This is a genomic window from Microcoleus sp. PH2017_34_RAT_O_A (genome assembly GCF_020737885.1).
Lineage (GTDB): Bacteria > Cyanobacteriota > Cyanobacteriia > Cyanobacteriales > Microcoleaceae > Microcoleus.
Window position 1 is genome coordinate 1 of sequence record NZ_JAEQDD010000031.1, and the last position, 115343, is coordinate 115343.

Sequence of the window (115343 nt, forward strand, 5' to 3'; positions counted from 1 at the left end):
TCGAAAATGTCGGGGTCGAAGTCATTGAATAAAACGGATGGAAATCCGGTCAACACGCGATCGTGCTCGACTTTGTATGTGTCGGGATTGGCGATCGGCGGACTGTTGGTAATATTAATTACAAATGTCTGGTTTGCCGAAGTATCGATGCCGCCGTTAGCTATACCGCCGTTGTCTCTGAGGTTGAGAGTGATATTAGCCTTGCCAGTTCCACTTGTGGCGGGGGTAAAAGTCAGTTGTCCGAAAAAGCCGATCGCCGGTGGTACGCTAAACAAACCGGGATTGTCATTTCCCACGACTTGAAAGTTGACGGTTTGTGTTGACTCGTTGACCGGCCCTGGAGAAATGGCTATGGCCCATCCAGGAAAGGTTTGCAGGCCAGCACTGTGATTGACAGTGCGATCGGGCCCTTTGACAAACGACGGTGCATCGTTGACAGGATTAACAGTAATTGTTGCAGTCTCGCTGGCCGTACTGAAAGCTGCTAAACCCCCAATACTGCTAGCAGTTGAAATATCAGCCGTCCCCCCATTCGTGAGGGTAGTACCGCTAGAGTTAGTCGTCGTTCCATCCCACGATTGATAGGTGATATTAGCACTACCGTTGTAGTCATTATTGGGAAGAAAGCGGATACTGGCATTGCCTGCTAGCAGTCTCGCTGCTGCTGTTGACGGTGTACCGAATGCCGTCCAAGTCGCACCGCTATCAATAGAATATTGCCAACTGCCGTTAGTATTGTCTGTCGCCGTCACAGCAATTCCTTGAGTGTCGGCGGTGTCGGGATCTGTAACTATTCCTGCAATTAAAACAGAAACTAAGGTGCCAGTGTTGCTGGCAGAAGGTACATCTTCGTTAATTGCTGTTAGTACCGGCGAACCGCTGTTGTTGAGTACGGGTGCGTTGTTGGCTGCAAACGCTGCGAATCTGGTGGGAAGGGCAAAATTGTTGTCGCTGACAAGAATTAGCGTTCGTTTCCCAGTTGCTGTTTGAGGAGGCCCAAATGTCATCCCTTCAAAATTGTCAACCAGTGCCGGAGTGCCTGTACTGAGGAAATAAGCAGAAGTGGCGATCGGAGTTTTCGATACTGGTGTAATGCTAGCAACACCAGAAGCAATCAAACCGGTATTGTTTTGAATATCTGTCGCACCGTTTAAAGAAATTTGATAAAGCTTCAAATCCCCTGACGGCGGTGTTGTCGATAAGTCGAGAAAACGTTCGAGAACCAGCAGTGTATTATCATCAACGGCCAGCATTTCTGAAATGCCGTTGCGCGGATCGGTATTGTAAAGAAATTCTCCGTTTGTGGTGTTTGTACCTAAGTTATATCTGACAATTCGCGATCGCGCGCCAGCCGTTATATCTGAAGCAGGGCCGTCTTGTTCGAGAGCATTTTCTGTTGCTGTAAATAGAAAACTTTGACTGGGAGTAATCGTCAGACTTTCAAAACCTTGATTGTTGCGGATGCCGCTGTTAGGATCTGCTGATACGTCGTATTTGGGAGAAGCAATAGGCAGCGCGAAATTTTGAACTCCTGTTGCAATGGCGAAACTATTAATAAAAGGCTGGGTATTTGTGGAGAAATTGCCTTCAGAAGAGACGAAGACATTGCCGCCGATGAAGCCAATGCCCTCTGTATCCGATGTATCTGCGGCAAAGGGAGGCGGATTGCCAATCTGTGTCACCCCTGTAAAATTCACTTGTCCTGGTACTGGTGTCAAGCTACCGGAACTCACAGTAGGTATAGTGAGGGTGTAAAAGCGAGATGGGCCGGGACTGCCACCAGGAATATTGCGGCCGTCGGAGATAGCGTAGTAAGTGTTGCTTCCCGCGTAGGTAAGGCCCGACAGTCCACCTACCTGAGTTGTTGGTGTTCCAAAAGTTGTATTTGCCGGAAATCCTGCTTGTCCCAAAAGTTGTAAGCCGAACACAAATTGGTAAGCGGCCATTGTGGCTGGGTCGATCGCCATTCCAGCAACAATCCTTCCCGTTGTATAATCTAGCAGCCAATCTCCGCCTAAAGCTGAATTGCCGATCGGCCCCCTGGAAGCAGCGATTTTTGCCTTTGTTAGCTGACTCAGTTGCTGCACGAAGTTAGCGCCCGCATCGCCCGCCGCTACCTCGCACCCGTACAGCAAAATCTCTGCACTCTCTGCCAGCGATCGCGCCCAACGCTGCAATTTTTCACCATAAAAGTTTAAATTTGTCAAGTTTAGATCGATCGCGCCTAGCTGCAAACTCGCCGATCGACCGTGGGAGATAATATGAATACTTTTAATATTGCTGCGACTCCCTAGCACTTCCGTAATTTGTGCTACTCCATCCCGCGCTGCATTAATGATAATTACTTCTATTCCGGCGGCGATACCGTTGCAAAGATTTTGGATATCGGGGAGGGCAGAGTCGAGAAAGGCGATCGAACTCATAACAGAATTGATAAAATTTGGCACAAAACACCTCTGGTTTGATGACCGTCGATAACTTAAATATATGCCAAATATACCAAACTCAGATATTAAATGTCATCCGTAAAATTTCGGGAATGTTGCTGCAACCAAGTCACCAAATCTGAAACACTTTCAAAATCAAACATCGCATCTCCTAAATCATCCAAATTCTCAAGATTCAACTCGCATATCTGTGTCTGAATGTCTGGAGAAATTTCACCAATTAGCCTCCTCATATTCCGGACTATTAATTCTGACTTGCCTCGTTCCATGCCTCGTTCCATGCCTCGTTCCATGCCTCGTTCTAGAGCTTGCTGAGCCGCTAGATCGATCGCCCCTTGTTGATCTTGAATCCAAAACTCTTGTTTTTGCAATTCATCTAAGTCTTTTTGACTCAGATTCGTGTCGTTAGCAATCTGAAAAGCTCTTTCAATTTCTGGCACCGTAACCATTGTATCGGGAACAGTTTCTAGGTTACTGGTATTTTTGACAAAATAAATCCACTTGTCCGTCAGCGTTGTCAACTGATCCAATTCCTTTTTGAATTTTGGCAGTTCGATAAACACCAACTCAATCTCGCTATCGGGATAATCGAATAATCTTTGTGTTTCTTTGAAAGCAAATCTCGAAATTACTTCCAATTGATTGGGAAACATTTCAAAGTCTGTGATATTCAAAGCAATTACTGGCCTGAGTCTGTAATAGCTATCGCTTAGATTTAATTGCATTCCATAAGTTTTAGCAGCATTATATAAAACTCGCTTACGATATTTTGCCACGTTCAAAACTTGGATTGTGACAATCACAGTTTTGCCATCATTAATTTTAGCTTTGACATCTAAATAAGTGTCTTTACTTCCAAAAATCTCAGCAGATAAATAAGGAGGGATGATTTCTAAATCTTCGATCGCAGATTCGCCTGCATAAAGCATAGCGTTCAAAAAACTCATCAAAATTTCTCGGCTTTCGTTAGAACAGAATATCTTCGTGAAGGCCAAATATAGTTTGGGATTGATAAAACCCATAGTTTTTAGCGATCGAGGTTTTGTCTATCATTATAAACTACCAGACTTAAGATTGACTGCCTAACAGTTCCTCTGCTACCAATCCTTTCTGAATAGCGAGCACTGCTGCTTGAGTGCGATCGCGCACTTCTAACTTTTGCAAAATCGCGTGGACGTGCACCCGCACAGTCCCCGGAGCGATGTACAATATTTGTGCAATCTCCTGATTGCTTTTCCCGCCCGCAACTAAGGCTAATATTTCCTGTTCCCTCGGAGTCAGCGGATTGTCTAAAACTTCCCATTTACTCGCGCTTTTGACAGGTTCGGGATTACTAAAAACCGCCCGAATTTCCGCAGTTGCGGCCTTGTCCCACCAAGAAGCGCCCGCCGCTACCGATCGAATTGCCAAAACCAAAGTTTCTGCCGCAATTCCCTTGAGACAATATCCTTGGGCTCCCGCAGCCATCAACCTTTCAATTAACGTTTTTTGGGCGTGAGATGTTAAAATTAAAACCGGAATTTCTGGATGTCTCTGTTTGATTTGGCGGCACGCTTCAATGCCACCAATTCCCGGCAAACCGACATCGAGAACCACCACATCCGGCAAGTGTTCCTGAGTCAATTCTACCGCCGTTTCTCCATCTTCCGCCTCGGCAATTATTTGCAAAGAACTTTCTTGCTGCAATCTGGTTTGCAGTCCCAACCGAAACAGTTCGTCGTCTTCAACTAAGAGAATTCGCAAGGGAGAATTAGGTTTCATTGGCAGAGATAGCTGGTAGTCGGAATCCAAACAAGGCACCTAAAGGCAATTTGTTTTCTGCCCAAATTATACCGCCGTGGGCGTCAATAATTTGGCGAGATAAGTATAACCCCAATCCCGATCCTTTGGCTTGCCGATCGCCATTTCCTTGATAAAAACGCTCAAACAACTGGGGCAGCTCATCGCTAGTAATTCCCAACCCGCTATCGATAACTTTCACCACCTGATCGGTTGCGTAAGATTCCATGACTATTTCTACTTTACCACCTCGGGGAGAATGGTTGATCGCGTTTGTTAGCAAATTAACAAAAACGCGCTGGAGTTGCACTTCATCGCCGTTTACCCACAAAGAACGGCGAAAGTCAGACTCTCCGTAACTTATACTAATATAAACTCGGCGCGCTGCCGATAAATGGATGAGTGTGGCAATTACTTCTTCTGCTAAAGCTGCTAAATTTACGGGCGCAAGTTGCAGTTTTAAACCTTCGGCATCGTTGCGGTAAACATCCAGCAGCGTTTCTACTAATTGTAGTGACATTTTTTGCGATCGCGCCATTGTTTCGAGAACTTTTTGCTGGCTGGTAGTCACTTCCCCAAAGTTTGCTCCCTGAAAAGCTTTGATTGTTTCAATTGCGCCCAGCATCGGCGTTTTCAAGTCGTGACTCAAAGTAGAGACAAAATCCTCTCGGATGCTGGCTAGCTGCTGCTGAGACTGCAACTGCGCTTTGGCGATCGCGATCGCTTCTTGATACTGCTGGGTGCGATCGCTCAAATATCCCGTGACTCCCAAGGCCATAACTGCGATCGCCCTATTTGCAACAGTCGCTAGGGCGATCGTTTCTCCATAGGGAACAAACAAGTTCAACAGCGTCAATGCTGCTGCTAACAGCGTAATTTGCAACTTTCCCAACCGACTCAACCGCGAATTTGCCAGTAAAATCGGCCCTGTATACAAATACCCAAACAGATATTCTGACGGCGTGGTAAATTCCAGTGCTATAACGATCGCGAATAAAATTGCGATCGACCACCTTCCGCGCAAATACTTTTCTTGAAACACCAAAATTTTGGGAATTTTCAATAAGCTGTCAAACATCTCTAATTAATCCATTTTAAGCTTGTAAAATATCAACCAATACAGTTAACTTAAAAACAATCTGATTCATGAAAAATGCCTGCATCGCCTATAAAATCGCGATAGTAAATTCGTCAAAAAGCGTTAAGTAAACCGTATTGAAATATCAACTACATTTTGGCGCAAAAAACAGCGTTTAGACAGCATTTATACCTGCAAGTATAGATTTAATACATTGGCTAAACATTCGCCTATCAGTAAAAGTATAGGTAAAAAAAGCATAATTTATAAACAGTAACTTATACCTTAAGACAGATTATCAACAACCCCAAACCTCAGTAAAGTAATCACTAAACGAGGAATTTTTAACACACTTATGTTACAAGGCTTAATTCAAATTGCATTAACCCTAATCATTTTAATCGCGATCGCGCCCGTGTTCGGCAACTACATGGCACGGGTGTACATGGGAGAACGAACCATTCTCGACCCCGCAATTAAACCACTAGAACAACTCATCTATAAAGCCAGCAATATTCGGTCTGTAGATTCCATGACAGGCTGGCAGTATGCCCGATCGCTATTATACAGCAATGCAGCAATGGGCATATTTGTATTCTTGATTTTCATGCTTCAGGGACTGCTGCCTTTAAATCCCACCAGCCTGAGTGCACCAACCTGGGATACCGCGCTGCATACAACTATTTCATTCCTCACAAATACCGACCAACAACATTACTCAGGCGAGACAACATTCAGTTATTTATCCCAGTTAACCCTGGGTTTTTTAATGTTCACCTCAGCAGCCACGGGTTTAGCAGTAGGAATTGCCTTTATTCGGGGACTGACAGGTCGCCCCCTCGGCAACTTTTATATCGATTTAATTCAATCTATCACCCGGATTCTGCTGCCACTTTCTTTGATAATTGGCTTGTGCTTACTAATTTCTGGAGTGCCGGAAACCCTAGCCGGCCCAGCAGTTGCGCGTACCTTAGAAGGCGGCACGCAAGTAATTGCTCGCGGCCCAGTAGCTCACTTTGAAAGTATCAAACAACTGGGAGAAAATGGCGGCGGATTTTTTGCCATTAACTCGGCTCACCCCTTTGAAAATCCTAACCCTTTTACCAACCTGCTGGAAACACTAGCAATGGTTTCTATACCAGCAGCACTCATTCACACCTACGGCAGATTTGCTAACAACAAAAAGCAGGGATGGCTGATTTTTGGGATGGTGTTTGCCATCTATGTAATTTTGATCGGCATTGCAGCAGTTGGCGAATATCAAGGCAATCCCCAAATTAATAGTTTGCTCGGTTCCGTGCAACCAAACTTAGAAGGGAAAGAAGTTAGATTCGGTTGGGCAGAAACTGTACTTTGGGCTGTCACTACGACTGGGACAATGTGCGGGGCTGTCAACGGAATGCACGATTCTTTAATGCCGCCAGGGGGTTTTGCTACTTTATTTAACTTGTTTCTCCAAATTGTTTGGGGCGGACAGGGAACGGGAACGGCTTACTTATTTATTTACTCCATTTTGAGCGTGTTTCTCACCGGATTGATGGTGGGGAGAACGCCGGAATTTTTGGGACGAAAAATTGAAAAGCGGGAAATTGTTTTAGCTAGCGTTGTTTTGTTGATTCACCCGATCGCAGTTTTAATCCCCGGCGCGATTACCCTCGCCTTTCCCGACAGCTTGAGCGGCATCAGCAACCCAGAATTTCACGGCATTTCGCAGGTGATGTACGAATACGCTTCAGCGGCGGCTAATAACGGTTCTGGCTTTGAAGGATTGGGCGATTCTCAACCCGCGCCGACAGGACTTTGGTGGAATTTAAGCACTTGTTTTAGCTTGCTGATGGGGCGCTACGTTCCAATTATTGCCTTGCTGCTGTTAGCTGACAGCATGACGAACAAACAACTGGTTCCTGAAACAACCGGAACACTGAGAACAGATTCGATTTTGTTCACCAGCGTCACCGCAGGAGTAATCATCATTTTGGGCGCGCTGACATTTTTCCCAGTGCTGGCTTTAGGGCCGATCGCAGAAGGATATGAAATCAGCAGCGGCAAGTTTGAAGCCGCACCCGTAACTGCACCCACAACACCTTTAGCAACACCAACTGCTCAACCTCAATAGCTAAAAACATCAACCTCACTATTCTCTTTCTCTGCGTTCTCTGCGTCCTCTGCGGTTCATTAAAATTCCAAATTATGGCTACTTCCAATACCCCTGATTCCCCAAAAAATCCCCGTTCCAGAGGCTCTCGCGAGTCTCGCAAACATACGCCAAAAGCAAATACTAAAGGCCTTTATCAAAGAGCTTTCAAAGAAGCTTTTATCAAACTAGATCCTCGGGTGATGCTGAAAAACCCGGTGATGTTTGTGGTATGGGTAGGCACAATTGTGACTGCATTATTAACGATCGACCCCACGCTGTTCGGCCCGGTTCCCGGCAAAAATCAGGTAGTTTTCAACGGTTTAGTCACGTTTATTTTGTTCTTCACCTTAGTATTTGCTAATTTTGCAGAAGCGGTAGCCGAAGGGCGCGGGAAAGCGCAAGCGGATGCACTGCGATCGACAAAAGCAGATACCACAGCCCGCAAACTCTTACCAGACGGTTCAATTCAAGAAGTTAGTTCGACATCTCTCAGACGCGGCGACCAAATTAAAGTGATCGCAGGCGATGTCATTCCTTCCGACGGCGAAGTGATCGCAGGTGTCGCATCCGTAGACGAATCGGCGATTACCGGGGAATCGGCGCCCGTGCTCAAGGAACCGGGTTCCGACATCGCCAGTTCCGTTACCGGCGGGACGCGCATCCTTTCGGACGAACTGACGCTGCGGGTGATGGCCGACCCCGGTAAAGGGTTTTTGGACAGGATGATCGCGTTGGTGGAGGGCGCTGAACGCTCGAAAACGCCGAACGAGATCGCGCTGACAGTGCTGCTGGCTGTGCTGACTTTGGTGTTTTTGATTGTGGTATCGACGATTCCGCCCGTGGGCAATTATGTCAAAACTCCTGTGGGTGTGGTGACGCTGATTTCGCTGTTGGTGGCGCTGATTCCGACAACGATCGGCGGTTTGTTAAGTGCGATCGGCATTGCGGGGATGGATCGCGTCGCTCAATTTAACGTGATAGCGACCTCTGGGCGGGCCGTGGAGGCTTGCGGCGACGTGAATACGCTGATTTTGGACAAAACGGGAACGATTACGCTGGGCAACCGTTTAGCCGAGGAGTTCATCCCGGTAAACGGTCATTCGCTGCAAGAAGTGGCGCAGGTAGCGCTGACTGCGAGCGTTTTTGACGATACTCCCGAGGGAAAGTCGATCGTCCGTTTGGCTCAGAATTTGGGCGCACAGGTGGAGTTCGATCGCACCAACTCCCAAGGATCTGAAGGCATTGATTTTTCCGCAAAAACGCGGATGTCTGGTACGGACTTACCCGACGGTACGGAAGTTCGCAAGGGTGCGGTGGATGCGGTTAAAGGTTTTGTGCGATCGCGCGGCGGCAATTTCGGCCCGGATCTCGATGAAGCTTACGAGCGAGTTTCGCGATTGGGAGGCACACCCTTAGGCGTTTGTCAAGGTAGCGACACCTACGGAATTATCTATTTGAAAGATGTGATTAAACCCGGGATTCGCGATCGGTTTGACCAACTGCGAAAAATGGGAATTCGCACCATCATGCTCACCGGAGATAACCGAATTACAGCATCAGTAATTGCCGACGAAGCCGGAGTAGACGACTTCATCGCCGAAGCAACTCCCGAAGACAAAATCGAAGTAATTCGCAAGCAACAAGCCGAAGGTAAATTAGTAGCAATGACGGGAGACGGAACCAACGACGCACCCGCCCTAGCCCAAGCAAACGTAGGTTTGGCGATGAATTCCGGAACCCAAGCGGCGAAGGAAGCTGCAAACATGGTGGACTTAGATTCTGACCCCACAAAACTGATTGACTTAGTGACAATTGGCAAACAATTGCTAATTACTCGCGGCGCGCTGACTACGTTTTCGCTAGCCAACGACATCGCCAAATACTTCGCAATTATTCCCGCAATGTTTGCTCCCGTCGGCGCTTTAAACATCATGGGTTTAGCCAGCGGTCAATCGGCGGTTTTGTCAGCATTAGTTTACAATGCTTTGATTATTCCCGCTTTGATTCCCCTGGCACTAACTGGTGTCAAATTTAGACCACTAAGTGCCAATCAACTGTTGCAGCGGAACATTTTAATCTACGGATTGGGCGGAGCAGTTGCGCCGTTTATCGCCATCAAAATTATTGATGTTTTCATTGCTGCGATCGGGTTAGCATAAAAAACTTCGACTACCGATTCGCAGGGCGGATGTAACGGATGACTCTTCCCGGCTCTGCCTGGGAACGCATATCCAGAGGCTATGCCTCGATTTTCCCACAAAAAATCTAAGAGAAAGACAGATATTTAGTTCCCAACAAAGGAGAATTCATGAAACGGAATGATTTGCTGAATGATGTTTTACCCAGAGACTTTCAAGAAACAATTGAGTTAGCGAAAATGCTGCGATCGCGCCACCCAATCCCGGTGCAGCTATTTCTGGTAATGTGCTTTAACTTGATAATTGCACCCGCGGTTTATGCGGCTGCGGATGAAGGTTTGACCAAAAAAGCGGCGTGGGGTTTAAGTCTTTTGGGTTTAGTAATTATTGGGCTAGCAGTTTATTTGTTTGTCGTGATTTTTCAGCCAGAAAGATTTTAGGCATTTCCATTGTCAACCTTAGAAACCGGGTTTTTTACCGAATCTGGCGGCTAAACCAAATATTTTCGCAAAAATCCGGTTTCGGGCATCCAGTTTTTCATGACATCCGTTACACAATCCGTTACACAATCCGTTGCCGAACTTCCTTCATTGAGGTCATGTATGAGAGAATTAATCAGAGCTATTCGCGTTACTTTAGTTTTGTGGGGAATCACAGCGATTATTTATCCCTTAATCCTGCTCGCAATCGGTCAACTTGCTTTCAATTCCCAAGCAAACGGCAGTTTAATTACCAACCAAGGAGTTGTAGTCGGCTCATCGTTAATCGGTCAGTCTTTCGGCTCGGATAAATATTTTTGGGGTCGCCCCAGTACCACAAATTACAGCAGCTTTGCGGCAATAGATTACGACCCCACAAAGGCAGAAAATTTAAGTCATAGAACTGGCGTTTCGGGAGCAAGCAACCTGGCTCCCAGCAACTCGGATCTGCTGAAGCGAGGTAATGAAAAAGATGGTTTTCAGGGGGTAGAAGTTGAGTTGGCTCGCCTCAATTTAGTTGGTATCAAACCGACTGCGGATTTAGTTTACACTTCCGGTTCTAGCCTCGACCCGCACATTAGCGTAGAATCAGCTCGATCGCAAATTGAACGGGTAGCAAAAGTGCGATCGGTCAATCTCAATCAAGTCGAAATGTTAGTAGCCAAAAATACAGATAGCAGATTTCTCGGTATTTTCGGCGAACCGGGAGTTAACGTCCTCAAACTAAATGTGGCTCTCGACGGTTTATAATACTCTGTGGTCAGTAGTCAGCAGTCAGTAGTGAATAGTCATTAGTCATTAGTCATTAGTCAGGTAGGGGCGGTGCCCCATGCCCGCCCTCTTAGTAGTCATTGGTAATCGGTAATTGACTGTCAACCGTCAACCGTCAACTGTCAACTATCAACTGCCAACTGCCAACTGCCAACTGTCAACTGTCAACTGTCAACTGCCAACTGCGATGATTCACTCTAGCGAACTCAGTAACAATTCCGACGCAATTTACGCCCAACCAAATCGCGGTTACGATCGCCCTCACCGCCGGGGAAAGCACAAAATCTTTATCGGAATGGCCCCCGGTGTCGGCAAAACTTTCCGAATGCTGGAAGAAGGGCACAGACTCAAATCTGAAGGCATTGATGTCGCCGTTGGACTGTTAGAAACTCACGGGCGGAAAGAGACAGCAGCTAAAGGCGAAGGACTAGAAATAGTCCCGCGAAAAGAAATGCTGCACGGCGAAAAAGCACTTACCGAAATGGATACTGAAGCCCTAATAGTACGCCGCCCTCAACTAGCATTAGTAGACGAACTGGCTCATACAAACGTTCCCGGTTCTCTGCGAGAAAAACGATATCAAGATGTCGAAGAAATTCTGAAAGCAGGGATAGATGTTTTCTCTACCCTCAACATTCAACACATAGAAAGTCTCAACGATTTAGTAGCGAGAATTACGGGAGTTGTAGTGCGAGAGCGAGTACCCGATCGCATTCTCGAAGAAGCTGACGAAATAGTCGTTATTGATGTCACGCCCGAAACCTTAGAAGAACGGTTGCGAGAAGGCAAAATCTACGCTCCTGAAAAAATAGAACAATCTTTAAAAAACTTTTTCCAGCGCCGTCATTTAATCGCATTGCGAGAACTGGCGCTGCGGGAGGTAGCAGATAGTGTTGAAGACGATGCAGCAACTTTAAAAGGTCAATCTTGCAACATTCACGAACGAGTTTTAGTATGCGTATCGACTTTTCCTAATTCCTTGCAACTGCTGCGGCGGGGTGCAAGGCTGGCGAACTACATGAATGCCCCATTTTATGCTTTGTTTGTGGATGCTCCCGATCGCTTCTTAACAAAATCCGAAAGCTTGCACGTTGAAACTTGCCAGAAGCTTTGCCAAGAATTTAACGGCCAATTTCTGCGGGTGGAAAGTCCGAATATCGCACAAGCAATTTCTGAGGTAGCTAAACAGTATCGGATTACTCAAATTGTGATCGGCGAAAGCCAGCAATCACGCTGGAAATTGCTGTTTCGGGGTTCTTTGACTCAACAGTTAGTGCGATCGCTCAAACACGTAGATTTGCACATCATCTCTACGGAAAAAAGTCGGTAGTTATTGGGCATGGGGCATGGGGCATAGGGCATAGGGCATAGGGCATAGGGCATTTGTCTTAGGTTTGGTGTTTGTTGTTGTTTCTAATAACTAATAACTCATAACTAATAACTCATAAATATAACTTTCGGAGGATAGCAGGCTCTAGCTTTCGGCGGATGTGCCAGAAGCTTTTATCTGTCAAGATTGCACTTGTTAAAGCTGATTAAAAGTGCGATCGCTATGGTAGATCATTACATTCTAAATTTGCTAGTGATTGGCATCCTCCTGCTCACCGTCACCTTGGGCTCCGGATGGATTTCGCGATTGCCGGTATCTTATGCCTTAATTTATCTAATTGTCGGTATCGGATTGGGGCCCTACGGCGTCAAGCTGGTTGAATTGCGCCCCGAAGCTCAATTTTTAGAAAGACTCACAGAATTTGTAGTTCTTGTTTCTCTGTTCAGTTGCGGCTTAAAAATGAATCGCCCGCTACAACTTTGGGCCTGGAATTCCACCGCGCGGCTGCTCGGTTTTTTAATGCCGATTTCGATTTTTGCTGTTGCTGCGATCGCTCATTGGTTTGTGAAATTAGATTGGGGCCCTGCCATTTTACTAGGAGCAATTCTGGCACCCACAGATCCAGTTTTAGCCTCAGAAGTTCAGATAGCTGATATAGAAGATCGCGATGAATTGCGTTTTGGCTTAACATCGGAAGGCGGTTTGAACGATGCTTTAGCTTTTCCCTTTGTTTATTTCGGCATTTATGCGCTAAAAGATAACAACTGGCCGAACTGGTTTTCGCAGTGGGTGGCAGTTGACTTGCTTTGGGCGGGTTCCGCAGGTATCGTGATGGGCATTTTAGTAGCCAAAGCCGTCACTTGGATCGATCGCCGATTGCAACGCTACAGGCCCGCCGACGAACTAATGGAAGATTTCATCGCTCTCAGCACAATTCTGCTCACATATTCCCTCACCGAAGTAGTCAACGGCTACGGATTCCTCGCAGTTTTTGTAGCAGGAATTGTAGTGCAGCGCAGTTACCGCGACCCCGAAAAACCGCTTTCCCAACTGCACTTTACTGAGCGCATAGAAAAGTTAATGGAAGTAGGAACAATTTTAATATTGGGTTCCATGTTGCGCCTAGAAGCTCTCGTTGCACATGGAAGCTACGCCCTTTTAATAGCTGGATTGTTAATCTTTTTGATTCGGCCTGTGGGAGCTTGGATTAGTACGATTGGCAGTCGCTTGCATCCCGCCAGTCGCTGGCTCTGCGGTTGGTTCGGCATTCGCGGCGTCGGTTCAATCTATTATCTTACCTATGCTTTCGGTCACGGTTTGAAAGGCGAAACTGCCGAGAAAATTGCCTGGATTACTTTTACTACGATCGTAATTTCTGTGATTGTGCACGGCATTAGCGCCACCCCGTTAATGAACTGGTACGAGCGGCGAATTAAACCTAAAGTACCGGATTTAATTTAATTCACAGGACTAACACACCAAGCAGATGAAACTGGTTCTTAGTGAGGACTTCAGTCCTCAAAAATCAGGACTAAAGTCCTCACTACGAACCAGTTTTATTAAAGGATACAGGAGATGATCGAAGTCCTAACCAACTAATTTTCTCTGTATTCTCGGAGCAACTAAGCGGAGCATCATTGCTGCAACTAGCAACACTGTCAAAGGTAAATATACGATCGCCGATTTAACAATCTTGATACCGAATTCAAAGGTAAAAGCCAGCCAGAAATAGTGCATTCCAGCATTGTGTAGAATCTTCCAGGCCCGTTGACCGATCCATGCTGCCGATCGCTCAAAAGATGTTACAGTCATTGCAAACAGGAACACGTAGCCCAAGATCCCCAGAGGGTCAAACCCGGGCGACGCGCCAGAAGTGGCCCACCACAAGCCAGTCCAGGCGATCGCGTGATACGTATGCGACACAGCCATCGATAGCCCCAAATAGCGGCGATTTTTTAACAGCCACTGTGTAAATATATTGGGCCACAGCCTGCGAAGTGACGAAGCCACAAAAGCACATAGAAATAAGATACACGAAGTACGAGCAGTTGCTCGAATCGCCAACCGCATCGCTGTCTCATCAACACCGTAAATCAGCCAAATCACAGCAAGCATAATCCCAATTGTCAGCGCCGACAAACCAACAATGCTCCATCCTTCCACAGCAAATTTACTACCTTTCATCCGTGATGAATCCTTACAATAAATTCTCATATCCTGTCCGATCGAACACCATGAAAAAATTGCTTCGTAGTGAGGACTTTAGTCCGCATCAAAGAGAGGGCTAAAGTCCTCACTACGAACCAAACCTTATGATTGCCAGTAATTAACAGGACACGAACTCAGTACATACTAAATTTAGCGATCGCCCGTGGCCGCTGTCTTGCCAAATCTTCCCAAAAATGTCCTAATCTTCCCAACCTTCAAAGCGCATCTCTATAAGCCTTTGGAGTAGTTTTAACCTGTTGGCGAAACACTCTGGTAAAATGACTTTGACTTTGAAATCCGACTTGGTGGCAGATTTCTACAAGTGTCAACTCCCGCAGCCGAAGCAACTGCTTTGCTCTCTCAATGCGGCATTTCATCACATACTGATGGGGTGTAAATCCTGTAGATTGCTTGAACAAACTTGCAAAATAATGCGGACTAATCTGCACAGCACTGCTCAGATTTTCCAAACTCAAATTACCATCCAAATTTTGCTCAATATAATTGAATACTTGCCTTAGTTGATACTTGCACAACCCGCCCGTATAGTTTTTAATTTCAGGAGTAAAAGAACAATAACGCCTCAGCAAATGCACAGCAAGCGCTGTTGCCATTGACTCTGCATACAGGCGACTGTCTGCGCCTCCGGCTGCTAATTCTTGCTTCAAAGCCAGCGCCATATGCTGAATTAACGGATCGCGTAGATGCAACTGCGGCACCAACTCAATTTTATCTGCATCCACAGAGTCAAAAGCAGCGCGCGCCAGCATTTCAGGGGCGAGAAACAGCTCAATTAATGGAACTTCGCGATCGACAAATGTTCTCGGAATAGTTTGAGTAGCAGGAATAATCGCAATATCGCCGCTGGCGTAATCTACCTCTTGCAAACTTCCATTCAACATAAAACTCGCCCGAAAATCATTTTCAGCGATGAGAATAAAGTGGTGTTCTAAATCAGTTTCCGGCATTTCGTCAGCAGGTTCTAGCTCATAAATCAGATTCAAACCATTCCATCCCAATTCAAAGCTAGAAAGGAGGTGCAAATGCGGTGCAGGTTCATTATCAGACACAGCGAGTCTCGACTTCGAGCGACAAAAACGGTTTGTAGTGAGGACTTTAGTCCGCAGATTTAGAGGACTAAAGTCCGAACAGTCGGGTGCATCTGGTTTTTGAAGAGGGCGAAGCATGACCGCATATAAGTTATTAGTTATAATCTCATATTGATTGCGGTCATGCTTCGCCCCTACACGCATATTTGCTTGCAGATGCACGCCTTACTATCGAACTAATATTATTGCGATGCGATTGGTTTCACCCCAATTAATAAAGCGAGTTCCCGCCACTTCCAATAACAGTCTACATCGTCAAAACCAATGTCTCTAAACCAGCGCAGTTGTGTTTCCACATCCAGCAATTTATTAGAAGGATCTTCACCCTCTTTGCTGATACCGAGTGCCTCTCGAAACTTCTCATGCAAAGCCTCTGTTGGGGACGCTACGTGCTCCAAATTGCAAAAAATGCCTCCGGGTTCCAAAAGCTCGAAAATCTCGGCGTAAAGCGAACGTTTGCGATCGTCCTCTACGTGATGGATGGCAAAACTAGAAACGATCGCATCAAACTTGCCCAAATCCGGCAGAGGTTCGTCAAAATTGTGCTCAATTACCGTGACAGTATTGTCATCAGCAAAGCGAATGCGGGCTTTTTCCAGCATAGTTGGCGAAAAGTCGATCGCCACAGATGCAACATTCGGGCGATCGCACTTCAGCAAACCCAACAACCGCCCATCACCCGTACCCACATCCAGAATCCGCTTGACATCTTTCGGCACTTCCTCCAACAAAACCGCTTCACCTTCCGTGCGGTGAGGAATACCATCAGCCTTCGCAAGATACCACAAAGCGTGTTCCGCCGAACTCCAAAGATTAACTTGACTCATAAACAGTTGACAGTTGACAGTTGACAGTTGACAGTTGACAGTTGACAGTTGACAGATGAGTGCGAGGTTTTTAAGACGGGGATTTAAACCTCTCCATAAAAACAATCCGCCCGCACCTGAAGGGGGCTAATAACCCTTGATATTTAGTAAATCTCGCCGTTTTTATGCGTAAAAATCCAACCATTATCGCCCGCTTTCGCGATTAAGTCATCATCGGGATAACTTGCTGAATCATCAGGAGTGCGATCGCCAATTTCCAGATAAACAACATCAGCATTCGAGCGATTCACCAAATGATGCCCGTCAGCATCTCCAGCCGGAAAACCTGCCGCCATACCCGATTTTAGCAATTGCTCACCCAAATTTGTAATCAGAGTAACTTCCCCTTCCAGAACATAGACTAACTCATCTTGACGAGAGTGCCAATGTCGAAGAGCAGAGCAACTTCCCGGCGCCAACCTCACCAAATTTACCCCAAAATTCTGCAAACCCGCAGCATCACCCAAGCGTTTTTTAACTCTTCCCGCAACAGCAGATTTAAATTGCTGAGGATAATTTGAGCCTGTACTTTCTGGGACATTATTAGGATGAATAATCATACAAAACTCCTTCTCTTCTTTCTCTTCCTTCGCGTTTTTCGCGCCTTCGCGGTTCATTTCTCTATTCCAAAGGTTTCAAAGTAGTAGGATTTTCACGAATCGGTTTAACAAAACGGCTGTTCGCCCGCACAAAACAATTACCCTTATCAGTGGAAATCGGCAACCAAGGCTTACCCTGAGAGTCAGCAATCATAATTTGATTAGCATTATTTCCAGTCACCGCTTGCAAGCGCTGTCCCCGCCGAAAAGTGGTCACCACAGGCCACTGCGAAACATTATGTTTATTTTTTTCAAATAACTCATCTGGTGCATCAAGAGCATCTACAGAAACAGATCTAAATCGCTGAGCCATCCGGCAATTTAACCCTTGAGAATCCGAGTCAACAACCACCCAATTCACCTGCCTGTTGCCCCGCTGTCTCGCCAGCAGCCCCGTATAATCTCCTTGCTGATTAGCAACAGGTAAAGCCAAGGCTAAATGAGCCCCCGCTCCTAAAATCCAAGTTACTGCCAGAGAGAAAATTCTGATTTCTGCTTTCATTGATACAAAAAATCCTTAAATTCAGATTAATTACAATCGTAGCAAGCTCTCCTGGCGATCGTCCAAGTGCTAATTGCTGAAACCCTTGCTTCCCTTGGACTTCTGTCAACCGTCAACTGACAACCGTCACAACCGTCAACTGTCAATTCATTAAGAATGTGTTATAAATATTGAGATTCATTAAGAAATATTGCTCAAATGCTCCTTTCCCCCTCTGGCGCCAGCAAACTCAAAGAATCCTTAAAAGAAAAAGTATTCTTCGGGAATGAGCCAACCCCGGAACTCATAGCCATCTTACTGATTTATTTCGTCCAAGGCATCCTCGGACTAGCCCGCTTAGCCGTCAGCTTCTTCCTCAAAGACGAACTCGGCATGACTCCCGCCGAAGTCTCAGCCATGCTGGGCGTCGTCGCCATACCTTGGATTATCAAACCCTTGTTCGGCTTCATGTCCGACGGGTTGCCCATATTCGGCTACCGCAGACGGCCTTATATCGTCCTCTCGGGGCTGTTGGGAACGGCAGCATGGGTGGGGATGGCCACAGTCGTACACACGCCCTTAGCGGCCACAGGGGCGATCGCCCTAAGTTCCGTTTCACTAGCCGTCAGCGACGTAATCGCCGACTCCCTAGTAGTAGAAAGAGCGAGAAAGGAAACAGTTAGCGACGCCGGTTCCCTGCAATCCTTGTCTTGGGGCGCATCAGCCATTGGCGGACTAATTACCGCTTACCTCAGCGGTTCCCTGCTGCAACACTTCAGCACCCACACCATCTTTTTAATCACTGCATCTTTCCCGCTAATCGTATCAACAACAGCCTGGTTAATTACCGAAGAAAAAGTCAACAAAAGAACCGACTTTGAAACAGTAAAAGACCAACTCAAACAACTGCGGCAAGCTGTTGCCGAAAAAACAATTTGGTTGCCCACCGCCTTTCTATTTCTGTGGCAATCCACACCAAGCTCGGACTCCGCCTTCTTCTTTTTTAGCACCAACGAATTAGGCTTTCAGCCAGAATTTCTCGGACGAGTGCGCCTCGTCACCAGCATAGCCGCCCTCGTTGGCATTTGGCTGTTTCAGCGCTACCTAAAAGCAATTCCATTTCGAGTCATTTTCGGCTGGTCAACAGTCATTGCAAGTGCCTTGGGCATGACTACATTATTATTAGTAACTCATGCCAACCGAGCATTAGGAATTGACGACCAATGGTTCAGCATCGGAGACAGCCTGATCCTGACAGTAATCGGACAAATTGCCTATATGCCCGTGCTGGTACTATCAGCGCGGTTGTGTCCTCCAGGCGTCGAAGCAACCTTATTTGCAGTGCTGATGTCTGTCACCAATTTAGCAGGAATTATTTCCTACGAAGGCGGTGCAATTTTGACACACTGGCTCGGAATTACCGATCGCAATTTCGACAACCTCTGGCTGCTAGTAGTCATCGCCAACCTCTCCACACTGCTACCCCTCCCCTTCTTAAACTGGCTCCCGGCAGAAAGCACAGAAAGCGGCGATCCAAACTACCAACAATCTCTCCCAGTATTAGAACCCGAACTGGGCTGTGCAAAACCGGGCGGACAGCATTTCATGCCCGAATACTTTCCCGACTTAGTACCGACATCAATTCCCGAAACCCGCACCGTAGAAAGCAAATGAAGGAAGAAAGAAGAAGGAAGAAGGAAGAAGGAAGAAGGAAGAAAATAGACTGCGAATATCTTGATAGTTTTCTTTCTGCTATTTTTCTCTCCTTTATTTCTTTCTTTCTCTCTGCGCTCTCTGCGCCCTCTGCGGTTAAATCAATAAAAGCTTATTCTACCAATGCAAAACTTACAAACTTCCCCAGCCAAAACAGTAGCCCCAAACTTATCATACGATCGCAAAGACTGGCAGCGTGGCTACGAATCCCAACCCAACGAAGCCGACTACTGGATTGACAACATCGAAGGCGAGATCCCAGAAGGCTTACAAGGCACATTCTTTCGTAACGGGCCCGGATTATTGGATGTCAACGGATCGCGCATCCACCACCCCTTTGACGGCGACGGCATGATTTGTGCGATCGCAATTTCCCAAAAACGCGCCCACTTCCGCAACCGATTCGTACACACAGAAGGCTACCTCGCCGAACAAAAAGCCGGAAAAATCCTGCACCGAGGCGTATTCGGCACACAGAAACCCGGAGGCTGGCTGGCCAACATCTTTGATGTCAAAATCAAAAACATCGCCAACACCAACATCATTTATTGGGGCGACAAACTGCTAGCACTCTGGGAAGCAGCACAGCCCTACAGACTCGACCCCCGCAGCCTAGAAACCCTCGGATTAGACACCCTAGACGGCATCTTACAACCCGGTGAAGCCTTCGCCGCCCACCCCAGAATTGAAAAAGGGAAAAATGGCAAAGGAGACAGATTAATCAACTTTTCCGTCAAGCCCGGTTTGTCAAGTACAATCACGATTTACGAACTCGACGAAACTGGCAAACTATTGCAGAAACACGCCCATGCAATCCCGGGTTTTGCCTTCCTACACGACATGGTAATTACCGAGAATTACTGCATATTCTTCCAAAATCCTGTCAGCTTCAATCCCCTACTTTTCCTGTTAGGATTTCGGAGTGCAGCGCAGTGCATTAAATTTTCGCCAAACAAGCCCACCCAGGCAATTTTAATTCCGCGCAACGGCACTGACGAGGTAAAAATATTAGAAACCGAACCTTGTTTTGTGTTCCACCACTGCAACGCCTGGGAAGAAAACGGCGAAGTTTTTGTAGATTCAGTTTGCTACGAATCATTTCCCACTGTCGAACATGACGGCGATTTTCTGGAGATTGATTTTGACACCATTCCAGCGGGCGAGTTGTGGCGGTTCAAGTTAAATCTGCAAGACAAAACCGTGCAGCATCAAGTTGTGGAAACTCGGTGTTGCGAGTTTCCGACTTTGCATCCGAATAATGTCGGACAACCTTACCGATATCTTTATATCGGCGCCGCTGACTCTGCCACTGGGAATGCTCCTTTGCAAGCTATTCTTAAAATAGATTTCCACACGGGTGAAAGGCAAGTTTGGAGTGTCGCGCCGCGCGGCTTTGCTGGTGAACCAGTTTTTGTTCCCCGTGATTCAGCCGTCTCGCCTGAGGCTGCAAGGGCTGAAGATGACGGTTGGCTGCTGGTTTTGATGTATGATGCGGCTAATCATCGATCGACCTTAGCGATTCTAGATGCCCGCGACATCACCAAAGGCCCCCTAGCGCGCCTGCATTTAAAACAGCACATTCCCTACGGTTTGCACGGCAGCTTTACACCAAACGTACTGCTTCCCGAGAACTAAGATAAAATAGGTTTGTAGTGAGGACTTTAGTCCGCATCCGTCAGAGGACTAAAGTCCTCACTACGAACCTTTTGTATTGCGGGGAATACTAACAACAAGTCAATACATAAAATATCCCTAATTAATGCAAACTGTCAACAAATCAAATATCAAAAAAATACTTATTTTAATTTGCAGCCTCGCCGTAAGTTTGGCAATTATCTTATCTATTTACTCTCACAATGCTAATGCCCAAGAGCCTTACAGCCCCTCTCCAGATACCGCTGTAGCCCCCAAAGGCTTGGTTGAGGTCAAAATGACCGTAATTGGCGTAGACCCGATTAAAAACGAATTAGAAACCCGCTTGCAGTTCGAGCTTAAAGGTATTTATAAAAAAGGGCCTACTTACCCGGCTCAAGATTTATTAATGACAGTTAACGGTGCCAATATCGAGGATTCGGAAATTAGCTTTAAAGAAGGCAAACCGATGATTGTCCCGGCATTAAAGTTTAACTTAGTCAAGGGAAAAATCAACAATTATCCGTTTGACACGCACATTGCTAAAGTAGCTATTTCAATTGACCCGCTGGCTTCAATTGGCAAACAGTTTGCTCCCTTCCAACTAAATCCTGTGCCGCTGGAATTTAAATTTAATGCCGATGTTCCCGGCTTCGATATCAGTTATAAGCCGATGGAAGAGAATTCATCTATATTTATTTATATCGATGTTTCAGCCACGCGATCGATTCCGGTAAAATTCTTTTCCTTGGTGATTATTGTGATCATGTGGGTGCTGTCAATCATGGCGCTGTTGCTAGCATTAAAGGTGATGAAATCTGGCAAGTTGCCGGAAGTCGGAATGTTGAGTTGGACAGGTGTGATGCTGTTTGCTTTTCCCGGCATTCGCAACTCTCAACCGGGAGTTCCGCCAGTGGGAACTGCTAGCGATTTCCTGTCATTTTTTTGGACGGAAATGATTGTTGTGGTAGCGTTGGTGATCATCGGTAGCTGTTGGTTGAAGCGCTATCATCCGCCGCTTGATGATTAATACCATTTATGAAAAATATGGCTGCGAAAAAAAATGACTTGTTTCCATGCACCCTAAGTATCAGGTGCGTCGCTGTGAGATTGTCGATTGGATTTAGGGATTTTTTATGGCGACGCACCCTACAAATACTAATGACTACGGCTTGTTTCCTCAACCCTCTTTGTCAGGTGCGTCGCTGTGAGATTGTCTGTCAAATTTAGAGATTGTTAAGGGCGACACACCCTACAGCTACTTCTTTCCTTCTTCCTTCTTCCTTCCTTCTTCCTTCTTTCTTCTTCCTTCTGCTCAATTTTTCACCTGCAAATTTTCAATATCCTTAGCGGGTACTCCCAAACCGCGCAATATAGTAAAAGCAATGATTCGATATCCCGACGGATTCGGGTGAACTCCATCGGCTGCTAACAAATTTAGAGTTTTTCCGGCGTGTTTTTGATAGGTGCCGATAACTTCCCGAAAAGGCGCATTCAAATCGATAAACAAGCACTGATTTTGCTTGGCAATTTCTCGCATCGCCACAACATATTCTTGCAACCTGCGATTTTCTGGGCCGTCGAGAATCTCGCGGATGGGAGTAGGAGAAAGCAGCACGACTCGAATTCCTGCGGCTTTTGCTGCCAGTACCATTTGAGTTATTTTGTCTATATATTCTGCCAGCGGTAATCCCGCAGCTAGGTTGCCTTGCGGATGAAATTGCAGGTTTTTGAAGTCGAAAAAAGCGTGCCAAACGTCGTTAACTCCGGCGTTGATCGTGACTAAATCTGGCTTTTTGTCGATCGCATCTTTCTGAAAACGCGCCTGCATATCACTCGCCTTGTTACCGGAGATTCCCGCGTTGACGATCTCGATTTTGCGATCGGGATACAGCGCATTTAGATAGCGTTGCAGCAGCCAAACGTAACCTCCTGGGTATTTCGCCGCTTCGGTGATGCTGTCGCCCACAGTCACAATTCTGCGCTTCCCGGCGAGCACGTTTTGGATTTCGGGCGGCGGCGATGCTTCGGATACAGGTTCTTTAAACACGGGAATTAAGGAGTGAGGAATGTTGAAGGCGATAACAGCAGCAATTACGGCGAGGACAAGTCTGATTAACACTTGCTTCAGCGGGGATTTGGGACGGGGCGATCGCACATTTGCAGACATTATGGAGTTTTTTACTAAAAGTCTAACTATTGAGGTCGGCAATAATCATATCGATTTTTGGATTTTTTGTCACTTATTGACTTGAGTCAGGACTTACTGACAAACACCTGTTTCTACGCAAATCCACAATCCACAATCCACAATCCACAATCTAAAATCGATAGATTTCGCCTGTCCAAGTTTTCTAGGTGAAATTACTTATGCTTTTGCGTTCGTTATCTCTATTTGTAATTAGAGTCACAAAAAACTGCGCCAAATCTCACATAATTGTTGCTACTTGCAGCACAACTATAGAAGGCAAGCGCGGTTTATAGTATATATCTGTTCGTAGATGTTCAAGAAACAAGTTTTCAGGGAAGGTTAAAGTAATGGTAGCAACTTCAGATTTTTTATATCCTAAAAATCGTTACTGCGGTGAAGTAAAGCCAGAGAATTTGGTGTTTAATGCGAATTTACAAGAGTTTTCCCAGCGTGTGGGTTACATCAGTGCTTTGGCATCTAACGGCAAGATGCCTGTGGAACAGGCGTTTATTCAAATCAAAACACTCTGGGAACAGGTGGAAAAGTCGAAAACGCAGTTGGGAATCGGTGAAAATCCATTTTCTGCTTGAATAATTAGGGCTTGGCTTTGGCTTTGATTTAGCTTGATTTAGACCGATCGACCGGCTCGACAGTTTAAGATAAAAAAGTAGCTAATGACGATCGCCCTTTTGACCCATGAGTTCCGACCTAGTTCCCCTCCAGCCCAAGGTATCACTCGGCCGCCGCGCCGGTGCTTTCTGCATCGACGTGAGTGCAGTTGGGTTGCCCAGCTTGCTTCTCGGCACTAATTCGATCGTTAAAGCCATCCTTTTTGTCCTGCTGTGGTTAATAATGCGCGTAGCCACCGTCAGGAAAAACCAAGGTCAAAGTCTCGGGCGCTGGCTATTGGGGATGAGAGTTGTTGATACAAAATACCAACGGACTCCCGGAGTGCAACAACTCTGCAAGCGTGAGGCTTTGCTGGGCATTTTCACGGCATCATACTTGGTAGGTCTGTCGGCAAGCGCACATTACAACGAATATATCGGGTATCGCTACGTTATGCTGCTAATGCCCTTGCAGTTTGACGCTATGTTGGCCACCATCTCTTTCAACAGCACACGGTTTCCCCAAGCCTGGCACGATCGACTCGGCCAGACGATTGTCGTCGGAACCCGCCGCGGCTACTGCCTTCACCTCAAAGTTAGAAAATTGCTTAAAAAGAGTGCAGATTAATGTCAGCAAATATTTAGATTTTTTTCTAATTAGTCTTAGTTCACATTTATTGGTAATTATGGCTAAAGGCGTCCGTATCATCAATACTATATAGTTTTTTGAGTGCTTAGCAAATACTCAAAAAGCGTGTCTCTGTACAACAGTAAAAGAAAAGTCTAATCATTTTTGATGAAAAGCAATTATATCCGTTTTTTACGATATTTTTTACTTGATGAAAAATTGCGAAAAACCAGATTTTTCAGAGAAACAAGAAGTTTGGCATTTTATCTATAGGCTGCGGACTCCGCACCTTGGACATCTAATTCGTGCCTCAAACCATTTTTTCCTAATTTCTGAGTAAAAGTGGGTTTTGACGTTGATTTAGACCGATCGACCGGCTCGACAGTTTAAGATAAAAAAGTAGCTAATGGCGATCGCCCTTTTGACCCATGAGTTCCGATCTAGTTCCCCTCTTGCCCAAAGTATCACTCGAACGCCGCGCCGGTGCCTTCTGCATCGACGCGATCGCCGTTTGGATACCCAGTTTGCTTCTCGGTACAAATCCGATCGTCCAAACCTTTCTTTTTGTCCTGCTGTGGTTGATAATGCGCGTAGCCATCGTCAGGAAAAACCAAGGTCAAAGTCTCGGGCGCTGGGCCCTGGACATGAAAATTTTCGATCCTAGATTCCAACGGACTCCCGGAGTGCAAGAATTGTGCAAGCGCGAGGCATTGCTGGGCTTTTGCGCCGCCCTAGCCTTCGCAGGTGTAGGTGGGCTCACCTCCACTAACGCGGGCGTCTTGCTGCTGATGCTGCCGCTGGCGATCGACTGTAGCGTTGCTTTCACCGACGCAGAAAGGTTTCCCCAAGCTTTTCACGATCGACTCGGTAGGACGATCGTCATCGGAACCAAGCGCGGCTACTCCCTCGACATCAAAGTCAGAAGATTGCTTGACCAAGTGCAGACAAATGTGAGACGATAATAAATTGTGTTTAAATTAGTCGAAATTTATTTAGAATTATGGCTAAAGGCGTCCGCATCATAATTACTCTAGAGTGTACTGAGTGCCGAACAAACGCGAGCAAACGCTCCAAAGGCGTGTCTCGGTACACCACGACCAAGAACCGTCGCAACACGACGGCACGGCTGGAACTCAAAAAGTTCTGCCCCCACTGCAACAAGCACACTACTCACAAAGAGATCAAGTAGGGAATGGGGCATGGGGCATGGGGAATGGGGCATGGGGCATGGGGAATGAGTAGTATTTAAGGATTAATGGCTAATAGTTTCTACTATCGCAGTCATTTAAGAATCTTTTAAGAATTACTGATTACCGATTGCCAATTACCAATGACCAATGACCGATTACCAATGACCAATGACCAATGACCAATGACAGATTACCAATTACCAAAGAACCATGACTTACTTTCGCCGGCGCGTTTCGCCAATCAAACCAGGAGACCCGATCGACTATAAAGATGTCGATTTGCTCAAAAAATACGTCACAGAACGCGGTAAAATCTTGCCCCGCCGGATTACCGGTTTGACGGCAAAACAACAGCGCGACCTGACCCGCAGCATCAAAAGAGCCAGAATTGTAGCTTTGATGCCCTTCGTAAACCAAGAAGGCTAATTGGATTTTGGATTTTGGATTTTAGATTTTGGACCAAAATAGGACTTACGCGAAAACAACGTCTTTTTGTCGCAAGCGATGGTAGCTAATAGCTGGCAATATTTGGTATTGAGTCGCTGGTGCGTAAGTCTTAATCAAAATCTCAAAAGTTAAAAATTAAAGCACAAAAAGCAGAACTTTTTAGATGTTAGTTTTGACGATTGATTTAAAAAATGTAAACATCCAAAATCTAAAATCGGAAGCAAAGAAACTCGATAAGTGGCAACTGTAAAAATCCAAAATCTCAAACATAAAGCGGGCAAGTGGAGAAGGGAACGTTAGTAGAATTTAGAGTGCACGGCGACCGCCGTCTGGCCGTTGCCGATCGCCCCGACGGCAAGAAAAACTGGGTAGTGGTAGACGAAAACGGTCAACCGCACAGCATACCGCCCAAACAAATCAGCTACGAAGCAGTCGGAGAAACTTACAAACCCTCCGACATTTCCAAATTTCTTAAAGAAGTAGAAGCTTTCTCAGATCCGTCAAGCCTAGAAGTAGCTTGGGAACTGCTAGTGGGCGACGGAGAAACCGCAGATCCCGAATCCTTGGCAATGCTGCTATTTTCCGATCGCACTCCGGCGCAATGTTATGCAGCTTACTGTTTGCTGTCAACAGACAAACTGTATTTCAAGCAAAAGGGCGATCGCTACGAGCCCCGACCAGTTGCCCAAGTAGCCGAAATCAAACACCAGCAAGAAGTAGAATCTCTGCGACACCAAGAATCTCAAGGATTTTGGGATCGAGTCAAACAGCGGCTGGCTGGGGAAAATAATGTAGATTGGGCAACTAGCGATCGAACTCGCCTCGATGCCCTAGAACGCTTTGCCACTCTCGGAGAAGAAGCAACGCACCGCACCCCTGCCCTAGAAACTTTAGCCAGCTTACAACGTCCCGAAAACCCTGAAGCAGCATTTCAACTCCTAGTCGATCTCGGCCTGTGGAGTACCCACGAAAACCTGTTTTTGCGGCGAAGCCAAATTCCCCTACAATTCTCCGCAAAGGTATTAGAAGTGGCCCAACGCTGCCTGGAAAATCCCCCAACCGACTCGGACACAAATCGTCTCGATTTAACTCACCTCAAGGTTTACACGATCGACGACGAAAGCACCACCGAAATCGACGACGGCCTCAGTTTAGAATTCCTCGAAAACGGTCAGCAGCGCCTGTGGATACACATAGCAGATCCGACCCGCTTGCTTTCCCCCGGAGACGAACTCGACCTCGAAGCCAGAAAGCGCACCACTACGGTTTATCTGCCCACCGGCATGATTCCCATGTTTCCCCCAGCTTTGGCAACTGGGCCAATGAGTTTAATTCAAGGTCAAGAGTGCAGCGCCCTCAGCTTTAGCGTCAGCTTAGACGAAACCGGCGCCGCCCAAGATTACAGCATTCACATCAGCAAGATAAAACCCACCTATCGCTTAACCTACGATGACGTAGACGAAATGCTGGAGTTGGGAATCGAAGCAGAACCGGAAATAAGCGCGATCGCCTCGGCGGCAAAACTGCGTCAAAAATGGCGCGAAGCCCAAGGCGCCATCAGCATTTTCATGCCCGAATCCGTCATCAAAGTCCACGGCGACGAAATCAAAATCCACGTCATCGACGACTCCACAGCCAGATTGCTAGTAGCAGAAATGATGATTTTAGCTGGCGAAGTCGCCGCCCGCTACGGTCAAACTCACAGCCTGCCCATACCCTACCGCTATCAGCCGCAGCCGGAACTCCCCCCAGAGGAAGAACTGCTGGCCGTGCCCGCTGGCCCAGCCCGCGCTTGCGCTGTACGTCGCTGTATGCCCCGCAGCGAAATGGGTCTGACCCCCGGACGCCACGCAGGTTTAGGTTTGGAATCCTACACTCAAGTTACTTCCCCCATCCGCCGCTATACCGACTTGCTGACTCACTTCCAAATTAAAGCCCACCTGCGGGACGAACCACTGCCTTTTTCGGCCCAAGAAATACAGGATATTGTGATGTGTCTCGGTACCGCAGTTAGAGAAGCCTCTACTGTGGAACGCCAAACAAACCGTTATTGGGGATTGGAATATTTGCGGCGCAATCCTGATGAGGTTTGGGAAGCTTTGATGCTGCGCTGGTTGAGGGAAGATAGCAATCTGGCTTTGATTTTGTTGGAAGAGTTGGGTTTGGAGTTGGCGATGCGATTTGGTCGATCGGTCGAAATTGGCGATCGGCTAGAAGTCAAAGTCACTCACTGCGATCCGCGATCGGACGTGATTAACTTCCAAGAAATGATTTTTGAAGCCGCACAATAGGATTTTAGATTTTAGATTTTAGATTTTAGATTTTGGATTGCCAAAATCTTACTGACAGGAATTGTGCGTTTGCGGCTATAAACCAATAAGCTTAAGTTAGCAATCTCATTGAAGTGGGTTTTGTTTCTCTAGGGGCGGTTGCAAGCGCCGTCTTATATCATGTCGAGTCGATTACCATCACAAAAACCGTTTGTTTGTAGTGCGGACTAAAGTCCGCTTTCAGGCTGCGGACTAAAGTCCGCACGCGCGATCGAATCTGATTGCGGTAAATCGATCGCACATGATTAACTAAGGAACTAAAATTTAATAACTTACACTCTTAAAAGTGGGATGGGCCAGAAGATCCCGTTCTTTCTGGACGGGCGGGACGCCCATCCCACAAGAACAATAAAAATTGTAAGTTAAGCTGTTGTGCATTTAAACTGTATGTCAAGAAATAATTCAAGTCTTGTGGGATGGGCTTCTAGCCCGTCCCGAATATGCAATTGAAATGCACGACAGAATCGCCAAATGCCCAATTCTATAAACCAAGTTCAGCCACCGCTGGAATTCATACCCCCAGCCTACAACCCCCTCATCGTCAATGGTTGTCAGCAAATACTCCCCTGGTGGCTGCGATTTAAGACAAATATCAGCCACATTCAAGCCGAAAACGTCGAAACCCTCGCCGAACTCTTCCACCAATTTCAAAATCAAAAAGTTCGCTTCTTACTCGCCTTCCGCCATCCCAACTCCGACGATCCCTACTGTTTGGGACAACTAATTTGGAAACTCGTTCCCCAGGCGGCGCGCGCCAAAGGCATTCCCCTGCAATTCCCGGTACATTCCCACTTTATCTACGATCGCGGAATTCCTCTGTGGGCCGGTTCTAGCGTCGGCTGGCTATATTCTCGCCTCGGCGGTACTCCGATTGTGCGCGGCAAGATCGATCGCGCTGGATTGCGATCGGCCCGCGATTTATTCGCCAACAGCCAATTTCCCATCGCCGCCGCCCCAGAAGGCGCCACCAACGGTCACAATGAAATAGTTAGCCCCCTGGAACCGGGAATCGCTCAAATGGGCTTCTGGTGCGTTGAAGACTTGCTAAAAGCCGGACGTACTGATGAAAAAGTGTTGATTGTGCCGATCGGCATTCAATACCGCTATGTCAATCCACCTTGGGAACCCTTAGAAAAACTTTTAACTCAATTAGAAATAGATTGCGGACTTCCAGCCTTAGAACCCACCGAGATTGCTAAATTAGAGGCAGAAAATCTCGCTCCCGCAGACCAGCATCACAAATTCCAATATCTGCGCCTGATTCGAGTTGGCAGCCATTTACTAACAGTAATGGAACAGTTTTACGCCCGTTTTTATCATCGAAATTTACAGTTAAAAACATCTTCTTTGACATCACTATCGCTGCCCGAAACAACGACAAACGATTCGGAAAATGAAGCGATGATTGCTCGACTGACAGCACTGTTAGACGTAGGCTTGCAAGTAGCAGAAGAATATTTTAACTTGAAGCCCAAAGGCAGTTTGATAGACCGCTGCCGCCGTCTGGAACAAGCAGGCTGGGACTATATTTATCGAGAAGATATCAAAGATATTGCAGGACTTTGTGCCTTAGAAAGAGGATTAGCCGATCGCCTCGCTGAAGAAGCAAGTCTGCGGATGTGGCACATGAGACTTGTCGAAAGTTTCGTCTCAGTCACGGGCAGATACGTCCAAGAAAAGCTCACAGCAGAACGTTTGGCAGAAACAACTTTACTGCTGTGGGACGTACTGACTCGCATCAAAGGCGGAAATCCTTTCGGCCGCCCTTCTTTGGGCAAACAGCAGGTGCAAATGACCGTGGGCGAACCGATATCAGTCGGCGATCGCTGGGAGGGATATCAAAGCAGCCGCAGGGTAGCAGTTGCCGAACTCACTCAAGACTTGCAATCCGCTTTAGAAGGAATGATTAAATCTTAATTAGTCCGAATCTGCAATTAGGAATAGGGAAGTAGGAAGAGAGACGCAGGAAGAGAGAAGCAAAAATAAGGATGATATAGCAACCGCCACATAGGTTAGGACATAAATCATGTCATGAATAGATCCTATAACCCTTTAGCATAAACGGTTTGATTCTCGTACTATGTAACTGTCAACTGTCAACTGTCAACTGTCAACTGTCAACTGCTATATATTGCCTTTGGGTTGCCACTCTATTTTTAATTCGTGCAGCAAACAACTTGTTATAAACTTGGGGAAGATGTATAATAAGTAACTAAGTATCAGTGCCGGTTAATCACTGATAATAAAGTTGTTTTCGTTCGGCGTTTTAAGATTTTGAGGGCTGCCGTCCTCAGTACAAACTTAATTAGAATTATTTAACCGGACTCGATCTAACAATAAGCGCTCGATAATGAACCAACAAAAATAACCGATGAATAACAAACCTATCGATTTATCTACTAACTCAATTAAAGTAAAACTGCTGAATCATTTAGCGCAAGAATTGCTCACCCCGCTCACTTCTGTCCTCGGCATGGCAAGCGTATTGAACCAAGAAATTTACGGCCCCTTAACGAGCAAGCAAAAAGAATATATCGACGTGATCCAAGACAGCAGCCGATCTTTGCGATCGCTAGTTGAAGAAATTTTGGAACTGGCAGATCTAGACGATACCGCTTTCACATTGAAGCGAACCGCAGTTGATATAGAAACTTTGTCTCAGCAAGTTGTGACAACCCTGTCGCCAGCAGCCTCTAGACGAGAGCAAGAAATTAACTTGTCAATGGGGCCCGGGCCGCGCATCTGGCTGGCCGATAAGGATAAAGTTCAGCAAATGCTGCACCACTTAATTTTTAGCATTATTCAATCGGCTGGGGCAGGCAGCGTGATTCGAGTCCACGTTTCTCGGAAACAAGACGGTATCAATATCGGAGTTTGGGTTTTTCATCCTTGGTTGGGTGAAAGTTTGCCCCATGCTAAACTCTACTCCGACTACTTGTTGAAGGTCGGAGCCGATCGCGGTGCGCGATCGAACTCCGAAACCGACTCCCTGGAATTTGAACCGCCACTTCCGTCACAGACACAGGCTTCGCAGCGATTAACGCTGGCGTTTTCTGAGTTGGCGGCTTTGGTGGCCGAGAATGCTGCGGATACGGCACCTGTGTTAGCTGGTTACGGCGCTAGGGAACGCTTGGGGCTGCTGCTTTGCTGCCAGTTGGTGGAAATTCAAGGCGGCAAACTCTCGATTCAAGGCACTCCAGAATCTGGATATCGCTACGCGCTCTGGCTCCCCTGTACCAATGCTACCGAGTTGTTGGAAAGATGAAGTCAGTTGACAGTTGACAGTTGACAGTTGACAGTTGTTATTGGTTACTTGTTATTGGTTACTTGTTACTTGTTATTAGTTATTTGTTGTTATTACAGCCAATAACGAACAACGAATAACGAATAACGAACAACGAATAACGAATAACGAATAACGAATAACGAATAACGAATTTAAAGAAATGAATTCAGTTTGGCAACAGTTAACTCTGGCAAATTTGTCGCTCTCTCAGTGGCAAAGTGGCAGTTATTTATTGAATTTGGCGATCGGCTCTTTGCGCGGTTGGCGGCAGAGTAGCTGGCTGATGCAGTGGGCCGAGCCCCTGGGTTTTGTTTTGCTCGCCTTGACGTTCGGTATGGGCCCATTTGTAAACAACGCCCTGGTGGGTGTGTTGATGGCTGCTGGCGCTGCGTTTTGGGTGCTGCTGACTGTTTCGGACGATCGCGCGATCGCCCTCACACCCATTCACTTGCTGGTACTTTTGTACTGGGGCATTGCTACCGTCGCCACAGCAATGTCGCCGGTGAAAGCCGCCGCTTTTACAGGCTGGACGAAGCTAACGCTGTATTTGCTATTTTTTGCACTGATGGCGCGGATATTGCGAGATTCCCGTTTGCGATCGTGGTTAATAGCCGTATATCTTAATGTTGCTTTAATTGTCAGTTTCTACGGCGTGCGGCAGTGGATTGATAAAGTGCCACCATTAGCTACTTGGAACGATCCGACTTCTACTCAAGCCGATGTCACCCGAGTTTACAGTTTTTTGGGCAATCCCAACTTGCTCGGTTCCTATTTGCTACCAGCCATTGCCTTGAGCGCCGCCGCACTTTTTGTGTGGCAAGGATGGGGAACCAAACTTTTAGCGTTGACGATGCTGGTGGTGAATTGCGCGTGTTTGCGCTACACCGACAGTCGCGGTGCTTGGATCGGTTTTGTGGCACTGCTAGTAGTGTTTTTAGTCCTGCTTTGGTACTGGTACAGCCCTTTGATGCCTAGGTTCTGGCGCACTTGGGCGCTACCGTTAGGGTTAGGAGGTTTGGCTGGAGCGTTAATTTTGGGAGTAGCTTTGGTGCCAGCGTTGCGCGATCGAGTTTCGAGTATGTTTGTCGGGCGCGGCGACAGCAGCAACAATTTTCGGATTAATGTTTGGATGGCGGTGATTGACATGATTCGCGATCGGCCAATCCTCGGCATTGGGCCCGGAAATACTGCTTTTAATAAAGTTTATCCGCTTTATATGAAGCCAAAATTCACTGCTTTGAGCGCTTATTCTGTGCTGCTAGAAATTGCCGTCGAAACTGGTTTTATCGGTTTAATGTGTTTCCTGTGGCTGATGACTGTTACCGTCAATCAAGGTTTGTTGCAGATCAAAAAATTGCGCGACGCACAATTTAACAGCTCTCATTTAGAGGAAGAATCCCCAAATCTCAAATCAAATCAGGGGTTTTGGTTGATTGGGGCGATCGCCACTTTAACTGGTATGATGGCTCACGGTTTTGTCGATACAGTTTGGTATCGGCCGGAAGTTAATATGCTTTGGTGGTTGATGGTGGCGATTATTGCTAGTTTTTATAGCAATTCTCAGCAGCAGCAAGATTCAGGTTTGACACAGGGCGAGTAGAATAGCGATCGGAAAAATCAGGTACCCCTGGGTAATCACCGAAAAGCTTGCGGTTCAAAAATCGAACTTATAAAAGTAATGGCGGGGTTTTATCCCCGCCCGGTAAGGATTCCAGTTCCCAAAAAGCAGACAGCTTTCCTAAAGCTGCAAGCGATGATTTGACACTCTCCGACCTGAAGGTGCGGAGATTCTTAAGAAGCTTTGACACTCTTAAATACGCTGTCAAGACACATCTAGACGTTCAAAACAACTACCTTTTGGTGTTGCAATTACGCTTACTTTTTTGATTTATGCTTTCGTTCGCACTTCTCAACACTAAGCCAGTTCGGTACGCTCCCCATCCTGCGCTGCTTGGCTGTGCCATAGTCTTTCTCAAACAAAGATGTTGAGGGTGTCTTACTGCCCGGAATTTCACCGTTCTAGGAATGGTTCTACGCGTAGTTGATACGCCTACTTGTTCCACATTGTTAAAAACTATAACACAGATTACTGGCAACCTAAAGGTTGCAACTGCGTTTCATCCCCGGCTTGAAAGACCGGGGTTCTCACGCGACGCGCTATAGCCTTTCTCAAATAAGTGAGGTATGCCCTATGCCCTATGCCCTATGCCCTATGCCCTATGCCCTATGCCCTATGCCCTATGCCCTATGAGCACCGCACTGTTACTGAAAAAGGCTATAGTCATCAGTCATTTCCAATTCTTTAATCTCAAATCGAAAAATCTCAAATCTCAAATCTCAAATCTCAAATGGTATAAGGTGCACAGCGTGCACCTACATAACTACTACTACATACTACATACCTGTTAGTTGTAAAGTGCTAGTGGCGAACTCTACAAAAATTATCGAAAATAACTCTTATTCTTCGCTATCCGAAGGCATTGCAAATCTCGGACACGCATAATATCCATCTCTATCTTTGCACCGCCGCCACGTCGTAGACTGATTCAATTGGAACAGCGTTGCGACTGATTCATTCACTGTGGGTGTAACAGTTGCAGGAGTTGGCATTGCTCTTGAGGCTTGACTTAGCTCCATTACCGTTATAATTGCCAGCATGGCTGATGAAAGCAAAACTGTGCGTTTCATTTATTTGTTTTTTCCTCTTTTAATCGTTGACGTGCCATTCCTATCCATATATCCTCATCGAATTCTTGGGAATCCGCATACTTTAGACAAGTTTTCCACTGCGGTAGCGCTTCCTTCGTCTTTTTCATCCCTTCTAGGACTTGCGCTTTTAAGCAGTAAGTTGCAGGTCTTTCACTATCAAGCTTAATCGCTGCATCCAGATGCTGCAATGCCTCTGAATATCTACCCTGTTTCAGCCGAGCCCATCCCAAATTTTTGAGTAAGGAATATTTTACTCGATCGTCCTCAGCTAATTTTAAACCTTGCCACAGCAAGTGAACGGCAGCAGCATAGTTTTTCTTGTCTACTATATATAATCGAGCTAAATTGCTGTAAGCAGCAGGGAGACCCAGTTTGGCAGCTTGCAGGTATTTTCCTCGGGCGCACTCTAAATCTTGCACCTCTTCGCACAGCCATCCCAAATTGTAAAGAGCTGTTCGGCTCTTGGGATCTACGGAGAGGGCTAATTCATAGGCTTTTTGAGTATCAGCCAATCTATTGGCTTTGTAGTTTTCAAAGCCCTTATTATTAAACAGTGAGGCGAGTTCCGGCAACCCAAATTGCCAGCCGCCAAAGCCTACTGCTAGCATCAGTAGGAATGCCGCCCACTTGGAGTGATGATGCTTTTTTGTTGGCTCTTTCATGACATTAAAAATGTTAGCTAACGGTGTCGTTTTTAGCATCTTTTAACTTGAGAGTTGGGATATTTTGTTGTCTAGATTTAATTGCCACCCTCATGGCATCATAATCTTAGGAAATGAAGGAAGGCTTGAACTCATTTCTCATTTATGGTTTGCAACTCCACAGCCGAATGCTTGCCTCATGCTGCGATTACCTAGATGTATTCGAGCATAGGTTAACCCTTCGTGGGACTCCACAAGCAATCCGGATATTTTCAGGAAGATTGAAGATTGAAGCGGGAAGAAGGACAGTTGACAGTTGACAGTTGACAGTTGACAGTTGGCAGTTGACAGAAGAGCCCGAAGAGGTTGACAGAAGCGGTTGAGAGGACTGATGACTGAATGACTGATGATATGGTGTTCGCTCGATTAAGGGCACGCGCGAACAGTTTGTAGTGCGTCCTGGTGTCCGCTCTGAAGCTGCGGACACCAGGACGCACTACAAACCATTTTTATTATGGTTATGGATCGGACATGATAGGCAGCATCTGAGTTTTGTATTTATAGTGCTGTCCCCGCTCGCGTACTATACAATACGCGAGCGGGGACGCTCGCACTCAAAAAAAAATGCTTTTTACAAAAATGAGATGCTCCCACATAATATAACTGATGACTGTTGACAGTTGACAGCTTGCCCCCTGCCCGAAGAGCACAGTCGTTGGGTTGATAGGTGACAGTTGACTGTTTACCGACTAATGACTGATGACTGATGACTAAAATTGCTTCATCGCTCGTTCCATATCCCGCTTGTCTTCGCGTTTCTTCAAATCTTCGCGCTTGTCGTGCAGTTTTTTCCCTTTTCCCAAACCGATATCAAGTTTTACCCAGCCACCTTTCAAATACATTTTTAACGGCACTAAAGTCAAACCTTTTTCTTCCACTTTGCCGATTAATTTGCGAATTTCCTGCTTGTGCATCAGCAATTTGCGAGTGCGGCGAGGCTCGTGATTAAAATAGTTGCTAGCACTTCTCCACGGTGAAATATGAACGTTAATCAGCCATATTTCGCCATTTTTAACCAAAGCATATCCGTCCCGCAAATTCGCTTTTCCTTCCCGAATCGATTTGACTTCGGTTCCCTTTAACTCGATGCCCACTTGATATGTATCTATAATTTCATACAAATGGCGCGCTTGTCGGTTGTCGCTAAGAATTTTGTATCCTGTACTTTTTTCGCTCATTTTTACCTCCGATTAAATTATTATAAGGCTAACATTTATGTATAGAAAATAGAAGCTTGACAAAACTTAATTTACGGGTCTAGGCATTACCAATTTTGCTGAGCTAAGATTTCATCAATGTGAATTTCAAGCGGTATCATGCAGCGCACCAATATTCCAGATTCGGGAATTTCAGATTCTGTTAGTCCCCCTCAGGCGGTTAATTTGGTTTGGCTGGCTCCTTTTTTGCTGGCGCTTGCTTGGTTTTGGGCCAATATCTCGGCTGTTAAGTGGCTGTTATCGTCGTTTGTTGAGATACCGGCACTGTACAAGATAGCAATTGGTTTTCTGATTGTAGCATTAGTAGTGCGATCGCCCCAACCGAGCGATCGCCCGCGCGCATTTTCCCGCAACTTCATTTTGAGGCGCAATCCGCTGCTGTTGATGTTGGGTGCAGGTGTTTTGGCGATCGCCACAGGGTGCATAATTAATATCCCACAAGTTAGCGTACTGCTATTTATCCTCGGAACTTACGGGCTGTGCGGCTTCTTTGCGGAACCGAATTTTTGGCAAAAAAACTTGCCAATTGCCGGCTTGCTGGCTTGTATTTTACCCTTCAGCAATCAGTTTAATAGCGGCCTCGGCTTGCCCGCGCGAGTGATGACTGCTCACGTAGTAGAACAGTTGCTCTCATTCCTGCACGTGGGAGCTATTTCTTCCTACGATATCCTGATTTTGGAAAACGGCATCGCTCACGTTGATATACCTTGCAGCGGCATTAAAACCCTATTAGTCGGGACGCTATTTTTGCTAGTGGCTACCTGGTTAGAAAGCCGAAAATTAAGTTTTCAATGGCTGGCAGTATGCGCTGCTAACTTGTTAATGTTGCTGTCTGCTAACGCTTTGCGGGTTGTCGCGCTAGTGCTGGTTGCCCAAGTTTGGCAACAGCCAACCTATGCAGAAATCCTCCACGTACCGCTGGGAATTGTAGGTTTAGTCTGCGGTTGTTTTGTAAGTTGGTTGATGCTGCAACAAGTTCCCAAATTTCAGCCAACAAAACAAATTGATTTCAACTCGCAACGAGATTCGGAAATACTGAAAAATCAGCCTCTGGCAAAAGCCGGACTAATTGTGACGGTGACTGTTTTAGCAGGAATTTCTCAATTGTATCATGTCGAAAGTACAAAAGTAGCGATCGCCCCTTTACAACTACCCCAACAAATTATATCCGAAGCAATCCCGCTGAATCCCAGCGAACAAAGATTCTTCGGCAATTACCCAGATACAAAAGCCGAAAAAAAGAGATTTGTCTCAGGTAACTTGCACGGTTCCCTCCTCGCAGTAGCCAGCACATCTTGGCAGACTTATCACGCACCAGAGTTGTGCTTTGTAACCAGTGGCATCTCCGTTAATCGAATAGAACAAAAACAGCTAACTCCTACCGTAACCGCTCGCTGGCTGTATCTCAAAGACAACCAACTATCCGCTGCATACTGGCTGCAATCTCAAGCGCAAACCACAGATAACTTCTTGTCGCGCATCGGCAGCGACATCACCCATCGCAATCAGACTTGGGTGCTAGTTTCCATTCTTTTTGACAGTTTCGTAAATCCTGAAAATTCCGAGGTACAAGAGTTTACTGCTAACGTACATAATGCTGTCAAACAAAGCTTAAAAGGAGCAAAAAATGAAAGCAAAGCAGGTATTTGATGCAATTTTTAGAATTGTTTTTTGGGTGTGGAACCTGACATTTTTGTCAACTGTTTATCTAGGAATTTTGCCATACCTAGCAATTCCGTTAATCCAAGCAACAATAGACGGAATTATTCCCCTTGAATTTTCCTTAACCCTAACAGCACTGATAGCAGTACCGACAGTGTTTACCATAGTAGGAGCAAGGCGCTTTCACAAGCAACCATTGCAGCTAATGCGCTTGTTTTACGGAGTAGAAGCGCCGTTGTTTTTGCTCTGCTTAATCAGGCTGTTTATGCTTCGAGAACTGAATCCAGCCAGCTCGCTAATTATCGCTACAATCGTTTTGTGCATTGCAGCATTTTTAGTAGAAATGCTGTACGGATATTTTGGGAAACAAGAAAATATTGAAGATATTTCAATATCTCAAGATGCTCGCAACAGAAAGTCCAGTTCTATTGGATTCATGGGAAACAAGCGAAGTGCGTGGATACAGTTAGCATTTCACAGCTTAATGCTGCTAGTTGGAACTTGGGCGGCAACCTTGCTGATGTTTTACGCTCTACCTGTCGCATTTACGCTGGTAGTTGGATTTTTAAGTTTTGCCTGGGTAGCACCACTGATTGATTCTCTAAAGTACACTTCATTATCCATAATTTGGTGGCTACCATTATCCTTGATTCTGTTTGGTCTTACCTCCAGCTTGTTCGTAGTAATGCCTTCGCTTTACGGCTTTCTATACATCCAATCTGGACGCAAAGTATTTCGCAGTTTTGCTTCCCAATACGGAAAGAATCAAGCAATCATGGGCAGCTTGGGAGTCATGGCTGCTTGGCTGGCAATTTTCGCAGCTTTGCTACAGCAGCCGCAAATTCAAGCCATGAAAATTCTGGCAACTCCCGCAGCAAATGACACTGCGCGTCAAACTTTATTAGCCAAGTCTGATATGATTCGATCGGGCTTAGTTAATGCTTATTTATCTCCGTACCGCTATCTCAGCACTGTGGGAGAAAACAACCACATTTATGAGATGTACAAAAATACGTTCAGTTTGCCTAACACAGCGGCTCGCAACGTGCAGAACAGCTACAATTTTTTAATGTCGCCGTTTTTGTATCAAGGCTCTGATTCCGATGTTAAAAAAGCCGAAAAACTCTACGCTGGATTCTTCGATACCGAAATTCAAAAAGGTGACACGGAAGCAGTAAAGCACGCAGTGCAGTCAACATCTAACCGCCAAGAAGCTAAGGCAGGTTTGCTGAATGTCAATGAGGAAAAAGTATGGTTGCAGTCGCAAGAAGTTACAATCACAGAAAAGGGCGATTGGGCTGATGTTCAACTCTACGAAGTTTACAAAAATCAAACGCCGAACTTGCAAGAAGTATTTTATTACTTTTCACTGCCGGAAAGCGCCGCAGTTACAGGAGTTTGGCTGGGCGATACTGGGGATTTGAAAAGGCGTTTTGCATTTAGTGTGTCGCCCAGAGGTGCTGCACAGCAAGTTTACAACCAGCAGGTGAGAGAAAATGTAGACCCGGCTTTGCTCGAACAAGTTGGCCCGAAACAATACCGCTTGCGAGCTTTTCCAATTCCGGCTAAACGAGAGTTTTCGCGCACGCAAACTGATGGGCCAACGGAAATGCACTTGTGGCTGACTTACAAAGTGATGCGACAACCACAGGGTTGGGCGATGCCTGTTTTAGCAGAAAAACGTAACATTTATTGGGATGGAAATACTCGCCGCACAATTGCCGGAAAACAGGTAAATTACAAAGGAAAAGAGGCAAAAGAAACTTGGTTGCCGAGTTTTGTGCTAGCAGTTTCCCGGCAGCAAGCAATACCGCGTCTGGCAAATTTTCCGGGAGAAAATACGATTTCTGCTAAGCCACTGGTTGATGCAAATTATTCGCTACCGCAGGGCAAAAAGTTTGCAGTTATTCTGGATACTTCCCGCAGTATGACGGGGAAAACAAAGGAGGTTAAGGAGACTTTTGAATGGTTGAAAGCGAATAGTTTAAAAGCAAATACGGTTGATTTGTATGTGGGGAGTGCTGCGGGGATGCCGCCGAAGTTGGTGGAAGATTTGGGGAGTTTTGATGTTGGAAAGTTGACGTTTTATGGTACGCTCCAACTTAAGGATATTCTGCAACAGTTTGCACAGTTACGCGCCGATCGCACTTATGATACTGTATTCTTGGTGAGCGATCGCCACAGCTATGAGTTATCCGACGATCGCAAAACCAGCGTTTCCATGCCCTCACCCCTATGGACTGTGCATTTGGGAGGCTTACCACCGGCTTACGATGATGGAACTTTAAAGCTGATTCAAGATAGCGGTGGCGGAGTTTCTACCGATATCAAAGAGGCGATGCAGCGAGTGGCGACGACAGCATCATCAGGGAAATCTGCAATTAGTGTTGTTGATGGCTATGTTTGGAGTTATGCCAAAACTCCCAAGTCGGCGGCGGTTGCGAAAATAACTGATGATGAAAATGAAGGTTTTAAACCGATAGCTGCGCGGCAGTTGATAACCGCCCTTAGCAAAGAGAAAACTTCCAATCAGTTGACTCAGTTGGATGCAATGCACTCGCTAGCTAAAACTTTTAAAGTCGTCACGCCTTATTCTTCGATGATTGTGCTAGTTAATGACGCGCAAAGGGCGCAGCTAAAGGCGGCGGAAGCTAAGAGCGATCGATTTGAAAGAAAGATAGAATCGGGTAAGGAGGAGTTGACGAAACCGAACAATCCTTTGAATGTTTCTGGGGTTCCGGAACCGGAAGAATGGCTGCTTTTGATCGTTGGGGCGATCGGGCTTTTGGGGGTTTTCCTCCGTCAGCGGCGCGCCAAAGTGATAGGTTGAAAAGTGCGGTGGTTTAAAGTTAATTAACTCCTTCCCAAGCGATGTGCTTGGGAAAGAGTCATATCATGTCCGCTCTATTACCATAACAAAAACAGTTTGTAGTGCGTCGGGAGTGTCCTCCGCATGAAAGCTGACTGAAGTCCGCACTACGAACCAATCTGATTGTGCTTAATTACTCGGACACCATATGAACCCCAGATGCCAGTTCAAAACTTTAATCCGCCACCACCAAGCACCAGTAAAGTCGATTAACGCTCGATCAAAATTGCTTTCGGTTTCTGAGAATCCAGGAGAGAAGTGGAAAGCAGAATTACCAGATCTCCTGTTTCATTTTGACCGTGATGCACCATACCCCCTGCCTCAACTAAAGAATCTCCCACCGTCAGACGAGTAGTTTGGCCCGCGTCTAGGGTTTCTTCTTTACCATTGGCGCGTTTAATTTTCGCGATTCCCTGGACAACAGTATAGGTGAGTGTCCCCAATTCAACTTTGAAAATTTGCATCCCTGGATGAACGTGAGGCAGCAGTTTTGCCATACCAGGAATGGTATAACGTACTAATTCTAAAATTCTACCTTCTGCCTCACTAGGATAACCACTCGCGAAGACTTCCCGTTTCACGGTTTGACTATAGGTATTGATAGGTGGTGGTGTTTGCTGACTTCTGACAATTGCAACTGTTCCCAAGCTAATCATCACCATCAAAAAAAAAACAGGCATAGTTTTTTCATGATTTTATTTGTTGGAATATCTGGTTTTCCGTCCCTAGTTGAGATTTTATCTTTGACGCTCCTTGCCGCGTGAAGGTACGAGGAGTATGAACACTATTGAGAATGTTTGTTGGGTTATAAAACAATACGGTTTACTTAACACTATTTATGCCCGGAGATCACCCTAAATCCCCCGCATCGTTGCGGGGACTTTAAGAGCTTCTTGTCCCCCCCGCATCTCCCGGGGGGTTAGGGGGGATCTGTCTTAAGTGAACCGTATTGGGTTATAAAATTACTGGTATCACGCTCGGAACCCTTCTATTAAATGCGTGGGACTTTGTAATTTACCAGGCAACTCAGATTCTTATGCTCTGCCTTGTTTGGCTCCCATGTCGGCAAAGCCTCCCGGCGCTAGCAGGTTTGTGTTGGAAACAGCACATAATAAGATTTTGACAAATTGTTGTTACGGTTATTAACGGTTATTAACTGTATAAAAAATATCTATCTTAAGGCATAGATTGCCAGACACGGTGCCGTGCCGTGTCCCTACAGGTAAAAACCTCTAATTTATTGTTATTATTTTTTTATTATTATGAGATTTTGTTTCAAATTGGTATGAATAAATGACTGATGAATCATGATTCATTGATGTCAACAAAAACGATTTCGCCCTCAATCTTTACGGGATAAGACTCTAGGGAATCACTCGGTGCATTCAAACATTTACCAGTATCTAACTTGAATTGAAATTTATGAAAGGGACAGGTAATAATGCCATTACTTACTTTCCCCATATCGATCGGATATTCTAAATGAGTGCAAGCATTGCGGTAACAAGTGACATTCGCACCTTGGCGATTCAAAATTAGTGAAATTCCTTCAACTTTTACCTTCAAAATATCCCGTTCGGGAATCTGATTTAGCGCTGTTACGTCTACCCACATAAAATATTTTTTCTGAGTTGTCTATACTTTTCTATTTCCATATATATCATACCCTACGGATGAATCTGACTCAAAATCACCCGCAACCGATCGTAATCATCCTTCAACAAAACACTTAAATTCCTGCCCGCTTCCACCAACCAAGATCGATCGCGCATTCGCAACTGATAAATCTCCCGAATCGTCGCAGCCGTCAGCGCATCCACAGGCGCATTCGTCACTCCCAGCAGCGTCCTCAAAAAATCCAACTGCACCGTAAAATCAATCACCTCATCCGGTTCGCAGCGATAAACCGCTTGGTGAATTTGCGGCGGGCGCGGCGGCAAATACTGATAAATTGTACCCCTCGATGGGCCGTGGCCGTTCAACCTTTCCGGTGGCTTCTCAAACCCCACAAGCGCCACTCGAAACTCGGTTTTCAGCATCGCAAAAATCTGCGGTTGTTCTTCCCGCAACTCTTCCAGCGATAAACCCAAAGCCCTAGCTCTGTGCACCGAGTCGATCGGGCTAGTGGTAGCATGGTAAACTACGCCGTAGATTTGATTTTTTGACTCTTCATCTTCCGCCTTCACCCAACTCCCAAAAGGCGGCATCACCGGAAAACTCAAGTCATCCGGTTCCAAGCATTGAGCCAAAAACTCTGTAGTTGCTGTCTCGATGACTTCAGCAATGCGATCGGGATGCCGCTCTTTTGTTCCAAATTGGGGTAAAGGTAAACGCATAATTTTAGTTATTTGTTATTTGTTATTGGTTGTTTGTTATTTGTTATTTGTTATTTGTTATTTGTTATTTGTTATTTGTTATTTGTTATTGGTTGTTTGTTATTTGTTATTTGTTTGTTTGTTATTGGTTGTTTGTTATTTGTTATTTGTTATTGGTTGTTTGTTGTTTGTTTGTTATTGGTTGTTTGTTGTTTGTTATTTGTTATTTGTTATTTGTTATTTTTGAATATCTCCCAATAATCAGTAACTACTGACTACTGGAGCATCTCATTTTTGTAAAAAGCATTTTTTCTTTGAGTGCTGTCGGGAGCTCGCCTATTCTACAATACGCGAGCTCCCGACAGCACTCTAAATGCAAAACTGAGATGATCCCACTGACTACTGCCAACTGCCAACTGCCAACTGACTACTGCCAACTGCCAACTGCCAACTGACTACTGCCAACTGCCAACTGCCAACTGCCAACTGCCAACTGCCAACTGCCAACTGACTATTTCGCGCGGCCAGCCGTAGCATCCACAATATCCAATTGCGATAAGCGGAACGTGATCAGCTTGTCCCAATTGCCACCTTCAAACAATACCGCGACTTTCCCGTCGGTAACTCGCTGCACAAGTCCTTGAAAGCCGTAGTAAATCTCGCCCTTATCTTTAACTCGAACTGCCGAACCTGGAAAAATCATAATTCTTTGAATGTTAAGTTTGCTCTTTATAGCTTACCGTTTCTCGTTTCTAGTTCCCAAGCAGAGCTCGGGAATTAGGCAAACCTTCGCCAACAGGAGACAAAGCTGGGAAACGAAAGTTTGTGAGACTTCTCCCAAAAACTGTTGTGGGGCAGGCCGGAGAGCCTGCCCTTGACGAACTTTTGGATGAGATGTCTATTAGGCTAGGGCTGCTACAGAAACTTTACCAGCAATGCGACCCGCGATCGCCCGCAACTCCCTCGCCGAAGCAGAACCCGGTTGTCCCACGACAATTGGCACACCGGAATCGCCACCTTCCCGCAGCGGAATTTCCAGCGGAATGCGGCCTAACAGCGGCACTCCCAACTCTGCCGCCGTCCTTTCGCCGCCGCCGGAACCGAAAATATCGTATTGCTTGTCAGGCATATCCGGCGGCACAAAATAACTCATATTTTCCACAATTCCCAACACCGACACTCCCAACTGTTGGAACATCTTCAACCCCTTGCGGGAGTCCAACAAAGCCACCGTCTGCGGCGTCGTCACAATCACCACACCAGCCATCGGCACCGCTTGGGCCATTGTCAACTGCGCGTCTCCAGTACCCGGAGGCATATCGACAATCAGATAATCTAAATCGCCCCAATTCACCTGGTAGAGGAACTGTCGGATGATTCCGTTCAACATCGGGCCGCGCCAAATTACAGGCTGGTCTTTCTCAATTAAAAACGCCATCGACACTAATTTGACGCCGTAGTTGAATGCGGGTTCGAGGCTTTCTCCGCTTTTTCCATCCCTAACCATTACTTTCGCGTCCCCCAAACCCAACATATTTGGGTCGTTGGGCCCATAGATATCGGCATCCAGCAAACCCACCTTTGCGCCGGTTTGCGCCAGGGCTACTGCCACATTCACCGCCACCGTGCTTTTGCCGACGCCCCCTTTGCCGCTGGAAATTGCGATAATATTTTTAACGCCTTCTATGCCTTGGCGATCGACCACTCCCTTCTGCTGGGGAGTCTCGGCTGTCACCTCCACAGCCACTTTTTCGACTCCTGGCAACTGTTTGACCGCTTTTTGGCAATCTTCGACAATAAATTCTCGCAGCGGGCAAGCAGGCGTTGTCAGCACTAAAGTAAAACTGACGACTCCGCCGTCAATTTTGATGTTACGAATCATGTTCAATTCCACCAAACTTTTTTGCAGTTCGGGGTCTTGCACAGGTCGCAGGATTTCTAAGACTGAACTAATATCGAGTGTACTGGGCATTGTGTTCTCCACCATAGCTCTGCAATTGTGTCAGTGAATGTTCGATCGCAAGTTTAAGTATATTTTTATTGCTATTTTTTAATGTAACTTCATAGCGATCATTTGCAGACCTGCGGTGGCATAATTACATGGCGACTGGATTTGGCAATCATCACCATCTAAGATTCAAATCTGACAACAGAAAATTTTATGACAGTTTCTACAACACTTAAAACCACGACTTCTCCGTTTTTGCCGCCCGCTGACTCTAGAGCTAGAGTCAGCCAATTTATGAAAAGCCTACAAGACGAAATTTGTCAAGCCCTCGAACAGGTCGATGGCGGCGGCAAATTTAAAGAGGACTCTTGGGAACGCTCCGAAGGCGGGGGCGGACGTTCTCGCGTTATGCGCGAAGGCAATGTGTTTGAACAAGGCGGAGTTAATTTTTCCCAAGTTTGGGGCGAAAGTTTGCCTGCTTTGATTCTGACCAAGCACCCAGAAGCTGCCGGTCACGATTTCTACGCCACTGGTACTTCGATGGTGCTGCACCCCCGCAATCCCTACTTGCCTACGGTTCACCTGAATTACCGTTATTTTGAAGCGGGCCCGATTTGGTGGTTTGGTGGTGGTGTCGATTTGACTCCTTATTACCTGTTGGATGAGGATGCAGCTCATTTTCACAAAACTCTGAAATCAGCTTGCGACAAACACCACTCGGACTATTACCAGACATTTAAACTCTGGTGCGACGAATATTTTTACCTGCCCCACCGCCAAGAAACTCGCGGTATCGGCGGCCTGTTTTTTGACTACCAAAACGCTCAAGGCCCGCTTTACCGCGACCAAAATGTCAAAGGGAAAGCTGCTGAGTACAGCAAAAATGTCGGAAACCCGGAGCCTAGAAGCTGGGAGTCGCTGTTCGCCTTCATACAGGACTGCGGCCGCGCATTTTTGCCGGCTTACACCCCAATTGTTGAAAAACATCGATCGAAAGCATACGGCGAGCGCGAGCGCGATTTCCAACTTTACCGCCGCGGCCGTTACGTTGAATTTAACTTAGTGTACGATCGGGGCACGACCTTTGGCTTACAGACCAACGGACGCACCGAATCGATTCTGATGTCCCTGCCACCTCTGGTACGCTGGGAGTATTGTTTCGAGCCAGAACCCAACTCTCCAGAAGCCGAACTCTACTCAAAGTTCTTAAAACCGCAAGATTGGGCGAATTGGATGCCTCAGCAGTCACCGACGTGAGTTAAACTACTGAGAAAGTCCTTAGCTAGCAATTAAGTAGACAGAATGGTAAACTTTTACACAAACACTCATAGTGTGCCATGTTCAAACCCTGCGCGATTTGCGAAAAAGCTTGGACTTTCAGTATCAAGTCACTACTTACTTATGCAAAAACCACGCAACTATAAGTAGAAGATTTAAATGTTGATCGGATGCCAAAAAATCACAAACTAGCGCAGGCAATAGCTGACTGTGGATTCTCTGAATTCAAGCGTCACCTAGAATATAAGGCGAAAAAGTTTGGTTGTGAAATAATCATTGCTGACCGCTGGTTTCCGCCCTTGCAAAACAATAGTCAAGCTGTGGGCATATCCAAGATATGCCACTGAAAGAAAGAACCTTCAACTGCGAAAGTTGTGGTAATTCGATGGACAGAGACTTGAAGGCAGCGATTAATTTATCACGCTTGGCTAAAGCGCGAAAGCTTACTGAGGGATAACCGCTCCCATGCTCCCTGTGAAGTAAGAAGCAAATGTCTAGACTTGTCTAGTATTTGTATAGCAGAAAGTAACCACCGCGATAAATAGTAATAAATTTGAGGGAAGGGTCAGTGATTCATATTGATCAAAAAACCCACACGCTATCTGACGGTACAACAGTTATCGTCTTAGCACCGACAGGACGGTTGGACATCACGACAGCTTGGCAATTCCGCCTCAAGTTGCAAGAGTGTATTTCCAAACTCAGCCGTCATGTCGTCGTGAATCTTGGTCAGGTAAACTTTATCGATAGTTCTGGCCTGACCTCGTTGGTAGCCGGTATGCGCGATGCGGATAAAGTTAAGGGCAGTTTCCGCATTTGCAATGTTCATCCAGAAGCCAAACTGGTGTTTGAAGTGACCATGATGGATTCTGTCTTTGAAATATTTGAAACAGAAGAAGAAGCTCTAGAGGGGGTGCCGCGCGCAAGTTAAGAAAACCGGGCGGTTGAAACCGCTTCTACACAAACTTGCACGTGCCTCCGCAGGTTGAAGAAGACCGGGCGATTGAAATCGCGTCTACACAAACTTGCACGTGTCTGGTGCAGGTTAAAGACCGGGCGGTGAAAATTACGCGATCTTCTTCTTTAGTCCGCGGAGGCGGACTTTGTTTCTGTAGACGCGGTTTCAACCGCCGTCCGATCCGATTCCAAGCGTATTGGCAAATATTTCAGAAGCAAAATCCTGACGCTTGACAAATCTAAAAGGGCCCATTAAAGCTCCCCAGATAGCCTTACCTGTCGTGGGGTTTATTCCTTTGTCGTAGCTGAGAAATTCCTCGTCTGCGGCTTCAAATCCCAAGTCTACTTGGTAAGTTTGCCCATCGTAGGTAAAGCAGCAACGAGTTCCCTCCGGCAGAGATGCCCGAAATCGATAGCGGTTTGAGCCTAAATTTTGCACCGCAACCGAGAGGGTGCAGCCGGGAAGAAGTTCGACTTGCTCGCCCTTGAGTTTTGCCAGTAAGTCGGGGTTGCGACCGGCTCCTTTGACGGCTGCGATATCCTTGAACATATAATACTGAGCTTCTATAAGTTCCGGCGCTGTCTTCACGTGCCTCAGTTGCACGATGCGGGGACGGTAGGGCTTGTCTAATTCTAGAATATTGGCTTGTTCGGCAAACAGGGCAATACTCGGTTCGTCCAAGAGAGGCACGGGCAGGGGTCTTTGCCAAAAACGCAGGTGGACGTACCACGCCGGATCTGCTAGCGCTTGTTCTCGGTTGTCAAATTCGCCCGCCATGTATTGGGCTAAAGCTCTTAATTCAGGAGAAATTGTCATGTTCGTTCGATTTTTGAGGATTGGGCTTGACAATAAAATTTGATTGTGGTAAGGGTTGCCCGAAGAGGGCCGGGCAAGTCAGAAGATGGGATTTATCAGCGATCCCAGAAGAGCTATGATTGTAAAGATACTTGGCTTTTGCCATCGTATTGCGACAGATTAATTGTTGCTGCCGATCGCCCGCAAAATCTTCTTGATAAAATTTTGCCTCGCAGTCTCGGCTGCACAGTTAAAAAAACTGGCAAATTTTGCCAGCCCGATCGCCAATTTACTCCCCCGACTTTACTCATGCCGCGCTGGTCCACTTGTGGCGGCACAATTATTTATCTATAAAACTCAGGTGAACAAGAACCGTACTGTTTCAGATACTAAGCGAAGTTTCTATACGATTCACACTCGACCGATTAACTCAATTTACCGTCGAGTGGTGGAAGAGTTGATGGTAGAAATGCACTTGCTTTCGGCGAATGTCGATTTTCAATACGACCCGATTTATGCTTTGGGCGTGGTGACAGCTTTCGATCGATTCATGCTCGGGTACGCCCCAGAAGCAGACAGACTTTCGATTTTTAACGCTTTGTGCAAAGCCCTAGAAGACGATCCCGATCGCTACAAGCAAGACGCTCACAGATTGGAAAGCTTGGCCGATCGCCTTGGAGGGTCTGAGTTGCTCTCGTGGCTCGATCGCTCCACCAGCTTTGAAGATACAGGAGATTTGCAAGCGTCCTTAGGGGCGATCGCCAGCAACGCTCAATTTAAGTACAGTCGCTTATTTGCGATCGGTTTGTTCTCGCTGTTAGAAAAAGCTGACCCCGAAATGGTAAAAAACCAAGAAACTCGCAACGAGGCGATCGGCAAAATCAGTGCAGCTTTGCATTTACCTGAAGACAAAGTTAGCAAAGATTTAGATTTGTACCGCAGCAATTTGGAAAAAATGGCCCAAGCGCGAATAGTGCTTCAAGATGTCATCCAAGCTGAACGGAAAAAACGTGAAAAACGAGAAACAAAAGTTACTGCCGGCCCCTCCGCAGACTCTTCTGAGAGCAATAATTAATTGTTTGAAGTCATTAGTCATTAGTCATTAGTCATTAGTCAGAAGGAAAAGGGAATTGTTTGTTTTAGGTGGCAAACAAACAATTCCTTTAATTTTTTTTTCAATTGTGACGGATGTCTTGTGACCAAAAAGAATTGGTTTAAAGCCGGAATCCCGATCGGGAGAAATTAAAATCAGACGATTCATTACTCCAATCCCACATCCCCCTTCCTTCTGCTGTCAACTGTCAACTGTCAACTGTCAACTGTCAACTGTCAACTGTTTCTGGCTCAAAAACTAAAAATCCCGCTTTTTGAATTGAGCGGGATCGACTTAACCAAAATAGAGCTGTTGGACGTGGTACTACGGCTGCGGCTCAAAATTAACGGCATTAGCTTGCAGCCAATTGCTGAGATTTGACAGAACTTCGGTTCCAGAAGACGGCTTACCCAAAGCTGTGGGGTTTACGGGTTCAGGTCTGACCAAGTTGCGGTCGATCGCTGCGTTGACTTCTTTGGAAATCAAATCGTGAAGCTGCTCTTTAGCCCTAGCCCTTTGAAAGTGAGCTCCCTCTTCCGTCGTAGCGTACAGAGGGGGCAGCCTATTTAAAGCATAAGCCGCAATATCTCCCACATCCAGACTCTGCTCGCTGCTCGCCGCCTCAATTTCTGCCACCCTGGCGATCGCCTCGCTAAGCACCAACTCTTCCATCACATTGATGAACTGTTTGCGCGGCAGAACCACCACTTCTCCGGTCAACAAAGCTCCCATCAGGCGATCGAGAGCCATGTACTCTTCGATCGACAATTCAGAAGCCGTATTGCAGATTCGTCCCACCTCAGCTTCCATAGACGGCGTTAAATAGCCGTCTTGCAAAGCCTGTTCAACAATTTTTTCAATACTCATATATGCTTCCCGCTCAACGGCATCATTAATACAGTTTTGTTTTGTAAAGACGCAATTGCTGGCGTCTTGAGATTCGAGTTTTGAGGCTTGAGTTGAGAATTTTTGTACAAATCATAACCCAATAGTGATAACCCAGAACAGTTGTCTACACACCCCAGCCACAAACTTACCCCATAATTGACTTTTAAATTCGTCAAAATCGGTAAAAAGTCCTACTCAACTCCCTGAAGCCGCCAAGGTACCGGATCGACAGACTGCCCGTGCACGTAAAGTCCCCAGTGCAGGTGAGGGCCTGTCGAAGCCCCCGTTGACCCCAAAGCACCAATTACTTGACCCGCTTTCACGAAATCGCCTTCCTTGACATCAATCCGGCTGAGGTGCATCAAAATACTTGCTACCCCTTGACCGTGGTCGATACCAACTACATTACCGTGGATTTTAAACCCTTGCGATTCGCGTCCCACCAGAGACACGCGACCGGCAGCCGGTGCAACTACAGGGGAACCGTAAGGGCCCGCGTAATCGACGCCGCGGTGGTAGTAGTCCTTAGCAAATACCCCATTATAGTACCGACGCACGCCGTAAATAGTGGTAATTTCGCCGGAGTTGGGGCGCAACAATTTGCCATCCCAAAATTTTTGGGGTGTCACCAGTGCTTTAAACGCGTCCACGCGATCGAATTCGGCATCGGTACCTTCGGAGTCTTTCCCAGGTGGCAGCCAGATGGATTGAGTGGGAAAATCTCGATCGCGCACTTGCACATTCAACTTCTGCACTTGTCCGTCACCGGAGACTTGAACAACGCGCGCACCGGGTTTCTCCAGTGGTGTCGTCGGTAGCAGGGCCCGAAAGCGATTATTGCCGATCGGAAAAGCAGGGTAATTTTTCTGCTGTAAAGACACTTTTGGAGTTTCCCCGCCGTTACCGTCAACCTGAATAATTACCGACAGCGTATCACCCAGTTCGGGATTTGGCGGCGTCACCTGCACCTGCAAAGCTTGCACCGGCGATACCAGACTGAGAATGCTGGCAACAATTGGGCCAGTCAAAATCGCCCTGTTTATGTTTGCCTTCAATAGCCTACACTCCCAAATAGCACTCGCAACTATTTTGGCACTTTGTCCCCAGTTAGCTCGATTCGCAGTTGCTGTCATTACCGATATCCTTAACCTTTGTCTAGCTAATGTTACACAAAGTAGCTAAATTTAGCACGCTTTGACTCAAAAAGGTAAAGGACTATTAAGACTTACGCAAAGTACGCGAATGTAGCGTGAGTTAGCGGAGCGTAACGCACTATTTGTCTTATTTGTAGCGTTGGTAAGTTTTGAATATTTGACATAGCTATTAAGTAAATGCCACAGTGGTTAATCATACAGAGGTCAAAATGCCATGCCAAATGAGCAAAATCAACCTGGAGAATATGATGCCGTCCTTGGCGGTCAAAATTCAACTCCTGTCGATGCGGCGGTACTGGGAGGAATTACAGGCGTTAAAAGCCGCTTAGCCTCACCCGCTGTCGAAGTCAGAATCGCTGCACTATCTGAGGCGCTCCAATATGGAGAAGCTGGCTTAGACTTGCTTCTTCAAGGACTGAATGATAAATCGCTACAAGTAAAATTTGCGGTTTACAATTTGCTAAAAGATCGAGATGAATCAAAGATAAAATGGCAATTAAATAATTTTTTTTATACCTTTAATTTTGATGTCATCACGGTAGACCACTACAGCGGCAACGAAAATAGTCGTTGTGTTAAGTCGGCTCAAGTTTTTAATGAAGACTTAGGTGACAAACTTGCACTTCAGATGGTTTATATTCCTGGTGGCAAATTCGAGATGGGTGCGTCACATCTTGGAAGTGAGCAAAAGCCGTCGCATCAAGTAACGATTCAACCTGTCTTTATGGCGGAATATACAGTTAATCAAGCACAGTGGGAAAGGGTAATGAAAAGTAATCCCTCTCATTTTAAAGGAGCTAAACGACCTGTCGAACAAGTATCATGGGATGAAGCTATCGAATTTTGCGATCGGCTTACTCAAAAAACAGGCAATAGTTATCGTTTACCTTCAGAAGCAGAATGGGAATATGCTTGTCGCGCTGGAACGAACACAGACTTCTATTTTGGTTCGACAATTACAACGGATTTGGTTAATACTAGCTTTGATGTGCCTTATACGTCAAGTTTTCCTGCTTTCGAGGGTCTAGATACTGACTATGCTTTTATACATCGCAGTAATCAAACAACTAATAATGGGAAATTTTATCCGAATAGTTTTGGACTCTACGATATGCACGGAAATGTTTGGGAATGGTGCAGTGATTGCTACCACTCTAACTATAACGGGGCCCCCTCTGACGGAAGTTCCTGGGAAATAGGTGGATCGGAGAATCAACGGATGTTGCGTGGAGGCTCTTGGGATAGTGATAGCTCCAAGTGCTCTAGTTTGTATCGTTACTCTCTCTCGCGCGACAGCCGGAGGAATGACATTGGTTTTCGCGTTGTTATTGACCTTGTGTGAATGATTCCACACAATAGTAGGGTGCGTCGCCTTCTAAAATATGCAAATTCCAGCGAAAATGTCACAGCGACGCACCATCCAATTGTAGGGTGCGGATTCTTCTAAAATATGCAAATTCGATCGACAATCTCACAGCGACGCACCATGGAAAATAAAGTGCGATCGAACTAATTAAACCCTGTGGTGCGTCGCTTTTAGATTTTTCGATTTTTTACCGAGATTCTGGATTGCGACGCACCCTACACCTCAAAATCCCCCCCTGCTGACGTATTGCGGTAAATCGATCGCAAGTTAAGCTCGATCGCACCGCACATCTCCCAGATCCGCACCCTACAATTAGCTGGCTTGCGCCTTCGGAAGAAACATTTTTTCAACAATATTTTTCCGCAGATAAACTGTCAATGGTTTTTCGATGAAAGAGTAGAATATGCAGCCGACAACTACAGCAAACAATGCCACCATAGCCGGAGCAAAGAAACCGTCGAAATATTTTCCTAAATTTGCCTTTTGCACAATTTTTGTAGTTGCTGATATCACCGGGCTGTGGAGCAGAAATATTGAATATGAGGCATCGCCCAGGAAAATTAAAAGATAAGGAAGTCTCGGAGAATCCTTAAGGTCGATCGAAGTTGCAGCAACGATTAATATAGCTGCCAGCACTGCAAAAGTCTTGATCCGATCGAACTCAATGTTGCCCCAAGCCACAAACAGTCCTAAAATAACATATCCTAAATTTGCTATCCCAAATAATATCCATCTGTAATTAGTAATCTTATTGTTATATTTAAGCACGATATACGCAGCCAAGCCACCCAAAACAAATTCTAGATTCATATTGCCAAATACTAGATTCAGCAAGAAAAAAGCATCGGGAAATGTTACTACTTTAGAAAAATGTAGAAATGTGACAAATAGCCAAGCCGACAGCAGAGGCACAGACTGTTTAGGTTTTAGCCAGATAGCTATGCTGAACAATACATAAAAATAAATTTCGTAAACTAAAGTCCAACCTACATCGAGAATTGGCTTGCCATATTGAGGAATCAATAGCAGCGACAGAATTATCTTGTCCAAACTTAAGTCTTGAGCATTAGCAAAACCTGGAATCAGTAGAAAGAAAAACACAACTGTCAGAGTAATTATCCAGTAGATTGGGTAAATTCGCACGCAGCGCTTGACTAAAAATGATTTTAACTGGTCTTTTTTACCGATCGCCGATCGGTGAACGTAGACCATGATAAAACCGCTCAATACAAAAAAGTAATCAACACCACTCCACCCAGCCTGAAATAAATTAAAAAAAGTAACTTGATTTAATCTTTCCGTGCTCATCTGGTTGACGTGAAACATTACCACCAATAAAGCCCCAATCCCTCGATAAACTTGCAAGAGATTAAGCTTTTTGTGAGGATTTGAACTCTTTGTCATTAGAAAATACCTTGTTCAAGAGTGGCAGTTGGGCTTGCTACTCAACTATAGTCAACGCCCCCCAACATAGTCAACACATTAAACACTATAATATAACTTTACACTTTTTTCATAAAGTTGTGCAAGAAGACTTCCGACTGATTGTTGACTTAGTTCTAGTTCTCGCTGCTGCCGCAGCAGGAGGACTCTTTGCATCGTTGTTGCGACAGCCGGTAATTCTCGGATACCTCCTGGGAGGGATCGTAGTTGGGCCGGCCGGTTTGGGGCTGATTAAAGAATTAGTTCAGGTAGACACCCTGGCAGAATTTGGTGTGGCTTTTCTGTTGTTTGCTTTGGGAGTAGAGTTTTCATTCGCCGAACTAAATCGAGTTAAAGCAATTAGTCTGGGCGGGGGAGGCTTGCAAATTGTGCTGACGATCGCCATTACTACTGCAATTTCCTTGGGTGTAGGCTGGGTAGAATCCCCTGCCCAAGGGGTGTTTTTAGGGGCGATCCTGTCGCTTTCCTCGACGGCGGTTGTACTCAAATGCTTGATGGAACGCAATGAAGGCGGTACTTCCCACGGACAAGTCATGCTGGGAATCTTGGTAGTTCAAGATTTGGCTTTGGGGCTAATGCTGGCAGTTTTGCCGGCCCTCAATCAGCCCGCAGAGGCGATCGGCATGACAATAGTCTGGGCCCTGGTGCGGATCGGATTATTTGCTGCGGGTGCAGTAGTAGCGGGCATTTGGATCGTACCGCAGTTGCTGCGCTACCTCGCGAGAACAGAAAGCCGGGAACTGTTTTTGCTGGGAGTTGTGGTTTTGGCTTTAGGGATTGCGCTGCTGACAGAATATCTGGGTTTCTCGATCGAGATGGGCGCATTTGTGGCGGGTTTAATGATTTCGGAGGTGGAATATGCCGACCAAACTCTAACTTATGTCGAGCCTTTGCGAGATATTTTTGCATCCTTATTTTTTGTTACCATCGGAATGTTAATCGACCCGGTGTTTCTCTGGAACCATCTAGAGTTAATTTTGGGACTGGTATTTCTAGTATTTGTCGGCAAATTCTTGATTGTAACGCCGATCGTCCGATTATTTGGCTATCCCCTAAAAACAGCATTAATCGCAGGTTTGGGCTTAGCTCAAATCGGAGAATTTTCCTTTGTACTCGCTAGTTCTGGCCAAGCTATGGGACTGGTTTCGCGAAACGTTTACCTATTAATTTTAGGAACGACAGCAGTCACCTTGGTGCTGACGCCGTTTGTATTGAGAAGCGTGCCACAGTTATTCAAGTGGGCGGAAAATTTCGGGCCTTTGCAGCGCTATTTTGACCAAACATCTCAACCTGTCGAAATAGCTGAAACTTTGCCGGAACAAAATCATGTTGTGGTTTGTGGCTACGGGCGAGTTGGCAGAAATTTAGTCAAAGTGCTGCAAAGCCGCAACTGTTCAATTGTGGTAATCGACGAGTCGGAAAGCAGAATTCAAGAGTGCAGAGTGTCAGGAATTCCTTACATTTACGGGAATGCTGCCAGCTTGCACGTATTGGAAGCCGCCGGGGTAGAACGCGCCAAAGCAATGGCGATTACTCTTCCCGATCCGATGAGCACTCGCTTGTGTCTGAAGCGGGCTTTAGAATTAGTCCCGGATTTGGATATTGTGGTGCGCGCCAACAAAGATAAAGATATTGAACTGCTTTACCAACTGGGGGCTTGGGAAGTTGTGCAGCCGGAGTTTGAGGCTAGTTTAGAACTGTCTGCCCACTTGCTAGCTGGTATGGGTTTGTCAGCAATGGCTATTGGGCGAGATGTGCAGCAAATTCGCAGCAGCCGCTATCTGGAATTGCGGCCGGCGCGGGAACCTTTGGCGGTTTCGCGGGATTTGAAAGTGGCGGTTCGAGATCTCAACGGCGATTGGTACAACTTACCGGAGGGCTCTCCCATTGGTGGGATGACTCTGGAAGAAACTAACTTGCGGCAGTTGACAGGGGTCAGTGTGATGGCGATCGTCCGCGAAGATGGCGAGGAAATTGATTATCCTAACGGGAAGGCTGCTTTGCTGTCGGGCGATCGACTTTTGGTCGTTGGTGAACCGGAAGAACTGATCAGTTTTGAGTTGCTGGCGAAGGGCGAAGTTGCTGTCCCCGAGGGCGACAGTTCTTGTCAGTGGTTGAGGTTACCAGCCAACAGTCCTTGGGTTGGCCAAAAACTGTCAGAGGTAGATTTGCTCACTCAGTATGGGGTGCAGGTGCGGGCGATCCGCCGGGAAGGGAAGTTTACTCGCTGGCCGGATGGAACTACTGATTTGCAAGAGGGCGATCGTTTGCTGCTGTGCGGCGGCTTCTACGAGCTCGGCTTGATGCAGCGGACGGCCTCGCCTCCGCTGCCGCAACCAGCCTTAAAGCTGCCTTTTGTCACCGCCCAAGTTAGCGAAAAGCTATTTAGCGATTAGTCATGGGGCATGGGGCATCGGGCATGGGGCATCGGGCATCGGGCATCGGGCATCGGGCATCGGGCATGGGGCATTGGTGCTGTCCGCGCGATCGAACGTTATTAGTCAGACGGAAGACGGAAGAGGAAAGACGGAAGAGGGAAGCCCTGTAGGGGATGTAACGGATGTAATATCAAATCCGGTAGCATCGGAATAATATATTTCAATTATGTAGTGCGAGCGTCTCGCTCGCGATTGGTTCGCGAGCGAGACGCTCGCACTATATAACTCCGATGCACCCGGAAACGATATAACGGATGGAAGGAAGAGCGAACAGGAAAGATTTTCCCCCTCTCCCCCTCTCCCCCTCTTCTTCACGCGTTGGGTTTGAGATAAGCAATTGCCGATCGCGAGATCAGAATTTGTGTTTCTGAGGCATCGAGGAGGCAAATGCAGCTATGATCCTGCCAAAAAATTCTGCCGGCTAACAAGTCGCCAGTCATCAGTTTGATCTCTAACTGTTCTTTGTCTTTGATGTAGCTTTGTATTAAGCGAACGCTGGGCAATCCGGTCTCAAATTCAGACATACTGGGAAATGGGTAAATTGGTTATTAGTCATTAATCATTAGTCATTAGTCATCGGTCATTAGTGCTGTCCCCGATCGCGAACAGCATTAGTCATTTTTTTGCTATCAACTGTCAACTGCTTGCGGGTTCGCGTAGACGAAGGGTCAACTGCTTTACCCGATCGCCCTTCGGCTACGCGAGCGGATAAACGCAGTCGTTGGGTCAACTATTAACTGTCAACTGTCAACTGTCAACTGTCAACTGTCAACAGAGGTTTGTTTTTATGTCGATCGAGTTTGCGAAGTATCACGGACTGGGCAATGATTTTATTCTGATTGACAACCGCCACTCCTCAGAACCAGTTTTAACACCAGAACAAGCTGTGTCCATGTGCGATCGACATTTTGGGATCGGCGCAGACGGCGTGATTTTTGCTCTTCCGGGTCAAAACGGCACTGACTATACGATGCGGATTTTTAACTCCGACGGTTCGGAACCGGAAATGTGCGGCAACGGGATTCGCTGTTTGGCTAAGTTTATCGCCGATTTGGAAGGTGAGAAGGCAAAAACTGAGTATCGCATCCACACTCTGGCGGGTGTGATTAGCCCCGAATTGCGATCGGACGGTCAGGTTAAGGTGGATATGGGACTTCCCCGGTTGCTGGCTGCGGAAATTCCGACAACTTTGGCGGCGCCAGATGCCAAAGTGATAGATGTGCCGATCGAAGTTGCTGATAAATCTTGGTCTGTTACCTGTGTCAGCATGGGAAATCCTCACTGCATTACGTTTGTAGAAGATGTTTCGGCTGTGGCTTTGGAAACTCTCGGCCCTCAATTTGAACACCACCCAGCCTTCCCGCAGCGTATAAATACCGAATTTATTCAAGTGATACGACGGGACTACGTAAAAATGCGGGTGTGGGAAAGGGGCGCAGGTGTTACTCTAGCTTGTGGGACTGGTGCTTGTGCTGCTGTGGTGGCTGGGGTGTTGGTCGGAAAGTGCGATCGGACAACTGCTGTTGAACTCCCCGGTGGCGTTTTGGAAATCGAATGGGCAGAAGTTTCTGGGCGGATTTACATGACTGGGCCAGCACAGCGAGTATTTACTGGTTGTCAGTAGTCAGTTGACAGTTGTCAGTTGACAGTTGTCAGTTGACAGTTGACAGTTGACAGTTGACAGTTGACAGTTGACAGTTGACAGTTGACAGTTGACAGTTGACAGTTGTCATTGGTCATTGCTCAAAAGGAGTTTTTTGTGGAATTAACAAACAAGAAAAATTCTTAAATTCCAAATTTTTCTTTAATTCTTTAATTATCAAGAATGCTCAATGACTAATGCCTTGCGCCTTGTGAAGTCATATCAAATCCGGTAGCATCGGAATAATATATTTGAATGATGGAGCGTGCGAGCGTCTCACTCGGGAACCAATCGTTCGCTATGGACGCTTGCACTACATAATTCCGATGCAACCGAAAACGATATCATAGGCTGAAGACTAATGACTAATGACAACTGTCAACTGTCAACTGTCAACTGTCAACTATCAACTGACTAAGCCTGAATTCTCAAATCTAAAATCTAAAATTAAGTAGGTGGATGTGCATGGCTGGAGGTATTTATCTGATTCAGGACGACGACAGGCTGGTAGAAATGATGGAACAGCCCTACGACTCGGAAGACCAGTTACAAGACTTGCTTGTAACTTATCCTAATCTGATTGCCGGAGATCAAATCGATCGCGCGACGGCGCGGAAGTGGCTGTTAATTTCACGGGAATCAGTGCCCACCGATGAGGAAACTGCCGTCCAATGGTCGCTGGATCATTTGTTTCTCGACCAAAATGCAGTTCCTACTTTGGTGGATGTCAGGCGCACTCCTAATGCTGCACTCCGGCAAAAAGTTTTAGGTCAGTCGATCGACTATGCTGCTAATGCGTTGGTTTACTGGCCAATAGATTCAATTATTGCTCTGTTTGAAGCCAATTGTCGCGATCGGGGTCGCGATCCCGAACAGATTTTTGAAGAGTTTCTCGGTGCGGATGCTAATGAAGACCTATTTTGGCAGAAAGTTAAAACTAATTTGCAAGCCGGTAAAATTCGCTTAGTATTTGTAGCAGACGAGATTTCCGCTGAAATGCGCCGAGTTGTGGAATTTCTCAACGAACAAATGGACCCGCTTGAAGTTTTGGCCCTGGAAATTAAGCAATATGTAAGTGAAGATGGTTTGAAAACCTTGGTTCCCAGAGTTATCGGTCAGACAGCCGAAGCACAGCATAAAAAATCCAACGCAATGCGCGAAAGAAGGCGCTGGGATGAATCGTCATTTTTTGCGGAAATCAAAGCTAGACAAGGCGCGGACGAGGCGCAAATGGCAAGAGCTATATACCTTTGGGCAAAAAGTCAAGAACCCGAAATTCAAATCCATTGGGGAACGGGGGACACCTACGGCGGTTTCGCCGCCGGGTTGCATCACAGAGGCAGAAAACCATATCAGTTATTCACTGTAGATATTGCTGGCAGAATGGAGATTTCTGCTGACAATTACGGTTCCCAACCGCCATTTAATGCAGAAAAAAATTGGCTGGAATTGAGAAATAAGCTAAGTTCGATCGGTCTTTCGCTACCTACAGAACCGGGCGAGAGAAGGTCGCCGAGTCTGGCTTTATCTACTTTGGAAGACGAATTTGCCCTCCAGCAAGTTATGGAAACGTTCAACTGGGCGATCGAGCAAATTAAAACGTTATAGTCATTGGGAATTGGGAATTGGGAATTGGGAATTGGGCATTGGGAATTGGGAATTGGGCATTTAAATTAGACATCTCCAATAATTCTTGTGGAACAAGCATCCTGCCTGTTCAAAACTGGCTTTTCTGGAGATGTCTATTGCATATTCAGGGCAGGCGGGACACCCCACAAGATTTTGAGTCTTTTTTGATATACAATTTAAATGCAGAGCAGCTTATCACCAACAACTAACCAATAACCAATAACCAGTAACCAGTAATTAATAGCGAATGTTTGCTTGTTTCAAACGGCGCAAAGCTTCTCCCAGTCGATCGCAATCTGCAATCAAACTAACCCTCACATATCCTTCACCACCAGGCCCAAAAGCATTACCAGGAGTCACAACAACACCCGTTTGCTGCAAAACATTCAGGGCAAAATCTGTCGAACTCATGCCCTGAGTGCAAGGAACCCAAAGATACATTGCAGCCAGAGGTTTAGGAATATTCCACCCCAATTCTGCCAATCCTGCAACCATAAAATCGCGGCGAGTGCGGTAGCGTTCCTGCACTTCGTGCAAGTAACTATCTGGTAATTGCAACGCTGTTTCTGCTGCTGCTTGCAAGGCAGAAAATATGCCGTAATCTAAGTTAGTTTTTAAAGTTCGCAAACCTTGAATGATCCGGCTGTTTCCAACTACAAAACCGACTCGCCAGCCGGCCATATTGTAGGTTTTTGACATGGTGTGAAATTCAACTCCGATTTCTTTGCCGCCGGGAATTTCTAATAAACTTGTCGGTTGATAGCCGTCAAAGGCTAATTCCGCATAACACAAATCGTGAACCAACAAAATTTGATGTTTGTGTGCGAAAGCAACAATATCTTTATAAAATTCGCGGGGGGCCGTTGCTCCGGTCGGATTGCTGGGATAATTAAAGTAGAGTATTTTGGCTTGTTCGGCTACGCTGTCGGGAATGGAACCTAAGTCAATTACCCAGTCATTCTCTGGTTTGAGGATGATGTTGTGAACTTTGGCACCGGCGATGATTGGGCCGCGAAATAATACGGGATAAGCGGGACTCGGTACTAATACTAAGTCGCCGGGATTGATATAGGCGATCGCAAAATGCGCTAAACCTTCTTTAGAACCCAATAAAGGTAATGCTTCCCCTTCTGGATCGAGTTCAACATTGTAGCGGCGGCTGTACCATTTGGTAATTGTACGGCGAAAACTGGCAGTTCCTTCAAAGGGCGGATAGCCGTGATTTGCAGGATTTTGGATAGCTGCGATGGCGGCTTCTACTACCGGTTGCGGAGTCGCACCGTCGGGGTTTCCCATTCCTAAGTCTATTAAATCTAGTCCTTGTTCGCGGGCGCGGGCTTTGAGTTCGTCGAGACGGGCAAATACGTAGGGCGGTAGTTTTTGCAACCTGTCAGCAGGGCTAATCCAATCCAAAGTCATTTTTTGTGTATCAGTTATTAGTTGTTTTTCGGGTTCGTAGTAAGGACTGAAGTCCTTTCTCACACAGTTTTTTAAGGACTAAAGTCCTTACTCCAAACTGTTTTAATTATTAATTTTTAATTGTCTCACAAGTTGTGCGGTAGAAAACATCGGATTTTGCCTGGTTAGTAGTAAGGATTTCAGTGCTTTCTAGGGCAACCTTTCAAGGACTAAAGTCCTTACTACAAACTTTTTTAATTCTTGATTTTCAATTCTCCCACAGGTGCGGTGGTAGAAACCATCGCTGCCATTAATTGTTCGGGAACAACTTTAAATGGCAGTCTGTGGATGTCCGAATTGGGATGGCAGGCTATTTCGGCGGCGCGCTGCAATTGTGTGAGGCTAACGTCTCCGAGTCCTAAGTTGTCTAAAGTTTGAGGCAATCCAATCTCGGCGTAGAATTTTAGCAGTTGCTGTCTGGCGGTTGCTGCTAGTTGATTGTTTTGCAGAATTTCTTCTAGCCGCAGTTGCACTAATATGCCGTAGGCAACTTTTTCGCCGTGCAATGTGCCGTGACTTGCTAATAGATGAGTTAGGCCGTTGTGGACGGCGTGGGCGGCAACGGTGCGACACCCGGCCCCGCCAATTCCGCCGATTACTCCTGCTAGCAATACGGTGGCGTCTGTGACTTCTTGCCAGGTTTCGCTACCTGGTTCTTTGAGGGCGGCGGCTGCTTTTTGGAACAGGATATCGCGCAGGATTCTAGCTTGTTGGACGGCAGAAATTATCAGAGTTTGTTCTGAGTGTCCGCTGCTGACTGATGCTTCGTACCATTTGGCGATCGCATCTCCAATTCCTGCTACTAATGTCCGCTGCGGTGCTGTTTGAATTAAGCCGTAGTCCAGTATTAACAAATCGGGACATCTGGCTAATGTGACATCGTATTGGAACGCACCTTGTTCGGAATAAATGTTAGAAAGTGCTGTCCAAGCGGCGCAGGTGGCTGCTGATGTGGGGATGGTGACGATCGCCATTTTGCACTGATGGGCGAGGAGTTTGGCTGCATCCAAGGCTTTGCCGCCGCCGACGCCGATGATGAAGTCGGCTTTGTGGGTTTGGACGGCTGCGCGGAGGGTTTCGAGGCTGGTTTCGCTGCAATCCTTGCCGTAGGCTGTTTGCGCGGATTGTAGGGGCGATGCCCCCTGGCTCGCCCTGCCTTCGAGGATTGGTTGCAGGTAGGGTTGGGCGGCGGCGAGGGAGTTGCTACCGCCGACTATTAGGGGCCGCTTTCCGAAACGGGCGATCGCATTTCCGGCTTGTGATAGAGCGTTTTGACCGCGCAATACACAGGCGGGAGCAATTGTCAAGGAATAAATTGCAGTAGGGGTGGCGGTTTTGGTGCTTTGGGTGTGAGTCATCGAACCACTGGATAAGTGACGGGAAGGTTGACGCTTTGCAGGATTGCTGGATTTTATAGGATAACTCTAACTCGTGTTGAGCAACATGGTAACTTTTGTAAAGTTTTTATTAAGTATTGTGGTTGGGCATGGGCTGGGGGGGGTTGTAAGGGCGATCGGTATAATGAATGTACAGCACGGCGAGAATAAAACCTATGACTCAAAGTTTTCAAGACTTATCCACACAACAATTCGCTGATTTATCGGTGTTTCCTGGGACAAGTTGGGTGGTATTAGCTGAGCCTGTGCCGCAAGGATCGATTCATCGCTTGAAGATGAAGCAAGGTACAATTATTCCAGTTCATACTCATCCGGCTGATGAGTATGTATTCGTCGTTTCGGGTAGTCTTAAAACGGGCGATCGGGTGTGTGAAGCGGGATGCTTTTGGACAACCCCAAAAGGAACAAGACAAGGAGCGCATGAAGCGTTAACCGATGTAGAGTTAATCACTATTCGGCTGGGAGCAATGGGAGAATTTGAAGGAACATAACTTAGGATGAATGGATAGCTATGCAGCTAAATATCGCTAGTATATCGATATTGAGTTCTCCTAAGATATGACATTAAATTGCAGCGCAATTCCAAAAACATGGCAGTGAGCAAACCTACTATTCTGTCGATCGCTCTTTTATTAGTGCTAGGAAGTTCAATTTTCCTAAATATTCTGCTTTTGGGTCGAGCCAAACAGTATTATCGCGAACTCAATCAAACTCGTTTAGATCCTCTGGGATTGAACAACCATCCGATCGATGCCCAGCCAGTTACTAATACCAAGCAAACCCGTGTGGTTTTCTTTGGTGACTCCAGGGCCGCCAGTTGGACATCACCGAATCTCGGTGAATATGAGTTTATTAACCGGGGAATTGGTTCTCAAACCTCTGTTCAGGCGATCGAGAGATTTGCCTGCCTATCATGTGAGTTCCTTAAAACCCAAAATCGTAATTATCCAAGTTGGTGTCAACGATCTGAAAACCATTCCCTTGTTTCCTGAAAGCAGAAATGCGATCGTTGCCAATTGTCAAGCAAATATTAAACGAATTGTCGAAGAATCTAAGAATCTAGGTGCAGTAGTAATCGTGACTACTATTTTCCCAGTCGGAGAAGTGCCACTAGAACGCAAGCCTTTTTGGTCTGATGATATAAGTCGGGCAATTAAAGAAGTCAATACTTACATCGCTACATTAGCTGGAGAGAAAATCATAGTGTTCGATACATTCCCTATTCTTGGCGATAGTCAGGGAATGATATTACCGAAATATAGAAGCGATGAACTACACTTGAACGAACAAGGGTATGAAATTCTCAATCAGAATTTGTCGCAACTGCTCAATACAATGGAACAGAAGAAAGTACAGAAATAGAAAATGTATAAAATTTCATTTTTGACACAGAAACAATATATTAGTTAATGAGAGCCACAAAAATATGCCATACAGTCAATTCACAACCATCAGCAAGGTTAAAGAAGCCTTCAATTTAACCACAGTAGAAGGAATCAGATTTCTCCCTAAAATTGCCCCCATCCAACCCAGTATTAGTCTGGCGGCAACTCTGGAAGAAACCTTGCCACTTGCTGTAGCTACAGGCAGCGAAAAAGCCAGATCGGAGCTAATTATTAGCCCTGTGCTTGTAGAGGTTCGCCGCATTGTCAACCGTCAAATTAGTCTGTTCTCTGGGGAAGATTTCAACGTAGACGAATCTCTGGGATTGAATGGACGCTGCGACTTTTTGATCAGTTGTTCCACAGAACAATTAGCAATTGAAGCACCCGCCATTATTATTGTAGAGGCAAAACAGGCAGATTTAAAAACAGGAATTGGTCAGTGTGTTGCAGAAATGGTGGCGGCACAGAAATTTAATGAAGCTAAACAAAAACCTTTACCTACCCTCTATGGTTGTGTTACTAATGGTCTCCAATGGCAATTTCTTCAGCTTATTGGAAACGAAGTAACCATCGACCTGAATATTTACTCCTTACCGCCAGTAGAGCAAATTTTGGGTTTTTTAGTTTGGATGGTAAGGTTTGAGAATTGAGATTTTTGACGGATAAATCAAATAGAGTTTTCAACTTGTGCAGAACTTTTTGCGAATCCTGCCAAAAAACAGTAAATACTGTTTACGAATTGCTCAATTATTTTGACTTAGGCTATTAGTTGCATTTAAACTTATTATCAAAATGGGAAAGAAGAAATCTCTTAATGCGAAACGGCTCAAAAGAAATCAGGTTCAGGAATTAATAGAATCTGAGGGAAGACTGCATGAGGAGTTTACAAAGTTCTTTGAGGAGACATATAGCACTGGATACAAGAATCAGCCTCAAATTTATGAGTTATCAAATGATAGATTTCTATTTGTTTTCGATCCCAAAGGATTTTCAATTCCTGGTAGAGGAGATATTTACTCTAAAGAATATTTTGTGAGGAAAATTCGATGGACACAGAAGGTGAGGGATGACTATGCTAATAACCGGGGTAATTCTGTAAGTCATTGGATATATTTTTCAAAAAACAAATTACAGCTTGTTAACAAGGTTGATGAATTGATTAATGAGTTAACAATTTATTTAGATATTTTGGATGAGGAGTTGGATTATTCATACAAAAGTTTAGACATTGTATCTAGCAAGGCTGAAAGTTATGGATTTGAAAAACTTCAAGCTGATTTATACGATAATCTAGTTGCCTATGTAGGAGAGGTTATACGACGCAGAGTAAAAGGTGATTGGGTTATTAGAGAAGATTATCCAGGTTGTGAATACCCTACTATTCAAGTGAATAATGGCGTACTTATGCCTATTAATGTGGTGTGGCAAGAGCTAGGTAGGCTTGAATCAATAAATCTACGGCAAGAAGCTGCTAATGAAATAAGACGATTTTCACTCAGATATCGGTAGATGTCAAATTTTACTAGATTTAGATATGTTGCGCTGCTTAACATTTATTTGATGTCTTTTGCGGCGCTGTTTTAATTAAGCCGTAGTCGAGTATCAATAAATCGGGACATCTGGCTAATGTGACATCGTAAGTGACTGGAAGGTTGACGCTTTGCAGGATTGCTGGATTTTAGAGGATAACTCTAACTCGTGTTGGGCAACATGGTAACTTTTGTAAAGTTTTTATTAAGTATTGTGGTTGGGCCTGGGTTGAGGGAGTTGTAAGGGCGATCGCTTTATCATTAAAATTGAGGCTTAACATACAAATCCCAAACTCGTTTCACTACTTCTGCATCTGCTTGAGAAATTTGTCCGATTTTCGCCAGCAACAAAGACTTTTCCAAACAATCTAATCTAGATAAACGCACTGTTGAAGCAATACGCAAACCGCTGGCTTGCCAATCATTAAGAAATACATCAGTTTGGCTGCGGGGTTTTGCAGAGGTGACGGCTGCTGCTACCACATCCTCGCCATCCAACCACAATAAAAGTATGGGACGTTTTTTAGAGCCTGCGCCACCTGTAAAGGGAATATTTGCTACCCAAAAATCACCCGATTCAATAGTCATCATAAAGTCCTTCGTCTTCGGGTGCGTAGCTGTTCAAAAAAGCCTCGTGGCTGCGAGTAATAGCTGAGTCAATTAAAGATTCTTCGCCATCAAGTACCGAAAACTCCGTTAATTCAGGATAAGTCAAAAAATCTTCGGCTGTAGCTGCTATATATGGTGCTAGTATTTTATGGCGTTCTGCGATCGGCAACCTAGCAATTTCTGTAAGTGAGAGCTTGAGAGTAGGTGCGGTTGTTGGCGAATTGTTAGACTCAGAACTTTCGCTGGATAACTGCTTTTTCTGTGACGCTTTTTGCACGAGGAATTGTACAAAGTCGAGGACTTCTTCTTGTTTCTCAGTTGGCAACTGTCGCAGATTCTCTAACACGGCTTGCTCAAAATTGATTGTTTCTGACATTTCAATTACCTTCCTTAAGCGTTGATCGGTTTATTTATCACGCAGCCAAGTTTTGTAGTTCCATGTTTGCAAATCACGCCGATCACAATTTCGATCGCTAAAATCCTATCCCATCAGCAGTTATATACAGTCATCCAGCATTTCATAATCATCCAAGCAATTAGAGGCTGTATTCATAAAACTTAGTAAACATCATCATGAGAGCCAAGAGTCAGCAGTAAAATCTCTGCTTCATCTGTATCTGAATTATGAACAAATTTAAACACAATTCGATTGCTATAGTCAATGGAACAAGACCATCTATCCGATAAATCTCCTTTGAGTTTATGAGTCCGTAAAGTAGGAGCAAATGGCTCTTCAGCAAGTTGTTGTAATGTTTGCTCAACTAAAGAGCGCAATTGCGGATTTTGGCGAACTAAACGCTTGAGCGCACGAGTAAAGGCTGAACTCCAAATTAAAGTTTTCACTCATCTAACTCCGCCATCAAGTCGGCAACTGTACCTCGACGCACATTGCCTATTTCATAATCTTTTTCTGACTCGGCAACTGCTTTCAATAGTTCATCGCGATGCTGTTGCTTAAGACGGTTTTGAATGATATCGATCAGCATATTCTGCTCTTCAGGCGAGAGAGCTTCTACGGTATCTATTGCTTTTTGAAAAATAGAAGTCTTTTCAGCTTGAGTCATGTTTAGGTTAAGGTTGCAATCAGTCTATTATAGCTTAACTTAATCGATGGGTGCATCTCAATTTGGGAAGGGCTTCGCCCCTACGAGTATATTTGCAAAAATGAGATGCACCCGGTCTATCCTGCCAAGCCAACTAACCATCGCCTTGAACCTCAATAGTATAACTGTAGCCCTGTTCAGTCAGAAACAGTTGGCGGTGTCGCGCAAAATCTTCCTCGCAAGTTTGTAGCGACACTAATGTATAAAAACTCGCAGTGTGTCCGTCAGATTTCGGGCGGAGAATTCGTCCGAGGCGCTGCGCTTCTTCTTGGCGAGAACCATATTTACCTGATACTTGAATTAACACATCGGCATCGGGTAAATCGACGGCAAAATTGCCCACGCGAGATAGAATTAATCCGGGAATCTCTTTGTGACGGAATGCTTCGTATAACCGATCGCGCTCAACCTGTTTTGTCTTCCCCGTAATCAGAGGTAATTGGGTAACTAGGGCGATCGCATCTAACTGTTCGAGATACTCACCAATAATTAAAATACGGTGTCCCGCCTCCTTTTGCAACAAACCTTGCACCACATCCAACTTACCCGGATTTTCCGCAGCAATCCGAAACTGACTGCGGCGCGGCGCTAGGGCATATTCCATTTTTTCTGCCTCATTTTGGGCGACGCGGATTTCGGTACAATTAGCTGTAGCAATAAATCCCTGTCCTTCCAATTCCCGCCAAGGTACGTCATAGCGCTTCGGGCCAATTAGCGTGAAAACATCGCCTTCTTTCCCGTCTTCGCGAATCAATGTCGCAGTTAAACCTAACCGCCGTCGCGCTTGTAAGTCGGCGGTAATCCGAAATATCGGTGCGGGTAATAGATGAACTTCATCATAGATAATCAGTCCCCAGGATTGCGCGTTAAATAACTCGAAGTGGGGGAATTCATCATCTTTAGTCGATCGATAACTGAGCATTTGGTAAGTCGAGAGAGTTACAGAAGCCGTTTTTTTGCTGTTGCTGCTGTACTCGGCGATCGCATCTTCAGTTAAACTCGTCTTGTCCAATATTTCCCTGCGCCACTGGTGCACCGAAGTCAAACTGCTGGTAAGAATCAGTGTCTTTTGCTGCACCAAACTCATCGCAATCATCCCCACAATCGTCTTACCAGCCCCGCACGGTAGGACGATCGTCCCACTGCCACCTCTAACCTCTCCGCCTTGATAGAATGCCTCTACGGCTTCCTTTTGATAGGCGCGCAAATTGAAGGGTAAGTCGCCTCCTAAAGTGCGATCGCGCAACGCAATCGCCAACTCGGCACCCTCGATATATCCAGCCAAATCTTCCGCCGGATAACCTACTGCTAGCAAAGCTTGTTTGAGTACACCGCGATTCCCCGCATCGACTTGAAAGCAAAGATCCGAAATCCGCTTACCTAACAGCGGTTTTACGCGATCGTCCCGCACTAACAACTCCGTCAGCGGGCGATCGACAATCCGCAGTTGTAAATTGGGATTTTCCGCATCAATCCTTTCAATTACCGTCAATCCGTAGCGCGTACCGAGTAGTTCAATTTCCTGCGCTACCGATTCGGGAATATCATATTTAGCATACTTTCGCAGCGCTGCGATCATCAATTCAACTAACATTCCCGCCGCCCTGGCATTCCACACACTCAAGGGCGTGATCCGATAGGTGTGGATGTGTTCGGGACTTTTGATTAATTCGGCAAAAGGTGCGATCGCTTCTCGTGCTAATTTCGCTGTAGGGGCGTGAACTTCTAGTAAAATTGAGCGATCGCTCTGCACGATTAAAGCATTTTCAGCAACATAACTCATAATTCACAGTTGACAGTTGATAGTTGACAGTTGACAGTTGGCAGTTGGCAGTTGACAGTTGGCAGTTGGCAGTTGACAGTTGGCAGTTGACAGTTGATAGTTGATAGTTGACAGTTGGCAGTTGACAGTTGATAGTTGATAGTTGATAGAAGGAAAAAATCCCTTCGAGTTCGATCAGGGTAAAAAGAGGGGAGAAGGAAGAAGGAAGAGAAATGTTTGGTTTATTTATTCCAGTCTATGTGAAAGGTGCGTCGCGATCGAGATTGTAGATCGCATTTAGGGATTTATCGCCAGCGACGCACCCTACAAATACTCTTGTGGGGGGGCAGGATGCTGCTCAAAGTCCCCCTTTTTAAGGGGGATTTAGGGGGATCTTGCCTCGGCTATAAACGAAAGATACAAAGGTTTTCGCGCGATTGTTGATACTCATAATATCAGGTGTATTATTTATCCGACTGGGGTAAGACATAACCCATTTGTCGCAGGGCGGTGCGAAATTTCGTTTCCTGGCCCAATGGAACCGCTAAAGTGCGATCGCCCGCCAACTGACAGAACTTTTTAGTACGGGAATCATTGGCAATCAGCAATGCTATATGGGCGGTAGTACATTCGATCAACCTGACACTACCTATATCTTGCACGCTATTCGATCGCTCTGTAACATCCGTCAGAAATTGTTGCACAGTTTGCGGCAGCGGTTCAATACTCCGGGCGTCCAAAAACTCTGTAAACTCGGCTAATGGATATCCGTTTTCAATGGCTACAAAGATTTTTGGGCGATCGAGTCGCCACACAACATCCGAAACTTTCTTAGTATAGATATCCAGGACGATCGCATCAGATGTCTCGACACCATCTCCCGCCGCAATAATTTCTAGATTCGGCAATACCCGCAGCGTTTGACGAACCTCAATTGCTGGCGGAATATACTTATCCGTCAAATCCAAACAATAAGCCCCCAAAGCCGTCAAGCGAAAATATACTAAGCCATCATAACGACTCAAGAATTCCAGATTGTCCGTTCCCCAAAGATAGTCATAATCGGATGGTATGAGTAACGGATCGACATATGCAACATCAATGATTCCCAAAGTAGCAGCATACTCAAACAAAAAACACCGCATATATCGTTCTTCCAGAATCCGCCAACTGTCGCCACTCAATTCTGATAAGTTTCCATACCCAGGTTCACCAATATACAGATAGTAAGGTTCCTCCGTCACCTCAAACCTATGGCCCGTTGCGACTAGATATTGGCTAAAGTCATGAAACATAACCCACTTACCCACAGGACATTCTGCGAGCACAGAGGCGATCGCATCTCTCCGCCACGTCACATCCGTAATGCCACCTGCACCCCTCCCAGTTTGTCCTTTGATCGCATCAATGCGGCGAAATTCATCAAAGACTTTTGTCTTTAACCAGCGCTTCCATGCTGTCTGTAAACCTTTGGCGGGTGATTCTTGTAAAGCTTTCAGTCCCGCTTTCGTCAAAACTAGCTTTTTGCCCGATCGTTCCGCGAACTTGCTCCCTTGCGCTATCATTATCCAAGCAAAGGGCTTGATGCTACCGATTTCAGCGAATACTTCATCATCGTAGTCGCTATCCTTGGCTAGGCTAATTTGACGCTGTTCCTCATTATAAAAATCACCGCCTTGCAATATAGAGGCGATCGCCTTTACACTTCCAGCAGTAGGTAAAGCAGTTTTATCGCTAACCGCAACTTTACCCGACTGAATCAGACGCAAAACGGCTGCAAAATCCTTTGTAGCTGCCAACTGTGTTTCACAAGAAGCCAAGGGAATATCGTATTCTTCTGTCTCCTTTTTTTCTGTACTATAGTTATATCTTTGAACGCGGAGTTTCACATGATTTCCTACTGTTTCACCAGCATCATCTAACGTGGCTTCTTTTGGTTCTGGAACGAATTTGAGCAATTCTTCTTCTAAATCGTAGGGTATCTGCCTGCCATAAATAAACAAGCATAGCAGAGATGGTTCTCTGTTAGTTCCATAGCGATCGCTTGTTCCAAAATTTGCTGGTTCTCCGTATTTTGCGCTAAATATCTCAGGAAAATAAATACCATCCTCCCCATGTATAACTTCAGATACAGCCGCTTTTTGAAGGTTGTCTAATTTCGCCCACACCTTCCGAAGGTTCTCTCCCAGCAATTGCGATCTAATGCCATCAACCAGATCTGCTTTACGGGTTAATTTACGAGGATCTGGTAATAATGCTTTGAGCTTTTTTAAATCGTCAACAATTATTCCTTCGAGTGCCTGTTGGAGGCTAACAAGGTTATTTATGGTTTGGTAACGCGACATAATATTTGACAATGCGCCCGCTTCAAAATTGTTTTTGCAACCCAAATATAACAACTTTACGGGATGCAAAGCTTGAACTTTTGTTACAAAATCCAGAAATTTGGTTAAACAGTTACGGTACGATGAACCGGAACGGTGTATAGATTATTTGTTTTAAATTTTAATGGAATATTTACCACCCTAAAATTACCCGGTTCAACAGTAGTCGGGTGCGTCGCCATTAACAATCCCTCAAAAAAAATGGACAATCTCAAAGCGACGCACCTTAGACTTCTTGCAAAAGTCCTTTTAATCAAATTTTCGGACGGACTCTGGGCACCATCCCACAAGTCAATCGATTTTAGATTTTAGATTTTAGATTTTAGATTGACCCCACGGATAAATTTGGGGGAAGAGAGGATTTTAGATTTTCGATTTGGGATTGATTCCCCTCAAAAAAATGGACAATCTCAAAGGGACGCACCTTATAAACTGAGCCTCTTATCAGCAAAACGAACAATTATATTGTATGGTTTGTTTGGTCCACCCAATGTGTAACGTGCGTCGCCATGAGATATGGCGTGAAATTTAGGGATTGTTCTCGTGCGACACACCCTACGACTAACTGAAACCATTGCCGACAAAGGAGTTTTTATGTAATTAATTTTGTGTGGTTACTTACTCGATCGACACTGACATATTGTAACTTGCACCTCCTCTTTCTGTACCGACAGCTATTTCATAGTCTCCTGTTTGGCTCAATTCTCCAGACCAGTTTTTTGATTCTTTAACTATCGTCTTTGTATTTGGGTCTATGATGTTAAAAACAGCATTTTTTTCAAGGGATTGGATCTCGATCTTCATCTTTTGCCCTTTTTTAGCTTTAATCAAATAAGTATTAACAGTGCCGCGCGCTACTCCTCCTTTGATTTCCGCTGAATTAGTACCTTTTTTGAACTGGATTCGCTGCTGAACCTTAGCCATTAAAACGGCAGGTTTTTCGGAAGTTGCTGGGGAGGAAACCATGCTGGATATGGCTTTTACTGAAGCTGGAAAAATCAGGGATGCACTTAAGCCGATCGTCAAAATATTGAGCGGGAATTTGAAACTTTTTGCTGGTGTTCTCATGGGAGTTTAACAGTAAGAGTGAAATTTGTTTACTTGTAGGATTATAGCTGACTGGGGCTGTGTGCGCGCGATCGCCCTTACCGCCAACTTGATTGGAGAGGGAACCCCGAGATGTGAGATAATTCTAGGCGATCGCAACTTACCAGAAAGAATTGGTTGAAAGTCGTAACCCCGATCGGGAGAAATAAAAATCAGACTATTCATTACTCCAATCCTCTTCCTTCTAGGTAGAGGTCGCTCTCAAACTGTCAACTGTCAACTGTCAACTGTCAACTGTCAACTGTTGAAGCATTACTGCACAGTCGCCAGCGGGTGCGGTACAGTAAAAACACCCGCAGCGTGGTGTTACCCAAAAAATTGTACACTTCCTAATTATCACAAACCAGACGATATGACTCAACAGCCAACCATCACCTACCGCACCGAAAGCGACTCGATGGGAGACAAACAAATCCCATCTACTGTTTACTACGGCATCCAAACTCTGCGCGCCGTTGAAAATTTTCCAATTAGCGGTATCAAGCCTTTATCAACTTACGTCGATGCTTGCGTTTTAATTAAAAAAGCTGCCGCCATAGCTAACGGTAAACTCGGCTGCATTCCTGAAGATATCAGCACAGCACTGATTAAAGCTGCTGATGAAGTTTTAGCAGGAAATTTGCGCGATCAATTTGTCGTTGATGTCTACCAAGCAGGTGCCGGAACTTCTCACCACATGAACGTCAATGAAGTTCTTTCCAATCGCGCTTTGGAAATTATGGGCGATGAAAAAGGTAACTACAAGCGCGTTAGTCCCAACGATCACGTAAACTACGGTCAATCAACCAATGATGTGATTCCAACTGCAATTCGGATTGGCGGATTGTTGGCTTTGGAAAAAACTTTGTTCCCGGCTTTGTCGCAGGCGATCGCATCCCTGGACAAAAAAGCCGTAGAATTCCACAATATCGTCAAATCCGGCCGCACTCACCTGCAAGATGCCGTCCCGGTGCGACTCGGCGAAACCTTCCGCGCTTGGGCACAGATTCTTAGAGAGCACAGCGCCAGAATTACCACTGCTTCCGGCGATTTGACATCCTTGGGATTGGGCGGAAGTGCCGCAGGAACTGGCTTAAATACTCACCCAGAATACTGCGAAAAAGTCGCTCAAATTCTTTCGGAATTAATCCAAAAACCTCTGAAACCAGCACCGCATTTAATGGCAGCAATGCAGAGTATGGCGCCGTTTGTCAATGTCTCCGGCGCCATCCGAAATCTCGCTCAGGATTGCGTTAAAATGTCCCACGACTTGCGTTTGATGGATTCCGGGCCAAAAACAGGTTTCAAGGAAATTCAACTGCCTCCCGTGCAACCTGGTTCCTCAATTATGCCTGGGAAATACAATCCGGTGATGGCAGAAATGACATCGATGGTGTGTTTTCAAGTCATGGGTTACGATAGCGCGATCGCCCTTTGTGCCCAAGCAGGACAATTAGAATTGAACGTAATGATGCCCCTAATCGCCTACAATCTAATTCACAGCATCGAAATTTTGGGCAACACCATCAGCGCCCTAACAACCAAATGCCTCGACAAAATTGAAGCCAATGGCGATCGATGTCTCGCCTACGCAGAAGGCAGTCTCGCCCTCGTTACCGCCCTCAATACTCACATCGGCTATCTCAACGCCGCCGCCGTCGCCAAAGAATCTCTCGAAACCGGCAAATCTTTGCGGCAAATTGTGCTGGAACGCGGTTTAATGAATGCAGAAGACTTGGCAACAGTTCTCGATTTGGAGAAAATGAGTGCGATGCCAGAAAACCGGGCGGTTGAAACCGCGTCTATAAAAACAAAACCCTTCTAGTGCGGGTTGAAGGCCGGGCGGTTAAAATTAAATTATTTTCTTTACACCACGCAGGTGGACTTCGTTTGTGTAGACGCGGTTTCAACCGTACGTCCTATCTAACGCCTAGGTTTCTTTAGACGCGGTTTCAACCGCCATCTTAATCTTTTCAACTCTAAAGTTTGGGAGCAATATTTATGCGCGCAGGTTCCTTTGGCAAAGTAACTCAAGATAAAGAGAACACCACTCAAGTGACATTTCATTATGTGGAAGGTCACACGGAAACCTTTACTATTCCGATGCCTGCACAAGATTTTCAAGAGGAAGTGCTGAATTTGTTAAATCAACCTTGGTTGACTTTTCATCTAGTCGATCAAACGGTTTTTATCTGCACGGCCCGATTGGTGAAAGTGGAAGTTAAACCTGCTATCCCAGAACTTCAAGGTCAAGGAATTTTCCCTAACTCCCTGCGAGTTAGTACCATGCAGCGGGCTGCTTCTGGCAGATTGCCGATGTCTACTTAAACTTGGTTGATGGTAATGGGTAATTGGTAATGGGTAATTGGTAATGGGTAATTGGTAATTGGTAATTGGTAATTGGTAATTGGTAATGGGTAATTGGTAATCACGAAGTGTAAAAATACTAATAATCCATTTCTCCTGCCAATTCCCGATCGCCAAATCCCAAATCCCAATTCCCAATTCCCGATTCCCAGAAACAATTAGTTTAAAGCCTCTCCCCGATCGGGAGAAATTAAAATAACACGATTCATTACTCCAATCCTCTTCCTTCTTTTATCAACTGTCAACTGTCAAGTGTCAACTGTCAACTGAATGATTATGTCTTCTGTTAGTTTAATTCGGGCCAATTCATACGATCGCCAAAAGCTACAAAAATCTTTAGAAAACCTGCTCGCACCCTTGGGCGGAATCTCAGCTTTTGTCAAATCGGGCGATCGTGTTTTACTCAAACCCAACCTCCTCACAGGTGCTCGCCCTACCAAAGAATGCGTCACCCGCCCAGAATTAGTTTACTGCGTGGCGAAAATGGTCATCGAAGCAGGTGGTAAACCGTTTTTAGGAGACAGTCCGGCTTTTGGTAGCGCCATGGGTGTCGCCAAAGCCAACGGTTATTTGCCACTGTTGGCAGAACTAAATTTGCCCGTAGTAGAGTTTCAAGGAAAACGTTACAAAACAGTCAGCCAAGATTTCAATCATCTCCGACTTTGCAAAGAAGCAATGGAAGCGGATGTGGTGATTAATCTGCCCAAACTCAAATCTCACGTTCAATTAACCGTCACAATGGGCGTCAAAAACTTGTTCGGCTGCGTGCCCGGGAAAATGAAGGCTTGGTGGCACATGGAAGCCGGCAAAGATAGCGCCAGATTCGGTCAAATGCTGGTAGAAACTGCCCGGACAATTAACCCAAATTTGACGATTTTGGATGGCATTATCGGTCACGAAGGTAACGGGCCCAGCGGCGGCGAACCTAAGTTTTTAGGAATTTTGGGCGCCTCCAGTGATGTGTTTGCTTTGGATCGAACTTTAGTGGAAATTATTAATGTCGATCCAGCAATGGTTCCGACTGTAGCTGCGGCGATGAGATTGGGACTGTGCTCGAATTTGGAGGAACTCGATTTTCCACTGTTGCGCCCGGAAACTCTCAAGGTTTTCGATTGGAAATTGCCGGAAAATATGATGCCGATCGACTTTGGGATGCCTCGGGTGATTAAGTCAGTGTTCAAGCACCTTTATATCCGCTTTATCAAAGAAAATAAGGGAACAAGTGTGTTTTTATCGAACAAGTGACAAAGCAAGTTACAATAATTTCGACATTTTTGGGCAGTGGCCCAAACCCTCATTCTACCGTTTAAATTTGAGCTGTCGAGAAAGCCCAAACCCTATCCCAGCCTGATTTCTGACTAAAACCTGTCCTGAGTATTGAAATTCAATGAGTTATCTTCAATAAGATGCTAAGCTAACAACCATGCCGGAGAAATCTGTTTCTGAATCCTCATAATTTTAGGGTAATCATCTACTGTGTATCAGAACACACAATTTTCAACTGCGATAACTGATTTCATGATGTAAACTGCGACTCCGGTGGTTATCAGTACATCAAGTCTGTAAAATAAGGAGAACTCCAATGCAAACTCAGAAGCCCTTAAGTCCTACTGTAGTTTCCCTTATATCGGGACAGAGTATGAAACCCTGGTTATTCATCCCGGGTGATTGGCGAAGACCTGCAAATAAAGAGTCATTTCAATTGTACTGGTGTCAAAAATCACAACTTGGATGCCTCCATCCTCTACCAGAACTAGACCAAATTGAGAGCTTCTACGACATCGACGATTACTATACTCACCATGCAGAATTTACCGACTCAGAAGCACCCTCTTCTATTTCCTTCTTCGATAAATTGCGAACCCATCTAGCTTGGCGTTTCGATAAGGGAGTAGATGTCACCACTCAATGGTGGAAACAGCAGTTCGGGACTTCTTCTTACTCGATACTAGAAATCGGTTGCGCCAATGGCAAACTGCTGGAAGACTTCAAATTGGATGGTCACAAAGTCTGGGGAGTAGAACCAGATAGACAAGCTTTGCGTTTCGCCGAGGAACGAAATCTTGATGTATATTATGGCACTGCTGAATCTTTGCCCCCGGAAATCACGTCGAGAAAATACGACATGATTATTATGAACCACGTACTGGAACATACCATAAATCCTGTACTGGCACTCCGCAATACCATGGAGTTGCTCGTGGACGGCGGCAAATTGGTGATGGAAGTACCAAATAACTCGTGTAGGGCGCTAAAAGAATCAGGGATTGCATGGCTCCATCTAGATGTGCCAAGGCATTTTTATTTCTTCACACCGGACAGTTTGCGCGCTATCTGCCAACAGGTGGGATTTGAGGTGATTTCTACCGAGTTTAATGGCTACTATCGCCTATTTACTAACGGTTGGATCGATGATGAAAGAAAAATTTTGAATGCGCTCGATTCAAGGCAATCTCCTGGGATGGTAAAGCCCAAAGCAAACAGTAAACTCCAAGCTTGGAAGTTACTACTGAAAACATTTCTGGCTCCCGACGAGAAAAAATACGATTCAGTCAGAATTGTTGTACAAAAGTCATAGTAAGAGCGAAGGAAGGGAAATAAGGCTTTGAGAATTTCTTATTACCTTGAGAATTTCAGAAGCGAGGCTTCCCATTACCTAAGACAGAACTTACGCATGACGGACGGGTGCATCTAACTTGGGCAATTACGTCTTTTTTGCCTTAGTGCTACTTTCCCCACATAGCAAAGCTTCTATAAAGCTATCGCAAGCGATGTGGCACTATTCAAGCAAACTGAGATGCTACCCTGACTCACCAGCTCTGCATACGGTGTGAAACTCCGGGTGGTTTCCTCAAATATTGTCGGTGCGTCGCTCCTATGAGATTTTCGATCTTTTTTGGGTACAATAAGGTGGATGAGACAATCTGCATGAAAAAATTAGGAGTCTCGATTTGTTTAGGGCAGCCAGCGGGGGCGGAATCCTTTTAAAGGCAAGTCTTCGGGTGATGGAGAATTATTAGTAGATGCCGGTGGGTTTTTTAAGTTTAAAAGTATGAGAGTTGAAGAGGCGATCGCATTTCCGCCATCTGTTCTCAAATCTCCTGCGACTGGTTCCGATTTCTTGACAACTAGCCGATCTAACAGCAATTCTAACCCATCGGGCGACAAGCTCATTTTTGTCTCCACTTGGTCGGGCAAAACTAACAGCGGTTTTACTGCAAATGTCTGCAAATTAATTGCTTCTAGGGTGAGTTGCTCGGAAAAATCTTTTCCGGGCTGGCGCCTGGTTAACAAGCAGTAAAGCTGAGGATTTCTGGGATCAAACTGACAGTTGAGGAATTCTCCGGCGGTGCGGATCAATTCTTTTTGCAATCCCTGGTTGGTTACTAAAAAGATTGACTGCGTAAAATCGCTATTGTACTTGAGCATTGCCGATTCTCTGCCGTCGGGAGTGAAGCTGAACACTCTCCGAAAAGATGGTATGAACTCTAAAGGTTTGACGTTTGGTGTGAGGGATAAAATGGCGATCCCGTCTGCTTGGGGATTGGCTAAAGTTGCGCTGTCTGGGGCGATCGCAAATTCTCCAGCGGGATGACTTAACAACCGCTGCGGCACCGCCGAAGTGGACGACGATCGCACTACCCACAAACCAATGTCCTCTGCATTGCCCCTCTTTGCCCGCTGAATCGCGATCGTCTTGCCGTCAGCAGACAGATCGAATTTGAGATTTTCATAGTCTTGATTGCCTAAAATCTGCTGAATGCTGCCAGGTTTTTGAGCCGGATCGGAACTTCTGCCTGTAGTGACGGCATACAAGGATTGTTCGTACAAACCAGGCTGATATTTTGACCATTCGCTAGCAGAAAATAAAATGCGATCGCCCGCTGGGTAAATTCTATAATCTTTAATTACTAAATTTTCAGGAGTGAGGATGATTTTTTGTTTGCGGGTGAGATTGTAAAGAATTAACCGCCCTTTTTCTGAGGCTTCTGTGCCAGTGTAAACAAAAGCGCGATCGGGCGTGCTAAATTGACTGACAAACGGTGCGATCGCATTTCCTTGTTTGTCAGAACCTAGTTTTTCCCGCGCTTGTTGCAATGAAATTGTATAAGTGCGATCGTACTGGGGAGGCGCGATCAAAGTATATACTAGCCGTCGCCCCGACCAACTAATTTTTCCCGGCAAAGGTGGCTCGACGTGCAGGTTTGCTTCAACGCTTGCACGATCCATCTGGCGGCTGAAAGTCAGGACAAAAGCCGTATCTCTCGCCCCTACTTGTTTGTTTTCCCAGCTAAAATCGCGCACTTTCGGTAAAGATCGATCGCCCAGAGCAAGCAAAAACCCGATCGCGAAACTCAGCAATACCATCAATGATACAGCCGTGCGGTCGATCGGCTCGAATCTTGTTAATTTTCCCACAAACATACCAGAGTTTGAATTTAGACTAGACTAATTGCCAAACTTGTTTCAATACAAACAAGCAATCTCAAATAAAAAGTTAAATTTTATCCGATGGCTCAAATCAGTCTGTTAAACTAATGTCTTTCCCCTCTACAGGAAAGTTATCGTGAACAAAAACCTACTAACTTTGCTCGGCTGCTCCGGTTCTGTAGCCTTAACGATCTTAGCGGTAAATCCCGCTAATGCTAGCACCCGAATTTCCCCAAATCCCAGCATTGAGCGCAATGGCGAAATATCAGCCAATCCAGACATAAATCAAGACGAAACTCAATCCTCGCTGCCAGAAATCAACTCTGACAAAATAGGAGACCTCGCCCTCATAACTTCAGGCTGCAACTGTGCTGGCTGTCGAGTTCAAGTCCCCCAAACGATCGAACAATGACGGCTGCTAGTTCCTCAGCAATCTAAATAGCAAGTTACAAAGCAAGCAAAACAAAAATCACAGAAAACAACCCATTAATTCTCGATTTAAATAGTCACAAGTTTAAAGTTGCCAGTTAAAATAATTATTTATTATTTCTACTTTCGGCTTGTGGCTTTTTATTAGTCAAAACTGACTATTTACAACACAATAGATAAAATTCAACCATACAATACTTCTTCCACAGGCGGCGTGGCGTCTTTGGGGTCGAACTCTTTTAATTTGAAAGCTTGCAGCAAAAACAGCCAGATATAAAGCGGATTTAACAAAACATACCGCTTCCAGAGGCGTCGGGGTTCCTTCATGAACCTAAACAGCCATTCCAAACCCATCTTACCTAAAATCTCAGGAGATTTAGCCAAATTTCCCGCATGAAAATCGTAGGCTGCACCTACAGCAATCAGTGGCATTGATATGTCATCCCGGTATTCGTAAGCCCAGACTTCTTGTCGCGGACAGCCCAAACCTACAAAAGTAATGGCTGCACCGCTGTTGCGAATTTGCAGCGCAATTTCCTTTTTCTCTTCCGGCGAAACGTGCCTAAATTTAGAAGGCTGAGTTCCAGCAATAATTAACTTGGGATAAAGTTGGCAGAGATTGCGAGACAAAGCCTCCAGTACAGAAGCTTTAGAGCCGTACAAATAGATAGATAATCCTTCTTCGGCCGCACGTTCGCAGATTTCTAACATCGCATTCGGCCCGCAAACTCGATCGGGCAATCCCGTATTGTAGAGCAAATTTAACGCCCACCTTACCGGTTGTCCATCCGGCAATACTAAGTCAATGTGATTGAGCCGATAGCGGTGAGTGCTGTCAAGAACCCCTGTCATTACCCCGTGCACCGCTAGAGCCGAAACTGAAAGTGGTTTTCCGGCCTTGGCTGCCGCAATAATTTTGCTGACAGCCGCTTCATAATTCAGGGCATTTACTAATATGCCTAGTACATTCTTTTTCCCGAGATCGATCATAGAACACCTCTGTAAGCCAACAGCCGTTACAGTCATAAATCTCCTGTAGGATTTGTTTAACGTTGTATTCAATCTTTACCAAAAATGCCAGCCCATTATTTTTGTCCCGCTCAATTCTGCGCCCCTTCTTTCAGCCAGCGCTCGCGGTTACAGTCATAAATCTCCTGTAGGATTTGTTTGACGTTATATTTCATTTTCCAGTCAGGATAGTGGCTGGAAAATTTTGAGTTGTCGCTAATCCACCAAATGTGATCGCCAATGCGATTCCCTTCTGCATATGTCCAATTAAATTTGCGTTCAGCAATTGCCTCACACATCTGGATGGCTTCTAACATCGAACAATTGCTATATCTGCCTCCTCCTGTATTATAAACCTGGGCGCTTCTGGGAGCTTTATAAAATTCATAAAAAGCAGAAATTAAATCAGCACTGTGAATGTTGTCGCGGACTTGCTTGCCTTTGTACCCAAACACGGTGTAGGGAGTTCCTGTCACGGCGCACTTCATCAAGTAGGCGAGAAATCCGTGTAATTGAGCTCCCGAATGATTGGGCCCAGTCAGACAGCCACCCCTAAAACAAGCCGTATTCATATTAAAATAACGACCGTATTCTTGAACTAAAATATCAGCGGACACCTTAGACGCACCAAACAAACTGTGCAGGCACTGATCGATTGACATATCTTCCCGAATCCCACCTTCGTAAGTGTGACCTGGTTCAATTTCCCACCTGTGTTCTAATTCAATTAAAGGTAATTTGTTGGGCGTATCGCCGTATACTTTGTTGGTAGAAGTAAAAATGAAAACGGCTTTGGGACAGTACAAGCGAGTTACTTCTAAAAGATTGAGAGTACCGTTAGCGTTGACGGTAAAATCTATTTTAGGAGCGCGGGCAGCCCAATCGTGGCTGGGTTGGGCTGCTGTGTGAATTACTAACTCGATCGACTCGCCATACCGCTGAAAGATATTGGTAATCGCTTCATAGTCGCGAATGTCCACATCTAAATGGTAATACTTTGTTCCCAGTGATTTTTCGAGTTGTTGGCGGTTCCAATTAGTAGAACCATCAGCACCAAAAAAGAACTGGCGCATATTGTTGTCGATGCCAACGATGTCGAAACCTTGTTGGGCAAAGAATTTACAAGCCTCAGATCCAATTAAACCCGCCGCTCCAGTAATAATTGCAACGCTCACGTTTCACCGCCTAAAAAATATAGTTTTCTTTGTTTTGTGCGATCGCACAAATCAGAAGTTATCCTGATTTGCCTTGGAATACATCTTCGCACAATTCGGCGCACAATTCGGCAAAAAATTTACCTTTTATGTTCCAGTCATATATTTCCCGGACGCGCTTTTGACCGGCTCGACCCAAGCGATCTCGCAATTCACGATCGTGCGCTAAACACACTATAGCTTCTGCTAGACCTTTCGTCGAATTTTCGGGCTCGGTAGCCTTGACTTTAATGCCAGTTTGGGCCGTTACTTGAGTCGCAGGCCCACCTAAATCCAAACAAATCGTAGGACGCCCAATCCCCATGATTTCAGTACATACAAAACCTCCCGAGTCGTGCAAACTCGGATGGAGGAGAACATGAGACTCGCCCATTTTTGAAAGAGTTTCAGTACGCGATAAAGCTCCCCAAAAATATACTTTATTTGCCAGTCCCAATTCTGTTACCAAAGCTTCTAAACGCTTCCTTTCCGGGCCGTCTCCCACAATCCAGTATTCCGATTCTTCCACGTTTGCCTCCGCAAATGCACGGAGTCCCAAGTGCACTCCTTTCCAGTGTAATAGACGACCCACACTAATAAATCTAATTGGTCGATCGGGCGGGGTTGGAAATTTTTCTAGTTCCTCAATTTCCTGCTGGGACAAACCGACTTGCGAGAAAATTTTCACATTTTTTGCTTTGAGAAATCGCAGTCGGGCTGCTGTTTCTTCGGTAGTTGCTAGCGCGATCGCACTGCGACGCGCCGTCAGCCCCACAAACGGATCGCGTTCTCCTACGCTTTGAGCCAATGCTCGCAGTGTTTCATAAATTCTGCCCCGGCGGCTAAAATCTTGCCAAAAAGGCTTTGGTGCTGCTTCTGCACCCCCGACAGGCCCCCAAATAAAAGGATGCGGCAACAGCGCCAGGAAACTTGGTGACCAATGTTTGACATAAGTTACGTGGTGTACTATGTCAAAACCGATTTCGCGATCGAGCTTTCGAGCGATAAAATAAGCCCAGATTTGCCACAGATAGTAGTGAAGTTGCAGCAATCCTTGTTTTCCTTTCCAATCTTCGCTCCACCCAAACGGATCGAAATAAACAAAGTGCAGGTTGGGCACTGGATTGCGTTCTAGTTCTGCTTCAATGTACGATCGACAAAACGTCCGAGTAAATACCCAACTTTCGTGATGTTTAGCAGATTGGATAACAGTATTCCATCCCACTCCCTCTTCAGATCCTAGATTTGGTTCGCAAGCAAAGGCAGATAATAAAACTTTCATAGGTAATTGGGAATAGGGAATAGGGAATAGGGAATAGGGAATAGGGCATTGGGAATTGGGAATTGGGAATTGGGAATTGGGAATTGGGAATTGGGAATTGGGAATTGGGAATTGGGAATTGGGAATTGGGAATTGGGAATTGGGAAAAGTTATTGGTAATAAATAACCAATAACCAATAACTAACAACTAACAACTAACAACTAACAACTGTCAACTGTCAACTGTCAACTGTCAACTGTCAACCGTCAACCGTCAACTGACTTCATCAAAAAAGATGTAACTTCGACATAAGCTTTAGCTGCTGTTTCAGGAGATTTTTGAGAAATTAGCTGTCGCGAACACTCTCCCATCGATTCAATCAAATTAGGATTGTCTATGAGAATCTGCATTTTTTCTGCCAACTCCTTGGCATTGTTAGGGTCAAAAATATAACCGTTTTCCCCAGACGCAATTAACTCACAGGAAGCTGCACCGTTAGAACACAATACCGGTTTCCCAAACACCATTGCTTCCGGTACAACCATACCCCAGACATCCTCAAAAGTAGGAAAAACAAAAATATCAGCAAGCTGAAAATAAGCTCCCAAACTTCCGTAGTCAACCCATCCCACCCAGTTTACTTGCTCGGGGAAATCTTGCTCTTTAATAAAAGCTTCCAACTCCTCTCGCTGGTCGCCCTTGCCAACAATTAGTAAAGTATAATCAGAATATCCTTGCTTTTTGAGAAGGGCACAAGCTTCTAACAGCGTCTTAATTCCTTTTCTAGCTGTGATCCGTCCCACATATAAAAAAACTGGGTGTTTGAGATCTAAATTTAGTGGCTTGGTTGTGACCAAAGGTTTCAGCAGCGTTTCCGCATCTGGAACTAAATAAGTTCTCGTAAAAACTTGCTCTTGGGGTGCATGGAGAACTTCCACCAAATATCTTTTTCCAGCTTGGCTGTTAGAAACAAAAGCATCGGCAAACTTAGCTAAAATGCGTCTGGCGAATGTCCGAAAACTCGAATCTCGAAAATCTGTGTTTGGCGAACTCCCGTCATAAATAATTGCAACTCGCCATTGACAAAGCGGTTTGAGGAGAATTACCAAGACAGTCCACAAAGAAAAAGCTTGAGGAAAAACTACTTGTGGCCTAAATTTGAGCAAGTGACCGATGATGCTAGGCGACACTGCGATGAAACCGCGATCGTATCCTGTTTCGATCTTTTCTGTCTCGACAAATTTAGTCTCCCCTACCAATTTAATTGCTGATGCTCCCGGTAGCGTCGGATCGAACCCAGACCAAACGCGACCAGTATAAAACACAGTATTTTTATATACTTTTGTAAATTCTCTTAATACAGGCTGCCAATATGCGCCCAATTCTACTTCTGGAACCAGCCAAGCGACGCGCAAATCATCTCTATCGACCATGCTATTCACCTTCAGTTTTGTTTTTATTGAATCCCAGCTTGCTTAAAACTGAAAACCAAACTAACCTTCTGTAAGGTAGCAACCAATATACTGGCCAGAATAAACCACCGTGACGGCGAGCAAAAACTTTCCACTCTTCCCAGGGTTGAAGGGTAGCATCTTTAAAAGCTAAACCCTTGGGTTGGTTCATTTTTTCCAAGCCTTCACTCATATTGGCAGCCGCTATTGTTGTTGATTGCGGATTGGGAGAACAGGTTCCTTGATAGCCTGGAGCTATCCAAACTGTACAGCCTTTTTGTCGGGCACGCAGACCGTATTCCCAATCTGATAGATAATGAATAAAGGCTGGATCGAGATTGCCAACCAGTTCAACCACGCTGCGGGGAATTAACACGCAGTTACCATTCATGCTGTCACAAGGCTGAGGTGCTTTTGTTGGCTGAAGGAAGCGAAATTTAAAGGGAAGTAATGGGGTAATCTTGACTATACCGCCGTATGTAAAATCACCGGTTTCTGGATCGCGAGTAGAGCCGGCAACGATCGCCTTTTTTTCTCCTTTTTTGATTAGCTCGCTACTGGTGGCGAGCAAGTCGTTGAAAGCTTCTGGTTCGAGTACGGTGTCGTCGTTGAGCCAGACATAGTAGTCTGGATCGTCTTTCATAGCTTCGCTGAAAGCAACCCGCATTCCTCCATTCCAAAATAAGTTACCATCTCCCGAAAAAATCTTGACGTGAGGGTATGTTTGCTGTATTACTTCTGCTGTGCCATCAGTGCTACCATCATCTACCAGATAAGCATTGAGTGCAATTTCCTTTGTTAATTTTTGCTTAAACAGCGACTCTAGAGTGGCCAAAGTCTTTAACTTGCGGTTATGGCAAGTCATCAGGACTGCTATACTTATCTGCTCCATCTATATCAAATATTGGGCTGTTTGTGCAAAATTGGTATAAAACTGTCCTCGGGCGATCGACAATGCCGATCGCAGGCGAGTCCTATTCAATTAATAACTTAATCTGTCACAAGTATCAAGATATTTAGTCGATCGTTTATTTTTTGATTGGCCAGCTTTGCCCAGCCTCTAATTGCCTGACGGTGTAATTGTAACAATCAACACGTCGGCTGTCCGAAAATATACTAATAAACACCCAAAAATCGGCATTATAAATACCCTACAAGTTTTACATTTAATCAGTTTTACTTACTTAGGAGCTTGGCAAACTTCTTGATAAAGATTTTGATACTCGCGAGCTTGCACTTCTAAGGTAAACTTGGCTTCAACTTTCTCTCGTGCTAGGCGACAAAGCTTTTGGTGCCGCTCACCATCTTCTAGCACCCAAGCAATCCCTCGCGCTAAATCCTCGGTATCATAGGGTTGGGCTAAATAGCCATTGTACTGGCGATCGACAATATCTTTTAGTCCCGTCACATCAAAAGCCACCACAGGCGTACCGCAAGCCATGGCTTCCGATGCCGTCTGCCCAAAAGCTTCGTACCGCGAAGGTACAACCATCACATCCGCCGCTGCATAAACCTGTGACAAAGTAGTATCATCCAACCTGCCTAAATAATGAGTTTTGAAACCAACATCGATCGGGCTTTCAGGCTCAGAACACCCAAAAACCAACAGTTCAATCTTATCTTGCCAACCCGACTGACTGAGGCTTTGCAAAGCCGGAACCAGCAACGGAAACCCCTTCCAGCGATCGCCCGTACCCTGCATCGCCCCAAACAAGACCAACTGTTTATCTTGAGGCAAATTCAAACTATCCCTCACCTGCGGGCGGTTCAGCGGCTTGTAGAGTTCAGCATCAAGGCCATTCGCAATGACTTTAACTGGATAATTTTTCAACAAAGAACTAGATTTCGCGCATTCAGCCAACCAATGACTCGGAGTTACCAAAGTCAGATTCAAATTTTGCCAAGCCTCAGCTTTCCGCTGCCAAATCCAACGAGAAATATCAGCATCCTTAGTGCTGTGCAGTTGCGGACAAGCACCGCAAGCATCAAGATAGCGATCGCAATTTTCACTGTAGTGACATCCACCCGTAAACGCCCACATATCGTGCAGCGTCCAAACCACCGGTTTATTAAACTTAGCCAGAGTTTCAATCTGCATATAACCTTCACAAACCCAGTGCAAATTGATCGCATCAGGGTTAATTTTGGCAACTTCCGATGCCAGAGAATCAGGAACCCATTGCGGCGAAAAAATTACCTGACCTAGTTTGGGATAAACTTTTAACGGCAATCTATTTAATTTTCCTCGGAGACTCTTAAACTTTTCTCCTAACCTTGTCGGCATCAACCGCACAGTTTCATCATCACTAAACTTATAACCAGCCAAAATTTCGGAATTCACCCCGATACTTTGCAAGCCCTTGTGCAGCCGATAAGTCGCCCTCGCAGCACCACCTTTAGTATCGTAATTACTCACCAGCAAAACTTTCATCCAAACATCCTCATTATCAAATCCCTTCTCCTCTTCTCTTTCTCTGCGCCCTCTGCGCCCTCTGTGGTTAAATCCTTCATAAAAATCCCAAACCAAATACCCAAATCCCAGACTCATTCAAAAAGTAGGATATCTAAAAAACAGCATTTTTACTTACATTTTCAATAATCCTTTAATTTTGCGCTGGACTTTCTTGACCAATTTCGGATCGTAATCATATAAACTCTCTTGAGTAAAGCGATCCGCTTGGGCGTCCCGAATCACAAACGGAGGATGTTTTAGAGGAAAGGCGATCGGTTCAACAGACATATTGTTGTAGGGACTATTGATATCATCCGTGTGAGTCCCCCCCGTTCCGTGTCCGATATTTGCAGCTAAATTGACATTAGACAAAATATTCAAACCATTTTGAATAAAACTCGCAAATGTCCACTGAAAATCCCATGTATCAATAGCTTTGTCGTAACACAACTGACAAGTTTTAGTCCAGATTTTGGCAGCATGAGCATCTCCCAATACATCCATCAAAAAATTGCCATCTCGAACCGAAGGCCACAGCTTCATATCTAGATCGTAGTGTCGCCAAGCTCGCCTCCAACTCGCCCAACTCCAGCAATGAGTGTAGCGAGAAAAGTAGTAGCTAAAATCAGTTCGCTGCTTGCCAAACTGCACGTTTTGACCAGATATCGACATAATTCTTTCGTCGTATCGGTAGCGTTCCAACAACTCTTCAGCAAAGTAGAAAAAGCTACTATCAGGCAAACAATCATCCTCAATAATAATCGCCTCTTCCACCGTATCAAACACCCAATCTAACCCGCTAGAAACTCGCTGGCGACAGCCCAAATTAGTCTCAGCATAGTTCCGCAAAACTTCGCATTCCCAATCCACCTGCTCAATAATCGCGCGAGCCGCAGCGCATTGCGCGTCTTCTCCCGGCTTGTCCGGCCGCGGCCCGTCAGCAACTACTAACAATTTTGACGGCTTGACTTTGCGAATTTCTGCGAATACTCTCTGAGTTTCTTCGGGACGTTTGAAAATAATAAAAGCGACGGGGGTTTTTAACGGTCGATCGAACATTTACACAACTCCACTATGCTAATTGCTGACAACACTTTTAACTTTCGACAATCTCCTTTTGATACCAGAAATCCTATTGTCAAACACATCCAAAACAGTCTTAGAAATATTGCGTTGTGGTATGCCGACATAACCCGCAACATATTTAGTAAACTGCTCTCCTAAAGGCAAATTCCAAAAATCTGATTGGGGATTAGAAACTTGTGCAAAAATTCGCTTAATTCCGTATCCTTTTTCGGCTGGCAAATGCCATATATCCATTTTTAAATCAGCCTCAGTTGCCGTATGAATGATCGGCGATGTCCACACTCGATTAAAATAAGCATTGCCGCTGCTGCGAGCATATCCCAGCTTGTTGTAAATGTAGGTGAGCATCTGCTCTTCTGTATTTAATTTTGTCTTTCCTTCGGCAAATCTTTGCAAGCAAGTCTCCCAGATCGAGTCTACTTCGTCGGACAATATTTTAATGTGTTTGCCACTTCCTACGATAAATTCTGCACCAAAATACTTGGGAGGCTCATCTACTTTATAGCCTAATTCCTCATAAATTTTCTGCATTTCTCGCCTGGTTAAACCGCTGATTTTTTTGTCTTCAGGCTCGTACAAATCGTAGGTAGCCAAACCTTGTTTTTCAATATCGGCAATTATGCGATCGGCGGAGTTTACCCACACGCAGTCAGAGTCTAAAGCTATACAGCGATCGTTTAACGCTGAATGATTTTTCAAATATTGAATAATGTCAAACTTAAAAAAGGTACTTCTGAAGGCGGGGTAGTATTCCATTGGTGGCTGATAGGTAAATGGAATCTGGACAACTTTAACTCCAATTTTGTCGAAAAACTCAACGGTGTTAAAGCTTTCAATATTTGGAATGCGATCGGCATTCGTAAATAAGATATGCTGAGCTTCCGGGTTATTTCTAACGCTGGAAGCAAAATATACCACCGCACATCGCCAGTAAACTGATTGAAATTTTTCCGAAGAAGATTTAGCATCCGATCCTTGGGGATATTTACTTTCCTGGCCTTCTTCATCGCAGCACATTCCAGTAACTATGTAAACAGAACCGCTGTCATTCATCGTGTCTATCTCCTGTTATATTTACAGTTTGGAGTAAATTAAAGCCGTGAAGCGAAGCTATCCCTAAGGGAATCGCCCGTCATGTGAAAATAGAAATCCAAGCGCTTGATAATCATTTCAGAACCAATATGCGCTAAGTTTTTCAAGCTAGTCGCCAGCGGCAGATATCGATAGCGAAACGAAGACAGTCTGGGGTCTGTTTCTTGATATAAAATATCTTGAGCAAAGTTGCCCCACCTTTCATCGATCATATCGATCGTCATACCAGCGTGTCCCGAAGGCAGCAACATATTGGAACCGTGAATCCCAATTACCAAGCGACTCTCTGAATAAACCTGACACATTTGCCTCTCAGTTTTTTCATCGAACTTATCCACTCTGAAATCTTCTACCCACTCTGGAAAGCTAGTGTTTTTGCCTAAACCTACAACTGCAAACTTAGCTTGCGGCAGCAACTTTCGCATTTTCGCAAACAACCTCTGCACTTTCCAATTTTGAATACTTAAAGGAATTTGTAGCAAGTTAATTTTTCGGAAAATTTTGACAAGCAAATGCCGGCACCACAGCCGATCTTCCCGCCAAACAAAAGTAATTTTGTATTCTTCCTTATCAAAATCGTGTTTGGCAACCCCCGTAAATTTACTAATATCAAATTGACTGGGGTGAGAATAGGCTTCACTGATGTAAACTTCCTGGAAACGTTCTAACTGTTTGCTGACAAAAGCGTCAAAACTGGGATAGTGAGACTGACCATTTTTCAGCGATATAGGTACTGTCCAGACTTCAGCAACTCCTTCGGGAACCATCCACCTCATAAATTTTTGGACAATGACAATCAAACCAAATTCTGGGTGAGATTCTAAATGCCTCTGTGCGTTGAGCAACTTTAAAAGGCTGTGTCCGTAAAGATAATCAATGCAGTTTAATATGATTACCCGATCGCAAGATTTAAAGATTTCTTGAGTAATTTCTAGGTGTTCGTTTTGAGGATTTTGCAGAGATTTGAGCAAGGGTTTTGCTAAAAATTCTTCCGCATATTTGTCATCACTAAAAGTTGTTCCTTCAGCTAAGTTAATGCTGTAAGCAGTTTTAGCCGCGTGGCCAATTCTCAACTCGTCAATGATTTCGCCACCTCCTGGAGACTCAGACACAACACAGATGCGGGAACCTTGCCACAATACTTTGACAGGTTTGAGTATTTGCCCAGAAGAGGGACAGTGCGATCGGTGTTCGAGCTTGGGTTTAATTTCAATCATTTGATCAATCCTATCAGCCTGGATGCAGCCTTGTATAAATTCAGCGAATTCAGAATTAAATTACCAAAAGGTCTCAGTTCTTTAATCAAAAAGTTGACTAAAATAATTACATAGAAATAAGTAATTAAAGTTGCCGCAGTTGCTCCAAAAGCTCCATATTTAGGAATTAGTAGAGAGTTCAATACTATATTAAAAAATGAGCCAATAAATGTCAAGTAAAGACCGTATCGCAGTTGACCTTCTAAGGCAAAATAGGTATTTCTAGCGATGCCGAAGTTACTGCCAAATTGAGCCCAAACGTAGATTGACAATACCCTGGCTGACTCTGTATATTGAGCGCCGTAGAGAGTTTGGACTATGAAAGGAGCTAGCAGAGAGATTGGTAATGCCACTCCCAACCACAAAAATAACATGGCATCTGAGTAAATCTGAAAGTTTTTTAAGTATTCGCCATAATTTTTTTCTCTTAACTGTGCGAGTTTCGGGAAAATAGAAGAAGCGATGATCACAGGCAAAAAATCACATATTTCTGATAATTTGACTGCAACTGCATAATATCCTAACTCAGTTTTATTTATAGAGCCGAGCATGATTTGATCGATTTTGGAATAAATAAAAACCGCCAAGCCTGAAAGCACCAGCGGCCAACTTTCGTGAAGCAGTTCTTTACCTCGCTGCCAACTGACTCGCCACAGCTTTAAATCATTTCCCTTGTTTTGATAGACAATTGCGATCGCCAATCCGGCTAATGCTACCTCTCCCAACCTGATCCAAGCAAAAGCAATCAGTGGTGCTTTGAGTTGAATTAATCCGATTCTGAGTCCTGCAACCAGTAATGATACGCAATTTTTAGCGACAACTGTATACTTAGATTGAACTTGAGATTGAAACCAAAAATTTATTGTTTCAAAGGACTGAAAAATCGTGCCGGCGGCGATAATCCCTACCAGCCAACGAGTTAAGCTGTCATTGGGATTCTGTATTGAAATCACTGTGACAGTGAGCAGTAAAGTGATGATTCCGCCTGCTAATTGTATGGCAAAAGCAGTCCCTAGAGTCTCTTCTTTGCAGTCGGGATTGCGAGCAATGTCTCGCACTACCAGAGTACCCAATCCCATTGTTGCCACCGAGGAAAACAGCGAAACAAAGGCGATCGCATAATTGATTAAGCCAAATTGTTCCGGGCCCAGATATCGTGCTACCCACACTCCCACCAGCAGACCCAGACTCATCTGCAAAATTTGGTCAGTCAACAGCCAAGCCAGGTTGCCGAGTACCTGGCGGAGGCCGGGGCCGAGCTTTTGACTGACCGCATTTAGCTTATCTAACATCAGAAAGTTTTCAGTCCTTGTCAGAAATAAATATACTTTTCGAGCGTTCGGGAATTAATCAAAAACCAGGCTCATTAATATAGTATATCATAGTTCGAGCAATTTTCAACTTCTGCAAGTTAATCATGATTCAATCTGGATCAAGATGGCGCCACCAAATCGCCTCCGGAAATACGCCGGTTGCTGGATGGAGATTTGCCACTATCGATACTGAGTCTAACTGTTATTAACACGTAGGCAAGCCAGACATCCCCAATATCACATAGAGAACCTTCAGTTAGGTTGTTCAAAATAATAAAAACTAAGTAAATAATCGGTATCCCCGCTTGAGATAGCGGGCTGCGGCTCAGTTGCCGGACGGCGAAAATCAGATTTGTCAACACAGAAATTAAGATTAGAACCAGTCCTGGATAGCCGAAAGAGAGTAAGACTGCTATGGAACCATTATGAGCAGTTTTAGGTTGAAATCCACTCGTAGTATATATATAATAAGCTGGGGTCTCCTTGCCTATTAATGCTTGTTGAAAAAATCCCTCAAATCCATAGCCAAACCAAGGACGCTGGTTGGCTGCCGCGATTAATTGCGGCCAGAACTCCGTGCGTCCTGTCAAAGTCAAATCTTTTCCTAAACCTCCGACAACAATGGATTCCAAATTGTCGATTATATAAATGCTACCTATGATACCGAAGATCGTAAAGCCGACAATACAAGTAAAGGCCCATTGAAACTTTAACTTGCTCAAAAAGCTTAAGGATGATACTACAACTATGAGCATCAAACTATTAACTAGAGAACCCCCAGAGCTAGTAGTTCTAACCAAATAAAAGGAAAAAAACATGAATGCCAGAGCTATCCAGCGTTCTTTCTGAGTTTTAGCACCTTGGGAATAGTGCAGGTACCAAAGTGCTGTACTTACTACCATGATGCTGCCCAGAGAATTTTTGTGACTGGTAATTCCTGACAATTCCCGTGTCACATTCGGGTAGCGCAAAAAACTAACTATACCCACCGAGGTATAGCCCCATCGCACTAAGGCTGATAGTTCGTGCCACTCATATCGCGCACCTATATAAAAACCCACAACCGTAAAACCTGTAAATGCTATCCCCGCTTTCAGCGTAATATCAGGAACTAGCGACCACAGTGTCGATGTTATTGGTAGCCAACAATATAGCGAAAAAGCCGGATTTCTCAGCACCACAAATAACAATCCTTCGACAAGTTTGTGTTTACAAAAATTAATAAATTTCCCACATAAAATAAAAACTATCCAGGGATAAAATACATAAGGAAGCTGCTTAATTACTCCACCCTCAGGGTCAGTGATATTGATAAAGTGCATATAATTAAAAGGAGGTACATTAACATGAGGAGACATGAAAATGTACAGAACTGCAAACCACTTTTCTAAAGTAATACCAATTTGTTTTTTGCTGGCAATCTGAAATATCAACAGAGTGATCGCCAAGCCACTGACACCCAATATCATCAGCAACAAATTATTGCTGAGAATTAGTTCTTTAATCATTCTCGCCATAAATATCTACCCTCTCTGAGAAAAATACCAATTTAGCAGCGGGCTAATTCCACCAAAATAACAATAAACCGAGGTATTTGTCGCCGGCGATCTTTCTATATAAGCTGCTGCTGCTCTAAAGTGTTGGTTGGTTGGGTATGAGGAGAGGGGTTGGGGAATGCCGAGGTTTTTTTATTCTGCCTTCTAGATAATTGCCGGGAGGGGGAGGGGAAGAAAATTTGATGATTTTTTTCTTTGTATCTGCGATCGACATTGCTTTTCAACGATCGGCGATTAAACTGGTGAATGATCCTCAAATAAAATAAGTAGTCTGTGGCTAACACTGATTTTTCCAAACAAGTAAACCCGCCAGTCTTGAGTTTGATGTTGTGGACGATCGCCTGCGCGAGTATTTCCCTCGGGTTCCCGCTTGGTGCAACAGCGCAACTACCATTGCGTCCTGGCGCAGTCACAACACCTGTCGGCGTTAGAAGATCGCCCCAAAGCTACAAACTCGGCGGTGGCGATCGCATCCAAGTAGAAATACTCGAAGTACCAGAGCTCACCCGTGGCTACGAAGTCCTCTCAGACGGTTCCGTCAACCTCCCGCTGATCGGTCTGATCTCGATCCGCGGCCGTACCTTAGCGGAAGCCACCACCATCATCCGCAACGCCTACCGCCGCATCCTCAAAGATCCGATAGTTACAGTCAGCCTCGTCGCCGCCCGCCCCCTCAACGTCGGCGTCATCGGAGAAGTAACTAGGCCCGGAAACTTCACGATCGCCCTCACTCCAGGCCCGGGGGTCGCGCCCAGCGTGCAGTACCCAACCGTCACCCAAGCCCTCAGACTCGCAGAAGGCGTCACTGGCGTCGCTGACATCCGCAACATCCGCGTCCGCCGTCCCCAACCCGACGGCCCCGACCAAGTGCTCAACGTTAACCTATGGAAATTCTTGCAAGAAGGAGACATCTCTCAAGATATCATTTTGCAAGACAGAGACACGATTGTGATCCCTACCGTCGCGAACTTCAACCAAGCAGAGGCGCGCCAATTTGCGATCGCCAACTTCTCGCCGCCGCCGGAAAAACCTCGATCGATCTCCATCGTCGGCCAAGTAACCCGCCCGGGGGCTTACGTAGTCATCGGCGGCAACACCAATAGCGACCTCAGCCGAGAAGGATTCCCCACCGTCATCCGCGCCATTCAGCTTGCAGGCGGAATTACCTCCGAAGCCGACATCCGCCAAATTCAAGTGCGCCGCGTCACCAGAAGAGGCGAACAAATCATTCCAGTCAACCTGTGGCAATTCCTAGAGTCCGGCGACGGCGCCCAAGATACCATCCTCCAGCAGGGAGACACCATCATCGTTCCCAAAGCAACTATCGTCAACCCCGCAGAAGCTGGCGTGCTGGCTAGCACTAACTTTGCTCCTTCCGGCATTAACGTTTATGTAGTAGGAGAAGTCAGAACATCTCTCGATCCGTTGAGGCTGCCACCTAATGCCACCCTCAATCAAGCTTTAGTTTCCAGAGGATTTTTTGGCTACGAGAATACGAGAGCTAGAAGGAATAAAATTGAGCTAGTCCGCCTCAATCAGGACGGTACTGCTACTAAACGGACGATCGAAGTCGATTTAACTCAAGGCATTAACGAAGAAGTCAATCCTCAACTTCGGAACAACGACATGATTATCGTATCCCGCAGCGGTATCGTCAACTTCATAGACCGCATGAACGCGATCGTCGGGCCTGTCGGGCCAGCTACCGGAGTGTTAAATTTTATAAACGTTCTCCGAAGTTTATTCAGGTAAGAACGTTGCTGGTGAGGTGGATAATTCCTGCGAAAGGCTAGAATAAATTAAACAATAGAATTTCTGGCGTCGCGGCGTGGCAGCTTCAAAAATATCAACATCAAAAATATAAACCTCAAGAATACCCAGGCTGAATATGGATAGCAGACAAGATTACCAACCCTTCACACCCAAATCTAATGGCAAACTGCCCGACTTCTCGGCTCAGAACTACAGAGATAGGTTCGTCGAGGAGACAGAGGAAGAAAAGCTAGACTTGTCGTGGCTGTTAGGAGTCCTGCGCCGCCGTATCCTGGTGATGGCAGCAGCCACAATTGCTTTGAGCGCCCTCGCAGGAACAGGGATCGTCACCGCTTCTAAACGGATAACGCTGGAGTATGAAGGCTCATTTTCTCTGTTAGTAGAACCAGCAACCGCTGAAGGTTTGCTATCCAAACAATTAGACAATACCGTCGCTGCCGACTTAGCAAAAATTAATATAGAAGGAATTAGTTTAGTAGATTACGAAACCCAAATTAGGATTTTACGCAGCCCCAAAATGATGCAGCCAGTGCTTCAAGATTTGCGAGCTTGGAATCCCAACCTAACCTACAGCGAACTGATGACAAAACTGTCGATCAGCCGCGTCAGCTACGGAAGAGATGGCAAACAGCAAGGTACAAAAATCTTAGAAGTTCGCTACAAAGATTCAGAACCAAATAAAATTTACGGCGTATTGGATAAGGTTTCTAAAGCTTATCTAGAATATAGCTTGCAGCAGCGGTTGACGGGCATCAATCAAGGTATTAAATTTATAGACATGGAGATGCCCAAGCTCCGAGAAAGAGTCGAAGTTTTGCAACTGCAAGTCCAAAGACTGCGCCAGAATAGCAACTTGTTTGAGCCGCAGCTAGAGGGAAAATCTCTGTCAGAACAAGTTCAAAGCATTCGGGGACAGCAAGTAGGACTCCAGGTACAGTTAAAAGGGATGCGGAATCTCTACCAAAGCTATCAAAATTTACTGGATAAAAATAACCCCATTGGCGTATTGATGACCCAAGGACAAGCTTACGGCGGACTGTTATCTCAAATCCAGAAAATAGACTCAGACTTGTCCCTGAAATTAGCTCAGTATAGAGATGACAGTTTGCCTGTTTTAGCACTGCGAAAAAGTCGGGAAGAACTGATTTTAACGGCGACTCAACAAGCAAAAGAAGTGGTGATGGGAAATTTGTCAAGCCAAATCAAAGAAGTTGAGGCGCGCGATCGCGAAATGACTGCTTTGCAAAAGGCTCTCTACCAAAAAATTAGAAATTTTTCAGTAACAACGAGACAATACGACAATTTAGTGCGGGAACAACAAGTTGTTACTAAGAGTTTGTCGGACTTTTTGGCAAAACGGGAAGCCTTGCGGATTGATGCAGCTCAACAGCAAATACCTTGGGTGCTGATCAATCCTCCGGAAATTCCGCTAGACAAATTCAATAGGCCGATCCCAGCTACAATCAAACAAACCAAAAGACAGTTAGCGTTGGCACTAATTTTAAGCAGTCTGCTGGGCATAGCAGTCGGCTTGCTCGTAGAGGTGCTAAATACTGTTTTCCACACTCCAGAAGCACTGAGAATCGCCACAAAATTGCCGGTGATCGGGGTGATTCCGTTTAGCAAAAAAGTCAGGCGCAGACAGCCAGCGAGGCCGAGGAAACTAACTTCGGCTCGCTCGTCGTCGAAGTCGCAAGTGCAAGTTCTCGAATCCCTCGACACTGAACCTACTCCTCCGACGCTCATCGGGGGTCAAAGTATTTTTAGGGAGTTGGACTATCAATTTTTAGAAGCATTTCGATCGCTCTACACCAATATTCACTTGCTCAGTGCAGGTACGGCAATTCGATCGCTTTTAGTGAGCTCGGCCGTGGCTGGAGACGGCAAATCTACAGTAGCTTTGCACCTGGCCGCGATCGCAGCAGCAGTCGGACAGCGAGTATTGTTAGTAGATGCAGATTTGCGCTGCCCGCAACTGCATACTAAGCTAGGACTGCCAAACGTGCGCGGGCTCGCCGATGCCATTTCTACAGATCTCAGCCTCAACGACGCGATTCAGCGAGCTTTGAATCAAGACAATTTGTTCGTACTTACCGCAGGACAAATTCCGCCCGATCCGATCAAGCTGCTTTCTTCCAAAAAAATGCAGTATTTGATGGAGCAGTTTCAAGCATTTTTTGACTTAGTGATTTATGACACCCCACCGCTAGCCGGCTTGGCAGACGCCCACTTGATAGCAGCTCACACCGACGCTACGATTATGGTCGTGCAAATTGCCAAAACAGACCGAGCGCAAGTTCGCAAAGTTTTAGAAGAATTAAAAATTTCTGGAGCTTCGGTTTTGGGAATCGTGGCTAACGGCTGCAAAAACGATCCTAACAGCTACCGGCAGCGCTCGGTCGGTTTAGACACCCTCTACGACCAAAAACTATCGGCTTTAGGTACAAAAAATCAAAATTAGACAAATTTCGCTCCAAGCGGCGCCGTGCCGCCCTCCTCTACCCGAAATGCACAACCAACCTGCACAATCATTTTTTGACAAACGTACCATTTGAGAAAGAAAATGATAGACTAACGGACATAGCCTCGTGTGTCAACCGAGATTACGCGGATATTTGGTTCGCAGTAATTCTTTAAAAAATGATTGGGAAATCAGCAAAAGTGGGTAAACTACATCTAGCAGAGCGCAATCTCAATCAGGAAAAGACACCTTTGAAGGTGAACGTTAATGCAAACGTTAATGTGAACGTTTCAACCCAGAAACTTGGTAGGGATTATTCTATGAGTACAGTTATGGTTGTTGATGATAGCGTCACTCTGCGGGAGATGATCGCCGACTTGCTCAAAGGTAGAGGACTCAATGTCACGGTAGCTAGTGATGGCGTAGAAGCTCTAGAGCAAATCAAAGCCAACCGCCCGGATTTAGTCGTTCTGGATATCGTGATGCCCCGGATGAATGGCTATGAAGTCTGTCGCCGGCTCAAGAGCGACCCCAAAACTCAGAATTTGCCCGTGGTAATGTGTTCGAGCAAAAGCGAAGAGTTCGATCGCTATTGGGGAATGAAACAAGGAGCCGACGCTTACATCGCCAAGCCGTTTCACCCTCAGGAATTGGTGGGCACGATTAAGCAACTGCTGCGCGGTTGAAGTAGAGGAAGAGGGACAGAAAAAATGTCTTGAGTGGTTCCAATTTCTGATCCCGCAGCCTCTCTAAACTACTCGATTGACAATAGTCCAAACATCCCCGTCCGATCGCACGTAGGGTACAGAAATACTCTTAAAACCCGTAATAAAAGGCTTGTAATAAACCTGCCAGTAGCTGGGACTAATTTGGTCGGCAATGGCTTTAAGTTCCTTCACTTCTCCCGACAATTGGGCCGCCAGTTCGTTAATCCGTTCCGCGTGTCCGCGAGCGAGCTCTCTTCCCTCTTCAACTTGCTGCTCCATCGGACTGATTCTTTGCAAGTTTACCGATAGCTGCTGTTTCTGATTCAGTTGAGCAGACAGAGCTGCGATCGCATCATCTATTCCCTTGACTTCTGCCGACACTTGTGCTGTTTCCCTCGCGTGACGGCGGTAAGCATCAGCGATGGCTTGGGGCGAATCCCCCGCTGGGGCGATCGCGCCAGTGCTAAGCTGTTGGCGTTCGCGGCGCAAAGCCTCAATCTGAGAGCAAATTGCCTCTATGTCTGTCTGAAGTTTGTCCACCAAATTACCGTAGTTTTTGGATATCTTAGCATATTAACACAAGCTAATAAAGGTCTTATATAGCCGAGTCTCAGCAACAGTGCGGTGGTATCGGGCATAGGGCATAGGGCACGCAGGCATACCTCACTTTTTTAAGAACCGCTATAAGAGAGATGAATAATTCCGATGAAGAGCGGATTTGATATTACACATAATGGAGAAACCTGTTTCAAAGTGGCGCATAATTCGCAATTACCAATTACCAATTCCCAATTCCCAATTCCCAATTACCAATTACCAATTACCAATTACCAATTACCAATTACCAATTACCAATTACCAATTACCAATTACCAATTACCAATTAAGTTATTTTAAATTGTTAGCGCCGGCACGCCTCAAACTGACTACAGCCTCCACCAAGACATCGGGCTGTACGGGTTTAGTCAGATGCCGATCGTAACTAGCTTTCAAAGCCCGATCGCGGTCTTCATCTCTAGCATAGGCCGTCAGGGCGATCGCCCGAAACTTCCTGCCGCTTTGGGTTGCCAGAGAACGCAGCCTTAACAGCAGCGAATAGCCGTCTTCCTCAGGCATTCCGATATCGCTGACCAAAACATCCGGCACAAACTCCGAAGCCACCTCAAACGCCTCAGCAGCACAGGATGCAGCCCTGACAGCCGCCCCGGAATCGCTCAAGACAAACATCATAAATTCCCGCGAATCCACCTCGTCATCAACCACCAAAACCTTGACTCCCTGTAAATTACCACCGCCAGCCAACACCGACGCTTCCTCAGGGGCGATCGAATTTACCGGAATCGAAGGGAGGCGGAAAGTAAAAGTCGAACCCATATCCAGTCCCGGACTCTGGGCCCAAACCCTGCCGCCGTGGAGTTCCACCAACTGCCGGACGATCGCCAGACCCAGCCCCAAACCGCTATAATTGCGAGTAATCGTAGCATCCGCTTGCCGGAAAGACTCAAACACGTAAGGCAAAAAATTCGCAGCAATCCCAATTCCGGTGTCGGTAACAGTTAGCTCAACCTCCGAATCAAATCGCTGCAACCGGATTTCCACTCGCCCGCCACGCGGCGTAAACTTAATCGCATTCGTCAACAAATTCCAAATTATCTGCTGCAAGCGGCCGGGGTCTCCCGATACCAAAAATCTCGGATTTAACGGAGATTCGCGATCGCCATAAACCTCTTTGAGCGGGCAAAATTCAGCAGTATCCAAGCCCAAATCTAGAATTGCCAACTCCACGTCGATCGACTTAGCATCGGCCGCCAACCGCACCGTATTTACGGCTCCTTCCACCATCGAAATCAAATTTACTGGACAAGGATTTAAAGTCAATTTGCCGCGAATAATTCTCGAAATATCCAGCAAATCCTCAATCAATTGAGTTTGCAATTTAGCATTGCGCTCGATCGTTTCCAACGCCCGTGCGGTAGCTGCCGGACTGAAACTGCGATTTCGTAGCAATTGCGCCCAGCCCAAAATCGCGTTTAAGGGCGATCGCAACTCGTGAGAAAGAGTTGCTAAAAACTCATCTTTCATGCGATTTGCTTGCTGAGATTCCTCATAAAGCCGCGCGTTTTCGATGCTCGCCGAAACTGCCTGAGCCAACTGCATTAAAATACTTTCGTCATCTTCCCCAAACTCCCCCTCATACTTGTCCGACAACTGAATCAATCCCATATTTCTGCCATCGCGAGCCGTCAGCGGTACCGCCAGCCAGCCCCGCATCGGCGGGTGCTTGTCGGCAGCCTTGCCGAACTTCCGCCACGCCTGGTGAGCCTCTAACTCGCTTTGAGTCATCCGCATCGCCTGTTGGTGCCGGCAAACTTCCTGATAAATGCCCGTACCGTCTGGCTCTTCGCAGTAATCTTGCCACTGGGCGTATTTTTCGGATAGGGAAAACTTGCTAATTCCGGCATCCCAGTGGGCGGAAGGGCTGAGGTTGACGGCTGCTTGGTGGACTTCCAGAATTTGGCGGGCGCTATCTGCTGCTAACTGAACGATGTCTGCTACCGAAAGCATGGAGTGGAGCGCAACTGAGGCGGAGGTTAACTTTTGCAGGCGGTGCAGATACGATCGCTCGCGCGCCAAAGCCTGGGAGCGATCGTATTCTAACTGTTTGCGAGCGGTAATGTCGATCGCTACGCCGAACAGTCGCACTGGTTTACCGGATGCGTCAAAAACCACCCGCCCTTTGTCGTGAAGCCAAATCACCGAACCGTCGGGGCGCTCTTGCCGGTGTTCCGAGTCGTAAAATCCCGAGCCGCTGAGTGCCGCATCCAAATCTGCCAAAAAGCTGTCGCGGTCATCTCGATGCACCGCATTCTTTTTTTCCTCAAAAGTACCAACTGCGCTGTCCGGGTGCAAACCTATCTCTGTTTGGGCATTGGAAAAACGGCGGATTTCAGCGGAAACAACATCCCAACTAAAAGCAACCGTGTTAGCTGCTTCCAGGGCAAAGCGCAAATTTTCCTCGTTTTCCTGTATTCTGGCTTCGGATAACTTGCGATCGGTAATATCCCAAACCACGCCGATCGATCGCACCGATTTACCAGTACCATCATCAAAAAACTTGCCCCTAGCCGCGATCCAGTGCAAGCTGCCATCGGGCCAAATCACTCTAAATTCGTGCTGGTATTCTATCTTGTTATCTAAAGAAAAGGCGATCGCGCGAGCAATAGAATCGCGATCGTCCGGGTGAATAAAGGCAAAAAATGCTTCATAAGTTCCCAAAAAACTGCCTTTTTCCAACCCGAATAACAGTTCGTGTCCCTCCGACCAAACCACCTCGCCAGTTAATATATTCCAATCCCAAGTTCCCATTTGCGAGGCGCAGATAGCTACCCTCAGCCTTTCCTCAGAAATTGCCAACTGCGCCGAAGTTTTTGCGTAATTCTCGCGCAACTGCTGTTTTTCCAAACTTTCGCGCACGGCAGACGCCAGCCGATTGAAGTGTCGCCCTTTGAACACATAATCGCTCAAACCCGCTTTCATCGCTTCGACTGCCACTTGTTCGCTGCCGCTGTCGGTACACATAATTACCGGACAATTTGGGTACTGGCTTTGAACTTGTTTGAGAATAGTTAATCCGTCGCTCCAGCGCACTTGGTAATCGGTAATCACCATGTCAAAACCCCCGACGACCAGGATTTGTTCGAGACTTGGGGCATCTATCGCCGACTTAACTTCTAAATCGGGCAAAGTTTTTCTCAGTTCTCGCTCGATCATCAGGCGATCGTTCGGGTTGTCGTCGATCAACAGAATAGACAGCATGGTTTTTGGGCTTTTTGTATTGGCACAAACATTCTTGAATCTAAAAATATGTTATTGAGGAGTTCCGTTGTTTCAATATTTAGTGCTAATTAACTATCCTCGGATTTTTTTAATTGTATTTGCTTGTATTTTATTATATCTCACAGATTATGCTGTCGGTAGTTTTTTCCCAGTATTTGCTAACAGATACATAACCTAATTTCTTCTCTCGAACCTTGTGGGTATTATATTAGTCAATGCCTTGCTTCAACAGTTGACACTTGACACTTGACAGTTGACTTTTGAGGGCAACCTCTACCCTTAAGTCCGAGGATTGGAGTAATGAATAGTCTAATTTTAATTTCTCCGTCAAAGGCGGGCGGGCTTTCAACCAATTCTTTCTGGTAAAAATCCCAGCCTTACGATTTTCGAGGTTGATTAGCCTCCCGTCAATCTTGGATTCATCGCACAGGAACAGATGATACAGGACTCGCCACCTCAAGACCAACTTCTACCAGTTTTGATTTGATTATATTTGAGATTAAAGAATTGGGAATGACTGATGACCACCCAAAAATGGATACAAGCCCACGACAGCAGAAGTGGAGATTACAAAATCTTAGACCAAAGTTCAAACTCCCAGATTCACGGCGCTACAAGTAAATCTCAAACTTGTACAGCCAAGTCGAAGTATCTCAAATCTCTCATTACGAGGAAAAGTCTGACAACGAGGAAATAAACCCTAAAAATTGGGATAACGCTACTATAAACCAGAAAATTCTATAGGTTCCGGCAGTTCGGTCTGGTTGAGCCAATACTCGCCAAAACTCTGCATCATGTCCGATAAAGAAGCAAACCCGACAGGTTTAACCAAATAAGAATTAACGCCTAGATCGTAAGCTTGATTGACATCTAATGTTTGCCTCGAAGATGTAAGAACAATCACAGGTAAACGTTTGAGTTGCGGCTGCTGTTTGAGCCAACTCAGAACCTCGTGACCCGATCGCCTGGGCAACTTCAAATCTAGTAAAATTATCGCAGGTAAAGGATAGCGCTCGCGATCGCTGTATTCTCCATCACCATTTAAATAAAAAACCGCTGCATCTCCATCTCGGACAATTTGCAGCGAAGTATTAGTAAAAATCTGATTGCGAAACGCCCGCTGCATCAACAGAATATCAACGGGGCTATCTTCCACCAGCAAAATCGTCTGCCTTTGCCTCATCCTTTCCTCAGCTCTATCCAAAATCGACTGCCGTGTCCTAATTGCGATTCCACCCCAACTTGACCGCCCATGCGATCGACTGCTTTTTGTACAATAGCTAATCCTATACCAGTTCCGGGGTATGACTCGATACCGTGAAGCCGTTCAAAAACGCGAAAAATCCGTTTTTGATGTTCTGGAGCAATACCGATGCCGTTGTCTGCTACCCAAAGACGGATGATGCGATCGCCTTCGTTGGCTTCGCTAACAGGCAATTGGCCAGTGCTAATCAATAACTGCGAATGCTCCCACTTTCCCACTTTCCCCCTTTTCCATTCTCCCGCAGTCTGTCTGTCTGTCTCTCCCTCTGGAGGCAGTTGAATTTCCTCAGCCCATATTTGCACTTGCGGCGATGCGCCTGCCACAAATTTTAGAGCATTGGCGAGCAAATTTGTGATGACTTGAACTAAGGTAACGCGATGGGCAATTACCGGCAATAAGGGCGATCGCACGCTGATGCGAGCACCGTTGGACTTAGCATCGGCTTGTACCATAGCAATTGCCTCAGCGACAGCAGATTCTAACTCTACAACTTGCAGCGATAAATCAGTGCGGCTCAGGTGGCTGTATGCTAGCAAATCTTGGATCAAATCTTCTAATTGTTGCCCAGAATTTACAATTTGCTGGGCATATTCTTGACCGAGTTCGTCAAGGATTTCGCCGTAATCTTCTAACAAAGCTTCAGCCAATCCCTGCATTCCCCGCAAGGGCGCGCGCAAATCGTGGGCGACGGTATAGGTGAAAGCTTCTAATTCTTCGTTAGCTCCTTGCAGTTCATTGGTGCGGAGTTCGACTCGCTGTTCTAACGTAGCGTTGAGCATCCGAATTTCCGCTTCTGCTTGTTTGCGTGCAGTGATGTCAATGGCGGTACTAATTACTAAACTTCTGCCGTCGGAAAGCTTGCCTAAAGGTGCCGAATAAAAGTCCCAAATTCGTTTTTCACCGCTGGCTGTGGTAATTATATATTCACCTTCAGAAAGGCGCGAGTTTAATTTGTGCAGCCAATTGATATTTGCTGGCACTACCGATTTGCGGCTGCCGTAAGCTTTTTCTGTCCAATCTTCAATTGTAGGAATTTCTGAGGATTTGTAGCCTGAGAATTCTGTCCAAGCGGAGTTAATTTGCAAAACTTCTCCGTTTTCAGCGTGCAGCATAATTGGCAGCGGGGCGTTAACAATGGCGCGGCGGAAACGTTCTTCGGTTAATTGCAGGGAATTGCGATCGCGTTCTAGCTCTTCTAGCAGTTGATTTTGTTTGATTTGGGCATTGTCGCGCAAAATGCGATCGCGCTTTACCAAATATAAAATTAACACCAGCAACAGCCAATCTACCACAGTAGCAACGGTAAAAGTGATGATTGTCAAATTAGCACTGGCTTGAGATTCTTGGGCGCGCTGCTGCAATATCACATTTTCCTCGGCAGTCATGGTGGCTACCTGCTGCCGAATCCCCTCCATGATTTGCTGTCCGCGATCGGTTTTTACCACCCGCAGGGCTGCTGCTAAGTTTTGTTTGCGCCGCAGATTGATGGTTTCTTGAAGTTCGGCTAATTTAGAGTCGATCGCACTTTTCAAGTCGCGAAGGCGCTCTTGCTGCCGATTGTTGTCGGCTGTTAGTTCCTGCAATCCGACTAATTGTGTGTTAACGTTGGCGATCGCAGTGTAATAAGGTTCTAAATACCGTTCTTCTCCCGTCAGCAAATAACCGCGCTGCCCCGTTTCAGCATCTTTTAAGGTAGAAAGCGTGGCTTCGAGTTCACTTAAAACTCCGTGAGTGTGGCTCACCGAGCGCTCGTTTTCCACTAACTTGAGAGTATTGCGGTAGGAAGTTACCGCATTAAAAATTAGCAGTCCCAAGGCGATGCCGATGCCTGCGGTGATTTGGCGAGTCAGCGATTTGTTCATGAAATAGTCGGCGCGCGAGTGCTGCTTTTTTTGTTATACCTCGCTCCGGGCGATGAATTTTTTGCTCGGGCAGACACGGCGGCCAAAGCAGATAAATTTAAGGCTCAAATTTGCGATCGATCTTGTTTTTAGTTTAGTGTCGCTGCTACACAAATACTAGACAAGTCTAGACATTTGCTTCTTACTTCGTCGGGAGCATGGGAGCGGTTATCCCTCCGTAAGCTTTCACGGTTTAGCCAACCGTGATAAATTGATGGCTGCGTTTAAATCCCTGTCCATCGAATGACCGCAACTTCCACAGTTATAAACCCTTTCTTTGAGTGGCATATCTTGAATATGCCCGCAACTCGAACAGGTTTTGCTCGACGGGAACCAGCGGTCAGCAACGACAATTTCACAGCCAAACTTTTTCGCTTTGTATTCTAGCTGGCGTTTAAATTCATGAAATCCGCAATCAGCTATTACCTGTGCTAGCTTGTGATTCTTTAGCATCCCTCCAATATTCAAGTCTTCTACTACTATCGTTGCGTGGTTTTTGCATAAGTAAGTAGTGACTTGATGTAGAGTATTCTTTCTGAGGTTTGCTATTTTTGCATGGTGTTTTGCCAGTTGGATTTTGGCTTTGTATCTATTGCTGGAACCTTTCACCTTTCTAGCAAGAACTCTTGATAATCTCTTCAGCTTTATAAAATGCGCTTTGTAGTGCTTTGGGTTCGGGAATACTACGCCAGTTGAAAGTGTAGCCAACTCTTTTACTCCCAAATCAACTCCTACAATTTCATGAGTTTTGACTGTGGGTTCATGATTCTGTTCGTAAGCAAATGCGATAAACCAACTGTCGGCAGTGCGTGAAATGGTGATTGACTTGCAAGTTGTGTGAGGTAGTCCTTCGTGGGTTTTTACCCAGCCGATTGTCGGCAACTTTATAGACGTACCACCCACAGGGATAGGCTTACCGCCCGCGTCAATAGTGAAAGAGTCGTGATGCCCCTTCTTTTTGAATCTGGGAAATCCACCTTTTTTTGAGAAAAATTTAGAGAACGAATCCCCAAGATTGTCAAAGGCGTATTGAGTTATTTTCTGGCAGATTCCCGTCTCTTTGATCCATGTAAATTCAGGTTTTACATGATTGTTGAAGAATTTCTTGAGTAGGTATTTATTGGGCTTTAATCCATCTTGATAAAGGCTATTCCAAGTAGCTAGTCCCCAATTATAAGTAAACCTCGCTATGCCAGCGTGTTTGCTCATAACCGTTGCCTGGTTCTTGTTTAGCTTTAACTTTGTCTTGATGGACAGAAGCATTGTTTGGCCTCAACACTCGATTTATTTGTTTAATTTTGCCACATCTTGTAGGGGTTTGTCAACAGCATTTTTTAGTTTTATTTGATTTCCTTGGAGTAATTTTGCAGACCGTATAATCGACAGGAAAAACAGTGAATTATTTCAAGTATTCTAGCAATTCATGTTGAGGAGACGGCGAGTCTTTTTACTGACAATCCAAGCTTTTTTGCGAATTCATGTGGTTTAAACAAAATGGTATACCGTAGATTTGTCCACAAGTGTACCACTCTGTCTATTTATTTGCTACCTAGGTACTAGCTCCTCTTCGCATCCTCCTTAAGTAAGAGAGGCCAAATATACAATCTCTCGCTCTCTCGCTAAGCTTAATTAGTCATTTTCTGTGGCATCACTTTTGCTGCTTTGACTATTTCAAATCGCGGCGCAAAAAAAGGAGTTTTTACCTATTGATTTCGGTTGATTTATGGGGTATATTTTAGATAATGGAAGTGGTGACTTCAATTTAAAAATTTTCACTATTCCCATTATTAAATAATACCTTGTCAAGCAGCCCGCGTCAAGCTTTTTACCCGAAAAAAAAGGCGATTTTTTCATGATTTGTGAAAAAAATAACTTTGGGACGCAGGGGAGAAATTGCTAGGGAAACTAACCGCAGATAAACGCAGATTAACACAGATAATTTTCAGCATCCAGATGGAATCAATAGCAATTGGAGTCTACAGTCTGTTTGGAAGCGAGACGATCGCACTGCACGCCGGAAAAGATGATTCCGAGTGCAGTGGCGAAGCAGAGAATTAGGGAATAACAGCGGCTTTCATCGCCAAAATGCGATCGATCGCATCCTCAACAACCTTATCAGGAGTCGAAGCACCCGAAGTCACGCCGACGACAATATTACCTTCAGGCAGCCAATTTTCAGTTACGACCAAATCCCGGCCCAAAGGCTTGTGTTCGATGCGATTTCCCGGTAAAATGCGCTCCGCAGAATCAATGTGATAAGAAGGAAGAGTTTTGTCGATCGCAATTTCCTGCAAGTGAGTAGTATTAGAAGAATTAAAACCCCCAATCACCAACATCAAATCCAACTTTTCCTCAACCAAACTCAACATAGCATCTTGCCGTTCCTGAGTCGCATCGCAGATAGTATTAAAACTCAGAAAATGCTCATTAAGATTGGACGGCCCAAACTTCCGCATCATCGTCTTTTCAAACAACTTGCCAATATTCTCAGTCTCAGTTTTGAGCATAGTAGTTTGGTTAGCAATCCCGACACTTACCAAATCCACATCCGGGTCAAAACCAGCAGAACAAGCCTTGCTAAACTTAGCAAGAAACTCAGCACGATCGCCTCCGTGCAAGATATAATTGCTGACATATTCAGCTTCCTGCAAATTCAGCACAATCAAATACTTATCAGCAAAAGAACTCGTTGCCACAGTTTCTTCGTGCTTGTACTGACCGTGAATAATCGAAGTATAATCCCTTTTCTTGTGTTTTTCAACAGTATTCCAAACCTTAGAAACCCAAGGACAAGTAGTATCAACAATCTTGCAACCCCTATCGTTCAGCAACTGCATTTCTTGCACGCTCGCCCCAAAAGCAGGTAAGATTACCACATCGCCACTATCCACCACAGAAAAATCTTTCTGCCCCTTTTCCACAGCAATAAAACCAACTTCCATATCGCGCAAATGCTGGTTCACAGAAGGATTGTGAATAATCTCATTAGTAATCCAAATCCGTTCCGAGGGGAAGTGCTGGCGAGTCTCGTAAGCAATAGCCACAGCGCGTTCCACTCCCCAGCAAAAGCCAAAAGCCTCAGCCAGCCGGATGGTGACGGCGCCGCGTTGCAGCCTGTAATTGTTGTCGCGAATTTGCTGGATCAGGCTGCTTTGATAAGCTGTCTCCATTACGCCAGCTACCTCAGCTTCGTGTCCGAAACCCTTGCGGTGGTAGTTTTCAGACTGTTGGAGCGATCGTTTAAAAGCTTTAGTATCCATGCGGTACTGAGTTCAAATCTAGGTTAATTACCTTTGATTTTAGAAGGCCTGGGTGCGATCGGGATTATACGATTTTAGATTTTAGATTTTAGATTTTAGATTGGAATGAACTACTGCATAAGGGTTAGGATCGCAAATTAAATAATTTACACAACGAAAGTGGGATGGGCGGGGGAGCCCGTCCTTTAGAGACGGGCTCCCCCGCCCATCCCACAAAAACCATCAAATTATAAGTTATTTAATTCTCATTCCTTAGTGGCTTGTATAAAGTTACATTCTCTTTTGAAACTGGTATTATTTAATTCAGTAACGAACAGAGGCGCGACTTTCATGGGTTCGTTCAAAATAAAACAAAAAAAAGCGTAGAGACGCACATAACTGCATCTCTACGCGATGATCGAACTTACCCTGAAAATCAGCCCACCTTTTTCGGCGCGAAAGGAGAACCAGATTCAAAGGAACTGAAACCGCCGGCAAAATCCTCACCGTAAGCTTCTTCCCCGTGTTGGCCGATATCCAAACCTTGGTCTTCAGCAGATGAGGCGACTCGCAGTTCCATAAACTGCGCGAGAATTTTTAGGATGACAAAAGTACCGGCAGCCGCAAACACGTAAGTAGCTACAACGCCTACAAACTGTGTCACAATTAGCCCCGGATTTCCGGCAAACAGCCCGTCATTTCCGGCTGCGTTAACGGCTTTAGTCGCAAACACGCCTGTCAGAAGCGCGCCTACAGTTCCGCCGACGCCGTGAACCGGGAAGGTGTCCAAAGAGTCGTCAAATCCCAGCTTAGCTCGCAAGCTAACGGCGAAGAAGCAGCAAACGGAAGTTATCGATCCGATTAACAGGGCCCCCACTGGGAGTACGTATCCCGCCGCTGGTGTGATTCCCACCAATCCTGCTAGGAAACCACTGGCAATTCCGACTGCTGTCGGTTTGCCTCTGAGCACCCATTCGATGATTGTCCAAGTTAAACCGCCGGCTGCGGTTGAAATCATTGTGGTGACAAAAGCCACTGTTGCTAAGGAACCCGATCCTAAAGCGCTACCGCCGTTGAAGCCAAACCAGCCGAACCACAGGAGCCCTATTCCGAGCAAGACGTAGGGTACGTTGTGGGGGGTGTGGGGCTTGTTCAAGTGATCTTTGCGGGGCCCGATTACCCAAGCTGCGACAACCGCAGATACGCCGGAACTGATGTGCACGACTGTGCCGCCGGCAAAGTCTAATGCTCCCATCGCCCCCAGCCAGCCTCTACCCCAAACCCAGTGGGCTAGAGGAGAGTAGATGAATGTAGACCACAGCAGCACGAACCAGAAGTAGGTTTTGAATGTTACCCGTTCGACGATCGCCCCGGAAATCAAAGCTGGGGTGATGATGGCGAACATCATCTGGTAAACCATGAATACTTGGTGGGGTATTGTCGGTGCGTAGCCGATCGGATCTGGTTTGTCGGCTGCGACGTTGTTCAAGAACATCCAGTCGAAGCCGCCGATGAAGGTTTCAAATCCTTTCCCAAAGCCTTCGGAAACTGGAGTGGAAACGTCAAAGGCCAAACTGTAACCCCACAGCGTCCATGTGACGCCGATCAGTCCCATCATGACTAAGCTCATCATCATGGTGTTGAGGACGTTGCGCGATCGCACCAGCCCTCCGTAGAAAAACGCTAGTCCGGGTGTCATTAGCAACACCAGTGCTGAGGAGATTAACATCCAGGCTGTATCGCCGGTGTCGATCGGATTTGCCGCCACCGCAGCAGCCGCCGCCGCAGGGGGAGCAGCATCTTGAGCTAAGGCATTGTTCATCAGCGGCCAACTTAACAGCCACAGTGCGAGGATGCCGATCGTGAAACTTTTTTTGAGCACGTTATTTTTACCTTTTAATACTCAGCAATTCGCAGGGAAGACCGAGCCGATTTTAGATGTGAGGATTTTAGATGCAATAGTTAATTTGGTTTTAAGTCCCTGTTTTAGCGGAACGAATCTTTAATAGATAATTCCCCAATCCTCAAGCCCCGACTTCGTATAGTCGGACTCATCTAAATTTGTCAACTCTCAATCCCATACTCTCTGCCTTTTGGATTGCACCATTTGTACAAACTGTTATTCTGTATCATTGTATACTAAAAGCTCAACTATTATATTTTCTTAATCTATCCGCAGGTACTTGACATTACCCCTGACTTCGGAGTAAGCCGTGTTGGAAGGGGGAGAATGGGGGAGAATATGACTTCATCCTTCTAACTACTGACAACTGCCAACTGACAACTGCCAACTGACAACAGTCAACTGATTAATTTTTCAACTGCATTTGACTGAACATTTGCAAGGCCGATCGCCAAACCAGATAACCTCGCTCGTTAAGGTGTAAGCCGTCTGTACTGAGTTGGGTTGGTAAATTGCCGTCAGCATCCGCAAACAACGGCTGCAAATCCAGATAGGAAACATTTTCGGAACTAGCAATTTCTTTCAGTCGCCGATTGATTGCGCGAATCCGACTGTTGGGAATCGCTAATAGTCGATCGCGATTTTCCCAGGTAGACTGTTCCCCGCTGTGGGGCAAAATCGACTGCACCACCACTTGTGCTTTCGGGTGCGCCCACCGCAAATCGCGGATAATCTGTCGCTGGTTGTTCAAAATCCCTTCGTCGCTGGCCCCCCGCAATAAATCGTTAATCCCGATCATCACAAACACCGTATCGGGCAGAGTGCGATCGAACAACTGCAATCGCTTCAGCAAACCTACGGATGTCTCCCCCGAAATCCCCTGATTCAGCCAAATGCGATCGGGCGGTAACAGCTTCGTCGGAAACCACATACTCAAAGAATCTCCAGCCAAAACACTCAGTTTTGGGGGACGATTTGCTGCGGCAGCCTCAGCTTCCCGGCCCAACTGCGTCACCCACTGCTGGTAAGACCATTTGTGTCGAGGCCCTGCAAGGGGCAAGTCTGCCACTACTTTTGTAGAGTTTGTCGCCGTCGTCGAAGAGCGAATTAGTTCTTCAGTGCTTTCCGGCGTTAGTGCAGCACTAGCAGGGGAACTTTCTGTTAAGTTGTTTCCCCTACCGATTAGTTGAGCGACTGTGACAATTAGTACCGCGTTGGTAAGCAGAGATAGCAAAGCCCAAACCGGAACAGTTTTCGATCGGCTAACTTCCATCCCCAAGAGGGATTTATGAGTTCTACTTCTGCTAACTACTCCAAACTTCTCCATAAACTCAAGCGATTTGCAGGCACCATACTGAAATAATTGGCACTGATTGCTGCATCAAATTTTACCGTTCAATTTTCGCCTCAATTCTTGTAAGAATCAAGCAGTGTGCTGTGTTGGGCGTGACGGCGATGCAGAACTTTGCTTTTTGGCACTACTTTACCATAAAAAATCTGACTGCCAAGCTTTCTGGCGCAGAAATCAGGCGATTTTAGATTTTAGATTTTAGATTTAGGAATTCCGAATGACTTACTGTATCAGGATTTAGAGCTTTTCTAAAGTAGCTTTTTTTAAAGCTGAGCCGCACGCAAAAACCCAGTTTGTTAACGTAATTGCGAGATTTTAGCAAGGAATGCCAGAACGATCGACCTGGTTTAAAAGACTCAAGAGTGCGTCTGCGACTGTATCTGCGGGCGGGGGATTTCAGATTGTGGTTTTTCACAATTAAGCCCTAGATGGACGTACAAATCGCTCATCTAGGGCCAGAAAGCTGAAGAAAGTCGATCGTCCCACGCTTGAGAGTTTTGCTCTAAAGTTTGGTAGTTCTGTCCGCACCCCCCCCAGAATAACCGCCGTAGCTGCTTTCTGTTCTGTTGCCAGAGCTAGTTTCCTTCACAAACCCGGTGTAAGCTTCCATCCCATGTTCGCCGATATCCAAACCTTCAGCTTCCTCAACAGCAGAAACGCGGATACCCAACAAAGCTTTGAGTGCCAACCAAAAAATCGTACTCAGCAGCACGGTCATTCCGCCTACAGAGATAATACCGATCAACTGCGGTATTAGTTGATCGAAACCTCCGCCTACAAACAATCCCGCTTTCGGCCCAGCGGTATAAATTCCCGTTGTGGGCCCGTCAGCAAATAAGCCAACTGCCAGAGTTCCCCAGGTGCCACAGACTAAGTGAACGGAAGTTGCTCCTACAGGGTCGTCAATTTTTAAGTTGTCGAAGAATGTTACTGCAAAAACTACCATGATGCCGGCGATCGTGCCGATAATGGCAGAGTTGGGTATGTTAACCCAAGCGCAGCTCGCTGTCACCCCGACTAAGCCAGCGAGGATGCCGTTGATAATCATCGACAAGTCTGGTTTTCCGAGGTAAAGCCAAGCTGTAATTGTGGCAGCAACTCCCCCGAAAGCACCGGCGGTGTTGGTGGTGAGCGCAATGTGGGCGATCGCATTTGGATCGACAGCCATTGTCGAACCGGGATTGAACCCGAACCAACCGAACCACAGAATCAAACAGCCGAGGGTGGCAATGCTCATATTGTGTCCCGGCATCGCCACAGTGTCGCCGTCGCGGTACTTGCCGATCCGCGGTCCGAGAAATGCCGCTCCCATCAAAGCAGCCCAACCGCCTACCGAGTGAACCACTGCCGAACCTGCAAAATCGTAGAAACCTGCTGTTTGCAGCCAGCCGCCGCCCCAAATCCAGTGTCCGGTAATCGGGTAAGCAATTCCGACTAACAGCAAGCAGAAAATTAAAAATTCAAGGAATTTAATGCGCTCTGCAACTGCCCCAGAAACGATCGTAGCAGCAGTTCCCGCAAAAACTAATTGGAAAAAGAATTTAGCATTCAGGGGGACTCCCGTCCAGTTTAAGGATTTGAAAATGCCTTGATAAGCATCTCCCATAGCGGGGCTGTTGTCAGCCACGTTCAACAGGAAATATCCGCCGCTGCTGCCGATAAAACCGTTACCGTTGCTGAACATTAACGCAAAGCCGATCGCCCAATATGCGATCGTCGCAAGCGCAAACACAATCAGGTTTTTTGACAGTACGTTAACTGCATTTTTCTGGCGGCAGAAACCTGTTTCCAACATCCCAAAACCCGCGTTCATAAAGAACACTAGCATCCCAGCCACCATCACCCACATGGTATCCATGCCTACCTTGAGGCTGGCCAATTGCTCTTCGGTGGTTGGCGCAGCAGGAGGGGTTTGGGCTACTGCGGCATATCCCCAAATCAAGAAGATGACTGCTGCTATTGGTATACAGGCTTGCCAACTCGGACTGAGGCGGGCGATCGTCCTTTGTAATTTCTTGAACCTGCTGACTTTTGTCAAAAAGTTAGGGGCTGGCAAATTCAAAGACTCCCGCCTGACTTGTTTCGATTTTTTCTTTCCGACACTCATTTTCATCATTTTTACGCTTTTACAACTTATCAGCTCAGCTAGACCCCGAAAATTTCCCACAATTGTACTACAACACTTAGAGATTATTTGTTCATAGTGAGATATTTTTGATAGCCTAGCTCTTCTAGCTGAGTTTGTTTTTTCATTACAGATTCGGACAAAGTTTTCCGGTAATCCAGGATTCGCTCCAGCAATTGAGGCTGGGAAACTGCTAATATTTGAATTGCCAGCAAGCCAGCATTTTTAGCATTGCCGATCGCCACTGTTGCTACGGGTATACCGGCTGGCATTTGGACGATCGAGTACAGCGAATCTAGGCCTTGGAGGTGGCGGCTCGCTACTGGTACACCAATTACCGGCAATGGTGTTAAAGATGCTACCATACCCGGAAGGTGCGCCGCTCCCCCAGCACCTGCGATAATTACTTTCAAACCTCGTTGGTGCGCGGTTTGAGCATATTCCACCATCCGATCCGGGGTACGGTGGGCGGAGACAATTGCTACGGAGCAAGGTACGTGGAATTCTTCGCAAACTGCGATCGCTTCAGACATGGTAGGCAAATCCGAATCGCTGCCCATGATAATTCCAACTGTCGGTTGACTCATGCAATTTTCAGATGTGAGATTTCAGATTAATGGTAATTTTAAGTTATGGCGTTAACTAAAAGATCTCTTGCAAAAATACAACGCACCCCACCCCAACCCTCCCCGCGAGTTCGGGGAGGGGGTAAGATTATTCTTGTTTCCCCCCTTAATAAGGGGGGACTTGCGGGGGGTAAATTTGACGAGAGCAAGAGTTCTAAAATTTAGATATTTTGTAGCCAAACTGATGCTCGAAAGCAATTTGGTGACAAGCCAAGAGTGCAGAAAGCAAAAATCTCCACATCCTCATCAAGAGCCCGCAGATTTATCGAGGCGAGCAAATCTAAAATCTAAAATCTAAAATCTAAAATCTAAAATCGGATGACTGAAGCCACAACCCCAACTGCCGCCCCTACAGATATTCTCAATGCTCGCCTGCCCGGTTGCAAGGATTTGCAGATGCTTGCTGTTGACAACACGGGCATCATTCAAGAAGTTTGTTCGATGGACAAAGTATTTAAACGAATTGCTCCTCCCAATTTGCAAGTGATCGACGCTGCGGGTGATTGGGTTTCTCTGGGCGGTGTTGACTTGCAGATTAACGGAGCACTCGGTTTAGCTTTCCCAGATTTAGAAAGCAAGGATGTTAAAGTTTTACCTAAAATTTGTCAATTTTTATGGTATCAGGGAGTTGATGCTTTTTTGCCGACTTTGGTGACAACTTCCCTGGATAAGTTTAGGCGATCGCTCTCGACGATAGCTGATTATATGCGGACTGCAAAAACCGCTGCTCCTGCCACCAATAAATCCCAAAGTGCCGAAATAATCGGCGTTCACCTCGAAGGCCCTTTTCTCAACCCCCAGAAGCGAGGAGCTCACCCAGTTGAGTTTTTACTACCGCTAACAATAGAAAATGTCAAGTTAGTTCTAGGAGATTGTGCGGATATTGTCAAAATAATTACTTTAGCGCCGGAGTTAGACAGCACTGGTGAAGTCATTCCCTATTTGCAAAGTTTGGGAATTGCCGTCAGTCTGGGACACTCCCAAGCGACGGCAGA

General features: G+C 45.7%; 100 protein-coding genes and 1 pseudogene (1 of these 101 running past the window's edge). 43 read left to right on the forward strand and 58 right to left on the reverse strand.

Annotated elements, in window-relative coordinates; translation table 11 throughout:
- From JGK11_RS12540 to JGK11_RS12555, 4 genes are all read right to left on the reverse strand, one after another.
- On the reverse strand, positions 1-2447 hold a 2447-nt coding region (locus JGK11_RS12540), incomplete at its 3' end, for an esterase-like activity of phytase family protein (RefSeq protein ID WP_293211904.1).
- Between the two features lie 65 nt (positions 2448-2512).
- A complete protein-coding gene (locus JGK11_RS12545) occupies positions 2513-3469 on the reverse strand; it encodes an Rpn family recombination-promoting nuclease/putative transposase (protein ID WP_293196244.1) in 957 nt (318 codons plus the stop codon).
- A gap of 46 nt (positions 3470-3515) precedes the next feature.
- The gene (locus JGK11_RS12550) at positions 3516-4208 is read right to left on the reverse strand and encodes a response regulator transcription factor (protein WP_293182760.1); all 693 of its coding nucleotides are present in this window, start codon (positions 4206-4208) and stop codon (positions 3516-3518) included.
- Positions 4198-5304, reverse strand: a complete 1107-nt coding sequence (locus tag JGK11_RS12555) for a HAMP domain-containing sensor histidine kinase (protein ID WP_293182762.1) — start codon at positions 5302-5304, stop codon at positions 4198-4200. The genes JGK11_RS12550 and JGK11_RS12555 overlap by 11 nt, the downstream gene beginning before the upstream one ends.
- Positions 5305-5659: 355 nt before the next feature.
- Here JGK11_RS12555 and kdpA point away from each other — a divergent pair, with 355 nt between their 5' ends.
- From kdpA to JGK11_RS12585, 6 genes are all read left to right on the forward strand, one after another.
- Entirely contained in the window at positions 5660-7420 is a 1761-nt protein-coding gene (gene kdpA, locus JGK11_RS12560; protein WP_293182764.1) for a potassium-transporting ATPase subunit KdpA, read from the forward strand.
- Positions 7421-7494: 74 nt separating this feature from the next.
- Positions 7495-9600, forward strand: coding sequence for a potassium-transporting ATPase subunit KdpB (gene kdpB / locus JGK11_RS12565; RefSeq protein ID WP_293182766.1), 2106 nt, complete (start codon positions 7495-7497; stop codon positions 9598-9600).
- Between the two features lie 149 nt (positions 9601-9749).
- Positions 9750-10019, forward strand: a complete 270-nt coding sequence (kdpF, locus tag JGK11_RS12570) for a K(+)-transporting ATPase subunit F (RefSeq protein ID WP_293182768.1) — start codon at positions 9750-9752, stop codon at positions 10017-10019.
- Between the two features lie 162 nt (positions 10020-10181).
- A complete protein-coding gene (gene kdpC, locus JGK11_RS12575; RefSeq protein ID WP_293211906.1) occupies positions 10182-10808 on the forward strand; it encodes a K(+)-transporting ATPase subunit C in 627 nt (208 codons plus the stop codon).
- A 208-nt stretch (positions 10809-11016) separates the two neighbouring features.
- Positions 11017-12159 carry a universal stress protein gene (locus tag JGK11_RS12580; protein ID WP_293182816.1) on the forward strand — a complete coding sequence of 381 codons (1143 nt, stop codon included), beginning with the start codon at positions 11017-11019 and terminating at the stop codon, positions 12157-12159.
- Positions 12160-12351: 192 nt separating this feature from the next.
- Positions 12352-13620: a sodium:proton antiporter gene (locus JGK11_RS12585; protein WP_366053679.1), complete on the forward strand. Its 1269-nt coding sequence runs from the start codon at positions 12352-12354 to the stop codon at positions 13618-13620.
- 126 nt (positions 13621-13746) lie between these two features.
- On the opposite strand, the gene JGK11_RS12590 is transcribed toward JGK11_RS12585, so the two are convergent.
- From JGK11_RS12590 to JGK11_RS12610, 5 genes are all read right to left on the reverse strand, one after another.
- Entirely contained in the window at positions 13747-14343 is a 597-nt protein-coding gene (locus JGK11_RS12590) for a ferric reductase-like transmembrane domain-containing protein (RefSeq protein ID WP_293196252.1), read from the reverse strand.
- Between the two features lie 239 nt (positions 14344-14582).
- The gene (locus JGK11_RS12595; protein ID WP_293182774.1) at positions 14583-15437 is read right to left on the reverse strand and encodes an AraC family transcriptional regulator; all 855 of its coding nucleotides are present in this window, start codon (positions 15435-15437) and stop codon (positions 14583-14585) included.
- A 221-nt stretch (positions 15438-15658) separates the two neighbouring features.
- A complete protein-coding gene (locus tag JGK11_RS12600) occupies positions 15659-16303 on the reverse strand; it encodes a class I SAM-dependent methyltransferase (RefSeq protein ID WP_293211908.1) in 645 nt (214 codons plus the stop codon).
- A gap of 143 nt (positions 16304-16446) precedes the next feature.
- Entirely contained in the window at positions 16447-16959 is a 513-nt protein-coding gene (locus JGK11_RS12605) for a cupin domain-containing protein (protein WP_293191898.1), read from the reverse strand.
- A 4-nt stretch (positions 16960-16963) separates the two neighbouring features.
- Positions 16964-17443, reverse strand: coding sequence for a hypothetical protein (locus JGK11_RS12610; protein ID WP_293182780.1), 480 nt, complete (start codon positions 17441-17443; stop codon positions 16964-16966).
- 198 nt (positions 17444-17641) lie between these two features.
- Between JGK11_RS12610 and JGK11_RS12615 the strand changes: the two genes are divergently transcribed.
- The 3 genes from JGK11_RS12615 (at position 17642) to JGK11_RS12625 (ending at position 21797) form a co-directional block, all read left to right on the forward strand.
- Positions 17642-19096: a folate/biopterin family MFS transporter gene (locus tag JGK11_RS12615; protein ID WP_293182782.1), complete on the forward strand. Its 1455-nt coding sequence runs from the start codon at positions 17642-17644 to the stop codon at positions 19094-19096.
- Between the two features lie 162 nt (positions 19097-19258).
- Entirely contained in the window at positions 19259-20770 is a 1512-nt protein-coding gene (locus tag JGK11_RS12620; RefSeq protein WP_293191901.1) for a carotenoid oxygenase family protein, read from the forward strand.
- A gap of 124 nt (positions 20771-20894) precedes the next feature.
- Entirely contained in the window at positions 20895-21797 is a 903-nt protein-coding gene (locus tag JGK11_RS12625) for a DUF4436 family protein (protein WP_293191904.1), read from the forward strand.
- Between the two features lie 285 nt (positions 21798-22082).
- Here the strand turns inward: JGK11_RS12625 and JGK11_RS12630 are convergent, their stop codons facing one another.
- On the reverse strand, positions 22083-22937 hold the full coding sequence (locus tag JGK11_RS12630) for an SGNH/GDSL hydrolase family protein (RefSeq protein ID WP_293211910.1): 855 nt from the start codon (positions 22935-22937) through the stop codon (positions 22083-22085).
- Positions 22938-23305: 368 nt separating this feature from the next.
- Between JGK11_RS12630 and JGK11_RS12635 the strand changes: the two genes are divergently transcribed.
- The 9 genes from JGK11_RS12635 (at position 23306) to JGK11_RS12675 (ending at position 33047) form a co-directional block, all read left to right on the forward strand.
- A complete protein-coding gene (locus JGK11_RS12635; RefSeq protein WP_293211913.1) occupies positions 23306-23548 on the forward strand; it encodes a hypothetical protein in 243 nt (80 codons plus the stop codon).
- Between the two features lie 106 nt (positions 23549-23654).
- Positions 23655-24194 (forward strand): RDD family protein, encoded by a 540-nt coding sequence (locus JGK11_RS12640; protein WP_293211916.1) that lies wholly within the window; start codon positions 23655-23657, stop codon positions 24192-24194.
- A 428-nt stretch (positions 24195-24622) separates the two neighbouring features.
- Entirely contained in the window at positions 24623-25156 is a 534-nt protein-coding gene (locus tag JGK11_RS12645) for an RDD family protein (RefSeq protein WP_293211918.1), read from the forward strand.
- A gap of 38 nt (positions 25157-25194) precedes the next feature.
- Complete coding sequence (gene rpmG / locus JGK11_RS12650; protein WP_293182798.1) at positions 25195-25383, forward strand: 50S ribosomal protein L33; 189 nt, start codon at positions 25195-25197, stop codon at positions 25381-25383.
- Positions 25384-25594: 211 nt separating this feature from the next.
- Positions 25595-25810 (forward strand): 30S ribosomal protein S18, encoded by a 216-nt coding sequence (rpsR, locus tag JGK11_RS12655; RefSeq protein WP_006631377.1) that lies wholly within the window; start codon positions 25595-25597, stop codon positions 25808-25810.
- Positions 25811-26112: 302 nt separating this feature from the next.
- The gene (locus tag JGK11_RS12660; protein WP_293211920.1) at positions 26113-28122 is read left to right on the forward strand and encodes a ribonuclease R family protein; all 2010 of its coding nucleotides are present in this window, start codon (positions 26113-26115) and stop codon (positions 28120-28122) included.
- 510 nt (positions 28123-28632) lie between these two features.
- Positions 28633-30078 (forward strand): 1-acyl-sn-glycerol-3-phosphate acyltransferase, encoded by a 1446-nt coding sequence (locus JGK11_RS12665; protein WP_293211923.1) that lies wholly within the window; start codon positions 28633-28635, stop codon positions 30076-30078.
- A 454-nt stretch (positions 30079-30532) separates the two neighbouring features.
- A complete protein-coding gene (locus JGK11_RS12670) occupies positions 30533-31426 on the forward strand; it encodes a histidine kinase dimerization/phospho-acceptor domain-containing protein (RefSeq protein WP_293182804.1) in 894 nt (297 codons plus the stop codon).
- A 181-nt stretch (positions 31427-31607) separates the two neighbouring features.
- Positions 31608-33047 (forward strand): IctB family putative bicarbonate transporter, encoded by a 1440-nt coding sequence (locus JGK11_RS12675; RefSeq protein WP_293196264.1) that lies wholly within the window; start codon positions 31608-31610, stop codon positions 33045-33047.
- 857 nt (positions 33048-33904) lie between these two features.
- Here the strand turns inward: JGK11_RS12675 and JGK11_RS12680 are convergent.
- The 3 genes from JGK11_RS12680 to smpB form a co-directional block, all read right to left on the reverse strand.
- On the reverse strand, positions 33905-34135 hold the full coding sequence (locus tag JGK11_RS12680) for an Osc7112_2153 family protein (RefSeq protein WP_293185323.1): 231 nt from the start codon (positions 34133-34135) through the stop codon (positions 33905-33907).
- Positions 34132-34818: a tetratricopeptide repeat protein gene (locus tag JGK11_RS12685; RefSeq protein WP_293203343.1), complete on the reverse strand. Its 687-nt coding sequence runs from the start codon at positions 34816-34818 to the stop codon at positions 34132-34134. Before JGK11_RS12685 ends, JGK11_RS12680 begins: the two co-directional genes overlap by 4 nt.
- Positions 34819-35567: 749 nt before the next feature.
- Positions 35568-36035 (reverse strand): SsrA-binding protein SmpB, encoded by a 468-nt coding sequence (gene smpB / locus JGK11_RS12690; protein ID WP_293185326.1) that lies wholly within the window; start codon positions 36033-36035, stop codon positions 35568-35570.
- 138 nt (positions 36036-36173) lie between these two features.
- On the opposite strand from smpB, the gene xrtO reads away from it, so the two are divergent.
- Together xrtO and JGK11_RS12700 are read left to right on the forward strand one after the other, a co-directional pair.
- Positions 36174-37724, forward strand: coding sequence for an exosortase O (gene xrtO / locus JGK11_RS12695; protein ID WP_293185328.1), 1551 nt, complete (start codon positions 36174-36176; stop codon positions 37722-37724).
- A complete protein-coding gene (locus JGK11_RS12700; protein WP_293203345.1) occupies positions 37702-40566 on the forward strand; it encodes a TIGR02921 family PEP-CTERM protein in 2865 nt (954 codons plus the stop codon). Before xrtO ends, JGK11_RS12700 begins: the two co-directional genes overlap by 23 nt.
- Positions 40567-40814: 248 nt before the next feature.
- Here the strand turns inward: JGK11_RS12700 and JGK11_RS12705 are convergent, their stop codons facing one another.
- The 5 genes from JGK11_RS12705 to JGK11_RS12725 all read right to left on the reverse strand — a co-directional run bounded on the left by JGK11_RS12705 (position 40815) and on the right by JGK11_RS12725 (position 44892).
- Positions 40815-41285, reverse strand: coding sequence for a cupin domain-containing protein (locus JGK11_RS12705; RefSeq protein ID WP_293185330.1), 471 nt, complete (start codon positions 41283-41285; stop codon positions 40815-40817).
- A gap of 625 nt (positions 41286-41910) precedes the next feature.
- Positions 41911-42219 carry a Rieske (2Fe-2S) protein gene (locus JGK11_RS12710; protein ID WP_293185331.1) on the reverse strand — a complete coding sequence of 103 codons (309 nt, stop codon included), beginning with the start codon at positions 42217-42219 and terminating at the stop codon, positions 41911-41913.
- 53 nt (positions 42220-42272) lie between these two features.
- Entirely contained in the window at positions 42273-42941 is a 669-nt protein-coding gene (locus JGK11_RS12715; protein ID WP_293185341.1) for an HAS-barrel domain-containing protein, read from the reverse strand.
- 490 nt (positions 42942-43431) lie between these two features.
- Entirely contained in the window at positions 43432-43623 is a 192-nt protein-coding gene (locus tag JGK11_RS12720) for an NAD(P)H dehydrogenase subunit NdhS (RefSeq protein WP_293185343.1), read from the reverse strand.
- 198 nt (positions 43624-43821) lie between these two features.
- The gene (locus tag JGK11_RS12725) at positions 43822-44892 is read right to left on the reverse strand and encodes an Mrp/NBP35 family ATP-binding protein (protein WP_293145049.1); all 1071 of its coding nucleotides are present in this window, start codon (positions 44890-44892) and stop codon (positions 43822-43824) included.
- Between the two features lie 189 nt (positions 44893-45081).
- Between JGK11_RS12725 and hemF the strand changes: the two genes are divergently transcribed.
- The 3 genes and pseudogenes from hemF (at position 45082) to JGK11_RS12735 (ending at position 47077) form a co-directional block, all read left to right on the forward strand.
- Positions 45082-46125 (forward strand): oxygen-dependent coproporphyrinogen oxidase, encoded by a 1044-nt coding sequence (hemF, locus tag JGK11_RS12730; RefSeq protein ID WP_293185344.1) that lies wholly within the window; start codon positions 45082-45084, stop codon positions 46123-46125.
- A 346-nt stretch (positions 46126-46471) separates the two neighbouring features.
- Positions 46472-46603 (forward strand): annotated as a pseudogene (locus JGK11_RS32880) (zinc ribbon domain-containing protein); the annotation flags it as partial.
- A gap of 111 nt (positions 46604-46714) precedes the next feature.
- Positions 46715-47077, forward strand: a complete 363-nt coding sequence (locus JGK11_RS12735; RefSeq protein ID WP_106149243.1) for an STAS domain-containing protein — start codon at positions 46715-46717, stop codon at positions 47075-47077.
- Between the two features lie 192 nt (positions 47078-47269).
- Here JGK11_RS12735 and JGK11_RS12740 read toward each other — a convergent pair whose 3' ends face one another.
- Together JGK11_RS12740 and JGK11_RS12745 are read right to left on the reverse strand one after the other, a co-directional pair.
- Positions 47270-47920, reverse strand: a complete 651-nt coding sequence (locus tag JGK11_RS12740; protein ID WP_293185345.1) for a chromophore lyase CpcT/CpeT — start codon at positions 47918-47920, stop codon at positions 47270-47272.
- Positions 47921-48033: 113 nt separating this feature from the next.
- Positions 48034-48237 carry a hypothetical protein gene (locus JGK11_RS12745; protein WP_293211927.1) on the reverse strand — a complete coding sequence of 68 codons (204 nt, stop codon included), beginning with the start codon at positions 48235-48237 and terminating at the stop codon, positions 48034-48036.
- A 23-nt stretch (positions 48238-48260) separates the two neighbouring features.
- Here JGK11_RS12745 and psb29 point away from each other — a divergent pair, with 23 nt between their 5' ends.
- The gene (gene psb29, locus JGK11_RS12750; protein ID WP_293185349.1) at positions 48261-48974 is read left to right on the forward strand and encodes a photosystem II biogenesis protein Psp29; all 714 of its coding nucleotides are present in this window, start codon (positions 48261-48263) and stop codon (positions 48972-48974) included.
- 342 nt (positions 48975-49316) lie between these two features.
- Here the strand turns inward: psb29 and JGK11_RS12755 are convergent, their stop codons facing one another.
- Positions 49317-49859 (reverse strand): late competence development ComFB family protein, encoded by a 543-nt coding sequence (locus JGK11_RS12755; protein ID WP_293185350.1) that lies wholly within the window; start codon positions 49857-49859, stop codon positions 49317-49319.
- A 212-nt stretch (positions 49860-50071) separates the two neighbouring features.
- Positions 50072-51013 carry a M23 family metallopeptidase gene (locus tag JGK11_RS12760; protein ID WP_293211930.1) on the reverse strand — a complete coding sequence of 314 codons (942 nt, stop codon included), beginning with the start codon at positions 51011-51013 and terminating at the stop codon, positions 50072-50074.
- A gap of 235 nt (positions 51014-51248) precedes the next feature.
- On the opposite strand from JGK11_RS12760, the gene JGK11_RS12765 reads away from it, so the two are divergent.
- The gene (locus JGK11_RS12765; protein ID WP_293191945.1) at positions 51249-52376 is read left to right on the forward strand and encodes a formylglycine-generating enzyme family protein; all 1128 of its coding nucleotides are present in this window, start codon (positions 51249-51251) and stop codon (positions 52374-52376) included.
- A gap of 336 nt (positions 52377-52712) precedes the next feature.
- On the opposite strand, the gene JGK11_RS12770 is transcribed toward JGK11_RS12765, so the two are convergent.
- Positions 52713-53804, reverse strand: coding sequence for an acyltransferase (locus JGK11_RS12770; protein WP_293183659.1), 1092 nt, complete (start codon positions 53802-53804; stop codon positions 52713-52715).
- A gap of 119 nt (positions 53805-53923) precedes the next feature.
- Between JGK11_RS12770 and JGK11_RS12775 the strand changes: the two genes are divergently transcribed.
- Entirely contained in the window at positions 53924-56239 is a 2316-nt protein-coding gene (locus JGK11_RS12775; protein WP_293183661.1) for a cation:proton antiporter, read from the forward strand.
- A gap of 2 nt (positions 56240-56241) precedes the next feature.
- Positions 56242-56391 carry a hypothetical protein gene (locus JGK11_RS12780; RefSeq protein WP_293206932.1) on the forward strand — a complete coding sequence of 50 codons (150 nt, stop codon included), beginning with the start codon at positions 56242-56244 and terminating at the stop codon, positions 56389-56391.
- A 201-nt stretch (positions 56392-56592) separates the two neighbouring features.
- On the opposite strand, the gene JGK11_RS12785 is transcribed toward JGK11_RS12780, so the two are convergent.
- On the reverse strand, positions 56593-56805 hold the full coding sequence (locus JGK11_RS12785; RefSeq protein ID WP_293183666.1) for an RNA-binding protein hfq: 213 nt from the start codon (positions 56803-56805) through the stop codon (positions 56593-56595).
- Between the two features lie 59 nt (positions 56806-56864).
- Entirely contained in the window at positions 56865-57011 is a 147-nt protein-coding gene (locus JGK11_RS12790) for a hypothetical protein (RefSeq protein WP_293183669.1), read from the reverse strand.
- Positions 57012-57068: 57 nt separating this feature from the next.
- Here JGK11_RS12790 and dapF point away from each other — a divergent pair, with 57 nt between their 5' ends.
- Together dapF and JGK11_RS12800 are read left to right on the forward strand one after the other, a co-directional pair.
- On the forward strand, positions 57069-57905 hold the full coding sequence (dapF, locus tag JGK11_RS12795) for a diaminopimelate epimerase (RefSeq protein WP_293183672.1): 837 nt from the start codon (positions 57069-57071) through the stop codon (positions 57903-57905).
- A gap of 483 nt (positions 57906-58388) precedes the next feature.
- Positions 58389-59531, forward strand: coding sequence for a hypothetical protein (locus JGK11_RS12800; protein ID WP_293196276.1), 1143 nt, complete (start codon positions 58389-58391; stop codon positions 59529-59531).
- A gap of 258 nt (positions 59532-59789) precedes the next feature.
- Here JGK11_RS12800 and JGK11_RS12805 read toward each other — a convergent pair whose 3' ends face one another.
- Together JGK11_RS12805 and JGK11_RS12810 are read right to left on the reverse strand one after the other, a co-directional pair.
- The gene (locus tag JGK11_RS12805) at positions 59790-60971 is read right to left on the reverse strand and encodes an aspartate aminotransferase (RefSeq protein WP_293183762.1); all 1182 of its coding nucleotides are present in this window, start codon (positions 60969-60971) and stop codon (positions 59790-59792) included.
- 233 nt (positions 60972-61204) lie between these two features.
- Complete coding sequence (locus JGK11_RS12810; protein WP_293183676.1) at positions 61205-62368, reverse strand: iron-containing alcohol dehydrogenase family protein; 1164 nt, start codon at positions 62366-62368, stop codon at positions 61205-61207.
- 194 nt (positions 62369-62562) lie between these two features.
- Here JGK11_RS12810 and JGK11_RS12815 point away from each other — a divergent pair, with 194 nt between their 5' ends.
- The 4 genes from JGK11_RS12815 to JGK11_RS12830 all read left to right on the forward strand — a co-directional run bounded on the left by JGK11_RS12815 (position 62563) and on the right by JGK11_RS12830 (position 65301).
- Positions 62563-62898, forward strand: coding sequence for a DUF4437 domain-containing protein (locus tag JGK11_RS12815; protein ID WP_293183678.1), 336 nt, complete (start codon positions 62563-62565; stop codon positions 62896-62898).
- A gap of 259 nt (positions 62899-63157) precedes the next feature.
- A complete protein-coding gene (locus JGK11_RS12820) occupies positions 63158-63769 on the forward strand; it encodes an SGNH/GDSL hydrolase family protein (RefSeq protein WP_293211933.1) in 612 nt (203 codons plus the stop codon).
- Positions 63770-63833: 64 nt separating this feature from the next.
- On the forward strand, positions 63834-64442 hold the full coding sequence (locus JGK11_RS12825; protein WP_293183682.1) for a hypothetical protein: 609 nt from the start codon (positions 63834-63836) through the stop codon (positions 64440-64442).
- A 142-nt stretch (positions 64443-64584) separates the two neighbouring features.
- A complete protein-coding gene (locus JGK11_RS12830; protein WP_293183684.1) occupies positions 64585-65301 on the forward strand; it encodes a hypothetical protein in 717 nt (238 codons plus the stop codon).
- Between the two features lie 281 nt (positions 65302-65582).
- On the opposite strand, the gene JGK11_RS12835 is transcribed toward JGK11_RS12830, so the two are convergent.
- From JGK11_RS12835 to JGK11_RS12870, 8 genes are all read right to left on the reverse strand, one after another.
- Complete coding sequence (locus JGK11_RS12835; RefSeq protein ID WP_293183686.1) at positions 65583-65912, reverse strand: type II toxin-antitoxin system PemK/MazF family toxin; 330 nt, start codon at positions 65910-65912, stop codon at positions 65583-65585.
- On the reverse strand, positions 65899-66306 hold the full coding sequence (locus JGK11_RS12840) for a DUF2281 domain-containing protein (RefSeq protein ID WP_293183688.1): 408 nt from the start codon (positions 66304-66306) through the stop codon (positions 65899-65901). Before JGK11_RS12840 ends, JGK11_RS12835 begins: the two co-directional genes overlap by 14 nt.
- A 182-nt stretch (positions 66307-66488) precedes the next feature.
- The gene (locus JGK11_RS12845; RefSeq protein ID WP_293183690.1) at positions 66489-66773 is read right to left on the reverse strand and encodes a type II toxin-antitoxin system mRNA interferase toxin, RelE/StbE family; all 285 of its coding nucleotides are present in this window, start codon (positions 66771-66773) and stop codon (positions 66489-66491) included.
- A complete protein-coding gene (locus tag JGK11_RS12850; protein ID WP_293183692.1) occupies positions 66770-66994 on the reverse strand; it encodes a hypothetical protein in 225 nt (74 codons plus the stop codon). The genes JGK11_RS12845 and JGK11_RS12850 overlap by 4 nt, the downstream gene beginning before the upstream one ends.
- Before the next feature lie 133 nt (positions 66995-67127).
- Positions 67128-68816 carry a DNA repair helicase XPB gene (locus tag JGK11_RS12855; RefSeq protein WP_293191957.1) on the reverse strand — a complete coding sequence of 563 codons (1689 nt, stop codon included), beginning with the start codon at positions 68814-68816 and terminating at the stop codon, positions 67128-67130.
- Positions 68817-69259: 443 nt separating this feature from the next.
- The gene (locus tag JGK11_RS12860) at positions 69260-71140 is read right to left on the reverse strand and encodes a hypothetical protein (protein WP_293183696.1); all 1881 of its coding nucleotides are present in this window, start codon (positions 71138-71140) and stop codon (positions 69260-69262) included.
- Positions 71141-71797: 657 nt separating this feature from the next.
- On the reverse strand, positions 71798-72247 hold the full coding sequence (locus JGK11_RS12865) for a hypothetical protein (RefSeq protein ID WP_293191961.1): 450 nt from the start codon (positions 72245-72247) through the stop codon (positions 71798-71800).
- A gap of 6 nt (positions 72248-72253) precedes the next feature.
- The gene (locus JGK11_RS12870) at positions 72254-72451 is read right to left on the reverse strand and encodes a hypothetical protein (RefSeq protein ID WP_293183700.1); all 198 of its coding nucleotides are present in this window, start codon (positions 72449-72451) and stop codon (positions 72254-72256) included.
- 187 nt (positions 72452-72638) lie between these two features.
- Here JGK11_RS12870 and JGK11_RS12875 point away from each other — a divergent pair, with 187 nt between their 5' ends.
- Positions 72639-74090: an aspartate ammonia-lyase gene (locus JGK11_RS12875; RefSeq protein ID WP_293211935.1), complete on the forward strand. Its 1452-nt coding sequence runs from the start codon at positions 72639-72641 to the stop codon at positions 74088-74090.
- Positions 74091-74266: 176 nt separating this feature from the next.
- The gene (locus JGK11_RS12880; protein ID WP_293211938.1) at positions 74267-74593 is read left to right on the forward strand and encodes a hypothetical protein; all 327 of its coding nucleotides are present in this window, start codon (positions 74267-74269) and stop codon (positions 74591-74593) included.
- On the opposite strand, the gene JGK11_RS12885 is transcribed toward JGK11_RS12880, so the two are convergent.
- Positions 74590-74790 (reverse strand): hypothetical protein, encoded by a 201-nt coding sequence (locus JGK11_RS12885; RefSeq protein WP_293211941.1) that lies wholly within the window; start codon positions 74788-74790, stop codon positions 74590-74592. The two genes, JGK11_RS12880 and JGK11_RS12885, sit on opposite strands and share 4 nt — an antisense overlap.
- A gap of 118 nt (positions 74791-74908) precedes the next feature.
- On the opposite strand from JGK11_RS12885, the gene JGK11_RS12890 reads away from it, so the two are divergent.
- A complete protein-coding gene (locus tag JGK11_RS12890) occupies positions 74909-75877 on the forward strand; it encodes a DUF362 domain-containing protein (protein ID WP_293183705.1) in 969 nt (322 codons plus the stop codon).
- 394 nt (positions 75878-76271) lie between these two features.
- Positions 76272-77210 (forward strand): class I SAM-dependent methyltransferase, encoded by a 939-nt coding sequence (locus JGK11_RS12895; protein WP_293191965.1) that lies wholly within the window; start codon positions 76272-76274, stop codon positions 77208-77210.
- A gap of 377 nt (positions 77211-77587) precedes the next feature.
- Here the strand turns inward: JGK11_RS12895 and JGK11_RS12900 are convergent, their stop codons facing one another.
- On the reverse strand, positions 77588-79051 hold the full coding sequence (locus JGK11_RS12900) for an Ig-like domain-containing protein (protein ID WP_293211944.1): 1464 nt from the start codon (positions 79049-79051) through the stop codon (positions 77588-77590).
- 148 nt (positions 79052-79199) lie between these two features.
- On the opposite strand from JGK11_RS12900, the gene JGK11_RS12905 reads away from it, so the two are divergent.
- Positions 79200-79475, forward strand: a complete 276-nt coding sequence (locus tag JGK11_RS12905) for a hypothetical protein (protein WP_293183709.1) — start codon at positions 79200-79202, stop codon at positions 79473-79475.
- Between the two features lie 200 nt (positions 79476-79675).
- Here the strand turns inward: JGK11_RS12905 and JGK11_RS12910 are convergent, their stop codons facing one another.
- The 11 genes from JGK11_RS12910 to JGK11_RS12960 all read right to left on the reverse strand — a co-directional run bounded on the left by JGK11_RS12910 (position 79676) and on the right by JGK11_RS12960 (position 93122).
- The gene (locus JGK11_RS12910) at positions 79676-80482 is read right to left on the reverse strand and encodes a WecB/TagA/CpsF family glycosyltransferase (protein ID WP_293183711.1); all 807 of its coding nucleotides are present in this window, start codon (positions 80480-80482) and stop codon (positions 79676-79678) included.
- Positions 80483-80592: 110 nt separating this feature from the next.
- Positions 80593-81675: an NAD-dependent epimerase/dehydratase family protein gene (locus JGK11_RS12915; RefSeq protein ID WP_293211946.1), complete on the reverse strand. Its 1083-nt coding sequence runs from the start codon at positions 81673-81675 to the stop codon at positions 80593-80595.
- Positions 81676-81733: 58 nt separating this feature from the next.
- The gene (locus JGK11_RS12920) at positions 81734-82975 is read right to left on the reverse strand and encodes a glycosyltransferase (RefSeq protein WP_293211949.1); all 1242 of its coding nucleotides are present in this window, start codon (positions 82973-82975) and stop codon (positions 81734-81736) included.
- 246 nt (positions 82976-83221) lie between these two features.
- Positions 83222-84388 carry a glycosyltransferase family 4 protein gene (locus tag JGK11_RS12925; RefSeq protein ID WP_293183717.1) on the reverse strand — a complete coding sequence of 389 codons (1167 nt, stop codon included), beginning with the start codon at positions 84386-84388 and terminating at the stop codon, positions 83222-83224.
- A 1-nt stretch (position 84389) separates the two neighbouring features.
- Entirely contained in the window at positions 84390-85271 is an 882-nt protein-coding gene (locus JGK11_RS12930; RefSeq protein ID WP_325315236.1) for a glycosyltransferase family 2 protein, read from the reverse strand.
- Positions 85272-85586: 315 nt separating this feature from the next.
- A complete protein-coding gene (locus JGK11_RS12935) occupies positions 85587-86837 on the reverse strand; it encodes a glycosyltransferase family 4 protein (RefSeq protein WP_293211959.1) in 1251 nt (416 codons plus the stop codon).
- Positions 86838-86990: 153 nt separating this feature from the next.
- Positions 86991-87917, reverse strand: coding sequence for a glycosyltransferase family 2 protein (locus JGK11_RS12940; RefSeq protein WP_293206946.1), 927 nt, complete (start codon positions 87915-87917; stop codon positions 86991-86993).
- Between the two features lie 18 nt (positions 87918-87935).
- On the reverse strand, positions 87936-88997 hold the full coding sequence (locus JGK11_RS12945) for a hypothetical protein (RefSeq protein WP_293183721.1): 1062 nt from the start codon (positions 88995-88997) through the stop codon (positions 87936-87938).
- A 38-nt stretch (positions 88998-89035) separates the two neighbouring features.
- Entirely contained in the window at positions 89036-90253 is a 1218-nt protein-coding gene (locus JGK11_RS12950) for a hypothetical protein (RefSeq protein WP_293183722.1), read from the reverse strand.
- Positions 90250-91584, reverse strand: coding sequence for a flippase (locus JGK11_RS12955; protein WP_293183723.1), 1335 nt, complete (start codon positions 91582-91584; stop codon positions 90250-90252). Before JGK11_RS12955 ends, JGK11_RS12950 begins: the two co-directional genes overlap by 4 nt.
- Positions 91585-91724: 140 nt before the next feature.
- Positions 91725-93122 carry an O-antigen ligase family protein gene (locus JGK11_RS12960; RefSeq protein WP_293183726.1) on the reverse strand — a complete coding sequence of 466 codons (1398 nt, stop codon included), beginning with the start codon at positions 93120-93122 and terminating at the stop codon, positions 91725-91727.
- A 312-nt stretch (positions 93123-93434) separates the two neighbouring features.
- Between JGK11_RS12960 and JGK11_RS12965 the strand changes: the two genes are divergently transcribed.
- The 3 genes from JGK11_RS12965 (at position 93435) to JGK11_RS12975 (ending at position 98081) form a co-directional block, all read left to right on the forward strand.
- Positions 93435-94913 (forward strand): polysaccharide biosynthesis/export family protein, encoded by a 1479-nt coding sequence (locus JGK11_RS12965; protein WP_293211951.1) that lies wholly within the window; start codon positions 93435-93437, stop codon positions 94911-94913.
- Between the two features lie 136 nt (positions 94914-95049).
- The gene (locus JGK11_RS12970; protein WP_293183731.1) at positions 95050-97395 is read left to right on the forward strand and encodes a tyrosine-protein kinase family protein; all 2346 of its coding nucleotides are present in this window, start codon (positions 95050-95052) and stop codon (positions 97393-97395) included.
- Between the two features lie 320 nt (positions 97396-97715).
- Complete coding sequence (locus tag JGK11_RS12975) at positions 97716-98081, forward strand: response regulator (RefSeq protein ID WP_039886668.1); 366 nt, start codon at positions 97716-97718, stop codon at positions 98079-98081.
- A gap of 63 nt (positions 98082-98144) precedes the next feature.
- Here JGK11_RS12975 and JGK11_RS12980 read toward each other — a convergent pair whose 3' ends face one another.
- Positions 98145-98642 (reverse strand): hypothetical protein, encoded by a 498-nt coding sequence (locus JGK11_RS12980; RefSeq protein WP_293183733.1) that lies wholly within the window; start codon positions 98640-98642, stop codon positions 98145-98147.
- A gap of 293 nt (positions 98643-98935) precedes the next feature.
- Here JGK11_RS12980 and JGK11_RS32885 point away from each other — a divergent pair, with 293 nt between their 5' ends.
- Positions 98936-98989 (forward strand): hypothetical protein, encoded by a 54-nt coding sequence (locus JGK11_RS32885; RefSeq protein ID WP_366053689.1) that lies wholly within the window; start codon positions 98936-98938, stop codon positions 98987-98989.
- 1 nt (position 98990) lies between these two features.
- Here JGK11_RS32885 and JGK11_RS12990 read toward each other — a convergent pair whose 3' ends face one another.
- The 9 genes from JGK11_RS12990 to purE form a co-directional block, all read right to left on the reverse strand.
- Entirely contained in the window at positions 98991-101918 is a 2928-nt protein-coding gene (locus tag JGK11_RS12990) for a PAS domain-containing protein (RefSeq protein ID WP_293211955.1), read from the reverse strand.
- Between the two features lie 742 nt (positions 101919-102660).
- On the reverse strand, positions 102661-103122 hold the full coding sequence (locus JGK11_RS12995) for a response regulator (protein ID WP_293183740.1): 462 nt from the start codon (positions 103120-103122) through the stop codon (positions 102661-102663).
- Complete coding sequence (locus JGK11_RS13000; RefSeq protein WP_293183742.1) at positions 103119-105065, reverse strand: CHASE3 domain-containing protein; 1947 nt, start codon at positions 105063-105065, stop codon at positions 103119-103121. Before JGK11_RS13000 ends, JGK11_RS12995 begins: the two co-directional genes overlap by 4 nt.
- A gap of 225 nt (positions 105066-105290) precedes the next feature.
- Positions 105291-106367, reverse strand: a complete 1077-nt coding sequence (locus JGK11_RS13005; RefSeq protein WP_293183744.1) for an RNA-guided endonuclease TnpB family protein — start codon at positions 106365-106367, stop codon at positions 105291-105293.
- Between the two features lie 791 nt (positions 106368-107158).
- Complete coding sequence (locus JGK11_RS13010) at positions 107159-108364, reverse strand: 4-hydroxy-3-methylbut-2-enyl diphosphate reductase (protein WP_293183747.1); 1206 nt, start codon at positions 108362-108364, stop codon at positions 107159-107161.
- Between the two features lie 415 nt (positions 108365-108779).
- Entirely contained in the window at positions 108780-110225 is a 1446-nt protein-coding gene (locus JGK11_RS13015) for an ammonium transporter (protein WP_293206959.1), read from the reverse strand.
- A gap of 427 nt (positions 110226-110652) precedes the next feature.
- Entirely contained in the window at positions 110653-111573 is a 921-nt protein-coding gene (locus JGK11_RS13020) for an SGNH/GDSL hydrolase family protein (protein WP_293183752.1), read from the reverse strand.
- A gap of 526 nt (positions 111574-112099) precedes the next feature.
- Positions 112100-113713, reverse strand: a complete 1614-nt coding sequence (locus JGK11_RS13025; RefSeq protein WP_293206961.1) for an ammonium transporter — start codon at positions 113711-113713, stop codon at positions 112100-112102.
- Between the two features lie 74 nt (positions 113714-113787).
- Positions 113788-114309 carry a 5-(carboxyamino)imidazole ribonucleotide mutase gene (gene purE, locus JGK11_RS13030; RefSeq protein ID WP_293144866.1) on the reverse strand — a complete coding sequence of 174 codons (522 nt, stop codon included), beginning with the start codon at positions 114307-114309 and terminating at the stop codon, positions 113788-113790.
- A 357-nt stretch (positions 114310-114666) separates the two neighbouring features.
- Here purE and nagA point away from each other — a divergent pair, with 357 nt between their 5' ends.
- Positions 114667-115343: the 5' portion of an N-acetylglucosamine-6-phosphate deacetylase gene (gene nagA / locus JGK11_RS13035; protein WP_293196306.1), read on the forward strand. The gene runs 553 nt beyond the window's last position; only the first 677 of its 1230 coding nucleotides appear in the window; the start codon lies at positions 114667-114669; its stop codon lies beyond the right edge, outside the window.

Bases quoted from the DNA above. Each gene is read 5' to 3' on its own strand.
- JGK11_RS12545 (WP_293196244.1), bottom strand. From the start codon at position 3,469: ATGGGTTTTATCAATCCCAAACTATATTTGGCCTTCACGAAGATATTC.
- JGK11_RS12550 (WP_293182760.1), bottom strand. From the start codon at position 4,208: ATGAAACCTAATTCTCCCTTGCGAATTCTCTTAGTTGAAGACGACGAA.
- JGK11_RS12555 (WP_293182762.1), bottom strand. From the start codon at position 5,304: ATGTTTGACAGCTTATTGAAAATTCCCAAAATTTTGGTGTTTCAAGAA.
- kdpA (WP_293182764.1), top strand. From the start codon at position 5,660: ATGTTACAAGGCTTAATTCAAATTGCATTAACCCTAATCATTTTAATC.
- kdpB (WP_293182766.1), top strand. From the start codon at position 7,495: ATGGCTACTTCCAATACCCCTGATTCCCCAAAAAATCCCCGTTCCAGA.
- kdpF (WP_293182768.1), top strand. From the start codon at position 9,750: ATGAAACGGAATGATTTGCTGAATGATGTTTTACCCAGAGACTTTCAA.
- kdpC (WP_293211906.1), top strand. From the start codon at position 10,182: ATGAGAGAATTAATCAGAGCTATTCGCGTTACTTTAGTTTTGTGGGGA.
- JGK11_RS12580 (WP_293182816.1), top strand. From the start codon at position 11,017: ATGATTCACTCTAGCGAACTCAGTAACAATTCCGACGCAATTTACGCC.
- JGK11_RS12590 (WP_293196252.1), bottom strand. From the start codon at position 14,343: ATGAAAGGTAGTAAATTTGCTGTGGAAGGATGGAGCATTGTTGGTTTG.
- JGK11_RS12600 (WP_293211908.1), bottom strand. From the start codon at position 16,303: ATGAGTCAAGTTAATCTTTGGAGTTCGGCGGAACACGCTTTGTGGTAT.
- JGK11_RS12605 (WP_293191898.1), bottom strand. From the start codon at position 16,959: ATGAACCGCGAAGGCGCGAAAAACGCGAAGGAAGAGAAAGAAGAGAAG.
- JGK11_RS12610 (WP_293182780.1), bottom strand. From the start codon at position 17,443: ATGAAAGCAGAAATCAGAATTTTCTCTCTGGCAGTAACTTGGATTTTA.
- JGK11_RS12615 (WP_293182782.1), top strand. From the start codon at position 17,642: ATGCTCCTTTCCCCCTCTGGCGCCAGCAAACTCAAAGAATCCTTAAAA.
- JGK11_RS12620 (WP_293191901.1), top strand. From the start codon at position 19,259: ATGCAAAACTTACAAACTTCCCCAGCCAAAACAGTAGCCCCAAACTTA.
- JGK11_RS12625 (WP_293191904.1), top strand. From the start codon at position 20,895: ATGCAAACTGTCAACAAATCAAATATCAAAAAAATACTTATTTTAATT.
- JGK11_RS12630 (WP_293211910.1), bottom strand. From the start codon at position 22,937: ATGTCTGCAAATGTGCGATCGCCCCGTCCCAAATCCCCGCTGAAGCAA.
- JGK11_RS12635 (WP_293211913.1), top strand. From the start codon at position 23,306: ATGGTAGCAACTTCAGATTTTTTATATCCTAAAAATCGTTACTGCGGT.
- JGK11_RS12640 (WP_293211916.1), top strand. From the start codon at position 23,655: ATGAGTTCCGACCTAGTTCCCCTCCAGCCCAAGGTATCACTCGGCCGC.
- JGK11_RS12645 (WP_293211918.1), top strand. From the start codon at position 24,623: ATGAGTTCCGATCTAGTTCCCCTCTTGCCCAAAGTATCACTCGAACGC.
- rpmG (WP_293182798.1), top strand. From the start codon at position 25,195: ATGGCTAAAGGCGTCCGCATCATAATTACTCTAGAGTGTACTGAGTGC.
- rpsR (WP_006631377.1), top strand. From the start codon at position 25,595: ATGACTTACTTTCGCCGGCGCGTTTCGCCAATCAAACCAGGAGACCCG.
- JGK11_RS12665 (WP_293211923.1), top strand. From the start codon at position 28,633: ATGCCCAATTCTATAAACCAAGTTCAGCCACCGCTGGAATTCATACCC.
- JGK11_RS12670 (WP_293182804.1), top strand. From the start codon at position 30,533: ATGAATAACAAACCTATCGATTTATCTACTAACTCAATTAAAGTAAAA.
- JGK11_RS12675 (WP_293196264.1), top strand. From the start codon at position 31,608: ATGAATTCAGTTTGGCAACAGTTAACTCTGGCAAATTTGTCGCTCTCT.
- JGK11_RS12680 (WP_293185323.1), bottom strand. From the start codon at position 34,135: ATGAAACGCACAGTTTTGCTTTCATCAGCCATGCTGGCAATTATAACG.
- JGK11_RS12685 (WP_293203343.1), bottom strand. From the start codon at position 34,818: ATGAAAGAGCCAACAAAAAAGCATCATCACTCCAAGTGGGCGGCATTC.
- smpB (WP_293185326.1), bottom strand. From the start codon at position 36,035: ATGAGCGAAAAAAGTACAGGATACAAAATTCTTAGCGACAACCGACAA.
- xrtO (WP_293185328.1), top strand. From the start codon at position 36,174: ATGCAGCGCACCAATATTCCAGATTCGGGAATTTCAGATTCTGTTAGT.
- JGK11_RS12700 (WP_293203345.1), top strand. From the start codon at position 37,702: ATGAAAGCAAAGCAGGTATTTGATGCAATTTTTAGAATTGTTTTTTGG.
- JGK11_RS12705 (WP_293185330.1), bottom strand. From the start codon at position 41,285: ATGCCTGTTTTTTTTTTGATGGTGATGATTAGCTTGGGAACAGTTGCA.
- JGK11_RS12710 (WP_293185331.1), bottom strand. From the start codon at position 42,219: ATGTGGGTAGACGTAACAGCGCTAAATCAGATTCCCGAACGGGATATT.
- JGK11_RS12715 (WP_293185341.1), bottom strand. From the start codon at position 42,941: ATGCGTTTACCTTTACCCCAATTTGGAACAAAAGAGCGGCATCCCGAT.
- JGK11_RS12720 (WP_293185343.1), bottom strand. From the start codon at position 43,623: ATGATTTTTCCAGGTTCGGCAGTTCGAGTTAAAGATAAGGGCGAGATT.
- JGK11_RS12725 (WP_293145049.1), bottom strand. From the start codon at position 44,892: ATGCCCAGTACACTCGATATTAGTTCAGTCTTAGAAATCCTGCGACCT.
- hemF (WP_293185344.1), top strand. From the start codon at position 45,082: ATGACAGTTTCTACAACACTTAAAACCACGACTTCTCCGTTTTTGCCG.
- JGK11_RS12740 (WP_293185345.1), bottom strand. From the start codon at position 47,920: ATGACAATTTCTCCTGAATTAAGAGCTTTAGCCCAATACATGGCGGGC.
- JGK11_RS12755 (WP_293185350.1), bottom strand. From the start codon at position 49,859: ATGAGTATTGAAAAAATTGTTGAACAGGCTTTGCAAGACGGCTATTTA.
- JGK11_RS12760 (WP_293211930.1), bottom strand. From the start codon at position 51,013: ATGACAGCAACTGCGAATCGAGCTAACTGGGGACAAAGTGCCAAAATA.
- JGK11_RS12765 (WP_293191945.1), top strand. From the start codon at position 51,249: ATGCCAAATGAGCAAAATCAACCTGGAGAATATGATGCCGTCCTTGGC.
- JGK11_RS12770 (WP_293183659.1), bottom strand. From the start codon at position 53,804: ATGACAAAGAGTTCAAATCCTCACAAAAAGCTTAATCTCTTGCAAGTT.
- JGK11_RS12780 (WP_293206932.1), top strand. From the start codon at position 56,242: ATGGGGCATGGGGCATCGGGCATGGGGCATCGGGCATCGGGCATCGGG.
- JGK11_RS12785 (WP_293183666.1), bottom strand. From the start codon at position 56,805: ATGTCTGAATTTGAGACCGGATTGCCCAGCGTTCGCTTAATACAAAGC.
- dapF (WP_293183672.1), top strand. From the start codon at position 57,069: ATGTCGATCGAGTTTGCGAAGTATCACGGACTGGGCAATGATTTTATT.
- JGK11_RS12800 (WP_293196276.1), top strand. From the start codon at position 58,389: ATGGCTGGAGGTATTTATCTGATTCAGGACGACGACAGGCTGGTAGAA.
- JGK11_RS12805 (WP_293183762.1), bottom strand. From the start codon at position 60,971: ATGACTTTGGATTGGATTAGCCCTGCTGACAGGTTGCAAAAACTACCG.
- JGK11_RS12810 (WP_293183676.1), bottom strand. From the start codon at position 62,368: ATGACTCACACCCAAAGCACCAAAACCGCCACCCCTACTGCAATTTAT.
- JGK11_RS12815 (WP_293183678.1), top strand. From the start codon at position 62,563: ATGACTCAAAGTTTTCAAGACTTATCCACACAACAATTCGCTGATTTA.
- JGK11_RS12820 (WP_293211933.1), top strand. From the start codon at position 63,158: ATGCCCAGCCAGTTACTAATACCAAGCAAACCCGTGTGGTTTTCTTTG.
- JGK11_RS12825 (WP_293183682.1), top strand. From the start codon at position 63,834: ATGCCATACAGTCAATTCACAACCATCAGCAAGGTTAAAGAAGCCTTC.
- JGK11_RS12830 (WP_293183684.1), top strand. From the start codon at position 64,585: ATGGGAAAGAAGAAATCTCTTAATGCGAAACGGCTCAAAAGAAATCAG.
- JGK11_RS12835 (WP_293183686.1), bottom strand. From the start codon at position 65,912: ATGATGACTATTGAATCGGGTGATTTTTGGGTAGCAAATATTCCCTTT.
- JGK11_RS12840 (WP_293183688.1), bottom strand. From the start codon at position 66,306: ATGTCAGAAACAATCAATTTTGAGCAAGCCGTGTTAGAGAATCTGCGA.
- JGK11_RS12850 (WP_293183692.1), bottom strand. From the start codon at position 66,994: ATGACTCAAGCTGAAAAGACTTCTATTTTTCAAAAAGCAATAGATACC.
- JGK11_RS12855 (WP_293191957.1), bottom strand. From the start codon at position 68,816: ATGAGTTATGTTGCTGAAAATGCTTTAATCGTGCAGAGCGATCGCTCA.
- JGK11_RS12860 (WP_293183696.1), bottom strand. From the start codon at position 71,140: ATGTCGCGTTACCAAACCATAAATAACCTTGTTAGCCTCCAACAGGCA.
- JGK11_RS12865 (WP_293191961.1), bottom strand. From the start codon at position 72,247: ATGAGAACACCAGCAAAAAGTTTCAAATTCCCGCTCAATATTTTGACG.
- JGK11_RS12870 (WP_293183700.1), bottom strand. From the start codon at position 72,451: ATGAATAGTCTGATTTTTATTTCTCCCGATCGGGGTTACGACTTTCAA.
- JGK11_RS12875 (WP_293211935.1), top strand. From the start codon at position 72,639: ATGACTCAACAGCCAACCATCACCTACCGCACCGAAAGCGACTCGATG.
- JGK11_RS12880 (WP_293211938.1), top strand. From the start codon at position 74,267: ATGCGCGCAGGTTCCTTTGGCAAAGTAACTCAAGATAAAGAGAACACC.
- JGK11_RS12890 (WP_293183705.1), top strand. From the start codon at position 74,909: ATGTCTTCTGTTAGTTTAATTCGGGCCAATTCATACGATCGCCAAAAG.
- JGK11_RS12895 (WP_293191965.1), top strand. From the start codon at position 76,272: ATGAAACCCTGGTTATTCATCCCGGGTGATTGGCGAAGACCTGCAAAT.
- JGK11_RS12910 (WP_293183711.1), bottom strand. From the start codon at position 80,482: ATGATCGATCTCGGGAAAAAGAATGTACTAGGCATATTAGTAAATGCC.
- JGK11_RS12920 (WP_293211949.1), bottom strand. From the start codon at position 82,975: ATGAAAGTTTTATTATCTGCCTTTGCTTGCGAACCAAATCTAGGATCT.
- JGK11_RS12925 (WP_293183717.1), bottom strand. From the start codon at position 84,388: ATGGTCGATAGAGATGATTTGCGCGTCGCTTGGCTGGTTCCAGAAGTA.
- JGK11_RS12930 (WP_325315236.1), bottom strand. From the start codon at position 85,271: ATGACTTGCCATAACCGCAAGTTAAAGACTTTGGCCACTCTAGAGTCG.
- JGK11_RS12935 (WP_293211959.1), bottom strand. From the start codon at position 86,837: ATGAAAGTTTTGCTGGTGAGTAATTACGATACTAAAGGTGGTGCTGCG.
- JGK11_RS12940 (WP_293206946.1), bottom strand. From the start codon at position 87,917: ATGTTCGATCGACCGTTAAAAACCCCCGTCGCTTTTATTATTTTCAAA.
- JGK11_RS12945 (WP_293183721.1), bottom strand. From the start codon at position 88,997: ATGAATGACAGCGGTTCTGTTTACATAGTTACTGGAATGTGCTGCGAT.
- JGK11_RS12950 (WP_293183722.1), bottom strand. From the start codon at position 90,253: ATGATTGAAATTAAACCCAAGCTCGAACACCGATCGCACTGTCCCTCT.
- JGK11_RS12955 (WP_293183723.1), bottom strand. From the start codon at position 91,584: ATGTTAGATAAGCTAAATGCGGTCAGTCAAAAGCTCGGCCCCGGCCTC.
- JGK11_RS12960 (WP_293183726.1), bottom strand. From the start codon at position 93,122: ATGGCGAGAATGATTAAAGAACTAATTCTCAGCAATAATTTGTTGCTG.
- JGK11_RS12970 (WP_293183731.1), top strand. From the start codon at position 95,050: ATGGATAGCAGACAAGATTACCAACCCTTCACACCCAAATCTAATGGC.
- JGK11_RS12975 (WP_039886668.1), top strand. From the start codon at position 97,716: ATGAGTACAGTTATGGTTGTTGATGATAGCGTCACTCTGCGGGAGATG.
- JGK11_RS12990 (WP_293211955.1), bottom strand. From the start codon at position 101,918: ATGCTGTCTATTCTGTTGATCGACGACAACCCGAACGATCGCCTGATG.
- JGK11_RS12995 (WP_293183740.1), bottom strand. From the start codon at position 103,122: ATGAGGCAAAGGCAGACGATTTTGCTGGTGGAAGATAGCCCCGTTGAT.
- JGK11_RS13000 (WP_293183742.1), bottom strand. From the start codon at position 105,065: ATGAACAAATCGCTGACTCGCCAAATCACCGCAGGCATCGGCATCGCC.
- JGK11_RS13005 (WP_293183744.1), bottom strand. From the start codon at position 106,367: ATGCTTCTGTCCATCAAGACAAAGTTAAAGCTAAACAAGAACCAGGCA.
- JGK11_RS13010 (WP_293183747.1), bottom strand. From the start codon at position 108,364: ATGGATACTAAAGCTTTTAAACGATCGCTCCAACAGTCTGAAAACTAC.
- JGK11_RS13020 (WP_293183752.1), bottom strand. From the start codon at position 111,573: ATGGAGAAGTTTGGAGTAGTTAGCAGAAGTAGAACTCATAAATCCCTC.
- JGK11_RS13025 (WP_293206961.1), bottom strand. From the start codon at position 113,713: ATGATGAAAATGAGTGTCGGAAAGAAAAAATCGAAACAAGTCAGGCGG.
- purE (WP_293144866.1), bottom strand. From the start codon at position 114,309: ATGAGTCAACCGACAGTTGGAATTATCATGGGCAGCGATTCGGATTTG.